Source organism: Mycobacterium sp. NTMscope_MAC_12 (assembly GCF_976985675.1).
In genome coordinates this window covers 4566575-4681917 of record NZ_CDRJYY010000001.1, presented here as the reverse complement: position 1 = coordinate 4681917, position 115343 = coordinate 4566575, and the positions used below count along the sequence as shown (strand labels likewise).

The window sequence follows — 115343 nt, the reverse complement described above, 5'->3', positions numbered from 1 at the left end:
CACCCGGCCGCATCACGTACGTGGGCTCCGGCCCCGGTGATCCCGGACTGTTGACGGCCCGGGCCGCCACGGTGCTGACGAACGCCGCTCTGGTGTTCACCGACCCTGACGTGCCCGAGCCGGTGCTGGCGTTGATCGGTAAAGACCTGCCGCCGGTGTCCGGCCCGGCCCCCGCCGACCCGGCCGCCTCCAACGGCGACGGCGCCGACCAAGGCCAGACGCAGGCGGCGGTGATCTCCGGCGGCCCCGACATCCGCCCGGCGCTGGGTGACCCCGCCGAGGTTGCCAAGACGTTGACCCACGAGGCGCGGACGGGCGTCGACGTGGTGCGGCTGGTGGCCGGTGACCCGCTGACGGTCGACGCCGTCATCACCGAGGTCAACGCGATCGCGCGGAGCCACCTGCACATCGAGATCGTGCCGGGCCTGGCGCCCGCCAACGCCGTCCCGACGTATGCGGGGCTGCCGCTGGGCTCGTCGCACACGGTGGCCGACGTGCGTGACCCGCAGGTGGATTGGGACGCGTTGGCCGCGGCGCCCGGACCGCTGATTCTGCAGGCCACGTCGTCGCATCTGGCCGACGCGGCGCGCACCCTGATCGACCATGAGCTCGCCGAGAACACGCCGTGCGTGGTGACCGCCCAGGGCACCACCTGCCAGCAGCGTTCCATCGAGACGACGCTGCACGGGCTGACCGACTCGGCCGTGCTGGGCGGCACCGACCCGGCGGGTCCGCTGACCGGTCCGCTGGTGGTGACCATCGGCAAGACGGTGTCCAGCCGGGCGAAGCTGAACTGGTGGGAGAGCCGCGCCCTGTACGGCTGGACCGTGTTGGTGCCCCGCACCAAGGACCAGGCCGGCGAGATGAGCGAGCGGCTGACGTCCTATGGGGCGCTGCCGATCGAGGTGCCGACCATCGCCGTCGAGCCGCCACGCAGCCCCGCGCAGATGGAGCGGGCCGTCAAGGGATTGGTCGACGGCCGATTCCAGTGGGTGGTGTTCACCTCCACCAATGCGGTGCGCGCGGTGTGGGAGAAGTTCGGCGAGTTCGGTCTGGACGCACGCGCGTTCTCCGGGGTGAAGATCGCCTGCGTGGGCGAGTCGACCGCCGACCGGGTCCGGGCGTTCGGGATCAGCCCCGAGCTGGTGCCTGCCGGCGAGCAGTCCTCGCTCGGTCTGCTCGACGACTTCCCGCCCTACGACAGCGTTTTCGATCCGGTCAACCGGGTCTTGCTGCCGCGGGCGGACATCGCCACCGAGACGCTGGCCGAGGGACTGCGCGAACGCGGTTGGGAGATCGAGGATGTCACCGCCTACCGGACGGTGCGGGCCGCGCCGCCGCCGGCGGAGACGCGGGAAATGATCAAGACCGGCGGGTTCGACGCGGTGTGCTTCACGTCCAGCTCCACGGTGCGCAACCTGGTCGGTATCGCCGGCAAGCCGCACGCGCGGACGATCATCGCCTGCATCGGTCCCAAGACCGCCGAGACCGCCGCCGAGTTCGGGCTGCGGGTGGACGTCCAGCCCGAGACGGCCGCGGTCGGTCCGCTGGTCGACGCTTTGGCCGAACACGCCGCGCGGTTGCGCGCCGAGGGCGCGCTCCCACCGCCGCGCAAAAAGAGCCGCAGGCGCTAGTGTCCTACCCGCGGCAGCGTCCGCGTCGGCTCCGCTCAACCCCGGCGTTGCGCCGTTTGGTCGCGCAAACGTCCCTGGAGCCAAGGCATTTGGTGCTGCCGATGTTCGTCGCCGACGGCATCGACGAACCCCGGCCGATCGCCTCCATGCCGGGGGTGGTGCAACACACCCGCGACTCGTTGCGCAGCGCGGCCGCCAGTGCCGTCGCCGCCGGGGTGGGCGGGCTGATGCTGTTCGGGGTGCCGGGTGATGAGGACAAGGACTCGGTGGGGTCGGCCGGTACCGACCCCGACGGCGTCCTCAACGTCGCCCTGCGCGACTTGGCCAAGGACCTCGGCGACGCCACCGTGTTGATGGCCGACACCTGCCTGGACGAGTTCACCGACCACGGCCACTGCGGCGTCCTCGACGACCGCGGCCGGGTCGACAACGACGCGACCGTGGCGCGCTACGTGAAACTTGCTGTGGCGCAAGCGGAATCGGGCGCTCATGTGGTGGGTCCGAGCGGGATGATGGATGGTCAGGTCGGCGCGATTCGCGACGGGCTGGATGCCGCCGGCCACACCGACGTGGCGATCCTGGCCTATGCCGCCAAGTTCGCCTCGGCGTTCTACGGCCCGTTCCGCGAGGCGGTCAGTTCCAGCCTGTCCGGAGACCGGCGCACCTATCAGCAGGAGCCTGGCAATTCCCGCGAGGCGCTCCGCGAAATACGGCTCGATCTGGACGAGGGCGCCGACATCGTGATGGTGAAGCCGGCATTGGGTTATCTGGACGTAGTGTCCGCGGCGGCCTCGATTTCGCCGGTGCCGGTGGCCGCCTACCAGGTGTCGGGGGAGTACGCGATGATTTGCGCTGCCGCCGCGAACAATTGGATCGACGAGCGCGCCGCGGCCCTGGAATCATTGACGAGCATCCGCCGCGCCGGAGCCGATATCGTTCTCACCTATTGGGCCGCGGATGCGGCAGGGTGGCTTTCGTGAGACGGGGCTTGCTTTGACATCAGAGACGACCAGAAGCGACACCCAACCGAAGCCGTTGTTCTACGAACCCGGCGCCAGTTGGTGGTGGGTGGCGTCGGGCCCCGCCGCGGCGGGGGCCATGGTCCTGATCGAAATCTGGAGCGGTGCCAAGGTGTCGTTCGTGGTCCCCGTGATCTTCTTGGTCCTGGTGTCGGCCTTCGTGGGGTTGCAGGTGAAGGCGGCACGGATCCACGTCTCGGTCGAGCTGACCGAAGACGCCCTGCGCCAGGGCACCGAGACGATCTTGGTGCGCGAAATCGTCAGGGTCTATCCCGAGCCCGAGAACCACGAAGCCTCCGGCAAGGAGCTGGCGCGATGGCAGTCGGCGCGGGCGCTCGGCGAGCTGGTCGGGGTGCCGCGCGGGCGGATCGGTATCGGCCTCAAGCTCACCAACGGCCGCACCGCCCAGGCGTGGGCGCGTCGTCATCGTCAGCTGCGGGCGGCCCTGACGCCCCTGGTCCAAGAGCGGGTGGAGCCCACCGGGACCGATGTCATCGACGACGAAAGGGACGACCTCCCTGATGACCAGGCCGGGCCCGCGCAATGATCGCCAGCTACCGGGCGGTGGTCGAGCTCGTCGTGGCGGTTGCCGCCCTGGCGGGCTCGGGAATCAGCTGGACGCGCTCGCATCACACCGTGGCCGTCGCGCCCATCGCCGAGGGGCAGCCCTTCACCACGTCGGTGGTTTACGACCCGCAGCTGTTGCTGCTGACGCTGGTGCTGTTGACGTGCGCCGGCGTGCTGGCGGTCGTCGGAGCAGCCAGGCTGCGGCGTTCCCGTTCGGGCGCTACGGCGTCTTCCTGACCAGCGGCAACGCCATCCGGCGGCGGATCCTGATCGCGTCGGCCCGATCGCGCAGCGCCTCCTGAACAGAGCGCATCAGCGGGAAGCTGACGTCGTGACCGGTGTCCTCGAGCACCTCGGTGACCGCCGAGCTGGCCACCAGCGTCCAATCAACGCCGGCGGCGCGACAATCGGCGTCGAACGCGTATAAGAGCGAGATAGCGGCCTCAGCAAACTGGCTGAGATCGGCGACGTCGAGTACCAAAGGGTTTTCCCCGAGCGTGAAACGCCGAATGTGGTGACTGACGCGGTCGACATTCGCGTCATTGATTTCGCCGCGAATATGCACCACGGTCGCCAGGTGCCGATAGTGCGCGCGCACCTGAGCGCCCTCGCACTCAAAGACGCAGTTGTCCTGGTGACTCCCGGTGCCTGCGCTCGTCATGAGGACCCCTCACTCTCCGTGCCGCTCGCGCCGGCCTTGGAGGGCGCCTCCCCGCTCACCAAAGCCGCCTTAAACGCTAGGCCGCAAGCCTAAGGAGACCGGTAGCCACGCCTAACTCTTTGCTAAGAAGCGAATGAGGTTTCCGGGCGGAGCAAACCTCCGAAATTCGCCGTGGGCGCTCCGGGCGGCGCTGAAGGCCGTGTGCCACACCACAACCGTCCACGCATGCCGGCGATTGCGCTGCTAGGCTGCCATGGCTGCCGGTTGCCAGTCGGGGGGCTTGCGAAATGGCGAGATCGCCCGCCTCAGCCGATAGCGGGAGAACGGAACGGCAGGATCCAGACGGGAAGAGCAGCGTGCGGGGCGGAGAGATCCGGGGCGAAATCAAGGCCCTGACGGGACTCCGTATCGTCGCCGCGGTCTGGGTGGTGCTCTTTCACTTCCGGCCGATGCTCGGGGATGCGTCGCCCGACTTCCGCGATGCGCTGGCCCCCGTCCTCAATTGCGGCGCCCAGGGCGTCGACCTCTTCTTCATCCTCAGTGGATTCGTCCTGACGTACAACTATCTCGACCGGATGGGCCGGTCCTGGTCGACCCGCGCCACCCTGCACTTCCTGTGGCTGCGGCTGGCCCGGGTATGGCCGGTGTATCTGGTCACGTTGCACCTGGCCGCCCTGTGGGTGATCTTCACGCTGCATGTCGGTCACGTGCCCTCGCCGGACGCCGCTTCGCTCACCGCGATCAGCTACGTGCGCCAGATCCTGTTGGTGCAGTTGTGGTTTGTGCCGTTCTTCGATGACTCGAGTTGGGACGGGCCGGCCTGGTCGATCAGTGCGGAATGGCTGGCGTACGTCCTCTTCGCCCTGCTGGTGTTGGTGCTGTTGCGGATGAAGCAGGCGACGCGGGCGCGCAGCCTGATGGTGCTGGCGTTCGCGGCGTCGTTGCCCCCGGTGGTGATGCTGCTGGCCAGCGGCCACTTCTACACGCCGTGGAGCTGGCTGCCGCGGATCGTCACGCAGTTCACCGCGGGTGCCCTGGCCTGTGCCGCCGTGCGCAGACTGCGGCTGACCGACCGTGGCCGCCGCGTCGCGGGGTACATCTCCCTGCTTCTGCTGGCCGCCATGGTGGGCGTCCTGTATTGGTTTGGCGCACACCCGATATCCGGAGTGGTGGAAAACGACAGCGGCGGCGTCGTCGACGTGTTGTTCGTTCCGCTGGTGATCTCCCTGGCCGTCGGCCTGGGGAGCCTACCGAGGGTGTTGTCGACGCGGGCGATGGTGTACGGCGGTCAGATCTCGTTCTGCCTGTACATGGTTCACGAATTGGTGCACACGTCCTGGGGTTGGGCCGTGGAACAATTCGAGCTCGCAACGCAGGACAACCCGTGGAAATGGAACGTCATCGGCCTGCTCGCGATTGCCGTGGTCCTGTCGATCGTGTTGTATCACGGCGTCGAAGAGCCCGCCCGCCGTTGGATGCGCAAGATGGTCGATGTCAGGGCCGTGAACGCGAGAAGTGATCCCGGTGAGTCAACGAACGGCAAGCCGCATCCGATCGACCGTCCGCTGGAAGCGATTTCGGTCCGCGCGGTGTGATGGCTGCTTTTGCGCCCGGCCGTGATTCGCGGGCAGTATTCGATGAGTACATGGCGGCACCCGACCATGCCGTTGACAGTGGAGGTAAGAGTGAGTCGTCTGGCCACCTTTCTCATTGGGGTGAGTTTTCTGGGGGGCGTGGGCATCGCATACCCGCCGCAGGTGCGCACTTACGAGACGCTGACGCTGGACTTCCGGCTCAATCACCTGGCAGTCATCGGGGATTCGTACACCACCGGCACCGATGAAGGCGGCCTGGGCGCGCGGTCATGGCCGTCGCGGGCGTGGCAGACGCTCGGCGCGCGGGGTTCGCGGGTTTCGGCCGATGTGGCGGCCGAGGGCCGCGCCGGTTACGCCGCGCCCGGCGACCACGGCAGTACCTTCGAGGACCTGACCGCCAGGGCCGTCCACCCCGATGACGCGCTGGTGGTGTTCTTCGGCTCCCGCAACGACCAGGATATCGATCCTCTGCTGCTGACCGAAAAGACCCACGCCGCTTTGGATCTGGCGCGCCGATTCGCCCCGGCCGCGCGTTTGCTGGTGATCGGGCCGCCGTGGCCGACCGCCGACGTTCCGCCGTCGATGTTCCTGATTCGCGACATCCTCGGCGGTGCGGCAGGGGCCGCCGGGGCGACGTTCATCGACCCGATCGCCGAACACTGGTTCGTCGGCAGGCCCGACCTGATCGGCCCCGACGGCGTGCACCCGAACGACGCGGGGCATCAGTACATGGCGGACAAGATCGCACCGCTCATCCGTACTCAGCTCTCGACGTGACGGGCCGCCTCCCGGGCGAGCTGGACCCGCGATGACACGGCAAGTTTGGCGTAGACGTGCGTCAGGTGGGTCTGCACGGTGCGTGGTGAGACGAACAGCCGCGTCGCAATGTCCTTGTTGGGCAACCCTTCGCTGACGAGCCGGACGACGTCGCGCTCGGTCGGCGTGAGTGACTCCCATCCGCTGGCCGGGCGGCTGCGCGTGCCGCGGCCGCGCTGCGCGTAGGCGATGGCCTCGGAGGTGGACAGGGCGTTGCCCTCGGACCAGGCGGATTCAAACTCCTCCTGCCCCAATGCTTCTCGTATAGCAGCCAGCGAAGCATCGTAATCCGCTTGAAACACTCTGAGCCGTATTTCGCGATGGCGCTGCCGCATGCCCTCGGCGGCGCCGAGGAGCCGCGCGGCATGCTCGGCGTTGGTGTCGGCGGCCAGGGCGGCGAGGCATTCGAGTGCTTCAGGCAGGCGCAGGTGCCCGCCGGTGCGCTCGGCGACCTCGATCGCGTCGTGCAGGTCGCGTTCGGCCCGCTGCGGCTCACCCTGGGCAATGGCGACCCGCCCTCGTGCGAGAAGCGCCCACGCGCGAAAACTCCCGGGAACGACCGCGATGGCATCGTCGGCCCAGCGGCGGGCGCCAACCAGATCGCCGCATCCCATGGCGGCCTCGGCCATCGGCACCGTGCTCCGGGTCAACAGCTCCTTCAGCGGGTACGTGTGCCGCCACGCGGCGTCGCAGGCCTGTTTGGCGGCGGCGGCGTCGCCGGCGGCCAGTGCGGCAATGGCCAGGGAGACGTAGGTCGAGTCCTCATGAAAACCGCCCAGGGTGGCGCCAATCTCCAGGCCGGCTTCGGCCGCCGCGCGCGCCGCGCCAGGATCGGTGTACGCGAGGGCCTGCGCCATCGTGATGAGACCGAAGGTCTCCATTGGGCGGTCCGCCGCGGCGCGCGCCTCTTCGACCAGCGAACGGAATACGAGGAGCGCCTCGGCCAGCTTGCCCTGTACTGCTAGTGCACTCCCTAGGAACGTGCGGCTATACCGCGACATGAAGCTCTCGCCGAGCGCGTCGGCGAGGATACGCCCCTCCTCGCCGGCCGCCTGCCCAGCGATGGGATTTCCGGCGACGCCCTCGGCGAAACTCTGATAGGCGCGCAGGTGGCAAAGCGCCGCAGCATCTTTCGAGGCACGAGCCAGGTGTACGCCCTCGGCGAGATACGGTTCTGCCAGCTCGGTGTTGTTGACCGCCAGCATGCCGCAGGTGATCAGGCAATGTGCGACGAGCGCTTGGTCGCCGAGTGCGCGCGCCGAGGCCAGTGCCTCCTCCGCTCGTTGCAGGCTGAACGGGACGGAGAACCAGACACCCAGTAGTCCGGCGTCGGCGACCGCCCGTATCCAGACCTCGGCGGCGACGTCCGCGTCGCGGTAGCGCTCGTCGTCGAACACGGCGGCGAACCCGGCCACGCCCTCGCGGAACCGTCCGCGCGACACCCATAGCCGCTGCAGCGCCGACACCAACCGCAGCGCCGGCCCGAATTCTCCGGCGTCGCAACTCCACCCGTGCGCCGCCCGCAGGTTATCCATCTCGAGTTCGGCCCAGGGGACCAACGGCGTGCCGTCGCCGCGCGTCTGCGACGCCAGCGCCACGGCGGCCGCGGTGTAGTGGTCGCGGTGCCGGGTCCGCACCGCCTCGGCTTCGCCCGACTCCGCCAGCTTTTCCAAACCGTACTGACGGACGGTCTCCAGCAGGCGGTAGCGCATCATGCCGTCGACTTCCTCGGTGACGATCAGCGATTTGTCGACGAGCAGTCCGAGCTGATCGACGAGCTGAAAGTGCTCGACGTCCGCGTCGGCGCCCACCGCGTGGGCGGCATCGAGATCGAAGCCGCCCATGAACACGGCCAGGCGGCGAAACAGGATGCGCTCGGGCTCGGTGAGCATGGCGTGCGACCAGTCGATGGAGGCGCGCAGCGTCTGTTGACGGCGGACCGCGGTGCGCGCGCCTCCGGCGAGCAGGCGAAAGTTGTGATGCAGCCCGTCGACGATCTGGGACAGCGACAGCGTGCGGATACGCGCCGCGGCGAGCTCGATCGCCAGCGGCATGCCGTCCAGACGCCGGCAGATCTCAACGATCGCGGCCGAATTATCTTCGGTGAGACGGAAATCCGGACGCGTACGTCGGGCCCGGTCGACGAACAGATCGACGGCTTCACCATCCACCGACAGCGACGGCACGCGCCACGTCAGTTCTCCGGCGATGCCGATCGGCTCCCGGCTGGTCGCTAGCACGGTGACATCCGGGCCAGCATCGAGGAGGGCGATGGCCAGGGCCGCGCTGGCATCGAGCAGGTGCTCGCAATTATCGAGGATCAGCAACATCTTTCGGTTGCGGACGAACCTCGACAGCGTCTCCATGGTGGAGCGGCCCGGCTGGTCGGGCAGCCCCAAGGTCCGCGCCACCGTCACGGGTACGACGAGGGGATTGGTCACCGGGGCAAGATCGACAAACCAAGCGCCGCAGTCGAACTCGCCGGCGATCAGGTCGGCGACCTGTACCGCCAGCCGTGTCTTTCCGACACCGCCCGCCCCGGTCAGGGTCACCAGCCTGTTGGCCCGCAAGATCTGCCCGATGTCACTGATCTGGGTGCTGCGGCCGACGAAGGTGGTCAACTGGCTCGGAAGACGGGAACTGGCAACGTCATTCGCCGATCGCAACGGGGGGAAGTCGTTGCGCAGACCGGGATGGTTGAGTTGTACGACCCGTTCTGGCCGCGGCAGATCCCGCAGTGGGTGCTCGCCCAGCTCGGTCAGCCAGGCATCGGGGGGTAGTCGGTCGATCACCAACGGCTCGGTCGCGCCGGACAGCACGGTCTGCCCCCCGTGGGCGAGGTCGCGCAGCCGTGCGGTCCGGTTGATGGTGGGCCCGGCGTAGTTGCCGGCGTCGCGCAGTTGGATCTCCCCGGTGTGCAGGCCGATGCGGATGCGGATCGGCGGCTGCACGGTTAGCTGCAACTCCAGTGCGCACGCGACGGCGTCGCTGGCGCGCGCGAACGCGACCACGAAGCTGTCGCCCTCACCCTGTTCGACGGGCCGCACGCCGCCGTAGCTGGCGACCAGATCGTTCACGGTGTGGTTGAGCTGTTCCAGCGCGGTTGTCATCGTGTCGGACTGGGTTTCCCACAATCGCGTCGAGCCCTCGACGTCGGCGAGCAGCAACGTCACGGTTCCAGTGGGCAGCTCGCTCACGCTCAGCTCGCTCCAGTTCAGCAGCGGCATGTCCGCCGGCGGATCAATGCTGATCATGTTAGCCAGCATGCGGGCGTGAGGGGTGCAAAACATCAGCACAAACGCGTAGAACTCGACCTGATCCATGCCGATTTACCCGCAACGTTACTTTGCTACGGGCGTTCTAGTCTTCCGCGTGGCGCTCGTAGTCCCACCGCTCCAGGCGATCCTGCAGGTGGAGCAGGCCGACTCCGGCGAAGGGCGCAGCGACTGCGATGCAGACCAGCAGCAGTGGAGACATCATCTAAAACCTCCAAGAACCCTTCACTGATCTGACGTTCGTCCGCCGCGAGTAGTTCATTGCCGTTCACCCGTCCGCCACGGCGCGGTCCACCAGCACACCCATCACGGGCGCCAGCAGCCGCGCGTACTCGGTCGTCACGTGGTTGTCATCGCGGAACACCAGGGTGTTGCCGACGATCAGCGGGCAGCGGTCGGGGGCGCAGAACAGGTCGGTCAGGTCGGCGTAGTGCCCGCCGTTGCCGACGGTCGCGTCGCGCTCGGCGGCGATCCCGTCGTCGTTGACGGCCGCGGATCGCGTTGGCGCACAAGCGGTTGCGTCATCGAGGTGCGCGGACAGGCAGGTCGGCCCGGACGAATGCGGATCGGCGGCGGGCCCCAGCACCAGGACGGTGGCGCCGGTGCCGCGCAATTGCGCCACGGTGCGTCCCAGGGTGTCGATCCACGCCGGGTCGTAGGAGGTGAAGCCGAAGTCCCCGCCGTAGCGCCGACTCATGTCCAGCACCACCAGCCGCGGGTGTTCGGCGTTCATCCGGGCCATGATCTGGGCGCGCCACTGTTCGCATTCGGTGTACTCGCGGCCCAGATACGGGCTCATGATGTGCAGGTCCTGCAGCGGGCAGGTCACCTTGGCCAGCGTCTCCAGCCGCCAGTGCCGTTGCTCGGCGAGCTGCTCGAACGCGGGGTTCCACATGGCGGCGTGCGAGTCGCCGATCAGGGCCACGGTCGTCGGCGAGCCGGTGTCACCGGTCGCGCATTCGCTTTGGCCGACGTCACGCCAGGACCGCACACAGCCGTTGACGAACACCGCGGCCTTGTCGGCCGGCGCCTTGTCCAGGGGCGGGTCGAGGTTCGACGGGACGGCGCGCAGGCCGGCGGCCCCCGCGAGGATGACGTGCGCCTGGTCGAAGGCCTGACGGACCGCGGCTTCCTGCGGGCTGACGGCGGGGACGCCGGCCGGGGGCGCCGCGACGATGTTGGCCCGCGGCGCCGCAACCCCATGGCCCACGGGCGCGGGGATCACGTTGAGCAGCAGCATGCATGCGCACGCGGTGGCGGCGCTGGCGCCCCCCGCCACGACCAGGCTGACTTTCGCCGATCGGCGCAGGGCGGCGGCGAAGCGGCCGGGGTTTTCCACCAGATGCAGGGTGATGACGGCCAGTCCGGCGGACACGGCCGTCGCGCTCAGCCGGGCCGGTAGCCCCGCCGGCTCGCCGAGCAGCGCCGGCATCAGCAGCAGCACCGGCCAGTGCCACAGGTACCACGAGTAGGAGATTCGGCCGATGGCGCGCATCGCGGGGCGGCACAGCAGCCGGCCGGGCCCGAGTCCGCCGGTGACGGCGCCGCCGCCGATGATCAGCGCGGTGCCCAGCACGGGCAGCAGCGCCTCGGTTCCGGGGTAGGGGGTGTGGGCGTTGAGTTGGGTGCAGGTCAGCAGGATCAACGCCAAACCGCCCCAGCCGACGATCGACGCGGTCAGCAGCGACAGGCGGCGCCACTGCTCGATCGACAGCGCCACCAGGCCGCCGGCCGACAGTTCCCAGGCCCGGGTCGGCAGCGAGAAGAACGCCCACGACGGCGACGTGTGGGTCCACAGCGCGCCGGCCGTCAGCGACGCGGCGGCCACCACCGCGAGGACCGCCGCGTACGGCGCCGCGCGCTTCGCGGTGCCGCGCAGGAGCGGGACGCGCTGGACCAACCACGCGGTGGCGATGATCAGCACCGGCCACACCAGGTAGAACTGCTCCTCAACGCCCAGCGACCAATAGTGCTGGAACGGCGACGGCGCGTCGGTGGTCAGGTAGTCGGTGCCGTGCAGGGCGAATCGGTAGTTGCCGACGTACAGCGCGCTGGCGATGCCGTCGAGGAACACGCTGCGGGCCTGCAGCGGCGGCAGCACCGCGGCGGCGGCGATCGCGGTGACGGTGCCGACGATGGCCGCGGCCGGCAGCAGCCGTCGGGCGCGCGCACCGTAAAACCGGCCCAGCGCAACGGTATTCGTGGTGGCCGCTTCCCGAAAGAGCAGCCCGGTGATGAGGAAGCCGGAGATGACGAAGAAGACGTCCACCCCGATGTAGCCGCCGCTGACCCCGGGGATGCCGGCGTGGTAGAGCACGACGGCGATCACCGCGACGGCGCGCAGTCCTTCGATGTCGGGCCGGAATCCCCTTCGGGAAGTCCGCCGCCCCACGCGGTGTGGGCTGCCGGCGACTGATTCCTCCCGAAGTGTCATCGTTGGCTCAGGTCGCCATCCAGGCCAGTTCGCCGGGTAGTTGGCTGCGCCAGTAGGCGACGTCGTGGCCGCCGAGCGAGAAGCTGCCCGCCGGTGGCGTCTTCAACTGGTAGACGAATTGCTTTGTGGCGAAATAGAAGCGGTCGAAGTTGCCGCAATCCACGCGCAGCGGAATGGAATTCAGCGCCGGCAAACCCATCACGCTGTTCTGCACGAAGTCCTCGTTGCTGTCGAATGCGCCGGGGGCGCTCGTCGCGTACGACGTGTACAGGGCCGGGCTGATGGCGCAGATTCCGGCGGTCCGGGACGGGCCCAACTTGGCGCCCAGACGAAGCGCCCCGTATCCGCCCATCGACCAGCCCATGAAGCCGACCCGGGACGTGTCGAAACCCATCGTGGACAGCATGGGCAGCAGCTCGTCGAGCACCATCGCGCCCGAGTCCTCGCCGGAAGTCCTTTTGTGCCAGTAGGTGTTGCCGCCGTCGACGCCGACGACCGCGAACGGCGGCTTGCCCTCCTTGGCCAGCCGGGCCAGCCCGTCGGGCACGCCCATGTCGATCATCTGGTTGGCGTCGCCGTCCACACCGTGCAGCGCGATCACCGGACGCAACATCTTGCTCTGGCCGGGCGGCATGGCGATCACGTAGTTGGTCTTGATCCCCCCACGGGCGGCCGACACGAACGACCCGGTGAGTCTGTTCGGCAGGGCGCTGCCCGCCGTCGGCGGCTCGAACGGGGCGGGAGCTTGGGGCAGCGTCGCGGCCTGCGACGTCTCCGCGGCCAGCAGCGAGCTGAACGCGTACACGCCGGCGGCTCCGAGGCTGGCACCGGCGCCCATCCGGAGCACCGCCCGGCGTGTGAGGTCAGGCATGATCGCAATGATGCCGCCCGCAGCGGGGATTACCCGCCGAGCCACGCCGTATTGGAAGCATTGTGTTATCTGGCGTGACCTTTCGGTCACGATGCGGTGATCTTTACGGGCGTCGGGCCTTGATCCGGCGCGGTCACCCTTCGCGCCCGGTTGCGGCGTCGGCTCACATCGTAGCGGTGGCGACGCGGCTTGCCACCACCGGAAACATTGCGATCGTATTGCCTTCTGGCGCAGCGGCAGACCCCCGTGCCGGGAATGCAATCTCGAAGGTTTCAACCCTCGCCCGACGGCCGTGGATTGCGAAGGATGGAGCTTTCTGTGCACAGGGGCGAAAGAGGATTGTGACGTGAGTCTCGCGTTTCATTGGTTTCTGCCGACCTACGGCGATTCGCGGAATCTGGTCGCGGGCGGGCACGGCACGCCGATGTCCGGCGGCCGGCCCGCCACGCTGCGGTATCTGCACCAGATCTGTACGGCCGCCGAAGACAACGGGTTCGAGGCGGTTCTCACCCCCACCGGATTGTGGTGTGAGGACGCGTGGTTGACGACGGCGATGCTGGTCGAATCGACCGAGACCCTGAAGTTTTTGGTCGCGTTTCGGCCCGGGCTGCTCAGTCCCACCCTGGCGGCCCAGATGGCCGGGACCTTCCAGCGACACTCGGACGGACGGCTGCTGCTCAATGTCGTCACCGGTGGTGAACCGCACGAGCAACGGGCCCACGGGGATTTCCTGGACAAAGAGGCGCGCTACGCCCGCACCGCCGAGTTCTTGCATGTGGTGCGGCAACTGTGGACCTCCAACGAGCCGGTCACCTTTTCCGGCGAGCACATCCGGGTCGAAGGCGCGCAACTGAACAACCCGCCCAACCCGATACCGCGGGTGTTCTTCGGCGGGTCGTCGGCGGCCGCGGGGCCGGTCGCGGCCAAGCACTCCGACGTGTATCTCACCTGGGGCGAGCCGCTCCCGGCGGTCGCCGAGAAGCTGGACTGGGTCCGTGGGCTGGCTGTCGACGCCGGCCGAATTCTCCGGTACGGCTTGCGGATTCACGTGATCAGCCGTGATACGGCCGCCGAAGCGTGGGCGGAGGCCGACCGGTTGCTGGCGGCGATCGACCCGGCCGACATCGCACGGGTCCAGGACAGCTTGGCGCGCAGCGAATCCGAGGGCCAGCGCCGCATGCGGGAGCTGCACGGCGGTGACAGCAGCAAGTTGCTGGTCGCGCCGAACCTGTGGGCCGGCGTGGGCCTGGTGCGTGGGGGAGCCGGCACCGCCCTGGTCGGGTCGCACGCCGAGGTCGCCGAGCGGCTGGCCGAATACGCCAAATTGGGTATCACCCACTTCATCCTTTCGGGTTATCCGCATCTGGAAGAGGCCTACTGGTTCGGCGAGGGCGTGTTGCCGATTCTGGAGCGGATGGGATTGTGGCGCCACCCCAACCGCCAGACGCACCCGTCCGGGGCGACACCTTTCGCGGTCGCGTCGGCGCACTGAGGGTCATGGCAGCCACGTTGCCCGCGGCGCCACCCGCCGCCGGATCAGCCGACGCGCATCCAGTCGGTGAAAGCTCCGAGCAGCAGCGCCGGCGGTTGCGCATCGTCGTCGCGGCGAGCCTGTTGGGCACCACGGTCGAGTGGTACGACTTCTTCCTGTACGCGACCGCGGCCGGACTGGTCTTCAACAGGGTGTTCTTTCCGAATGAGAGTTCTTTGGTGGGAACACTATTGGCGTTCGCGACCTTCGCCGTCGGGTTTGTCATGCGGCCCATCGGGGGCGTGGTGTTCGGTCACATCGGTGACCGGATCGGTCGCAAACGCAGCCTGGCCTTGACGATGCTCATCATGGGCGGCGCGACGGCGTTGATCGGGCTGTTGCCGACCGCCGCGCAGATCGGGGCGTGGGCACCGGTGCTGCTGCTGGTGTTGCGCGTCCTGCAGGGTTTCGCGCTCGGCGGCGAGTGGGGCGGCGCGGTGCTGCTGGCCGTCGAGCACAGCCCCGACGACCGGCGCGGCCGCTATGGGGCCATCCCACAGGTTGGGCTGGCGCTCGGACTGGCCATGGGCACCGGCATCTTCGCGTTCTTGCAGATTGTGTTGGGGCCGAGCCGATTCCTCGCGTACGGCTGGCGCATCGGCTTCCTGCTGAGTCTGTTGTTGGTCGTGATCGGCATCGTGGTGCGGTTGCGGGTCGACGAGACTCCGGCATTCCGGGAGCTGCAAGATTTGCAGGCCGCGTCCACCGTGCCGATCCGCGACATCGTTCGCGAGCCCCGCTCGCGGCGCAACACGCTGCTCGGGTTGCTGTCGCGGTGGGCGGAAGGCTCGGCGTTCAACACCTGGGGCGTTTTCGCGATCAGCTACGCGACGGGAGCGCTGGGACTGAATCGGGTCTCGGTCCTGGTCGCCGTGACCATCGCCGCGTTGTTGATGGCTGTGCTGCTGCCGATTTCGGGACGATTGACCGAGCGCTTCGGTGCGCGACGGGTGTACCTGGTCGGCATCGCCTGCTACGGCCTGACGGCCTTTCCCGCCTTCGCCCTGTTCGGCACCAGGAAGCTGCTGTGGTTCGGCCTAGCGATGATCATCGTCTTCGGCGTCGTGCACGCCCTTTTCTACGGGGCGCAGGGCACGCTGTACTCCGCGCTGTACCCCACGAACACCCGCTACACGGGCCTGTCGTTCGTCTACCAGGTCTCGGGAATCTACGCGTCCGGGGTCACCCCGATGATCCTGACGGCGCTGATCGTCGCCCTCGGCGGGGCGCCGTGGCTGGCGTGCGGGTATTTGGTTGCGACAGCGGTCATTAGCGTGATCGCCACCGCGCTGATCCGCGAGCGCGACTTGTATCTTTAACGGACGCTGAAAACGCAGCGGAGTGTTTGGGGTCCGCGGATGGCCGGGTTGTCCCGCCAAATCGGTGCCCCGCACAGCTCCGGCCGGCGCGCCAGGATATGTCGTAACGCGATGACCATTTCAAGTCGGGCAAGTGCTGCACCGACGCAATAGTGCGCGCCGTAGCCGAAGGCGAGTGGCGCCGGCCCTCGCCGGTCGGCCTGGAATTGGTTGGCCTCGTTGTAGACGACCGGGTCTCGATTGGCGGCGGCGAGCACGACGAGCGCCGGTTCGCCCGCGCGAACCGCGATGTTGTCGATGATGTGGTCCTGGGTGGCGGTGCGTGTGACGGCCTGCACGGGACCCTCGAGGCGTAGCAGCTCCGTGACAAGGACGTCGTTGACAGAGTCGATGGTGTCGATCGGTCTAACGCCGTCCGCAGTGGGAGTCAGGAGCCGAACCATGGCCGAGCCCAATAGGTTTGCCGTAGTTTCGTGGCCGGCTATGGCGATCACGATCGCGGTGATGACGACGTCGTCGAGCTCTAGATTGGGGTCTGCGCTGATGAAACTCAACAGGTCGTCGCCGGGATGGCGGCGACGGTCGGCGGCCAGCGGAAGAAATTCGGTCAGCAGGGTCGCGAAGGCGGCGGTTCCCGATTCGATGGCATCGACATCGTTGAAATCACCCAACATTCGGCTGATCGCGGGCGACTCCGCACGTAGGAGTCGCGTTGAGTCAACGTCCAGTCCGAGCCACGCCGCCGCGATCGCGATGGGCAACGGCAACGCGATCCGGGCCATGAAGTCGAAGTCTTCTCTGGCGGGAAGAAGGTCGATCGTCTGGGCGGCGATGGCATCGACACCCTCTTGGAGTCCGGTGATGAATGATCGGGTGAAGACGTCGCGAACTGCGCCGCGTAGCCGGTCATGGCTCGCGCCGTCAGCGAACAACATGTTGCGTCGCAGCATGTCTGGATCGGCGGCCAAGGTGCCGAGCGGGGCGTTCGAGTTCGCCAGCGGGTCGCTGGTCCAGCCTGTTCCGCCGAGGATCTGCCGCGCGGGATGGTAGCCGAGGACAAGCCATGCTGCGGCGGTGTCGTTCCAGATCACATCCCCTTCGCGGCGGCATGCTTCGTAGAACGGGTAAGGGTCGGCGGGAGCCCACGGTAGGCGTGCGGTGGCTTGGGTGTCAGGGGTGGTCATGGTGGTCCAATGCGCCGGGTAGGCCGCGCTCGCGGACCCAGGCGTGGTGCAGCTTGCCCAGTTCGGTGATGGGTTCGGTCACACCGTCCATGTCGTCGAAGATGGCCCGGATGGGCAGAGTCGCTTGCAAGCCCGCGGCGACACTGTTGAAGGCGAGAACGATCCGAGAAGTGAAGACATGTTCTGGCGGCACAGCGATCTTTGCGACCGGGTGATCGCGGTCGCGAACGTCGAAGAACCCGCCGACGACCCGCGCGACGGCATCGGACGTGAACGTAACCGGTTGCGCTTGGGTCATCGGATAGTTCGTGTACGAGATCCATTCCCGCAGTTCGTCGTCGGTCAGACCTGTCTCAGGAGTGATAAAGCGGAGTTTGGTCAGCAATTCGTGGCTGTTCCTCGTGCGCTCCTCGACCGCAGTGCGCAGAAACGAAACCCATAGCCAGCGCTGCGTTTCGGGGAAGATCGATGCGCAACCGTAGTCGAGAAAGCCGACGGTACCGTCGCGGTTGAATCGGTAATTCCCAGGATGCGGATCGGCGTGCACCAAGTTGGCGTGCCGGAAGTTGCCGTTCATAAATCTTGTCATCACCTCGGCCCAGGTGTTTTTGAGGTCTTGGTCGGCCTGTTGCGCTGTCGGGTAGTCCCATCCGTCGAGATAGGTCATGGTCAGCACGCGGTCACCGGATGCTTCGGATACGACGTCGGGGACTCGGATGAACGGATGACCGCGATACAGGTCACTGAAGGCGGTGATCATGTCGGCTTCGTGACGGTAGTCAACCTCTTCGGCAATCCGCGCTGACGCTTCGCGCGCGAGGGCCCGGATGTCGACCTTCATTCCCGACGCCGCAACCACAAACCGCATAAACGTGGCGACAAGCTCAGTATTGGCGAGGTCGTCTCGGATCGCCTGAGCCACACCGGGATATTGAATCTTCACGACGACCTCGCGGCCGTCCCGCAGCACTGCGCGGTGCACCTGACCGACCGAAGCGGCGGCCATCGGCTCCTCGGAGAACTCGGCGAAATGCCGGACAGCAGAACCCAGTTCGTCGTGCAGGACTTTGCGGACCAGCGTGGCATGCATCGGCGGTGCATCGGCTTGCAGCCGGGCCAAGGCCTTTTGATACGGCCAATAGCCTCCGGTGCCCAGCGCCCGTGCGTCGACCATCGACAGAATCTGGCCGGCTTTCATCAGCACGCCCTTGGAGCGGCCCAGCAGTTCGGCATAACGCTCGGCCGTGCGCTCGTGGAATCGTTCGACCGCGCAATCGTCACCGGCCTTTTCCCGTAACCCGGCCACCAGCCGCCCACCGGCCGCACGGGCGGTGAAGCCGGCCAGCGGCATGGTTCGCCTGATGCGGCCGCGTGGCACCGAGCCGTCGTGCTGCGACATCCAGTCCTCCCATGCGGCCTAGGCCCGTAGTAAAGTATGCTCTTGCTAAATGTAAGTGATCACTTTGGAGAGGTCAATGACTACACCGGCGCGTACCCGGGAACGGCTGGTCATCGAAGCGATGCGGCTGTTCGGCGCCAAGGGATTTGAGGCGACCAGCGTGTCGCAGATCGAAGCCGCGGCCGGGCTGGCGCCGGGATCAGGAGCGTTGTACCGCCATTTCAAATCCAAGGACGCACTGCTCGACGCGGGCATCGACCGGCAATTGGACCGTCGCAGCGCAATGCGCGATATCCGCTCGTTGTTCGCCGGGCTGGGTGACCTGCGCGCCGAACTGACCGTATTAGGCCGTTACCTGCTCAGCGTGGTCGACGAAGAGATCCAACTGCTCCAGATCGCGGCCCGCACACCTGCCGGGCAGTCGGCCCGACTCGACACCGCCTATGCCGCGCTCATCGACGGGCTCAATGCGGAACTGGCCGACTGGATCGCCGCCTGGGCGCCGATGCTGACCCAAGAAGACTGCTCAGTGCTGGCCGCGCTCGGCGTCAACGGCATCCTCGGAGCGCGCTTGCCATCCAGACTGTTTCACCAGCCGGAGGGCCGCGTAGCGGACGACCGGTATCTCGCGGAATGGACGGCGCTGCTCGCCGGTCGCATCGAAGCGCTCTGATCGCGCCCCGGCTGGTGTCCCCGCGCCCGATGTGCTGTGGTTGATAACCAACACCGGGATGCGCGCAGGAGGTGGCTCGCCATGGCCAGCACTTCGCAACTGCGCCAAGGGCTGTCGCAGCGGCAACTCAGCATGATCGCCCTCGGCGGCGTGATCGGTGCCGGCTTGTTCGTGGGATCGGGCGTGGTGATCAAAGGCACCGGACCGGCCGCATTCCTCACCTACGCCCTGTGCGGTCTACTCGTCGTCCTGGTCATGCGGATGCTGGGTGAAATGGCGGCCGCGAACCCGTCGACCGGATCGTTCGCCGACTACGCTGCCACCGCCCTGGGCCGCTGGGCGGGGTTTTCGGTCGCCTGGCTGTATTGGTACTTCTGGGTGATCGTGGTGGGCTTCGAGGCGGTCGCCGGCGGAAGGGTCCTCACCTACTGGTTTCACGCGCCCCTGTGGGTGCTGTCGCTGGGCCTGATGGTGTTGATGACCGCGACCAACCTGTTCTCGGTCTCGTCCTTCGGGGAGTTCGAATTCTGGTTCGCCGGAATCAAAGTCGCGGCGATCGCGGTTTTCCTCGCCACCGGGGCGGCGTATGTCCTGGGGTTGATGCCGGGTCATCACGGGGGCCTGGCCAACCTGCATGCACACGGCGGATTCTTTCCGCACGGTGTGGGCGCGGTGTTCGCCGCCATCGTGGTGGTGATCTTCTCCATGGTGGGAGCCGAGATCGTCACCGTCGCCGCGGCGGAAAGCCGCGACCCCGAGCTCGCGGTCCAAAAGGCGACCAGGTCGGTCGTGGCGCGCATCGGCATCTTCTTCGTCGGCTCGGTCTTTCTGCTCGTCGTGATCCTGCCGTGGGACTCCGTACAACGCGGCGCCTCGCCGTACGTGGCCGCGCTCAAGCACATGGGCCTGCCCGGAGCGGATCAGGTGATGAACGCTGTCGTGCTCACCGCGGTGCTGTCCTGCTTGAACTCCGGGCTTTACACGGCGTCGCGCATGCTGTTCGTGCTCGCCGAGCGGGGCGAGGCGCCGATGCGGTTGGTCAAGCTGAGCGGGCGCGGCGTTCCCGATCTCGCGATCCTGTGCTCGTCGGCCGTCGGTTTCGGGTGCGTCCTCATGGCGTGGGTCGCGCCGCACACGGTATTCCTGTTCCTGCTCAACTCATCTGGCGCCGTCATCTTGTTCGTCTACTGGCTGATCGCGCTGTCGCAGATCATCCTGCGCCGCCGCACGCCTGCCGAAAAACTGACGGTGAAGATGTGGTTCTTCCCGGTGCTGTCGATCCTCACCCTGACCGGAATCACCGCGGTGCTGGTGCAGATGGCGTTCGATCGCGCGGCGCGTAGTCAGCTGTGGCTCAGCCTGCTGTCCTGGGCGGTGGTGGTCGCGTTCTACTTCGTCGCCCGGCTGCGCGGCCGCGTCGGTGTCGCTTCCGGCGACTGAGCACACACGGACGGGCGATCCCTCATCCCGCGTGCGCTCCGGCGCGGGTCCGCAGCAGACCCAGGCGCTGCAGATCGGTGACGTATTTGTCGATCAACGCCTCCGTCACGTGCGGAACGTCGCGGGTGGCGCCGATGCCCGCGGATTGCACTGCCGCACGGAACTTTTCGGCGGGCATGCCGGTGCCGTGAGTCGGCTGGCCCGGCTTGGCGTAGGCGTTCATCAGCGGCAGCAGGGAACTCTTCCGTTGGTTGTCCGGAAGCGACTTCATCGCCGCGGTGAATCTGGCCAGCCACTCGTCGTAGTCGTCGACCCGTTCGATCTTGTGCCCGTCGGCGATGAGCCAGTCCACGAAGGTGTCCAACGAGACGCCGTCGTCATGGGTGTTGAGCACGTTGTAGGTGTGGTAGCCCTGGCGGGCGCTCGCGCCCAGCGTGGTGATGGCCTCCGCGGTGAAATCGGCCGGCAGCCCGTCGTAATGGGCGCGCTGCGGGTTGCCGGACGCGTCAAGCTGATAGAAGGAGCGCGGCGCGATCCCGGTGGCCACCAGGCTCAAGAGCAGACGGGTGAACATGTCCGGCACGTTCAGCTGACCGGCGAAGTGGCTGTGCGCCAGGATCATGTCGGAACGGAAGACCGCCACCGGCACCCCGCACAAGTCGTGGGCCTCGCGCAGCAGCACCTCGCCCGCCCACTTGCTGGTCGCGTACCCGCTGGCATACGACTCGTCGAGGGACCGCGACGGGCTGGCCGAACGCACGTCGGCATCCTCGCCGATGAAGCTGCCATCCGGCAGGGTCGTCACCGCGACGGTGGAGATGTAGTTGATCGGCTTGAGCCGCTTGCTGATTGCCAGCTTGACGATCTCGGCGGTGCCCACCACGTTCGGGCCGAACAGCTGGCTGTAGGGCAGCACATGGTTGACCAGGGCGGCCGAATGCACGACGAGGTCCACCGATTGCGCGAGGCGCTCGTAGGTGGGGGTGTCCAGCCCGAGGTTGGCCGCGCCCACGTCACCGACGAGCACCTGCAGATGCTGGTCGGCCAATTGCCGGAAACGCTGCGACAATTCGGCGTCGCCGCTGTCGATCGCCGCCTCGATGCGCTGACGCCCGGCGGTCCGGTCCGCCCCGCGGGCCAGACAGATCACCGTTCCCCCCGTCTGCGCCAGGCGCTCGAGCCAATCCAGGCACAGGAAGCGCCCGAGGTAGCCGTTGGCCCCGGTCAGCAGCACGGTGTTGACGGCGCCGGCCGGCGCCGGAAGGCGTGGTGCGGCGGCCAACGTGTCGTCGTCGATGAACTTGTCCAGCGTCAGGTCCGCGGCGCGGGCCACGGTGGCACCGCGGCCGTGCACCGAGGCGAAGGTCGGCCGTGTCGATTCCGACGTCCGTTCGCCGTCGACGTAGTTCGCGACGGAGGTCAGGGTCGCCGTCGGGCTGACGATGGTCTGCACGGGCACGTCGATGTGGAAGATCTCCGACAGCAGCGTGGCGAAGGAGAACGCGGACAGCGAATCTCCGCCCAGCTCAATGAACTTCGCATCGCCGCGCAGCGCGGCGTCCGCCGGCAGGCCCAGGGTTGCGGCGGCCGCCCGCCGCACCGTGTCGATGGTGGGCAGGTCGCGGCTCGCGGAGCGCAGCTCGTCGAGCTGGTTGCCGTGGCTGGCCTCGATCTCGTCGTACATGGCGTCGAGACGCTCACCGTAACGGGCCTTGAGGGCCGGACGCAGCAGCTTTCCCACCCCGGACAGCAGGCCGTTGTCCCGGGTGAAACGCTCGGACTCCAGCAGGAAGTCGCGCGGAATCTCATACGGGTGCAGGTGGGAGTCGGCGGCGATCTGTTGCAGCGAGTCCGCGATCAGCGCGTGCGCATCCCCGCCGCCGATGGCGTCGGCGTTCGGCACGATCACCGCGAGTAGGAACGGTTGCTCGCTGCTGCCGTACAGGAAAATCTGCCGGATGTAGGGGCTGGTCGAGAAGGTGGCCTCCAACTGGGAGACGGCGACGAACTCGCCCTGCGAGAGTTTGATGACGTTGTTGCTGCGGTCCAGATACATCAGGTGGTCGGGTCCCAGCTCGGCCATGATGTCGCCGGTCTTGTAGAACCCCTCGTCGTCGAAGATCTGCTCCGACAGCTCCGGGTGCTTGAAATACCCGGGAATCACGTTGCTGGCCTTCAGATGTAGCTCGCCGCGCGGGTACGGTTTGTCGGTGGTGAGGTAGCCCAGCTCGGGGACGTCGACGAGTTTGTAGTCCGTCACCGGTGGGCGCCTGATCCTGCCGCTGCGCATGATGCCGCCGCCGGTCTCGGTGGCGCCGTAGCCGTCGGCCACCGTGACGTCGAGCAGCGACTCCATGAAGGCGTGCATCTGCTTGGACAGCGGCGCGCTGCCGCACATCGCCGAAACGACCCGCCCGCCGATGAAGTCTTGCCGCAGTTCGGCTTTCACCTCGTCGTCGCGCTGTTCGGCGGTGAGGTCGTCGCCGGCTCGTTGGTCGAGCTCTTTGCGGTAGCGGCGAAAGAACATGTCGCACACCCGGGGCACGAGGTTCAAGGCGGTGGGCCGCACCAAGCCGATGTCATCGAAAAGGGTGGACATGTCGCTTTTGGCGGCGAAGTAGCCGATGCCGCCGGAGGACAGGGTGGCGATCAGCCACTCCAGCCCGTACACGTGCGACAGCGGCATGTATTGCAGGTGGATGGCCGGTACCACCCGGCCGATGTCCACCGAGGGGCTGTGCGGACGCTGCCAGATCCGGGTCATCATGTCTGCGGTGTACATCGCCCCTTTCGGGGTGCCGGTGCTGCCGGAGGTGTAAATCAGTGTGGCCAGCGGGTTTTCGCCCGCGCTCGGAACGGACGCCTCAGGTGCCGGGAGGCTGCGACCCGACGAGAGCTCGGCGGAAAGCGACACCACCTCGGCGCGGTGCCCGGCCTCGCGCAGGCGCGCGCGGGCGCCGTCGTAGCGGTTCCGCTGGTGGTCGTCGTCGCTGGTGTAATCGAACACCACCAGCCGTTGGATCGACGGTGCCTCGAGGACGACATCGACTGCGGTGCCGAGGGACTCGACGCTGACGGCCAGGGTGCGTGGCGCCGTCTCGGCGACGATCGGGGCGAGCTGGGCCGCCGTCGAACTGGTCTGCAGCGGCACGAACACCGCGCCCAGCCGGATGCACGCCAGGTAGTGCACGACGTAGTCAATGCTGGTGAAGCCCAAGACGCCGACGAAGTCGCCCGGGCGCAAGCCGCCGGGCAGGCTGGTGTGCCACGCGGCTGCCAGCGCCGCGACCCGGTCACCCAGTTCGCGGTAGGTGATGGTCTCGAATCCGGACAGCAGGGTCGTCGCCGCGCGCCCGGTCGCCGGATCGCGCACCACCTCGCAGGCGCGCTGGCCGAGCGCGGGCCGGTCGGCATAGCCGCTCAGGTAGATGTCGACGACCTCGGCCAGCCGCAGTCCCGCGCGGTGCGCGGCTTCGGTCACTTCCGGCGAGGGCGCGGCGGCCCGAAACTGCGGGTCGTTGGCGTACAGCTGTTCGACGCGCTCGGTCAGACGCTGCTCGCGGCCCGAGTCGGTGATGGTGTCGGTCATCGGCGGCTTCCTCTCATCGCGGCGCATGCCGGTGCCGTATACCCGCCCTGGCCCGTTCTAGCGGAGGCCGGTCAGCCCCACCGCCGTTCGATCGACTTGATCAGGGCGGTCAGCGTCGCGTTCACCGGCGCCGACACGCCGACGCGGGCGCCTTGGCGTGGCACCGCGCCGTTGATGACGTCGATCTCGCTGACGCGGCGGGCCTCGTGGTCCAGCAGCGCCGACGGTTTGGCGTCGGGCATCTGCGCGCCGAAGGCGCGAGCGTGGGCGACGGGGTCGGTGACGGCGACCGCGATGCCGGACGCGCGGGCGACGGTCCACGCTTCGGTCGCGGCGGCCTGGCTGACCGGACCCATCTCCGGGTCGTCCATCACCTGGCCGACGGTCATGCCGGTCAGCGCGCACGGCGCGCTGTAGGCGGCGTTGCAGATGAGCTTCTCCCACTGCATGGCGGCGATGTCGGTGACCGCGGCGGCGTCGAATCCGGCGTCGGTCCAGGCCCGCGCGATCGCTTCGACCGTCTCGTGCGGCAGCGACGAGTAGGCGCCGAAGCGCATGGCTTTCATGGCGTTGTGATGCACGTGGCCGGGGGCCACCCGGGACGCCCCGAAGCCGCTGGCGATCCCGACGGCGACCCGCTCGGCGCCGACGATGCCCGCGACCGTCTCCGCCGACCCCAATCCGTTCTGGATGGTCAGCACCGGCGTGGCCGGGCTCAGCATCGGAAGGGCTTGCCGCGCACCGACTGTCACGTCGGCCGCCTTGACCGCCAGCACGACCAGATCCATCGGCTCGTCGGGCGCGGTGGTGCTCGCCCGCAGCGGCACCACCCGGTCGTAGCCCGGGCCGGTGACCTGCAGGCCGTCGCGGCTGATCCGTTCGATGCTGGGCTCGTGGCGGTCGATGGCGAGCACGTCGTTACCCGCGGTCGCCAGCCTGGCGGCGTAAATGGAACCCATTGCCCCGCAACCGATTACCGCGATCTTCATCCGCACCCTCCGGTCAGCTCCGCGATCAGTTCGGCCAGGCCCGCCTTCTCCTCGAGCCCGAACCCGGCCGCGTCCGTTGGCGCGATCCGGCCCCCCGAAACCACGCAGGCCTCCGAATAGCCGCCGAGCGGCGCGAACACTCCCGGGTAAGCCTCACATCCGCCCAGGCCGAGCCCGGCGGCGACGTGCAGGTTGATCAGGTGCCCGCCGTGCGGAAACGCGAAGCGGCGATCGAAACCATGGGCTTCCAGGACGCCGAGCATCCGCAGGTACTCGCCCAGCCCATAGCTCAGGCCCGGATCCATCTGGAAGACATCACGATTCGGCCGCATGCCCCCGTAGCGCACCAGATTTGTCACGTCCGGCACCGAGAACAGGTTTTCGCCGGTGGCCACCGCGCCGTCGTAGCAGTCCGCCACCGCGTGGTGCAGCGCGTAATCCAACGGATCGCCCGGCTCCTCGTACCAGCGCAGGCCGTAGGGGGCCAACGCGGCCGCCCAGCGGGTGGCCCCCTGCCGGTCGAAGCGGCCGTTCGCGTCGACCGCGACCCGTCCGCCGTCGCCGACGATGTCGACGACCGCCTCGATCCGCGCCAGGTCCTCGCCCAGCGGGGCGCCGCCGATCTTCATCTTGACCGCGTCATAGCCGAGGTCGAGGTACCCGTGCATTTCGCGGCGCAGCTGGTTGACGCCGCCCTCGGCGTAGTAGTAGCCGCCGGCGGCATACACCGGCACGTCCGGCGCGGGGTCCCGCCCGGCGTGGCGGGCGACGGTCACGCAGGCGGGCTCGTCGCGCAGTTTGGCGTTGAGGTCCCAGCACGCCAGTTCCAGCGCGCCCGCCGCGGCCGCCCGGTCCCCATGACCGCCGGGTTTCTCGTCGGTCAGCGCGCACGCCACCACCGCGGCCGGGTCGAGGAACCCGGACGCATCCAGCAGCGCGTCGGGGGGCGCGGCGAGCACCCGCGGAATCATCCGGTCGCGCAGGATCCCGCTCTGCGCAAACCGCCCGATCGAGTTGAAAGCCACGCCCGCCACGGGTCGCCCGTGCCGGATCACGTCGGTGATCACCGCGACCAAGGAGACGGTGTGGTGCGAGAAGTTGACCATCGCGTTGGCGGGCCCGCCGCGCCGCCCGCTGTCGAGGCCGACCGCCCGCTCGACGATCGCCGCGATCCGCATCACCCGGCGGTCAGGACGTCCGGGTGAGCAATACCGCCTGCTCGAACGGCAGCCTGGCGAAAACCCGTCGCGCCGCGGGCGTGAGGTGGGCCGCCGCCTCGGCCTTGGAGACGACCCGCGGATCGGCGACGCCGATGGTTTTGCCCCGGCTGCGCAGCCGGCCGCCGCCCGCCGCGGACAGATTCTTCAACCAATCCCGGTCGGGGCCATACGTCAGCAGGATCGCCACCCCGGGTTTGCCGTCGACCTCGGTGCGGAAGACGTTCACGGGTGTGCGGTACGGCTTGCCCGAGCGCCGCCCGACATGCTCGACGATGCCGAAGGACGGGAGCCAACCGGCCCACATCCGCTGAATCGGGTTGGTGACATGACGGTTGAACCGGGCAAGTCCTTGGGGGAGTTGCATCCTCCCATCCAACTCGCACGCCTGAGGCCAGGACAACCCCGAGAGTTCCCGTCCTGCTACACCCTGTAGTTGGACGGCCCGCGAAGGCTGGGACACTGGTCGTCATGGGAAGCAGTGATCGGGCGACCGCGCACGCCACCGGAAGCCCCCGGGCCACGGCGGTGTCGGCGCGGCTGTTCGAGGATGCCTGCGCCGTCATCCCCGGCGGCGTCAACTCTCCCGTGCGAGCGTTCACGGCGGTCGGCGGGACACCGCCGTTCATTACCCAGGCACGCGGGTGCTGGCTGACCGACGCCGACGGCAACCGCTACGTGGACCTGGTCTGCTCGTGGGGCCCGATGATCCTGGGCCACGCCCACCCCGCCGTGGTCGACGCCGTCGCCAAGGCCGCCGCCTCGGGCCTGTCGTTCGGGGCGCCCACCCCGGCCGAGAGCGAACTGGCCGCCGAGATGATCGCGCGGGTGGCCCCGGTCGAGCGGATCCGGCTGGTCAACTCCGGCACCGAGGCCACCATGAGCGCGGTGCGGCTGGCCCGCGGCTTCACCGGCCGGGCCAAGGTCATCAAGTTCTCCGGCTGCTACCACGGCCATGTCGACGCGCTGCTCGCCGACGCCGGCTCCGGGGTGGCCACGCTGGGGCTGCCGTCCTCACCGGGCGTCACCGGGGCGACGGCGGCCGACACCATCGTGTTGCCCTACAACGACATCGACGCCGTACACCAGACCTTCGCCCGGTTCGGCGACCAGATCGCCGCCGTGATCACCGAAGCCAGCCCCGGCAACATGGGGGTGGTGCCCCCCGCGGCCGGCTACAACGCGGCGCTGCGGACGATCACCGCCGAACACGGCGCGCTGCTGATCATCGACGAGGTGATGACGGGCTTCCGGGTCAGCCGAAGTGGTTGGTATGGAATCGATCCCGTCGATGCCGACCTGTTCACCTTCGGCAAGGTGATGAGCGGCGGGTTGCCGGCCGCCGCCTTCGGCGGGCGGGCCGAGGTGATGGAGCGGCTGGCGCCGCTGGGTCCGGTCTATCAGGCCGGCACCCTGTCGGGGAACCCGGTCGCGATGGCCGCCGGGCTGGCGACGCTGCGCAACGCCGACGCCGCCGCCTACGCGACGCTGGACGCCAACGCCGACCGCCTGGCCGGGCTGTTCTCCGAGGCGTTGACGAAGGCCGGTGTGGCGCACCAGATTCCGCGGGCCGGCAACATGCTCAGCGTGTTCTTCTCGGACACGCCGATCACGGACTTCGCGTCCGCGCGGGCCAGCCAGACCTGGCGTTATCCACCGTTCTTTCACGCGCTGCTGGACGCGGGCGTCTACCCGCCGTGCAGCGCCTTCGAGGCGTGGTTCGTCTCGACCGCGCTGGACGACGACGCCTTCGACCGGATCGCCGGGTCCCTGCCGGCCGCGGCGCGGGCCGCCGCCGAAGCCGAGGAGGGGAAATCCTGATGGCCGAGCAAACCCGGGTGCACGTCGTGCGGCACGGCGAGGTGTACAACCCGAGCGGCATCCTCTACGGGCGCCTGCCCGGGTTTCACCTGTCCGACGCGGGCCGGGCGCAGGCCGCCGCGGTGGCCGACGCGCTCGCTCACCGCGACATCGTCGCGGTGATCGCCTCGCCCCTGCAGCGCGCCCAGGAAACGGCCGCGCCCATCGCCGCCGAGCACGGCCTTCCCGTCGACAGCGACCCGGACCTGATCGAGTCCGCCAACTTCTTCCAGGGCCGCCGCGTCAGCCCCGGCGACGGCGCCTGGCGCGACCCGCGGGTGTGGTGGCAGCTGCGCAGCCCGTTCCGGCCGTCCTGGGGCGAGCCCTACACCGAGATCGCGGCCCGGATGGAGACGGCGGTGGACAAGGCCCGCGCCCGCGGCACCGGCCACGAGGTGGTGTGCGTCAGCCACCAGCTGCCGGTGTGGACGCTGCGCCTGCACCTGACCGGTCAGCGGCTGTGGCACGACCCGCGGCGGCGGCAATGCGGCCTCGCGTCGGTGACCACCCTGGTCTACGACGGCGACCGGCTGGCCGGCGTCGAGTACTCCGAGCCGGCGGCCCCTTGAACATACGAGGGCTGGCGATGACCGGGGCCGCGCTGGCGGCCCTGGTTTCCGGCCTGCTCGCCGGCTGTTCCTCCGGCCACGACGCGGTCGCCCAGGGCGGCACCTTCGAATTCGTCTCGCCCGGCGGCAAGACCGACATCTACTACGACCCGCCGTCCAGCCGCGGCCGCCCCGGCCCGCTGTCGGGCCCCGACCTGGCCGACCCCGCGCACACCATGTCGCTGGACGATCCGATCTTCGCCGGCCGGGTCGTGGTCATCAACATCTGGGGGCAGTGGTGCGGACCGTGCCGCGCCGAGGTCACCCAGCTCCAGCAGGTGTATGACGCCACCCGTGGCGCCGGGGTGTCGTTTCTGGGCATCGACGTCCGCGACAACAACCGGCAGGCGGCGCTGGACTTCGTCAACGACCGCCAGGTCACGTTCCCGTCGATCTACGACCCGGCCATGCGCACCCTGATCGCGTTCGGCGGCAGATACCCCACCACCGTGATCCCGTCCACGCTGGTCCTGGACCGCCAGCACCGCGTCGCGGCGGTCTTCTTGCGCGAGATGCTGGCGTCCGACCTACAACCCGTGGTGCAGCGGATGGCCCACGAATGACCGGCTTCACCCAGATCGCCGCCGCCGGACCGCTCCTGGTGGCGCTCGGCGCGTGCCTGCTGGCGGGGCTGGTGTCGTTCGCGTCGCCGTGCGTGGTGCCGCTGGTTCCCGGCTACCTGTCGTATCTGGCCGCGGTCGTCGGCGTGGACGAACAGCCGCCCCCGGGGGCGCTCAAACCCCCGCCGGGGGCGCGGTGGCGGGTCGCCGGGTCGGCGGCGCTGTTCGTCGCCGGGTTCACCACGGTGTTCACCCTCGGCACCGTCGCCGTCCTCGGCATGACGACCACGCTGATCACCAACCAGCTGCTGCTGCAGCGGGCCGGCGGCGTGCTGACCATCGTGATGGGGCTGGTGTTCGTCGGGCTCATCCCGGCCCTGCAACGCCAGGCCCGGTTCAGCCCGCGGCAGCTGACCACGGTCGCCGGGGCCCCGGTGCTGGGCGCGGTCTTTGCGTTGGGCTGGACACCGTGCCTGGGGCCGACGCTGGCCGGCGTGATCACCGTCGCCTCGGCCACCGACGGCGCCAGCGTGGCGCGCGGCATCGTGTTGGTGATCGCGTACTGCCTGGGCCTGGGAATCCCGTTCGTGCTGTTGGCATTCGGCTCGGCCGGCGCGGTGGCGGGCCTGGGCTGGCTGCGCCGCCACACCCGGGCCATCCAGGTGTTCGGTGGCATGCTGCTGATCACGGTCGGCGCCCTGCTGATCACCGGGATGTGGAACGACTTCGTCTCCTGGCTGCGCGACGCGTTCGTGTCCGACGTGAGGCTCCCGATTTGAGCGCGCCCGTAGAGCTGCTCGCGCAGAAAGCGCGCAACACGTGGCGCGCGCTGACCTCGATGGGCACCGCGCTGGTGCTGCTGTTCCTGCTCGCGCTCGGCGCGATCCCCGGCGCGCTGTTGCCGCAGCGCAGCCTCAACGCCGGCAAGGTCGACGGCTACCTGAAGGCGCACCCGGTGATCGGGCCCTGGCTGGACCGGTTGCAGGCCTTCAACGTGTTCTCCAGCTTCTGGTTCACCGCCATTTATGTGCTGCTGTTCGTGTCCCTGGTCGGCTGCCTCACCCCGCGGATGGTCGAGCACGCCCGCAGCCTGCGGTCCACCCCCGTCGCCGCCCCGCGCAACCTGGCCCGGCTGCCCAAGCACGCCAGCCGCCGGATCCAGGCCGGCGCCGAGGAGCTCAATACCCTGGCGAACGCGATCGCCGGACGGCTGCGCGGCTGGCGCACCGCCATCCGCCACGAAGACGGCGCGGCGTCGGACGTCGTGGAGGTGTCGGCGGAAAAGGGCTACCTCCGCGAATTCGGCAACATCGTCTTCCACTTCTCGCTGCTGGGCCTGCTGGTCGCGGTGGCCGTCGGCAAGCTGTTCGGCTACGAGGGCAACGTGATCGTCATCGCCGACGCCGGCCCCGGCTTCTGTTCCGCCTCGCCGGCCGCGTTCGACTCGTTCCGGGCCGGCAACACCGTCGACGGCACCTCGCTGCACCCGCTGTGCATCCGCGTCGACGACTTCGTCGCGCACTACCTGCCGTCGGGGCAGGCCACGTCGTTCGCCGCGAACATCGCCTACCAGTCCGGCACCGACCTGTCCGCCAACAGCTGGCGGCATTACCGGCTGGAGGTCAACCATCCGCTGCGGCTCGGCGGTGACCGCGTGTACCTGCAGGGGCACGGCTACGCGCCCACCTTCAGCGTCACGTTCCCGGACGGTCAGGTCCGCATGTCGACCGTGCAGTGGCGGCCCGACAATCCGCAGACCCTGCTCTCGTCGGGCGTGGCGCGCATCGATCCGCCGGCCGGCACCTACCCCAACGCGACCGAGCGCCGCCAGCACCAGATCGCCATCCAGGGCCTGCTGGCGCCGACCGAGCAGCTGGACGGCACGTTGCTGTCGTCGCGGTTCCCGGCCCTGGACGCGCCCGCGGTGGCCGTCGACATCTACCGCGGCGACACCGGCCTGGACACCGGACGCCCCCAGTCGCTGTTCACCCTGGATCCCCGGCTGATCGAGCAGGGCCGGCTGACCAAGGAGAAGCGGGTCAACCTGCGCGCGGGCCAGGCGGTCCGGATCGACCAGGGGCCGGCGGCGGGCACCGAGATCCGCTTCGTCGGCGCCGTCCCGTTCGTCAACCTCCAGGTTTCCCACGACCCGGGCCAGACCTGGGTGCTCGTCTTCGCGATCACCATGATGGGCGGCCTGCTGGTGTCGCTGCTGGTGCGCCGCCGCCGGGTGTGGGTCCGTCTGACGCCCGACGCCGGCGGGGCACCCGGTACGGTGAACGTCGAGCTGGGCGGGCTGGCGCGCACCGACAACTCCGGGTGGGGCGACGAGTTCGAGCGATTGACCGAGCGGTTGCTGGACGGACTGGAGGCCGGCCGCGCCGAGACGCCCCCCGCGTCCCAAAGGAGTTCTCAGGTGGACGTCACATGAACACGCTGCACGTCAACATCGAGCTGGCGCGCTACTCCGACTGGGCGTTCACGTCGGCCGTCGTCGCGCTCGTCATCGCGCTGCTGCTGCTGGCCTTCGAGCTGGCGTACGCCGGCGGGCGCCGAGCCGACCAGCGCGACCGGGTGCTGGCCGGCGCGGTCAGCGCCGACTCCGCCACCCCCGGCGTGGTCGAACAGACCACCCAGCGCCCGCTCGACGAGCGCGTCGGGCGCGCCGGGTTGTCCGTGGTGTACCTGGGCACCGGCCTGCTGCTGGCCTGCCTGGTGCTGCGCGGCCTGGCCACGGTGCGGGTGCCGTGGGGCAACATGTACGAATTCATCAACCTGACCTGCCTGTGCGGGTTGATCGCCGGGGCGGTCGTGCTACGCCGCCCCCAATACCGCCCGCTGTGGGTCTTTCTGCTGCTGCCGGTGCTGATCCTGCTCACGGTGTCCGGACGCTGGCTCTACACCAACGCCGCGCCGGTGATGCCCGCGCTGCAGTCCTACTGGCTGCCCATCCACGTGTCGGTGGTCAGCCTGGGATCCGGCGTGTTCCTGGTCGCCGGGATCGCCAGCATCCTGTTCCTGCTGCGCACCTCGCGGCTCGGTGATCCCGACACCGACAGCGCTCCGGCCCGGCTGGTGCGGCGCTTCCCGGACGCGGAAACCCTGGACCGCATCGCCTACCGCACCACGATCTTCGCGTTCCCGGTGTTCGGCTTCGGTGTCATCTTCGGGGCCATCTGGGCCGAGGAAGCCTGGGGCAGGTATTGGGGCTGGGACCCCAAAGAGACCGTGTCCTTCGTCGCGTGGGTGATTTACGCCGCCTACCTGCACGCCAGGTCGACCGCCGGGTGGCGGGACCGCAAGGCCGCCTGGATCAACGTCGCGGGGTTCGTGGCGATGGTCTTCAATTTGTTCTTCGTTAATCTGGTGACTGTCGGCCTGCATTCTTATGCGGGCGTGGGGTGAGACCGAACTAGCCGAACAGGCGCCCCGACCAGCGCACACAACGGAATAGCGCACAACCAAGCGCACAACAAGGGGGAATGCAGTGTCCGAGCATCCAACGGCGGGCGTGGGGGCGCCCGACCAACCAACCACGCAAATTCCCCCACAGACGTCACCGGCGGCCGGCCAGCAGGACGCGGCCCAACCGCCGTCGGAGTCGGGCGGCCCGGGTGCCGACGCCCCGACTCGCGCCTTCACCGGATTCCGCACCGAACGCCGCGTCCCCGGCCCCGAGCACCACCAGGAGGCGGCCCCGCCGACGGCGCCCCGGCCCGGCGCCATGCCGCCGTGGGACTCCACCCCGGTCACCGGCATCCCGCGCGTCGACCCGACGGCCTACGGCGCCTATTACGCCGGGCCCGACGCTCCGCCCACCCAGATGCAGGGGGCGCCGCAGCGCCCCGAGCACCTCCCGCACACGCCGTACCCGGAGCTGTCCACCGGCATGCTGCTGCGGCCCGTCCAGCCGCCGCCGTCCGACGGGTGGCGCCTGCTGCTGTACAAGGCCTCCGGCGGGCTGATCAACCTGGGCGAAAGCCCCCGCGCCAGCCGCTACAACAACCTGGTCGCCCAGGTGAACCGGCCGTTGCGGGGCTCGTATCGGGTGGCGTTCCTGTCGCTGAAGGGCGGCGTCGGCAAGACAACGATCGCCGCGACGCTGGGCGCCACCTTCGCCTCCATCCGCGGTGACCGGGTGGTGGCCGTGGACGCCAACCCCGACCGCGGCACGCTGAGCCAGAAGATCCCGCTGGAGACGGCCGCGACCGTGCGTCAGCTGCTGCACGACGCCGGAACCATCGAGCGCTACAGCGACGTGCGCCGCTACACCTCGAAGGGGCCCAGCGGTCTGGAGGTGCTCGCGTCGGAGACGGACCCCGCCATCTCGGAGGCGTTCAGCGCCGAGGACTACGCGCGGATCCTGGACATCCTGGAACGGTTCTACGGCCTGGTGCTCACCGACTGCGGCCCCGGCCTGTTGCACTCGGTGATGAAGTCGGTGCTGGACAAGGCCGACGCCCTGGTCGTGGTCAGCTCGGCCTCCATCGACGGCGCGCGCAGCGCGTCGGCCACGCTGGACTGGCTGGACGCCCACGGCCACGAAGACCTGGTCCGCAATTCGATCGCGGTGATCAACGGGGTGCGCCCGCGCCCCGGCAAGGTCGACATGAACAAGGTGATCGACCACTTCTCCCGGCGCTGCCGCGCGGTCCAGCTGGTGCCGTTCGACCCGCACCTGGAGGAGGGCGCCGAGATCGACCTGGAGCGGTTGCGGCGTCCGACCCGCGAGGCGCTCACCGAGCTGGCCGCGATCGTCGCCGACGGCTTCCCCGGCGACCAGCGCAACCCGGGCGTCCTGGGCTAGCGGGCCGCCGCCATCTGAGCTAGCGCGGGTTGTTGTCGCCGTGGCCCAACCGCCGCAGGAAATCCGGATCGTCGTCGGGCCCGATGACGCGGGTCTTCGGTCGATTGGCCTGGGACCGCGCCGCACGCCATCCGACGTAGATCAGCGTTCCCAAAATCACGACGAGCAGCAGGTAGAGCACACAACACCTCCTTCGGGCGAATATACCCGCGCCGTAGGCTTTGGCTGTGTCACAAGAAGGTAGCGACAACAGCACTGGGGGCCCGGGCAACGACGGCGGCGGCGAGAGCGCCGAGAACCACGTCGTCGTCCCCGTTTTGGCATACATGGCGGCGCGGTTGCTGCTGGCGGTCGTGCTCACCGCCGTGATCTACGGCGTCGCGCGGCTGGCGGGCATCACGCAATTCCCCCTCGTGGTGGCGGCGCTGTTCGCCCTGGTCATCGCGATGCCGTTGGGCATCTGGGTGTTCGGGCCGCTGCGCCGACGCGCCACCGCGGCGCTGGCGGTCGCCGGTGAACGGCGCCGACGGGAGCGCGAGCTGCTGCAGGCCCGGCTGCACGGGGACGCAACGCCCGACGAGCCGCGCGACGACGGGTGACGGGTCAGCCGTTGGGCAGCCGGACGACCTGGGCGGCATAGCTCAGGCCGGCGCCGTAACCGATCAGCAGGGCCAGGTCGCCGGCCTTGGCGGCCCCGGTCGCCAGCACCTCGGCCATGGCCAACGGGATGGACGCCGCCGAGGTGTTGCCGGTGTGCTCGATGTCGTTGGCGATCACCGCGTCCGGCCGCAACTCGAGGCTCTTGGCCAAAATCTCGTTGATTCGGCTGTTGGCCTGGTGCGGCACGAAGACGTCGATCTCGTCGGGCCGGATCCCCGCCGCGTCCATGGCCTGCTGGCCGACCTTGCCCATCTCGAAAGCCGCCCAGCGGAAGACCGCGCTGCCCTCGAGCCGCAGGAAGGGGCGCGGGCCGGTGGGATTCTCCAGGTAGTCGAGCCAGTCGATGTCCTGGCGGATGGCGCTGGCCTGGTTGCCGTCACTACCCCAGACGGTCGGCCCGATGCCCTGCGTGGGCGTCTCGCCCACCACCACGCCGGCCGCGCCGTCGGCGAAGATGAAGCAGTTGCTCCGGTCTTGCATGTCGATCGTGGGGGACAGCTTCTCCGAGCCCAGGACCAGCACCCTGGCGGCGGTCCCACCGCGGATCATGTCGGCCGCGACGCCCAGCGCGTACCCGAACCCGGCGCAGCCCGCCGAGATGTCGAAGGCGGGCACCCCGGTGGCGCCCAACGCCGCCGCGACCGCGGGGGCGCATGCGGGGGTCTGCAGGAGATGGGTGCTGGTGGCCACGATGACGCAGTCGATGTCGGACGCCTCGAGGGACGCCTTGGCGATCGCCTCCCGCCCGGCCTCGGTCGCCATCGAGGCGGCGGATTCGTCGCGCGCGGCGAACCGGCGCGTCTTGATCCCGGTGCGCGAATAGATCCACTCGTCGGAGGAGTCGATGTTTTCGCAGAGCTCGTCGTTTGTCACCACGCGTTCGGGGCGGTATGACCCGACGCTGAGCAAGCCGATGTTGGTGGGCCCGCTGGTCGCGGAAATCTGCTTCATTGCGGTCCTTCGCTATCCCCGGGGCAGACGCAAAAGTACCGCAAAAGCGCGGTTTTCGGGTGCCTTTACGTCTGCTCGCACTCTAGGTACCCATAGCCAGCGCCGCCGCCACCGCGATCGCCCACACCACCATCGCCAGGCCGGTATCGCGCAGCACCGGGATCAGCTCCGGGCCGCCGCGGCCGGATCGCACCGGGGCCATGGCGCGCAGGGCCAGGGGCGTGGCCACCAGCCCCACGGCGCACCACGGCGTGGCCACCACGAGCACCAGGGTCAGCACTGCGGCGGTGCCCAGCAGCGCCTGATACAGGATGCGGGTGCGGGCATCGCCCAACCGCACCGCGAGGGTGACCTTGCCCGACCGCGCGTCGGTGGGGATGTCGCGCAGGTTGTTGGCCACCAGCACCGACGAGGACAGCGCCCCGATCGACACCGCCAGCAGCAGGCCCACCCAGTCCACCCGCAGCGCCTGCGTGTACTGGGTGCCGAGCACGGCGACGAGGCCGAAGAACAGGAACACCGCGACCTCGCCAAAACCGGCGTAGCCGTAGGGTTTCGAGCCGCCGGTGTACAGCCACGCCCCGGCGATGCAGGCGGCGCCGACCGCGATCAGCCACGGCGCGCTGCACAGCGCCAGCGCTAACCCGGCGAGCGCCCCGATCGTCAGGCTCGCGACGGCGGCGCCCAGCACCGCGCGCGGGGCCGCGAGCCGGGAGCCGACCAGGCGCACCGGGCCGGCCCGGTCGTCATCGGTGCCGCGGATGCCGTCGGAGTAGTCGTTGGCGTAGTTGACGCCAACGGTCAGTGCGAGCGCGACGGCCAGCGCCAGCAGCGCCTTCCACCACACCGCGGATCCCAGCCAGGCCGCGGCGCCGGTGCCGGCGACGACCGGCGCCACCGCGTTGGGCAACGTCCGCGGCCGCGCACCGGAAACCCATTGCCCGAGATTGGCCACAACGCCATCCTGCCAGGGTGCGGGCCGCGCGGCCGCGCGCCCCGCACCCGCGGTCACGCCGACGTCATGGCCCACAATGGTCGGATGCTCGGAGTCATCGGCGGCAGCGGCTTTTACACCTTCTTCGGATCCGACGCCGAGGACGTCACGGTCGACACCCCCTACGGAGCGCCCAGCGCCCCGGTCACCGTCGGCGCCGTCGAGGGACACGACGTCGCGTTCCTGCCCCGTCACGGCGCCAAGCACGAATTCTCCGCGCACACCGTGCCGTACCGGGCCAACATGTGGGCCCTGCGCAAACTCGGCGTGCGGCGGGTGCTCGCGCCGTGCGCGGTCGGCAGCCTCAAACCCGAACTCGGCCCGGGCTCCATCGTGGTGCCCGATCAGCTGGTCGATCGCACCCGGGGCCGCGCCGACACCTATTTCGACTCCGGCGGCATCCACGTCGACTTCGCCGATCCGTACTGCCCGACGCTGCGCGGCGCGGTCACCGAGGTCCCCGACGTGGTCGACGGCGGCACCATGGTGGTGATCCAGGGCCCGCGCTTTTCCACCCGCGCCGAAAGCCGGTGGTTCGCCTCGGCCGGGTTCGCGCTGGTGAACATGACCGGATACCCGGAGGCGGTGCTCGCCAGGGAGCTCGAAATCTGTTACGCGGCAATCGCTTTGGTCACAGACCTGGACGCCGGCGTGAGCGCCGGCGAGGGCGTGCGGACCGTCGACGTGTTCGCCGAATTCGAACGCAACATCGGACCCTTCAAGGCGCTGGTGCGCGCGGCCATCGGCCGGGTCGCCGCCGACCGCACCTGCACGCACTGCCTGCCGCACACCGGCGTGACGCTGCCCATCGAGCTGCCGTGAGGGTGCTGTTGACCGGCGCGGCCGGGTTCATCGGCTCGCGGGTGGGCGCCGCGCTGCGCGCCGCCGGCCACGACGTCGTCGCCGTCGATATTCTGCTGCCCGCCGCGCACGGCCCAAATCCGGTGCTGCCGAAGGGATGTCACCGGGTCGACGTGCGCGACGCCGACGCGCTGGCCCCGCTGCTGGACGGCGTGGACGTGGTGTGTCATCAGGCGGCGATGGTGGGCGCGGGGGTGGACGCCGCCGATGCGCCCGCCTACGGCGGCCACAACGATCTGGCCACCACGGTGCTGCTGGCGCAGATGTTCGCCGCCGGGGTGCGGCGCCTGGTGCTGGCGTCGTCGATGGTGGTGTACGGGCAGGGGAGTTATCACTGCCAGCGGCACGGACGCGTGGAGCCGCTGCCGCGGCGGCGCGCGGACCTCGACGCCGGGACCTTCGAGCACCGGTGCCCGGTCGGCGGGGGGGAGCTGGCCTGGCGCCTCGTCGGCGAAGACGCCTGCCTGCGGCCGCGCAGCCTGTACGCGGCCAGCAAGACCGCGCAGGAGCATTACGCGCTGGCCTGGTCGGAGGCCACCGGCGGCTCGGTGGTGGCGCTGCGCTACCACAACGTCTACGGCCCCGGCATGCCCCGCGACACCCCGTATTCGGGGGTGGCGGCGATCTTCCGGTCATCGCTGGAAAAGGGCGATCCGCCAAGGGTTTTCGAGGACGGCGGTCAGATGCGCGACTTCGTGCACGTCGATGACGTGGCCGCCGCCAACGTCGCGGCGCTGCAACATGACGAGGGTTTTCTCGCGGCCAATGTCTGCTCGGGGCAACCCATTTCGATCTTGGAGGTGGCCGCCGCGCTGTGCGAGGCGCGGGGCGGTTCGCTGTCCCCGGTGATCACCGGCCAGTACCGCAGCGGCGACGTGCGCCACATCGTCGCCGACCCGTCCCGGGCCGCCGAGGTGCTGGGGTTTCGCGCGGCCGTCCTACCGCGCGACGGGTTACGCGAATTCGCGTTCGCGCCGCTGCGCTGAACCGCTACGCCTGCGGCGGGCGGTAGATCTGCGGCTTCGGAACCGGTATCTGCCGCGTGCCGGAGTCGTCGCCGCGAAAGATCCTGGGCGAGCCGGCCAGCGGCGGTATCTCCGCGGTGGGCGGGTCGCTCTCGGGGCCCCCGGTGGGGATGCGGGTAGTGGCCGCGGCCGACGGCGCGGCGGCCTGGCCCACCCGCACCCGGGTCGTCGGTGCCGCCGCATTGGCGTCGGCCGCGCGCCTGCGGGCGGCGCGGCGAGCCAGCCGTCGCCCGCGCAGTTGCCCGGCCACGACGGCGGCCGCCAGGATGCCCAGCGCCAGGCCGCACAGCGTCACGTCGAAGGTGCTGGTGATCTGCTGGGCGAGATCGTTGCCGTAGACCGGGTGCCGCGCAGGCGAATTGGGCGATTCCGCGAACCGCGGCGCCAGCGCGACGCCGACGATCACGCGGGCGACGCTGAGGGCGACGACCAGCCCGCACAGCGACGTGACCAGTCGCGCGGAGAGGTTGGCCAGGCTGCGGCGCAGCCAGATCGCCAGGGCCGCGGTCACCAGATCGAAGACGGCCAGCACGACGCTGTCGTACCGGGAGAACGGATAGTTCAGGACGATGCCGACAACGAGGTCGGTGAGCCGCATCGCGATCGACCCCACGGCCCAAACGGCGATGAGCAGCAAGCCGTTTCGGGTCGCCGCGCGCCACGCGGATTCCTCCGTCGGCGACGGGTTTCGCTGACCGAACAGGGCCCGCGGCGCGAAGATGGCCGCGCCGGCGGCCCACGCCAGGTAGCCCTCGAACCCGACGCCGGCGGTCGAGGTGTTCTGCGCGATGCCGTGGAACGCGTCGAGGTCGCGACCGGCGGGCAGGATCCACACCAGAATCCCCGCGATTAACGTCGACGCGCCGAGCGCGACGGTGGTCAGCCGGCTCGCGCGGGTGCGCTGCAGCAGCCACCTCGAGGCGACCAGGACCGCGACCAGCGCCACCACCCCGTACACCACCGCGGTGGCGATCACCGCGACGTTCTGCTTGCCGAATTCGGCCGCGCCGCTGGTGCTTTGCAGCGCGTAGCGCACCCGCCAGTACAGGTTGAAACCGAAGCTGAGCACCGCCGCGAGCATCGACACCGCGCCGATGATCCGGGCGGACCGGTGCCAACCGGTGTACTCGTCACCCGCCGGGACCGCCGGCACCGCTTGGGCACTCAACAACGCGCCGGCGACGCCGACCCACGCCCCCGGCCCCACGCCACCTGGCACGGTGACCGTGCCCCCGAACCGCACGGTCTCGTACGCGTCGAACACGACGAATCCGAGCACCAGCAGCAGATAGGGGACGTTGAGCGCCAGCCGAAGCCGCGCCCCGGGCCGCGCGCCGGACGACCTCCACGACCCGGCCACCGCGAGGGCGGCGACGGCCAGCACCGTGACGGCGAGCAGCAGCGCGAACAGGGCCGGATTGCTGTCGGGAATCCCGACGCCGAAGTACAGATTCCAGGGCAGGAACACGGCGACGACCAGCAGCACCGCCGCGGTCGCGTCGCTGACGATGGCCCGGCGCCGTCCCGTCCCCCCGGCGGCGGGCGCCGTGGCGCCCGTGGCGTGCGGGCGGATGATGCGGGGCGCGGGCGCCTGCTGGGCCCGGGCCCCGATGGGGCCGGTTGGCGTGTCGTCGCTGCTCTGGCTCACCATGCCCCCCGGGATTCAAGGACAACCAATTTCGGCGCAGTTGCCGGTGTCCGGCGGGGGAATACCCTGCCGAGCCGCCTGCACTGCTCGCTTGCGAACATATTCTCCGTTCGGCTGCCGTGGCGGTGGCGGGGACCGGCCGCGGCGCGGAGGCGATTCCGCGGCGACCGTCCTGTCATTCGAAAAGCTGGTTACGCTGCGCTAGTAGGCGAACCTTGTCGCCGAATGACTGACACTGCCGACGGTATCGCAAGTGTAATGATGCCGGGACATTGCTGGCCGCGGGGTGGCCAGGGTGAAGGAGAAGCGGGATGGACGTGGTTTTGGGGGTCGCGGTCACCGGTCCCGTCGCCCGCTTGGCGCTCCTAGGGCCGGGCGCCCAGGGCACCGACGTGATCGACCAATCCGTCATCGATCTCGCGGACAATCCGCTCGACACGCTCACCGAGACCGTGGTCGGCACCAATCGCTTGTTGGCCGACGAGAACCACCGGCTGGTCGGCACCCGGCTGTGCTGGTCCGACGATCCCCGGGCCGACCAGTTGCGGCGGGCGCTGGAGGATTCCGGCGTGCACAACGTCGCGGTGCTCTCCGAGTCGCAGGCGGTGGCCGCCCTGATGCGCGCGGCCGGGCGGCCCGGCGCCGCGCTGGTGATGGACGACGCGACTGCCACCCTGTCGGTGGTCGGCCCGGACACCGGCGATCCCGACGCGCCGCCGACCGTGTTGGCCAGCCAGCCGCTGACCGGCGCCGCGGGCCCAGACGCCACCGCCGCGTTCCAGACGATGATGGCGAACCTCGGCACGCATCCCGATGCGCCGGGCGAGGTGTATCTGATGGGCGCCTCGCCCGACCTCAACCGCGTCGCCGACGAATTGCGCGACGCGTCCACCATGCGGGTGCAGGTCGCCGAGGACCCCACGTTCGCGCTCGCGCGCGGCGCCGCGATCGCCGCGGCGGCGGCGTCCGCGGGGGACGCGACGGCCATGGCGCCGGCGGTCGGCCTGACCGGTGACGCCACCGCGATGGCGCCCGCGGTCGGGGATGCCACCGCGATGGCCCCCGCGGCGGGCCTCACCGGGGATGAGACGACGGTCGTGCCCGCGCCGGACGCCGAGGAGCCGCAGCTTGCGTATTCGATGGCCGACGAGGGCGGGGTCTATCCGGGCGAGATGGACGAGTACGACCCCGAATTCGACGACTACGACTTCGGCGAGGACTTCGGCGAGGACGCCGATGTCGATGAGGCCGCGCCGACCAAGCTGTCGCGGCGATCGCTGGTGATCGGCAACGCCGTGATCGCCTTCGCGGTCATCGGATTGGCGTCGCTGGCCACCGCGATCGCCGTCGCCGTTGAACCGACCGCCAGCCGGCAGCCGGTGGTGGGTGTGCAGAACGGCACTCCGGGCAAGTTCATGCCGATCCTGCCGAGCCAGCAGCAGGCGCCGCTGCCCCCGCCGCCGGCCGAGGCGCCCAACGCCGGGTTCCAGGGCGGCACCGTCCCGGCTCCCGAGCACGTGGCGCCCCCGTCCGGAGGGGGCCCGCAGGTCGCTCCGGTTCCCGAGGCGCCGAGCAACCCCGGTGTCGTGCCCAACCCCGATCCGGGTTGGGCGCCGCGCCCGAATCCCATTGTGCCGGTTCCCATTCCGATTCCCATTCCGATCCCGGGGTGGCAACCGCCCTACAACCCGCCGTATAACCCGACGACGCCCTACACGCCGCCGACCACCACGCCGTCCCAGCCTCCGACGACCACGTATTCGCCTCCGACGACGACGTATTCGCCTCCGACGACGACGTACGAACCGCCCACCACCACCTACTCGCCCCCGACCACCACGTACTCGCCCCCGACGACGACGTATTCGCCCCCGACGACGACGTATTCGCCCCCGACGACGACGTATTCGCCTCCGACGACCACGTACGCGCCGCCGAGCACCAAGGCAACCACCCAACCGCCGGTGCAGACGCACACCCAGCAGACCGCACCGCCGACGCACTCGCAGCAGCCGCTGTTCCCGCAGGAACCCCGCCCCCGCCGCGGGTTCTGACGCGTGCCTGACACCGGCGACCTGGTCACGGTGGTCCTGCCCTGCCTCAACGAGGAGGAGTCGCTGCCGGCCGTGCTGGCCGCCATCCCGGCCGGATACCGGGCGCTGGTGGTCGACAACAACAGCACGGACGACACCGCCGGGGTCGCCGCGCGCCACGGCGCCCGGGTCGTCACCGAACCGCGGGCCGGGTACGGCTCGGCCGTGCACGCGGGCGTCGTGGCCGCGACGACCCCGATCGTGGCGGTCATCGACGCCGACGGCTCGATGGACGGCGGCGACCTGCCACGGCTGGTCGCCGCGCTCGAGCAGGGCGCCGACCTGGTGACCGGCCGGCGCCGGCCGGTGCCCGGGCTGCACTGGCCGTGGGTGGCCCGCGTGGGCACCGTCGTCATGAGCTGGCGGCTGCGCACCCGCCATGGCCTGCCGGTGCACGACGTCGCGCCCATGCGGGTCGCCCGGCGCGAGGCGCTGTTGGGGCTGGGCGTCGCCGACCGCCGATCGGGTTATCCGCTGGAACTCTTGGTGCGCGCCGCGGCCGCCGGCTGGCGCGTCGTCGAACTCGACGTCAGCTACGGCCCGCGCACGGGCGGCAAGTCGAAGGTCAGCGGATCGCTGCGCGGCAGCATCACCGCGATCCTCGACTTCTGGAAGGTGATCTCGTGACCGCCCTGCCGGTGACCCTGCTGGTGGTCGCCAAAGCGCCCGAGCCGGGCCGGGCCAAGACGCGGCTCGCGGCGAGCGTCGGGGACCGGGTGGCCGCCGAGATCGCCGCCGCCGCATTGCTCGACACGCTGGACGCGGTGGCCGCCGCGCCGGTGGCGGCGCGGGTTGTCGCGCTCACCGGCGACCTGGACCGCGCCGCGAGCGCCGCCGACATCCGGCGACGACTGGCGTCCTTCACCGTGATCGCCCAGCGCGGCGACGATTTCGCCGCAAGGCTCGCCAACGCGCACGCCGACGCGTCGTCGGACGGCCTGCCGGTGCTGCAGATCGGGATGGACACTCCCCAGGTCACCGCCGAGTTGTTGACCGGCTGCGCGCGCCGGCTGCTCGAGGTCCCGGCCGTGCTCGGGCCGGCCCGCGACGGCGGTTGGTGGGTGCTGGGCGTGGGCGCCCCGGCGATGGCCCAATGCCTGCGCACCGTTCCGATGTCGACGCCCGACACCGGGGAGCTGACGCTGAAGGCATTGCGCAACAACGGTATTGACGCCGCGACGGTGCAGATGCTGGCGGACGTCGACATCGTCGACGATGTCGCGGCGGTGCGCGAGGCCTGCGGGCCCGACAGCCGCTTCGCGCGGGTCACCCGCGCGGCCGGGCTGTAACCGCCCCTACCAGTTCGTCAAGATGATCGTGTTGAGCGCCACGGCGCCGACGGCGTTGAGCGCCAGCCAGATCCGGTGCGACCGGACCGGCAGCAGCGCGGCGGCCGCGGTGAGCCAGATGGTGAACGGCAGCCAGATGCGTTCCACCTCGGCCTTGCTGAGCATGCTCAGGTCCGCGCACACTATCGCGGCCAGCACGCCCAACAGCACCAGGTGAAACCCGGAGCGGCGACGGATGGCGTCCCCGTCGAACACCCGCCCGAGGCCGGCGACACCGCCCAAGCCGATCGCGCAGACCACGCACGCCAGGTTGGCCCAGCTCCAATACTGAAAAGGCCGGTCCTTGGCGATGCCCTGCCAATAGCGTTGCTGCACAAGGTGATAGCCGTCGAACCAGTAGAACCCCGCGACGGCGAAGGCCACCGCCACCCCGATCGCGGCCAGGGCCGCCGGGCCGAGCGCCCGCAGGATCGCCCTCCAGTCCGCCGCGGAGGCCAACACCGCCGCCGCCGGCAGGCCCATCAGCATCAGGCCGTAGTTGCAGAACACGCCCCAGCCCAGCAGCAGCCCGGCGGCCGCGGCGGTCAGGGCGGGGAACCGGACCGGGCGGTGCACCGCCACGGCCAGGAGCGCGATACCCCACGCGGCCACCCCGGCGAAGTATCCGTCGGCGGAGACGGCCACCCAGATCGCCGTCGGTGCCAGCGCCACGAACGGGGCGGCCCGCCGCGCGGTCGCCTCGTCCGCCAGCGCGCGCACCGCGATCACCACCGCGGCGGCGGCGCTGGAGCCGACCAGCAGGCACAGCAGCCCGGCCCAGGCGCCGCCGTGCAAACCCATGCGGTCCAGCCAGACGAACGTCAGCAACGCGCCGGGCGGATGCCCCGACACGTGGGTGGTCCACGAATGCGGTTGGTAGTCCACGATCCGGCTGGCGAACGTGCGCAGTGTGGCTGGAATGTCGGTGATGCCCGGCACCTGCGACAGGTATTCGTCGCGGGTGGTCAGCCGGCCGGCGAAGCCGCGCTGCCAGCCGTCGATCATCGCCAGCGCGAACGCCCACCCGCCGGCGAGCGCCCAGCTGCCCAGCGTCAACGCGCGCCACGAAAGCCGTTGCGCCAGAATCGGTCCCCACGCGACGGCGGCGACGGCCAGGGCGATGGCCGGGCCGGTTCCCCAGCCGGCGTGGATCAGCCATTCGCCGAAGATCGGCGCGGCGCCGGCGTGGGTGGCGAACTGTTCCCGCCCGACGTCGAGGCGCGGCCGCACCCCCGGGTTCATCCGCGGCAGCAGGAACGCCGCCGCCACCAGCGCCGCCCCGGCCACGGCCGCGACGGCGTCCCGCACTGCCTCCCGTCGAGCGAGCCTCACGGACGCACAGCCTATTGATCGCTCGCGCCGGCGAAGCGGCGCACCAACGCCGCGCGGTCGACCTTGCCGATGCCGCGGCGCGGCAGCGCGTCGACCAAGTGCACCTCGCGCGGCGCGGCGGTGGCGTCCAGGGTGCGTGTCACGTGGGCGCGCAGCGCGTCCAGGGTCGGCGGCACGCAGCCGTCCTTCAGCACGATCGCGGCGACCACCCGTTGCCCCAGGCGTTCGTCGGGCAGCCCGAACACCGCGCACTCGCTCACGGCGGGGTGGCGGCACAGCGCCGCCTCGACGGGTTGCGGCAGCACGGTCAGCCCGCCGGTGCTGATCGCGTCGTCGGCGCGGCCCAGGACGGTCAGCACGCCCGCGCCGTCGAGGGCGCCGAGGTCGCCGGTCGCGAACCAGCCGGGCTCGGCGAACGGGTCCGGGTCGACGGGATTGCGGTAGCCCTTGGCCACCGTCGCGCCGCCGATGACGATGCGCCCGTCGGCCACCTTCAGCCGCACCCCGGCGAGCGGGACGCCGTCGTACACGCACCCGCCGGCGGTCTCGCTCATGCCGTAGGTGCGCACCACGGTGATGCCGGCCGCGGCCGCGGCGTCCAGGACCGGTCGCGGGGCGGGCCCGCCGCCGAGCAGCACGGCGTCCAGTTCGGCGAGGGCCGCCGCGGACGCCGGGTCGGTGAGCGCCTTGGCCAACTGCGCGGCGACCAGCGAGGTGTATCGCCGGCCGGGGCCCAAAGCGCCGATGGCCCTGGGCAATTCGGCGACATCAAATCCTGCGGAGACGTCCACCTCGACCGGCGTCGTTCCGGCGAGCAGGCTGCGGACCAGCACCTGCACCCCGGCGATGTGGTGTGGCGGCAAGGCGAGCAGCCAGCTGCCCGGCCCGCCGAGACGGTCGTGGGTGGCCGCGGCGCTGGCCCGCAGCGCGGCGGCGGTCAGCAGGGCGCCCTTCGGGGTGCCGGTGGTTCCCGACGTGGCCGCCACCAAGGCGACGTCGTCGTCGATCGCCTCCCCGACCCGCAGCCCCGCCCGCAGCGCTTCCGACTCGCGGTCGTCACCGACGGCCACCAGCGCGGGGTCGCGTCCCTCCAGCACGCCTTCCAAGGCGGGTACCAGCGTCCCGACCGCCGAGCCCGGCGGGACGTGCAGCGCGCGCAGTACGGCTATGCGGGGTCCCCGGCCTGGTCGGCGTCGTCGAACGGCCAGCCCTGGGCCGCCAACCGCACCCGCACCCGCTCGACGTCCTCGGGCGAGGGCAGCTCGTCGGTGATCTGGGTGATCAGCACGCCGATGTCGACGTCGTCGAACTCGCCGCGCCGAACCAGCTCGCAAGCCACGGCCTTGGCTTCGCCGTTGGACAACCGGCGGGCCAGCAGCGCGAGCACCGGGAACGTGTCGGTGGGTGGCACGCCGTCGGGGTAACCCGCGCGGAGCCACGAAACGATGGAATTGAGAAATCCATTCACGCGGATACAGCTCTCCCCGGCGTCCGGTTCGCCAACTCGGTGGGCAACTCGGTGGGCATTGAACGATGCTACTTGGGTTTCGCTCCGAGTAGCGGATAGCCAGTGTGATGGGCGATGAAGTCCCGGGCAATGTAGAGCAAGGCCAGCACGATCACCGCGATGACCAGCGCGTAGATGGTCCACGCCAGTGCGGTCAGCATCGGGTTGCGCCTCGGGGCCGAGCCGTTGCTGGCGCCGTCCAGATTGATGTCGCCGGCACCCGCGGACTGCAGCCGGATCCCGAGGGCGAACAACCCCGGCAGGGCGGCGCCGGCCAGCATGGCGAAGAGCAGAATCTTCAGGCTGGCCTGGTAGTTGAACCAGTCGCCGATGTGGCTCATGAGGCGTTCGCTTTCAGCGACGGGTCGTCGGAGTCGTACCGGGTGGACATGTCGCCGAACGGGGGCCCGGTGTGGGTGGGCGGGCGCCGGTCGTCGGCCGTGTCCAGCCCGCTGGTCAGATCGCCCTTCCATTCGGCGTTGACGTTGTGGTGGTCGACCTTGACCTTGCGCGACCGGATGTAGATGGTGGCCGAGACCGCGACCAGCAGCGCGAAACCGACGATCGCGCCGGGGTAGCCGCCGATCAGGTGCACGATCTCGTAGGTGAAGGCGCCGACCAGCCCGGCCAGCGGGAGGGTGACCAGCCAGGCGACCCCCATGCGGCCGGCGACGCCCCAGCGGACCTCGCCGCCGGGCTTGCCCAGCCCGCTGCCCAGCACCGAGCCGGTGCACACCTGAGTGGTCGACAGCGCGTAGCCGAAGTGGGCCGACAGCAGGATCACCGCGGCCGAGGAGGACTCGGCGGCCATGCCCTGCGGCGACTGGATCTCGACCAGGCCCTTGCCCAGGGTGCGGATGATGCGCCACCCGCCGAGGTAGGTGCCGGTCGCCATCGCCAGCGCGCAGCTGACGATGACCCACAGCGGCGGCATGGTGGCGGTCTTGCTGACCGAGCCGTAGGAGATCAGCGCCAGGAAGATGATGCCCATCGTCTTCTGGGCGTCGTTGGTGCCGTGCGCCAGCGAGACGAGCGACGCCGACCCGATCTGGCCGCGCCGGAAGCCCGCTTCGGTGCGCGCCTTCGGGACGCCGCGGGTGATCCGGTAGACCAGCCAGGTGGCGACCGCGCCGATCGCGATCGCCAAAATCGCCGACACGACGGCCGGGATGATGGCCTTGGAGATCACGCCCTTCCAGATCACCCCGTGCGCGCCGACGGCGGCGATCGTGGCGCCGACGATGCCGCCAATCAAGGCGTGCGACGAACTCGAGGGGATACCGAGGAGCCAGGTCAGCAGGTTCCAGACGACGCCGCCGACCAGGCCGGCGAACACGAGTTCCAGCGTCACGATGTTGGCGTCGATGAGGCCCTTGGCGATCGTCGCGGCCACCGCGGTGGACATGAACGCGCCCACCAGATTCAGTACCGCCGAGAGCAGAACCGCCGTTTTGGGCTTGAGCGCTCCACTGGCGATGGAGGTCGCCATCGCGTTGCCCGTGTCGTGGAAGCCGTTGGTGAAATCGAAAGCCAGTGCCGTGATTACGACGATGATCAAGAGGAACAATTGGATGTTCACAGGGCCTGATTCTGGTGGTAGGGGCAATCCATTGTCGAATGCGGCATGACCTGAAACGCGGGTTGACCTTGAGTCGTCGCCAGATGTTACCTCTCAGTTAACCGACGTTTCCCTGCCGTTCACCTCGGGTGTCGCGGCGCAGCGGGTGGTCCGCGGGGATCTGAAGGAAAATGAGCGTGATCCCGTCGGGGTCGAGCACGTGCATCTCGTGCAGGCCCCAGGGTTCCTGGCGTGCCTCGCGGGCGATCGACACGCCGCGACCGCGCAGCTCGGCCTGGGTCGCCTCGAGGTCGCGGACCTGCAGCCACAGCGCGCCGGGGAACGGGCCGCGGGAGTGGTCCGGGGAGCCGTATCCGGCCAGCTCCAGCAGCGACTGCCCCGCGAAAAATACTGTGCCGCCGCCGTATTCACGGGCTATCGCCAGGCCGATCTGGTCGCGGTAGAAGGCCAGCGACTGCTGATAGTCCGCCGGCCGGAGCAGCATCCGGCTGGCCAGGATCTCCATAGCCTCGTGTCTATCACACAGCCTGATCGAGCCCGGTCGGCTCAGCTGTCGCCCGTGCGATTGGGCTGGATTCGCTGGCGTTGCAGCATGGCGTTGACCCAGCGGGGGCCGAAGGTGTCCAGCGCCTTGGCCGCGATCGCCATCCGCGGTGCGATGCGCACCGGCCGGGTGCGGGCGGCGGTGATCATCCACTCGCCGGCCTCCTCCGGCGTCAGCGCCGGCATGCCCTCGTAGGCCTTCGTCGGCGCGATCATCGGGGTGGCCACCAGCGGGTAGTACAGCGTCGTGGAGTGCACACCCCGCTCGCCCCACTCGGTTTCGACGACCCGGCTCACCGTCGACAGCGCCGCCTTCGACGCGTTGTACACCGAGAACAGCGGTGAGGCCTCCGAGAGCACCCCCCACGTCGAGACGTTGATGATGTGGCCGTCGCCGCGCTCGATCATCCCCGGCGCCAGGCCGCGAATCAGCCGCAACGGCGCGTAGTAGTTGAGCACCATGGTGCGTTCGACGTCGTGCCAGCGTTCCAGCGACTCGGCCAGCGGCCGGCGGATGGAGCGGCCGGCGTTGTTGATCAGGATGTCGACGCCGCCGAGCCGCTTCTCGACGTCGGCGACGAGCGCGTCGACGGCGTCCATGTCCGAGACGTCGCACGCGATCGCCGTGGCCTCACCGCCGGCCGCGGTGATCCGCGCGGCCAGCGCGTCCAGCAGCTCCTGGCGCCGGGCGACGACCACCACCGTGGCGCCCTCGCGGGCGAACTGCTCGGCCGCGGCCTCGCCGATCCCCGACGACGCCCCGGTGAGCACGATGCGCTTGCCCGCCAGGTCGATCGGCTTGATCAGCGGCCGGTTGACCAGCACCTGCGGGGCCATGGGCGGTCGCATGGTGGCCAGCACCAGCTGGTCGGCGAACCGGCGTAGCGGACTCTTACTCACGGGACGCGAGTCTAGGCGGGCGGGCGGCCTCAGAAGTACCGGGGAAACCGGCTCCAGTCGGGGTCCCGCTTTTCTAAGAAGGCGTCGCGGCCCTCGACGGCCTCGTCGGTCATGTACGCCAGCCGGGTGGCCTCGCCCGCGAACAGCTGCTGGCCCACCAGGCCGTCGTCGAGCAGGTTGAACGCGAACTTCAGCATGCGTTGCGCCTGAGGGGATTTGGCGTTGATCTCGCGCGCCCACTGGATCGCTTCCGACTCCAGCTCCGCATGGTCGACGACGGCGTTGACCGCGCCCATGTGATGCATCTGCTCGGCGGTGTAGACCCGGCCGAGAAAGAAGACCTCGCGGGCGAACTTCTGGCCCACCTGGCGGGCCAGATACGCGCTGCCGTAGCCGCCGTCGAAGCTGCCCACGTCGGCGTCGGTCTGCTTGAACCGGGCGTGCTCGCGGCTGGCCAGGGTGAGGTCGCAGACCACGTGCAGGCTGTGCCCGCCGCCAGCCGCCCACCCGTTGACCAGGCAGATGACCACCTTGGGCATGAACCGGATCAGCCGCTGCACCTCGAGGATGTGCAGCCGGCCTGCGCGGGCGGGGTCGACGGTGTCGGCGGTCTCGCCGCTGGCGTACTGGTAGCCGCTGCGCCCGCGGATGCGCTGATCCCCGCCGGAGCAGAACGCCCAGCCGCCGTCCTTGGGGGAGGGGCCGTTGCCGGTCAGCAACACCACGCCCACGTCGGGGGACATCCGGGCGTGGTCGAGCACCCGGTAGAGCTCGTCGACGGTGTGCGGCCGGAACGCGTTGCGCACCTCGGGCCGGTTGAACGCCACCCGCACCGTCGCGTCGTCGACGTGCCGGTGGTAGGTGATGTCGGTCAGGTCGTCGAAGCCGTTGACGGGACGCCACGCCTGCGCATCAAAGGGGTTGTCGCTCAAGGGTTTTGAACTCCTATGCCGGGTCCAGGCGGAACGCGGCGCAGCGGCCGGCCAGCGCCTCGAACTCTTCGGGGCGCCCGTCGGTGACCAGGCCGGCCCGCTTCATGAAACCGACGCCGGTGGGCACCTCGGTGGGGAAGGCCCGCAGGATGGGCCGCGCGTCCTCGGGGGACAACTCGGCCATCCGCACCCGCTCGACGTGCCGGCCGCGGGCGATCGTCGCCTCGCCTGCCGCCCGCACGTTGGCCACCCAGTCGGCGCCGGGGAATCCGGCGACGACGTACCGCTCGCCGTCGAGGGTCATCGGGGTCACCGGGGTCGACCGCGCGGCGCCGGAGGTGCGGCCGGGCACGGTCAAGACGACCGGACTCTCACCGCCGAAACGCATTCCCAGCCGAGACATTCCGATGAAGACCTTGTTGGCCGGCTTCAGCCACCACGGCGGCCGGACACGGTTGGCGCTTCCCATAGGCAGCGACGTTACCTCTGGAAGGGCTCGACGCCATGAGGCTGGGGCTCCGTCGCGCCCACGGCGTCGAGCCGTGCCAGCGCGTCGGCGTCCAGGGACACGTCGGCCGCGCCGAGGTTCTCCTCGAGGTGGGTGATCGACCGGGTGCCGGGGATCAGCAACGTGTTCGGCGCGTGCGCCAGGATCCAGGCCAACCCGACCTGGGCGCCGGTGACGCCCAACTCCCCGGCGATGCCGGCCACCACCGGATCGTCGCCGACCTTCGGGAATCCCGGGAAGGCCGAACCGAGCGGGAAGTACGGCACCCACGCGATGCCCTCGGCCTTGCACAGCTCGAGCGTCGCTTCTTGCGAGCGGTCCAGCAGGCTGTAGGCGTTCTGCACGCAGACGATTCCGGCGGGCAGCGCGCGCTGCACCACCTCGAGCGGCACGGCGCTGATCCCGATCCCGCCGATCTTGCCCTCGTCGCGCAGGGCGATCATCTCGGCGAGTTGGTCATCGAGGTCGACGACCTGGTCGCCCTCGGCGGCCAGTCCCGGACCGAGATCGAGCCGGCGCAGGTTGACCACCGGAATCCGGTCCAGACCGAGTTGGCGCAGGTCGTCTTCCACGGCGGCGCGCAGCTCGGCCGGCTTCTGGGCGGCGGCCAGCGGAATGGGTTGGTCGCCGGTATAGCGGGCGCCGACCTTGCTGACGATGACGAGGTCGTCCGGGTAGGGCGCCAGCGCCGCGCGGATCCGGCGGTCCACCTCGCCGGGGCCGTAGAACGACGCGGTGTCGATGTGGTTGACGCCGAGTTCGATCGCGCGCCGCAGCACGGCGGCCGCGTCCTGCGGGGACGCCTCGAACAGTTGCATGGCGCCGTAGCCCATCCGGGCGACGTCCGCCGTGCCGAGAGTGCCGATGCCGCCGGGCCGGGGTTGGTCTGTCATGGTGCTCCCTTGATCGTGAGAGACTGGAGAATGCGGAGGGTCCTCCGCTTTCGTCAGAGTAGCAGAACCGGAGGAGCCTCCGCTTTGGTCGGAAGATCGGATGCGCGCCGCAATCGCGAACGGCTGCTGGAGGCGGCCACCGCGGCATTCACCGAGCACGGCGGCTCGGTGTCGCTCGAGTCCATCGCCCGCGACGCGGGGGTGGGGATCGGCACGCTCTACCGCCATTTCCCGAACCGCGAGGCGCTGGTCGAGGCGATCTACCGCGCCGAGCTCGCCGAGGTGGCCGCGGCCGCCGAGCGGCTGCTCGAGCTGCATCCGCCCAAGACCGCGTTGCGGCGCTGGATGGACCGTTACGCGGGCTTCGTGGCCGCCAAGCGCGGCATGGCCGAGTCCCTGCACGCGATCTTCGACTCCGGCGCCATGGAGCCGAGCCAGACTCGCGACAGCATCGTCGGCGCCGTCGCTTCGCTGTTGCGGGCCGGCGCCAACGACGGCAGCCTGCGCGCCGACGTGCGCGCCGACGATGTGGTGTCCAGCCTCATCGGCATCTTCGTGGCCAGCGGTTCACCGGAGCAGACCGGCCGCATGCTCGACCTGCTGGTGGCCGGGGTGACGGCCTAGCTTGCCGACTGCCCGCCGAGCGTGCGGCCAGCTTCACGTTCGGCCTCGAGTGTGCGGCCGGCCGCACGTTGGGCGAGCCTCTAGCCCACGGAGCGCTCGGCGCCCTCCCAGAACTGCGCGCGGACGGCCTTCTTGTCCGGCTTGCCCAGCCCGGTCAGCGGCAGCGAGTCGGCCAGCACCACGCGCTTAGGCGACTGCACCGAGCCCTTGCGGTCCTTGACCGCGGCCTGGATCTCGGCGGTCATCTTCTCGATCGCCGCGTCGTCGCGGGGCGCGTCGGCGCGCAGCACCACCACCGCGGTGACGGCCTCGCCCCACTTCTCGTCCGGCGCGCCGACCACGCACACCTGGGCGATCGCCGGGTGCTCGGCGACCACGTCCTCGACCTCGCGGGGGAACACGTTGAAGCCACCGGTGACGATCATGTCCTTTACCCGGTCGACGATGAAGTAGAAGCCGTCCTCGTCCTCGCGGGCCATGTCGCCGGTGTGCAACCAGCCGTCCTTGAACGTCTCGGCCGTCGCCTCCGGCAGGTTCCAGTAGCCGCCGGCCAAAAGCGGTCCGCTGACACAGATTTCGCCCGGCTCGCCCTGCGGAACCGGCTTGCCGTCCTCGCCGAGCAGCGCGACCCGCGCGAACAGCGTCGGGCGCCCGCAGGAGGTGAGCCGCTTCTCGTCGTGCTCGTTCTTGGCCAGGTAGGTGATCGCCATCGGCGCCTCGGACTGCCCGTAGTTCTGGGCGAAGATCTTGCCGAACCGCCGGATCGCCTCGGCCAGCCGCACCGGGTTGATCGCCGAGGCCCCGTAATAGACGGTCTGCAGCGACGACAGGTCGCGGGTGTGCGAATCCGGGTGATCCATCAACGCATACAGCATCGACGGCACCAGGAAGGTTGCCGTAATGCGCTTTTCTTCAATGGTTTTCAGCACATCGGCCGGGTCGAATTTGGGCAGCACGTGCATCTCGCCGCCCTTGATCAGGGTGGGCAGGAAATACGCCGCGCCGGCGTGCGACAGCGGCGTGATCATCAAGAACCGCGGCTCCTCCGGCCACTCCCACTCCGAGAGCTGGATCTGGGTCATCGACGAGATCGACTGCGCGGTGCCCATCACGCCCTTGGGCTTGCCGGTGGTGCCGCCGGTGTAGGTCAGGCCGATGACCTGATCCGGCGGCAGGTCCGCGGCTGCCAGCGGCTGCGGGTCGTACTTGGCCGCCTCGGCCGCCAGGTCGACCGCCACCCCGTTCAAAGCCTCGGGCACCGGGCCGATCGTCAGGATCTGCCTGAGCCCCGGCACCTTCTCCAGCAGGGCCAGCGCACGCTCGACGAACATCGGGTTGGGATCGATGATCAGCGAGCTGATGCCGGCATCGTTGAGCACGTACGCGTGGTCGTCCAGCGAGCCCAGCGGGTGCAGGGCGGTGCGCCGGTAGCCGCGGGTCTGGCCGGCGCCGATGATCAGCAGCACCTCGGGACGGTTGAGCGACAGCAGGCCGACCGCGACACCGGTGCCCGCGCCCAGCGCCTCGAACGCCTGGATGTACTGGCTGATCCGCTCGGCCATCTGACCACCGGTCAGCGTGGTGTCGCCGAGGAACAGCACCGGCTTGTTCTTGTGGCGCTTGAGGGCGCCCACGAGCAGGTGGCCGTTATGGGTCGGGTTGCGCAGCAGCTCGTCCGTCATGGCGCCGCTCCTCCTCATCGCTTCGCTCTGCCATCGTCGCGGACGCGACTCAATGAGCAAGACTAGAACGTGTTGCAATTTGGGTCTGCCGCGCCCTCGATCACCCCGCGGATCTAGGCCTGACCCGTGCCGACCCGCTTCGATCGGCTCCGCCGCTCTCGCGATCGCCACTAGGCCTGACCCGCGCCGACCCGCTTCGATCGGCTCCGCCGCTCTCGCGATCGCCACTAGGTCTAACTGTGTGCCGACCCGCTTCGATCGGCTCCGCCGCTCTCGCGATCGCCACTAGGATCGCTCCCCATGGGGCAGGCAGATCTCGTCGTGACCGGAACCATCCTGACCGTCGACGAGGCCCGGCCCACCGCCGAGGCGCTCGCGGTGGCCGACGGCCGGATCGTCGCCGTCGGGACTCGTGCCGAGGTCGCCGACGCCATCGGGCCCGACACCGAGACCGTCGACGTCGGTGACGGCTGCGTCATGCCGGGATTCGTTGAGGCCCACGGCCATCCGCTGATGGAGGCGGTCGCGTTGTCGGACCGTCTGGTCGACATCCGACCGGTCACCATGCGCGGCGCCGACGACGTCGTCGCCGCGGTGCGCTCCGAGGTCGCGCGGCGCGGATCCGACGGCGCCTACCTCAACGGCTGGGATCCGCTGCTGCAGAACGGTCTTCCGGAACCGACGCTGAGCTGGCTCGACGGCATCGCGCCCGACGGCCCGCTGGTGATCATGCACAACTCCGGGCACAAGGCGTATTTCAATTCGACCGCCGCCCAGCTGCACGGACTGAACCGCGACACCCCGGACCCCAAGGGCGCCAAGTATGGCCGCGACGCCAACGGTGAACTCGACGGCACGGCCGAGGAGACCGGCGCGGTGTTCCCGCTGCTGGGCGGGGTCATCGACTTCGCCGACTACCCGCGGATGCTGCTCGCCGAGTGTGCCCGGCTCAACCGCGCCGGGCTGACCACCTGTTCGGAGATGGCGTTCGACCCCGGGTTCCGGCCACTGGTCGAAGAGTTACGCGCGCGGCTGACGGTGCGGCTGCGGACCTACGAGATCTCCAACCCGCAGATGTCCACCGACGCCACCCCAGGGCAGGGCGACGACATGCTCCGCCAGGTCGGCATCAAGATCTGGGTCGACGGCTCGCCCTGGATCGGCAACATCGACCTCTCGTTCCCCTACCTGGACACCGAGGCCACCCGCATCATCGGCGTCGCACCGGGTTCGTGCGGCTGCGCCAACTACACGAAAGAGCAGCTGCACGAGATCGTCGGCGCCTACTTCCCGCTCGGCTGGCCGATGGCCTGCCACGTGCAGGGCGACGCCGGCGTCGACACCATCCTCGACGTCTACGAGGAGGCCCTGCAACGCCATCCGCGCGACGATCACCGGCTGCGGCTCGAGCACGTCGGCGCCATCCGGCCCGAGCAGCTGCGGCGCGCCCACGACCTCGGCGTCACCTGCAGCATCTTCGTCGACCAGATCCACTACTGGGGCGACGTCATCGTCGACGGCCTGTTCGGCGAGGAGCGCGGAACCCGTTGGATGCCAGCGGGATCCGCGGTGGCCACCGGGATGCGGATCTCGCTGCACAACGACCCGCCGGTCACGCCCGAGGAGCCGCTGCGCAACATCAGCGTGGCCGTGACCCGGACGGCGCCCAGCGGCCGGGTGCTCGGGCCCGAGGAGCGGCTGACGGTCGAGCAGGCCATCCGCGCCCAGACCATCGACGCCGCGTGGCAGCTGTTCTCCGACGACGTGATCGGCTCGCTGGAGGTCGGCAAGTACGCCGACCTGGTCGTGCTCTCGGCCGACCCGCGCATGGTGCCGCCCGAGCGCATCGCCGACCTCGACGTGCGGGCGACGTATCTGGCGGGCCGCCAGGTCTACAGCGCGTGAGGCCGCCCCTCGAGGATCTGCTGGACCGCCTGCACGTGGTGGCGCTGCCCATGCGGGTGCGGTTCCGCGGAATCACCACCCGCGAAGTCGCGCTGATCGAGGGCCCGGCCGGTTGGGGGGAGTTCGGGGCTTTCCTCGAATACCAGCCGCCCGAGGCCGCGCACTGGCTGGCCTCCGGCATCGAGGCCGCCTACCGGCAGCCGCCGCCGGTACGACGGGAGCGCATCCCGATCAACGCCACGGTGCCGGCCGTGCCGGCCGCGCAGGTGGGCGAGGTGCTGGCCCGCTTTCCCGGCGCCGGGACGGCCAAGGTGAAGGTCGCCGAGCCCGGCCAGACGCTGGCCGACGACGTCGCCCGGGTCAACGCGGTGCGCGACCTGGTGGCGACCGTGCGGGTGGACGCCAACGGCGGCTGGAGCGTCGAGCAGGCGGCCGAGGCGGCTGGAGCGTTGACCGCCGACGGCCCGCTGGAGTACCTCGAACAGCCCTGCGCGACGGTCGGCGAACTCGCCGAGCTGCGGCGCCGCGTCGACGTGCCGATCGCCGCCGACGAAAGCATCCGCAAGGCCGACGACCCGCTGGCCGTGGTCCGCGCCGGCGCCGCCGACATCGCGGTGCTCAAAGTCGCTCCGCTGGGCGGGATTTCGGCCATGCTCGCCATCGCCGACCAGATCGACATCCCCGTCGTGGTCTCCAGCGCGCTGGACTCCGCGGTCGGGATCGCCGCCGGGCTGACCGCCGCCGCGGCCCTGCCGCGGCTGCGGCACGCCTGCGGGCTGGGCACCGGCGGGCTGTTCGTCGAGGACGTCGCCGAGACCGCCGCACCCGTCGACGGGAACCTGGCCGTCGGCCCGGTGACGCCGGATCCGGCGCGGCTGCGCACGCTGGCGGCACCGCCCGAGCGGCGGCAGTGGTGGATCGACCGGGTCAAGGCGTGCCATCGGCTGCTTGTACCGTCGTCCGGGTGATCAACCTGGCTTACGACGACCGCGGCTCCGGTGAGCCCGTGGTCTTTATCGCCGGCCACGGCGGCGCCGGACGGACCTGGCACCCCTATCAAGTCCCCGCTTTCCTGGCGGCCGGATACCGCGTCATCACCTTCGACAACCGCGGGATCGGCGCCACGGAGAACGCCGAGGGCTTCTCGACGCAAACCATGGTCGCCGACACCGTGGCGCTGATCGAAGGGCTGAACGCGGCCCCCGCCCGCATCGTCGGAATGTCGATGGGCGCCTTCATCACCCAGGAACTCATGCTCACCCGGCCCGATCTGGTGAGCGCGGCGGTCCTGATGGGCACCCGCGGCCGCATGGACCGTGCGCGACAGTTCTTCCGCGACGCCGAGGCCGAGCTGTCCGACGCCGGCGTCGCACTGCCGGCCGCCTACGAGGCGAAAATCCGCCTGCTGGAAAACTTTTCCCGCAAGACGCTCAACGACGACACCGCGGTCGCCGACTGGATCGCCATGTTTTCCACCTGGCCCGTCAAGTCCACCCCGGGCATGCGCGCCCAGCTGGATGTCGCGCCCTACACCAGCCGGTTGTCGGCCTACCGCAGCATCGCGACGCCGGTGCTGGTGATCGGCTTCTCCGACGACGTCCTGACGCCGCCGTATCTGGGCCGGGAGGTCGCCGACGCGCTGCCCAACGGCCGCTACATGCAAATACCCGACACCGGGCACCTCGGGTTCTTCGAACGGCCCGACGCCGTCAACGCCGCCATGCTCAAGTTCTTCGCCGAGCCCCGCTAGCAGCCCAGCGTCGACTTGTTGCGCGAGATCACGGCGATCCGCCGCAACCACTCCACGCTCGGCGTGCGATCGGCGGGCTGTGACACCCTGTAGGAGTGAACCCCTCGACGACTCAGGCTCGCGTCGTCGTTGACGAGCTGATTCGCGGCGGTGTCCGCGACGTGGTGCTGTGCCCGGGTTCGCGCAACGCCCCGCTCGCCTTCGCGCTGCAGGACGCCGACCGGTCCGGCCGGATCCGCCTGCACGTCCGCATCGACGAGCGCACCGCCGGCTACCTGGCCATCGGCCTGGCGATCGCCGCCGGCGCGCCGGTGTGCGTCGCCATGACGTCCGGCACCGCCGTCGCCAACCTGGGCCCGGCCGTGGTGGAGGCCAACTATGCCCGGGTCCCGCTGATCGTGCTGTCGGCCAACCGGCCCTACGAACTGCTGGGCACCGGGGCCAACCAGACCATGGAGCAGCTGGGCTACTTCGGCACCCAGGTCCGCGCCACCATCAGCCTCGGCCTCGCCGAGGACGCCCCCGAACGGCTGGACGCGCACAACGCCACCTGGCGCTCGGCCACCTGCCGGGTCCTGGCGGCCGCCACCGGGTCTCGCACCGCCAACGCCGGCCCCGTCCAGTTCGACATCCCCCTGCGCGAACCCCTGGTGCCGGATCCCGAACCGCGCGGCGCGGTGATGCCGCAGGGCCGCCCGGGCGGGCGGCCGTGGACCTACACCCCGCCGGTCAGCTTCGACCAGCCGCTCGAAATCGACCTCACGCCCGACACGGTCGTCATCGCCGGCCACGGCGCCGGCGCCCACCCCGCCCTCGCCGAGCTGCCCACCGTGGCCGAACCGACCGCTCCGCCGCCGGAGAACCCGCTGCACCCGCTGGCGCTTCCGTTGCTGCGGCCCAAGCAGGTGATCATGCTCGGCCGCCCCACCCTGCACCGCCCGGTGTCGGCGCTACTGGCCGACCCCCTGGTGCCGGTGTACGCGCTGACCACCGGCCCCCGCTGGCCCGACGTCTCGGGAAACTCGCAGGCCACGGGCACGCGGGCGGTCACCACCGGGGCGCCGAACCCGGCGTGGCTGCACCGCTGCGCGGAGACGAACCGGCACGCCAACGACGCGGTGCGCGGCCAGCTCGCGGCGCACCCCCTGACCACCGGCCTGCACGTCGCGGCGGCGGTGGCCGACGCGCTGCGGCCCGGCGACCAGCTGGTGCTCGGGGCGTCCAACCCGGTCCGCGACGCGGCGCTGGTCGGCCTGGACACCCACGGCATCCGGGTGCGCTCCAACCGCGGGGTCGCCGGCATCGACGGCACCGTCTCCACCGCGATCGGGGCGGCGCTCGCCCACGAACGCGAGGGCGACCCGGACAGCCCGGCGCGGACCGTCGCGCTGATCGGCGATCTGACCTTCGTGCACGACAGCTCCGGGCTGCTGATCGGCCCCACCGAACCCACCCCACGCCACCTGACCATCGTGGTCTCCAACGACAACGGCGGCGGCATCTTCGAACTGCTCGAGCAGGGCGACCCGCGGTTCTCCGACGTGTCGTCGCGGGTGTTCGGAACACCGCACGACGTCGACGTGGGGGCGTTGTGCCGCGCGTATCACGTGGAGAGCCGGCAGATCGAGGTCGACGAATTGCACGCCGCGCTCGACGAACCCGGCGCCGGGATGCGGGTGCTGGAAGTCAAGGCGGACCGCTCCTCGCTGCGGCAGCTGCACGCCGCCATCAAGGCGGCGCTGTGAGGCGCGCATAGATGGCGAGATCCCCAAAGGTTCTGCTGCACATACTGATTCACGGACGCAGTGACGAACCTCCGAAAACCCGTGCCAAGGTCGCGTTGCGGTGGGCCCGGATCGCGGTGCTGATCGTCGCCGGCCTGGTCACGCTGCAGTCGGTGCTTCTGGTGGCCGGCGCGTGGCGCAACGACCTGGCGATCAGCCACAACATGGGCGTCGCGCAGGCGGAGGTGCTCAGCGCCGGGCCGCGCCGCTCCACCATCGAATTCGTCACCCCCGAGCGGGTCACCTACCGTCCCGAACTCGGTGTGCTCTACCCGTCCCACCTGGCCACCGGGATGCGGATCTACGTGGAGTACAACAAGAACGACCCCAACCTGGTCCGCGTGCAGCATCGCAACGCCGGCCTGGCGATCATCCCGGCCGGATCGATCGCGGTGGTGGGCTGGCTGGGGGCGGCGGCGCTGCTGGCGCTGCTGGCGCTGCTGGACAAGTGGCTGGATCGCCGCGCCGCAAGCGCCGAACCTGCAAATTTCGCGTGACGGATGCCCGCAGGCAACCTTGTCGACAGGCGGCGCTGACACGGTGGTGAGGTGCGCGTTGCCATCGTCGCGGAATCTTTCCTGCCGGAAGTCAACGGTGTCAGCAACTCGGTGATCCGGGTGCTCGAGCACCTGCGCCGCACGGGCCACGAGGCCCTCGTCATCGCCCCCGACACGCCTCCCGGCGAACCCCGGGCGGAGCGCATCCACGACGGCATCCGCGTCCACCGGGTGCCGTCACGCATGTTCCCGAAGGTGACCACGCTGCCGCTGGGCGTGCCGACACCCCGGCTGGTGAGCGTCCTGCGCGGATTCGACCCGCACGTCGTGCATCTGGCGTCGCCGGCGCTGCTGGGTTATGGCGGGGTGCGCGCGGCGCGGTGGCTGCGGGTGCCGACGGTCGCGGTGTACCAAACCGACGTCCCGGGTTTCGCGGCGAGCTATGGCATCCCGATGACTGCACGGGCCGCGTGGGCGTGGTTCCGGCACCTGCACGGCCTCGCCGACCGCACCCTTGCCCCGTCCAGCGTGACGATGGAAGCGCTTGTCGCCCACCGCTTCCCGCGGGTACACCGGTGGGCGCGCGGCGTCGACGTGCTGCGGTTCGCGCCGTCGGCGCGCGACGAGGCGCTGCGGCGACGGTGGTCGCCGCACGGCAAGCCCGTCGTCGGGTTCGTGGGCCGGCTCGCGCCCGAGAAGCATGTCGAGCGGCTCGCCGGGCTGGCCGCCGGCGGCGCGGTCCAGCTCGTCATCGTGGGCGACGGCGTCGACCGCGCCAAGCTGCAATCGGCAATGCCGACAGCGGTTTTCACGGGTGCGCTCTACGGCGACGAGCTCGCCGCGGCGTACGCCAGCATGGACGTGTTCGTGCATCCCGGTGAGCACGAGACGTTTTGTCAGGTCGTGCAAGAAGCGCTGGCGTCGGGGTTGCCGGTCATCGCCCCCGACGCCGGCGGCCCACGCGACCTCGTTACACCCTGGCGGACGGGTCTGCTGTTGGGGGTCAACGAGTTCGAGGCGCGGCTGCCCGAGGCCGTCGCGCACCTGATCGCCGAACGGGCGCGCTACGCGCCGGCCGCCCGGCGCAGCGTGGTCGGCCGCAGCTGGCCGGTCATCTGCGACGAGCTGCTCGGCCACTACGAGGCCGTGCTCTCGCCGTTCGAGCGGCGCCGGTTGTTCGCGCGGCGGTACGCGCAGGGGGAGTGACCGGCGCGATCAGCCCTGCGCCAGCTCGGCGACCGGCTGCCATTCCTCCCAATTACGAAGCCGGCTCTCGTAGTCGGCCTTGGCCGTCTCCAGGGGGGAGGATCCGAAAAAGACGCGCAGCGGCGGCTTTTCGGCGTCGACCACCTTCAGTAGCGCGGCCGCCGAGGCGGCCGGGTCACCTGGGCTGGCCCACCGCCGGCTGCGTTCGGCATCAACGGCGGCGCGAATGTCGTCATAGGGCGGCAGCGGCTCGGCGTGCCTGGCCGAGGGGCCGGCCCAGTCGGTGTCGAAGCCGCCCGGCTCGATCAGCGTGACGTGCACGCCGAACGGGGCGACCTCCTGGGCCAGCGCCTGTGAAAAGCCTTCCAGCGCCCACTTCGACGCGTGGTAGATGCCGACCAACGGGAACGCGGTGATGCCCCCGATCGAGGACACCTGGATGATGTGGCCGCTGCCCTGCTCGCGCAGGTAGGGCAGCGCGGCCTGGGTGATCCACAGCGCGCCAAAGACATTGGTCTCCAACTGGTCGCGGGCGTCCCGCTCGGAGAGTTCCTCGACGAACCCGAACTGCCCGTAGCCCGCGTTGTTCACCACGATGTCGAGCCGACCGAAGTGGTCGTGCGCCTGCTTGACCGCCGCAAAGTCCGCGTCGCGGTCGGTGACGTCCAGACGAATCGGCAACAGCGCGTCGCCGTACTTGCGCGCCAGGTCGTCCAGCGACGCCGTATCGCGCGCCGTGGCGGCAACCCTGTCGCCCCGCTCCAGCGCCGCGATCGCCCACGCCCGTCCGAAACCGCGCGATGTACCGGTGATAAACCACACTTTGTCAGTCACGCAGAGTTGCAACGCTGCTGTCGCCGCGTAATTCCCAAGGGGTACCGTCCGTGTGGTGAGCCGCGCCGAGTTGGACAAGGACCCCCGCGACGTCGCGTCGATGTTCGACGGCGTCGCCCGGCGCTACGACCTGACCAACACCGTGCTGTCGATGGGCCAGGACCGGTACTGGCGCAAGGCCACCCGGGCGGCGCTGGAGATCGGGCCGGGCCAGCGGGTGCTGGACCTCGCCGCGGGCACCGCGGTATCGACCGTTGAGCTGAAGAAATCCGGGGCATGGTGTGTGGCCGCCGACTTCTCGGTCGGCATGCTGGCCGCGGGGGCGGCCCGCGATGTGCCGAAGGTCGCCGGCGACGCCACCAGGCTGCCGTTCGCCGACGACGTATTCGATGCTGTCACAATCAGTTTCGGGTTGCGCAACGTCGTCGACACCCAGGCCGCGCTGCGCGAGATGGCGCGCGTCACGCGTCCGGGCGGCCGGCTGGTGGTGTGCGAGTTCTCCACGCCCACCAACGGTCCGTTCGCAACCGTCTACAAGGAGTACCTGATGCGGGCGCTGCCGCGGGTGGCGCGGGCGGTGTCGAGCAACCCCGAGGCCTACGTGTACCTGGCGGAGTCGATCAGGGCGTGGCCCGATCAGGAGGGATTGGCGCAGCAGCTGACCCAGGCCGGCTGGGTGGGGGTGCGGTGGCGCAACCTGACGGGCGGCATCGTCGCCCTGCACGCGGGGTACCTGCCCCCGCGCTAGAGGCGGTGCTAGTGATTGCCCGCCGCTTGGACGACGTCGACGTGCTCCGGGCAGTAGTGGTCGACCGCCGCGCCGAGGAACTGCAGCGACTGGCCCTCGGTGGTGCCGCGCGGCAGGTTGCGCTGGATGAACGTCGCGGACTGGTGCGCGTCGTGGTCGACGCCGTGATCAATCCGATCGCAGGTGATCTTGCCCAGCCACGCCAGCTGGTCCTGCGGCTGGTAGATGCCGAAGCCGTTGACGGTGTTCTTGAACGGCGCGTCGTAGTCGCTCGGGGGCGACGGCGTCCGCGGGGTCGGGTACGGCGCCGTCGGCGGCGGATCCGCCTGCGCCGGCGCGGAGAGCTGCGCCGGCGCGCCCAGCGTGAAAGCAGCAACGGCAGCGGCAGCGGCACCGATAGTAGCCAGCATCGTTCCCTTCATTAGCTGGACTATACACGCCCGGTTCCCGGCGCGCCGACAAACGGCGAGCGCCGATCGAGCGCCCCAGCAGCGCCGCCGTGCCCGCCGACCAGCGGCGATGCGGCCGCCGCTCAGCTGAACGGTGTGCGGCGGTCGATCAGCCGCGACAGCCGGCCACCGCCGCGCCAGGCGCGCGCCACCCAGTCCGCGTCCTCGTCGGTGACCAGGTTGGCCATCACCCTCACGGCGATGGTCATCAGCGCCGTCGAGCGCATCGCGAGCGGCCCGGTCGCGGGCAGGAACCGCTGAAAGGTCAGCAGCAGCGCCAGCCGGCGCGCCACCGAGAAGCCACGACCGTAGTGCTGCCGCAGCAGGGACGGCCACACCTGCGACAGGTCGCGGCCATCCAGCAGCGCGAGCATTTCAGAGGCCAGCCGGCCCGTCTCCAGTCCGTAGTCGATGCCTTCGCCGTTGAGCGGGTTCACGCACGCCGCGGCATCGCCGATCAGCATCCAGTTGGCGCCGGCCACCCCGGACACCGCGCCGCCCATCGGCAGCAGCGCCGACGACACCGCCCGGGGCGGGCCGACAAAGCCCCACTCGTCGCGGCGCAGGTCGGTGTAGTAATCGATCAGCGGCCGCAGCGCCAGATCCGCGGGCCGCTTCGACGTCGACAAGGCCCCGACGCCGATGTTCACCTCGCCGTTGCCGAGCGGGAAAATCCAGCCGTAGCCGGGCAGCACTTTGTCCTTGGGGCCGTCGGGTCCGCGCAGTTCCAGATGCGAGGTCAGCCAGGGATCATCGGCGCGCGGCGTGCTCAGATACCCCCGGGCGGCGACGCCGTACACCGTCTCCTGGTGCCACCGTCGGCCCAGCTTGCGCCCCAGCGACGACCGGGCGCCGTCGGCCACGATCAACTGGCGGCACCCGACCTCGGTGCCGTCGGCCAGTGTCACCGAGGTCACCCGGCCGGATGAGTCATGTTGCACGCCAACGGCTTTGGTTCCGAGCAGCATCCGCGCCCCGGAGTCCTCGGCGACTTTGCGGATCCGGTCGTCCAGCTCGACGCGGGCCACCGCGCTGCCGGTCGACGGGAAGGACGGGCCGGGCCAGTCGATTTCCAGCTCGCCGCCGAACCCGCTCATCCGCAGCCCCCGGTGCCGGATGCGGGTGTCCAGCCAGTCCCCGAGCCCCAGGCGCTCCAGCTCGGCGACCGCGCGCGGGGTCAGCCCGTCGCCGCAGGCCTTGTCGCGGGGAAAGCTCGCCGAATCGATGACCAGGACCTCGTTGCCCGCGCGCGCGGCCCACGCCGCCGCCGCCGAACCGGCGGGTCCGGCGCCGACGACCACCACGTGGGCTCGGGTCGCTCCCGTCTTCATGCACACCAGTATGTTTGGTCCCGTGAATACTCCGGCGACGGTGGTGGCGGGCGTTGATCTCGGTGACGCGGCCTTCGCGGCGACGGTGCGCGACGGTGTCGGGCGGATCGAGCAGCTCATGGACACCGAGTTGCGCAGCGCCGACGAGATCATGACCGAGTCGCTGACCCACCTGTTCAAGGCCGGCGGCAAGCGGTTCCGGCCGCTGTTCACCGTGCTGTCGGCACAGCTCGGGCCCCATCCCGACGCCGCGGACGTGACGATCGCCGGCGCTGTGATCGAACTGGTGCACCTGGCCACGCTGTATCACGACGACGTGATGGACGAGGCCGAGGTGCGCCGCGGCACCCCCACCGCGAACGTGCGCTGGGGCAACAACGTCGCGATCCTCGCCGGCGACTATCTGTTCGCCACCGCGTCGCGGCTGGTCTCCCGGCTGGGGCCCGAGGCGGTGCGGCTCATCGCCGAGACGTTCGCCCAGCTGGTCACCGGGCAGATGCGCGAGACCCGCGGCCTGACCGGGGCGGCCGAAGGGGCGGACCCGATCGAGCACTACCTGAAGGTGGTGTACGAGAAGACCGCGTGCCTGATCGCCGCGGCGGGCCGGTTCGGCGCGATGTTCTCGGGCGCCGACGCCGACCAGGTGGAGCGGCTGAGCCGCCTCGGCGGCATCGTGGGCACCGCCTTCCAGATTTCCGACGACATCATCGACATCGACAGCGACTCCCACGAGTCCGGCAAACTGCCCGGCACCGACGTGCGCGAGGGCGTGCACACCCTGCCGATGGTTTACGCGCTGCGCGAACCCGGTCCCGACGCGGCGCGGCTGCGCGAGCTGCTGGTCGGGCCCATCGACGACGACGAGGCGGTGGCCGAGGCGCTGGCGCTGCTGCGGGCGTCGCCGGGCATGGCCAAGGCCAAGCGGTCGCTGCAGGATTACGCGGCGCAGGCACACCAGGAGCTGGCGCTGCTGCCCGACGTGGCCGGCCGGCGCGCGCTGCAGACGCTGGTCGACTACACCATCAGCCGGCACGGCTAGCGCGTCGCGGAACTCCCCGGGCCGTCTCGGGCGTTCAATAGTCGACAATGAACGAGTGCTCCGGAATGTCCTAGGAGGACATCGATGACCTGGCATCCGCATGCCAACAGGTTCAAGACCTTCGCCCTGTTGGTCGGCATGTCCGCGTTGATCGTGTTCGTGGGCTCGCTGTTCGGCAAGACCGCGATGTTCCTCGCGGTGCTGTTCGCCATCGGCATGAACGTCTACACGTACTACAACAGCGACAAACTGGCGCTGCGGGCCATGCATGCGCAGCCGGTCTCCGAGCTGCAGGCGCCGGCGATGTACCGGATCGTCCGCGAGCTGGCCACGGCCGCACACCAGCCGATGCCCCGGCTGTACATCAGCGACACCAACGCGCCCAACGCGTTTGCGACCGGCCGCAACCCGCGCAACGCCGCGGTGTGTTGCACCACCGGCATTTTGGACATCCTCACCGAGCGCGAGCTGCGTGCCGTGCTGGGACACGAACTTTCGCACGTCTACAACCGCGACATCCTGATCTCGTGCGTCGCCGGCGCGATGGCGTCGGTCATCACCGCGCTCGCCAACATGGCGATGTTCGCCGGCATGTTCGGCGGTAACAACCGCGATGGCGAAAATCCCTTTGCGCTGCTGCTGGTTTCGTTGCTGGGCCCGATCGCGGCGACGGTCGTGCGCCTGGCGGTGTCCCGGTCGCGCGAATACCAGGCGGACGAATCGGGCGCGGTGTTGACCGGTGACCCGCTGGCGCTGGCGTCGGCCCTGCGCAAGATCTCCGGCGGGGTCCAGGCGGCCCCGCTGCCGCCCGAGCCCCAGCTTGCCAGTCAGGCACACCTGATGATCGCCAGCCCATTTCGGGCCGGCGAGCGGATCGGGTCGCTGTTTTCGACGCACCCCCCGATCGAGGACCGCATCCGCCGGCTCGAGCAGATGGCCGGGCGGTAGCAAACGGCGGCGCAACGCCGCGTGCACACCGCCCGAACCGCACGTAACATCGGATGTAGCTGTAGTCCTTGGGCTGCCGTTAATGAAAGCGGTGATTGCGATGTCGGACTCTCATTCGATCGATATTCACGAAGCCGGGCTGGCGCTGAACCTGCCCGACCTGATTTTCGAAACACGTGCCGGTGCCGATATGAACCAGGACCAACTGGCGCAGGCACTCGGCACCACCCGGGCGGAGGTCGCCGCGTGGGAGAGCGGGGACGAGGTCCCGCGCGTGGACGTGCTGCAGCGCCTGGCGGAGGTGTGCGGCAAGCGGCTGCACATCAGGATCGACGTCGACTGACCGACCCTGCGCGGACGGCGCCCGGCGCAATTACGCGGCGGCCCCGGGGCTTTGGGCCTCGACCATCGGTGGCGGCGTGTCGCGCCGACCCGTCTCGACCCCACCCCGGATGTGAACCGTCCCGCCCGTCGCCTCGTGCTGGCGCTGCCAATCGGTAATCGCTTGGTGCGCAGCGTGATCGAGGTAGTGCACCGAGATGACCACCGTCGCCGTCGCGCCCTGCGGAACCGACGTCAGCATCCGCGTCAGTCGCGGGAGCGCCAGGAAGGTGCAGGCCGCACCCTCGATGACCACCCGCCATTCGTCGTCGACCGCCTCGGCCTCGATCTTGGCCCGGATCACCCGCCATCCGGTCAGCGCGATGGCCAGTGCCAGCCCGATGAGCACGCCGTGCAGCAGGTTGAGAAAGATGACGCTCACGGCCGTCACCACGTACACCGCGAGATCGCCGTGCTTCGTTGCGGTTTCGATGTGGGCCGGCTTCAGCAGCTGCATGCCGATGACGATGAGCAGGCCGGCGAGCGCGGCGGTGGGGATCTCTTCGACCAGGCCGGCGAACGGGATGGTGAACAGCAGGATCCAGACACCGTGCATGATCGAGGACGCCCGGGATTTGGCGCCCGCGTTGACATTTGTGGAGCTGCGGACGATGACCCCGGTGATCGGCAGCCCGCCGACCGTCCCCGAGATGATGTTGGCGGCGCCCTGCCCCACCAGCTCGCGGTTGAAGTCGGTGCGTGGCCCGTTGTGCATCCGGTCGACCGACACCGCTGACAGCAGGCTCTCGACGCTGGCGATGAGCGCGACGGTGATCACCCCGACGGCGAACGCGCCCCAGTTGCCGTGGGGAAGGTCGGGCAGCCGCAGCGCGTCCAGCGGTGACCCCTCGAGGTCGATCCGGCGCACGTGAAACGGGAAGATCACCGAGATCACCGTGACCGCCACGATGGCGACCAGGGGACCCGGAACGCGGCGCGCCGTGGCGGGCACCCACCGCCAGGCGACCAGGATGACGATGACCAGTACGCCCAGGATCACGCCGGGCCGGTGCGCACCGACGATCTGCCCCGGCAGGCCGATCAGGTTGTGCCAGGCCGTGCTCTTGGACTTTCCGCCCAGCAACACGTGCGCCTGCTGCAGGGCGATCGTGATGCCGATGCCGGCCAGCATGGCGTGCACGACGACCGGCGAAATCGCCAGCGCGGCGCGCGCCACGCGGCTGAGCCCCAGCAGGACCTGCAGGGTTCCGGCGGCGACGGTGATCAAACACGTGATGCCCCAACCGAACTCGGAAACGAGGCCGGCGACGATGACGGTCAGCCCGGCCGCGGGGCCGCTGACTTGCAGCGGTGACCCACCCAGGCTGCCGACGACGATGCCCCCGACGATCGCGGCGATCAGCCCGGCGAGCACCGGGGCGCCCGAAGCGATCGCGATCCCCAGCGACAGCGGGAGCGCGACCAGGAAGACCACCAGCGAGGAGGGCAGGTCATGCCGGATGATGCCGCGCAACCGGTCGGCGCGGGACGCGGTGGGGGCCCGATCGACCGCCCGTTCAATGTCTTGCATCGGTCCCGTCCCTCGTCGGAAGTTTGCGGGGGATGTTCCGATATCGGCCCCATCCTGCGGTCGGTTATGTCTTCGTAACCTGTTGGCGTGCAGCAGATTACAACCGGATGACCCGCAGGATCGCACCCGGAAAACCACTGACTACCTGGTCTGACGGTATTTTGCTGGCAAACAGGGGTCAAGCCGACGTGACCGGCCCATAGAGAACGCAAAGATTTGAATTTGGCCAGCCGGGCGCGCCCAGCTCAGAAGCCCGCGCCGTGCACCTCGTGGCCGGGCACCTCGGCGATCAGGCCGCGGTAGGCCTCCTCGACCGACGAGCCGTGGTTGATCACGGCGTCGACTTCGCGGGCGATCGGCATGGTGAGGCCGAACTCGTTGGCAAACTCCATGATCACGCTGGCGGCCTTGACCCCCTCGGCGACCTGGTTCATCGAGGCGATGATCTCGTCGATCGGCTTGCCCGCCCCCAGCTGTTCACCGACGTGACGGTTGCGGCTGCGCTGGCTGGTACAGGTGACGATCAGGTCGCCCAGCCCAGCCAGCCCCGGGAAGGTGTCGGGCTGCCCGCCCACCGCGACGCCGAGTTTGGTCATTTCCCGCAACGCGCGGGCGATCACCAGCGCGCGCGTGTTTTCGCCGATGCCCAGCGAATACCCCATGCCGACGGCGATGGCGAACACGTTCTTCAGGGCCCCCGCCATCTCCGCGCCGATGACGTCGTCGGTCGTGTACACGCGGAAGCGCCGGGTGCGGAACAGTCCGGACAGCCGCGTCGCCAGATGCTGGTCGGGCATGGCCAGCACCGCGGCGGCGGCGTAACCCTCGGCCACCTCGCGCGCGATGTTCGGCCCGGCCAGGATGCCCGCGGGGTGTCCCGGCAGCACCTCCTCGACGATCTGGGACATCCGCATGTTGGTGCCCTGCTCGAGCCCTTTGACCAGCGACACCACCGGCACCCACGGCCGCAGCTCCCTGGCCAGCTCGGTGAGCACCCCGCGGAAGCCGTGCGAGGGCACGCCCATGACGACGACGTCGGCCGAGTTCGCCGCCTCGGCGAAGTCGGTGGTGGCGCGCAGGGTGTCGCTGAGCATGACGTCGTTGCCGAGGTAGCGGCTGTTGCGGTGGTTCTCGTTGATGTCGGCGGCGGTCTCCTCGGAGCGCACCCACTGCAGCGTCGGCCCGCGGCGCGCGCAGATTGAGGCCACGGTGGTGCCCCAGGAACCGCCACCGAGGACAACGACTCTGGGTTCGCGCTTCTCAGATGCCATGGCGATCAGCGTATTGCGGACATCTGCGATTGAGAAGCAGTTCACGAACTCCGGTGCGGCTAGCCGGCCAGCGCGGTGCGGTCGGCGACGCGGCCGAACACCATGGCCTCTTCGATGCGGTCGAAGCGGTAGTCGATGGCGTCGGCGAGATAGTTCTGCCGCACGTTCCACGGCCGCTTGGTGCCCGACTTGGGCAGCGCGTGCACCGAGCGCAGCACGTAGCCGGCGTTGATGTCCCACGACGGCTTCTCGGTCATCGGCTCGTTGCCGCGGTGCGGGGCGGCGCGCGTGTAGCCGTGAGAGGCCATGTGCTCCATGAGTTTTGCCGTCGCCCGGGCGGTGATGTCGGCCCGCAGCGTCCACGACGCGTTGGTGTAGCCCACACACCAGAACAGGTTGGGCACGTCCTCGAGCATGTGCGCTTTGTAGACGAAGCGGTCGCTGGTCTTGATCTCGTTGCCGTCCAGGCTGATCGTCGCCCCGCCGAGCGCCTGCAGCTGCAGGCCGGTGGCGGTGACGATGACGTCGGCGTCGAGGTGCCCGCCGGATTTGAGCGCGATGCCGGTCGCGTCGAAATGGTCGATGTGGTCGGTGACCACGTCGGCGCGTCCGGCGCTGATGGCCTCGTAGAGGTCGGCGTCGGGGATCAGGCACATCCGCTGGTCCCACGGGTTGTATCGCGGCTTGAAGTGGACGTCGACGTCGTAGCCTGCCGGCAGGCTGTTGATCGCCTTGCGCCGCAGCAGCCACCGCACGAACCCCGGCGCCTTGCGGGACAACGCGAAGAACACCGCCTCGGTGAGTGCGCTGTACATGCGGACGACGAGATGAGCGGGCCTGCGCGGCAGCACTTTTCGAGCGACGGCGGCCACCGTGCCGTACTTGGACGCCGAGATGAGATAGGTGGGCGAGCGCTGCAACATGGTCACCCGGGCGGCGCGGTCCGACAGCGACGGCAGCAGCGTCACCGCGGTCGCGCCGCTGCCGATCACCACCACCTTCTTCCCGGTGTAATCCAGGTCCTCGGGCCAGTGCTGGGGGTGCACCACCGTGCCCTTGAACTCCTCGATGCCCGGGAACTCGGGGGTGTAGCCCTCGTCGTAGTTGTAGTAGCCGCTGCCGAAGAACAGGAAGCGACCGCGGTAGAGCCTGCGCTCCCCGTCCTGCTCGACGGTGACCGTCCACGTGTCGGTCGCCGAGTCCCAGTCCGCCGAGCGCACGTGGGTGTTGAACCGGATGTGGCGGTCGATGCCGTACTTGCGCGCGGTGGCGGCCAGGTACTCGCGGATGTGCACGCCGTCAGCCACGCCCTCTTCGCGGGTCCACGGCTCGAACGGGAAGGACAGCGTGAAGATGCTGCTGTCCGAGCGCACCCCGGGGTAGCGGAACAGGTCCCACGTCCCGCCGATCTGCGCGCGCCGCTCCAGCACGGTGTACGTCAGCTGGGGATTGCGTTCGCTGATCCGGTAGGCCGCGTCGATGCCGGAGATGCCGGCGCCGACGATGATGACGTCGGAGTAGTCGGCCTCGGTCGCGCCGTGGCCGGCGGCCTCCTGGGGAGTCACGGTCATCGTGAACCTCGCTCAAATTGTGGGACTCGTCACTAGCGTAGAGACCCACCGGTTGGTCGGGCTAGTAACGACCGCGAGCGTAACGTCACCGCGAAAAAACGCGTGGGAAATCGCCGTGCCGTTACGGTCGCGCCCCGGGGGTTACCGGTAGTTGACGAACTGCAGCGCCACGTCCAGGTCGGCCTGCTTGAGCAGCGCTTGAACGGCCTGCAGATCGTCACGCTTTTTGCTGCTGACGCGGATCTCGTCGCCCTGGATCTGGGTCTTGACGGACTTGGGGCCGTCGTCGCGGATCAGCTTGGTGATCTTCTTGGCGTTCTCGCTGCTGATGCCCTGCTTGAGGGTCCCGCCGACCTTGTAGGTCTTGCCCGAGGCCTGCGGCTCGCCGGCGTCGAAGGCCTTCATGGAGATGTCGCGGCGGATCAGCTTCTCCTTGAAGACGTCGACGGCCGCCTTGACGCGTTCCTCGGTGGACGACGTCAGCTCGATAGCCTCGTCGCCCTTCCAGGCGATCGTCGTGTCGGTGCCGCGGAAGTCGAACCGGGTGGCCAGCTCCTTGGCGGCCTGGTTGAGCGCGTTGTCGACCTCCTGGCGATCCACTTTGCTGACGATGTCGAACGATGAGTCCGCCATGCATTCCGTCCCTTCATCCGGTGATAGGCGTTTGTGCTTTGTCTACTCGCTCGTTGTAACCTGTCTGGCGGCAGGTTGCCCGAGCGGCCAATGGGAGCGGACTGTAAATCCGTCGCGAAAGCTTCACAGGTTCGAATCCTGTACCTGCCACCAAGGCTTTTCCTGGTCGAGGCGCGTTGCTTCGGTCCGGTCCGGGATGCCCGCCTCCTCACTCCGCCGGTTGCTGGGTCGGATCGTTGCCCGTTGTGCGACACGTGCGCAATTTCTACGAGAACTGTTGTAACAATTCGGTGAAGCCCGGTTCGCGGGCATTTCCGGGGGGAACTCCTCCAGCACAGCGTCACCAGGGGGGCGAGCATGACCATTTCTCCCGATACCCTCGCCGCGCTCCGCGACTGTCGCACCGCGCTCGCCGCCGCCCGCCAATCGATCCTGTCGGCCGCGACCGGGCTGTCCGGTGTCCGCCAGGCTCGCGCGACCCAGCTGGCCGAGCGGCTGGCCGATGACATCAGTTTCGCTGACCGCCTCTGGTTCGTCGTGCAGGGCGACGCGGGCGCCACGTAGCTGGCGCCCGAAAAAGCAGGCACCCTCTCGGTTCGACTCCTCCAACCCATCGACCGGGAGGGTGTCCTTTGCCCTACGGGGAGTGCGCGTTTCAGGCCGGATGCAAGCTGACGGGTATCCCCGAGTAGCGCACCATGCCGGTCACCACGTCGATGTCGTCCTTGCTGGTCAGGTGGTTGACGTTGGCGACGTGGTGGCCGTGCGGGATCGACACCGCCCCACGGCGAATGGAGTCGTCGACTTTCGCGATGCCGGTCAGTTCGCCGTTCGCGCTGCGGACCGTCACCTTCTGCCCGTTGGCGACTCCCGCATCGGCGCCGTCCTGGGGATGGATGAGGATCTCGGGGGCCTCGCCGAGAAAATCGAGCTGCCCGTTGAGCTTTCGGCGCTGCCGGCGCGGCACCATCACCAGCGGCGCGGGCGGTTCCAGGGCCGCGAGCTGGTCCACCAGCAGCGGTGGCGCCAGCCGCCAGCCGCCCATCCGCGCGACGTGCTCGTCGACCCACGGCGCCGGCAGCTCGCGCGGGGCCTCGGCCCACCCCACGGCCGCCACCTCGTCGAATCCCGTTCGGGCGCCGGCCAATAGGACGGCGAGCACGTCGTCGTCGGTGCTGGTCTCGGGGTCCCCGAGGTTGCCGAGCTCGTAGCCGAGCCGGCGGCCGAGTTCGGCGAACACCCACCACATCGAGCGCCGTTCGCCGACCGGCTCGACGACGGCCGGGCTGTATTGCACGGACACATGCGAACTCAGGATGTCGTGGATGGTGATGTCGGGGCGTTCCAACGGATCTTTGGTGGGCAGGACGTGGGTGGCCAGCTCGGTGGTCTCGTTGTTGATGATCTCGGTGGTGGCGAACAGCTCGAGTTGCTGCAGGGCGGGCACGAGCTTGCCGGTTTCGGGAAAGCTGGTGACCAGGCTGCCGCCGACGTTGATCAGGGCGCGGATGTTGCCGGCGGCGATCTCGTCGGGCAGCGCCGCGCAGGGCCACTCGTTGATGAACGCCCGCGCCTCGGGGCGGCTGCGCGGTCCCGGGCCGAAGGATCCCTCGATCGGTGTGACGGGCAGAAACTCGCCGAAAGTCTCGAGCTGGTAGGCGAATCCGGGATGAAACCACGTCCCGCCGGGCCGGTTCATCGCGCCGGTGAGGATCATCAGCACCCACGCGAGCCACTGCGTGACGTTGGCGCGCTCGGCGGTCATCGTGACACCGGTGCCCGTTTCGACCGCGACGCACTTGGCGGCGCGCACCCCGGCGCACAACCGGGACAGATCGGCTTCGGCGACATCGGCGAGCTTCGCGGTGTGTTCGAGCGTGAACGGCTCGACCGCGAGCGCCAGCTCGTCGATGCCCTGCACGGGGACGTCGGATTTCATTCCGTCGCGCAGGATCTCGCGCACCAGATAGGCGAGCACCGCGTGGTCGGTGCTGGGGCGCGGTGCCAGATGGCCGGTCGCCAGCCGGGCGGTCTCGGTGCGGCGCGGATCGATCACCCACACCTGCCCGCGCCGCGCGATCTCGCGCACCGTGCCGGTGGGATTGGGCATCGAGATCGCATGCCCGTGCGACACAACGGGATTGACGCCGACGAGCATCAGGAAGTCGGCGTTGTCCAGGTCGGTCCGGCCGGAGAGCCCCATGAATCCGCCGACCAGATCCGAGACCAGGGGTTTGGCGGTGCCGTCGATGGTCAGCGGGCTGAACTTGGCCGGGGTGCCGATCGCGGCGTGCAGGGCCTCGGCCATGCGGAAGCCGGCGCTTTCCATGGTGGAGAAGTAGAACGCGACCGACTCGGGCCCATGCCGGTCGATGATGTCCTTCAGCCGCGTGCCCAGGTCGTCCAGGCAGGCGTCCCAGGTGGTGTCGCACAGCCGGCCGTCCACCCGCATCCTGGGGCGCTCGAGCCGGTCGGGGTGGTGGTGCAGCAGCGTCAGGGCCCGGCCCTTGGGGCAGGTGTAGCCGCGCGAGAAGGGATGGTCCTGATCGCCGCGCACGCGGATCACCTCGTCGCCGTCGACGTCGACGAGGATGCCGCAGACGGAGGTGCAGACGCGGCAGAAGCTACGCACCGTTTGCATACCTCGGAAACGTACTCTCGCAATTCGAGAAGGCCTATCGCATTTTCGAGAATGGCACCGCATTTTTGGCCAATGGCGCTCTCCGGCCAAACGCCCCTGGTAAGGCGACCCTTAGCTAGGATCCACGGGTGGCCGATACGACCACGCACCCGGTGGCGGACGAATTCGAGGATCGGCCGTCGGTACCGCTGCGTACGCGCGGCCGCTGGCTGCGGTGGGTCGCAATCCGGCGCGGCTACCGGATGGTGCTGCCGCAGCTGATCCTGATGCCCGTGCTCTACGTCGTGCAGGAAATGACCGTGCGACTGGGCATCGTCACCGGGCGCGGCCACGGCTCGCTAATCCGGGAGCGGTTCGGTCGCGGCTGGGCGTGGCTGTCGGCGTTCACGTTGTTCGCCTCGGCGATCGGGGCGCTGCTGACGGAGTTCGCCGGGGTGGCCGGGGTGGGTGAACTCTTCGGCGTCTCGCGGTGGGTGAGCATTCCGGTCGCGACCGTCGCGCTGCTGGCGCTGGCCCTGACCGGCAGCTACCGGCGCGTCGAGCGCATCGGCCTGGTCGTCGGCGCGGCCGAACTGGCGTTCCTGGTGGCGATGGTCATGGCCCGGCCCGACCCGAAAGCACTCGTGGACGGGCTGTCATCGATGCCGCTGGGCAACTCGTCATACCTGCTTCTGGTCGCGGCCAACGTCGGCGCGGTCATCATGCCGTGGATGATCTTCTACCAGCAGGGCGCGGTGGTCGATAAGCGCTTGTCGGAGAACACGATTCGGCAGGCCCGTTACGACACCGCCTTCGGAGCGGTGCTGACGCAGGTGATCATGATCGCGGTGGTGGTCACCATGGCCTCCACGATTGGAAAACACGGCGGCGGCGCGGAACTGGAGACCGTCGGCCAGATCGCCCAGTCGCTCACCCCCTACCTCGGCCGTGTGGGCGGCACGGTGCTGTTCGGCCTGGGCATGCTCGGCGCGGCGCTGGTGGCCGCGATCGTCGCCTCGCTCGCGGGCGCGTGGGGACTCTCGGAGGTGTTCGGCTGGAAGCACACGCTCAACGAGCGGCCCAACCGCGCCACCGCCAAGTTCTACATCACGTACTCGCTGGCCCACATCGTGGGCGCGGTGCTGGTGCTGGCCAGCGTCGATTTGGTCAATCTGGCCGTGGACGTCGAGGTCATGAACGCGTTGCTGCTGCCGATCGTGCTGGGCCTGTTGCTGGCGCTGGAAGCCCGGGCGCTGCCCGAGCGGTGGCGCATGCGCGGGCTGCACAAATACGTCACCCGCGCGCTGTGCTTCGTGACCATCGGCTTCGGCCTGTACATGGTTCCGCAGGCGCTCGGCTGGTTCTGAGCGCGGCCGAACTCAGAACCAGGGCCCGGGGTAGTGGCCGTCCTGGTCTTGCACCATGACGATCTCCTTGCACTCGCCGTTGGACGACGGCGCGGTCTCGCCGCGGCACACCAGCGTCCACCCGGATAACCGCTCGAACGGACGCGTCGACCAGCCGGACGCGACGGGATCCGTTGCGGGCAGGGCGATTACCGAGAACGTCCCGCCGGTGCCGGTGAGGTACAGGTGGTCTTCGAAGAACGCCAGCCTCGAAATCGACAGCTTCTTGGCGTCGTCCCGGCTCTTGAGGAAGTCCCACTGTTGGCTGCGCAGGTTCCATACTCCGAAGCCGAACGAGGAGTCGTCCGAATTGTGCCCGTCGACAAACAGTTTCCCGTCGGACAAGACCGCGCTCAGCCCCCCGCCGGAAATCCGATCCGAATCGCCGATCCTGATCAGGGATTTGGCGTTGAGGTCGTAGAACATCGTCGACATCGCCCGGGGGTTGTGCGCATCCCGGCTGGTGAGCTTCACCAGTGTGTCGGGGCCGTCGCGCAATTCGGCGTCCACGGATTGCACGTCGTTGTCCTGATAGATCGCCTCCCCGTTGGGGCGGCGCAGCTCGGCTCCCGACGTCTTGGCGGGCTCGGTGTTGCGTTGAAACGCAAGGACGTCCTGCCATGCCCGGGCGGGCTGGGGGTCGTCCCACATGATCGACAGGTCGGCGCCGGACAGGACCACGGTCCGGGGCGGCGACGCGGCGGCGTGCCCGTCGGTGAAGGCGTTCACCCACGCCACGCCCGAGGCGGTCGGGGCTAGTCCCCATTCCTTCGGCGCGGTCAACGTCAGGCCGGGACTAGGCGGCTGGAGTTCTTTGGTGGCGACCTGCCGGCCCGACGACCGGTCGTAGGAATACGCGGTGGTCCTTGAGGTTTCGGGTGCCGGGGCCCGGGCCGGCTTGGCGGTCGTGACGACGTAGACGACCTTCAAGTCGGCGTCGGCGCCGGTCAGCGCGCACATGGCGCCGGTGAGGTTCTCCCCGGCGGGGATCGTGGGGATGGCCGGCGCGACGTACTGCCCCGTCTTCGGGTCGAAGATCTTCGGCCGGATGTCGTCGAGTGCGGATTTGCCGGCCGAAAAAGTCTGCGGGCAACCGAAATACGCCGTGCCGCCGTAGCTTTTCCAGTCCTTTTCCAGCGGGCCCGTGATCGGGGCGGGTCCCGCACGCGTGCTGGTCTTCGACGCCGCCGTCGGCGAGGTGGGGGTCAGCGGGGGCGCCGACACGGTTTCCGAACAGGACGACAGGGCCAGGCAGGCGACCGCCGCGACCGCCGGGCCCCAGGTTGCACGCATCGAAAACCCCCGTGAAGTTCGTGTAACCCCAGGAGCGTAAAGCCGGCCCGACGCCACCGCGACTTGGCGGCGGTGTGAAGCCGTGGCGGCGGTGTGAAGCCGTGGCGTCCGGTGTGAAGCTACGGCTTCCGCTGTGAAGCCACGGTGGCCGCGCTCGGCGTGTCGTCGCCCTGGGCGCCCACTCCACGCCGTGGATTCACACGCGAATCCCTGAGCGCACACTCGACGCCCGGAGCGTCTGAGCATCGGCTGCCGCGACGCGGGGCCGCGCCCCTCAGTCCTGCGCGCGCAGCCGCACCATCCGGGTCGTCGACGTCTCGTCCAGCTCGACCACGTCGGAGCGCGAACGCAGGAAATCGCTGAATGACCGGAAACCCAAAGACTTTTCGCTGAACGACGGATCCATGCGCCGCATCTGGGCCTTCACCGCGGAGTTGTGCAGCCAGTCGACGTCGTCTTTTTCCAGGCCGATCTGCAGCGCGCGCGTCAGCAGCGCGGTGGCGGCGGCTTGCGCGTCGGGCGGCTCCGGCTCCTCGGCCTGCGCCGCCTTGGTGCGCCCGCCGCGCCGCTTCGGCGGGTCGGCGTCGGCCAGCGCCGGCTCGCGGTCGAGGGCGGGGACCCCCGGTAACGCGTCGTACACCACGAACTCCTCGCACGCGGCCGCCAGCGCCCGGCTCGACGCGCCGGCCACCCCGATGCCCACCACGTACCGGCCCAGCCTCTTGCAGCGCTGGGCCAGCGGGATGTAGTCGGAGTCGCCGGCCACGATCACCACGTGGGTCAGGTCGGGCAGCCGGAACATGTCCTCGACGGCGTCGACGGCCAGCCGGATGTCGGCGCCGTTTTTGCCGTAGGCCGCCGCGGGAAACAGCTGCACCAGGTCGACCGCGCGGGCCACCAGCTGGCCGCGGTACCCGGCGTTGATGTCCGCCGACCAGTCCGCGTAGGCGCGGGTGAGGACCAGGGTGCCGAACGACGACGCGAAGTCGAGGATGGCTCCGACGTCGACCGTCGCCCGGCCCAACCGATCGGAATGCTGCTCGAGCCCCTTGGCCTTGTCCTTCTGGAACGAATTCCGCCCGTGAATCTGGTCGTACCGCGAGATCACGATGTTGTCGAAGTCGAGGTAGACGGCCACGCGGGCTGCAACCGGTTCGGTCATGCACTAGATCATTGCCGAGTCGGCCAGCACAGGCCGCGTCGCACGCGTTTTTCGTCACGATTTGGCGCGACTCTGCGGTGAACGCGGCCGGAGCGGGTAGACCTGTGCGATGAAGTTCCTGGACCTGCACGGTGATCGCGTCGCCTATCGGGACGAGGGTGACGGCGAAGTGTTGCTGCTGATCCACGGCATGGCGGGGAGTTCGGAGACCTGGCGATCCGTGATACCGCGGCTGTCGAAGAAGTTCCGGATCGTCGCGCCCGACCTGCTGGGCCACGGCCAATCCGCGAAGCCCCGCACCGACTACTCGCTGGGCGCGTTTGCGGTCTGGCTTCGTGATTTCCTCGACGAACTCGGTGTCAGCCAGGCCACCGTGGTCGGTCATTCGCTCGGCGGCGGTGTCGCCATGCAGTTCGTCTATCAGCATCCCGACTACGCCGAGCGGTTGATCCTGATCAGCAGCGGCGGCCTCGGTCCCGACGTGGGATGGGTGCTGCGGCTGCTCTCGGCGCCCGGGGCGGAGCTGGTGTTGCCGATCATCGCGCCCACGCCCGTCCTGTCCGTCGGCAACAAGCTCAGGTCCTTGCTGAGAAGCGCCGGCATCCAGTCGCCGCGCGGGGCCGAGATGTGGAGCGCCTACTCGTCGTTGTCGGATGGCCAGACGCGGCAGTCGTTCCTGCGAACGCTGAGGTCGGTGGTCGACTACCGGGGCCAGGCGGTCAGCGCGCTCAACAGACTCTCGCTGCGTGAGGATCTGCCGGTCATGGCGATCTGGGGGGAGCGCGACGGCATCATTCCCGTCGATCATGCGTACGCCGCGCACGAGGCTCGTACCGACGCCAGGCTCGAAATCCTGCCCGACGTCGGTCATTTCGCGCAGGTGGAGGCGCCGGATCAGGTGGTGGAGCTGATCGAGGACTTCATCGCCACGGGCGAGCGCCGCGACACCGAAAGTCGGCAGCCGAGCGTGTGATCGGTCGCTAGATGCCGTAGTCGGGCAGCGCGAAGTCGTCGCGCACGTCGGCCGCGAGAAGCCTTGTCATCGGGGAGAAATTCATGGTGCGCAGCGCGAGGTTGCGGAACCACAGCCCGAATCGGGTCCGGGTGGCGAAGAACCCGATGAACCGCGCCGCGCCGGCCTGCTTGCTCTCGATGAACGGACGCAGCCGCGCCTCGTAGGCGTCGAACGCGCGGCGATGGTCACCCCCGGCGCGCGCGAGTTCGCCGGCCAGCACGTAGGCCTCGGTGATCGCCAGGCCGGTGCCCTCACCGCCGAGCGGCGAAATGCATCCGGCCGCATCCCCGATGAGCAGCACCCGCCCCCGCGACCAGCGGTTCATGTGGATCTGGCTGACGACGTCGAAGTAGAGCTCATCAACGTCGTCGAGCGCGGCCAGCATGTCGTCGGCTTCCCAGCCGCAGCCGTCAAAGATGTTGCGCAGCTGCTCTTTTGGCGCAAGATCGGCGTCGCCGTGGTCGGCGCGGAAGATGAACAAGAACGTGGTGCGATCGCCGCGCAGCGCGAAACGCGCCAGCTGCCGCCCGGGTGTGGCGTAGGTGACGTAGGCCAGCTCGTCGCGCGGCCGGTAGCCGTCGACCAAGCAGGCCGCGACCTTGCAGCCCAGGTAGCGCTCGAATTCCCGCTCGGGCCCGAAGACCAGGCGCCGCACGTTGGAGTGCAGCCCGTCGGCGCCGATCAGCAGGTCGAATTCGCGCGCGCCGCCGCCCTCGAGGGTGATGCTGCGGACACCGTCACCGTGCTCGTCGACGGTGGCGATGCTGTCGCCGAAGATGGTCTCGACCTTGTCCTCGATGGTGGCGTAGATCGCGGCGGCCAGATCGCCCCGCGGCAGGCTGGTGAAGTCGGCGCCCAGGAGCCGGCGAAAGACGTCGACGTCCACGTCGGCCTTGATCTCGCCGCGCGGGCCGACCGAACGCAGCCGTTCCATCTCGTACCCGGCGGCGCGGAGCTGCCCTTCGATGCCCATCCGCTGGGCCACCTGGTAGCCGACGCCCCAGAAATCGATCATGTAGCCGGCCGGTGCGAAACCGTGGGGCCTGCTCGATCAGCGTCGGCGTGTGGCCGGTGCGGTGCAGCCAGTGGGCGAGCGCCGCCCCGGCCACGCCGGCACCGCTGATGGCGACTCTCATGACGCGACGGGGCGGCTGCCTTGGTAGTCGACGTGCCAGTGCTTGATGCCGTTGATGAACGACGACCGCAGGCGCTCCGGGTTTTCCAGCGGGGCCAGGTCGGGCAGCCGATCGGCGAGCGCGTTGAACATCAGGTCGATCGTCATGCGGGCCAGATTGGCGCCGATGCAGTAGTGCGCCCCGGTGCCGCCGAAACCGAGGTGCGGGTTGGGGCTGCGCAGGACATCGAAGGTGAACGGGTCGTCGAAGACCTCTTCGTCGAAGTTGGCCGAGCGGTAGAACAGCACCACCCGCTGGCCCTTTGTGATGGCCACGCCACCGAGCTCGGTGTCCTCGCGCGCGGTGCGCTGAAACGCGGTAATCGGTGTGGCCCAACGGATTATCTCGTCGGCCGCGGTCTTGGGCCGCTGCGCCTTGAACACCTCCCACTGGTCCGGATAGTCGGTGAAGGCCATCATTCCCTGCGTGATCGAGTTGCGGGTCGTCTCGTTTCCGGCGACGGCCAGCGTCACCACGAACATGCCGAACTCGGCCTCCGACAGGCGCTGGCCCTCGGCATCGGCGCGGATCAGCGTGGTGACGATGTCCTCGGAGGGCTCCTCGGCCTTGTGGGCCGCCAATTGCATGGCGTACCACATCAATTCGCCCGCCGAGGTCAGCGCGTCGTTGCCGGCGAACTCCGGGTCGTCGCTGCCGATCATGTTGTTGGTCCAGTCGAACAGCTTGTCGTAGTCCTCATGCGGAACCCCGAGCAGGGCCGAGATCGCCTGCAGCGGCAACTCGCAGGCCACCTGGCGGACGAAGTCGCCCGACCCCGCCGCGGCGGCCTCGGCGACGATGCGCCGGGCCCGCTCGGACAGTTCGGCGCGCAGCCGCTCGACCGCGCGCGGCGTGAACGCCCGCGACACGATCTTGCGCAACCGGCTGTGCTCGGGGTCGTCCATCATGATCATCGACGCCCGGCCCGCCTCAATCTGCCCGGCCGCCAAGTCTTCCCGGTAACGCGGCACGATCGACTTGGCGGCCGACGAGAACACGTCGCTGCGCAGCGAGACGTCGCGAATGTCGCGGTGCTTGGTCACCACCCAGTAGCCGCCGTCACCGAACCCGCCCTGATCCGGCGCCTGCTCGTTCCACCAGACCGGTTCGGTGGCGCGCAGTTCGGCGAACTCCTGCACCGGCAACCGCTGGGCGTAGATGTCGGGATCGGTGAAATCAAAGCCCGGCGGAAGGTTCGGTGTGGCCATGGGATTTCTCCTCGGCTGTGGCTACGGACCGCGGCGGTTAGCAAGATGGTAGCCGCGTGCGCGCGCGATCGGTAGCAAAGGCGTCAGCGCGACGCGAGGCTGGCCGCCTGGACACGTTCGCGGCCACCGAGATTGGTGGCCGCGGTGATGACGGCCCGCTCGATCTGGCGGAGCGCGTGCACCGCGGTGAGGAATCGCCGGGTGTCGGGCCCGGATTCGCCGCCGTGACCGTCGCCGTCCTCGTGCCGGGCTAGGGTCTCCGCGGCGTCGAGATCGTCGGCCGCCGAGACCAGGGTCGGGGCGTGACCACCCTCGATGGCCTCCTGCAACGCCTCGATGTTGCGCCGCGTCTGGGCGGCGGCCGCCGAAAACGCCTCGGCCCGCTTCGACGCGAGCGGCGACCCGACCGGGGCCCGATACTGCTCGCTGCTGCGTGCCAGGCTGCGGCCGTATTGGTCGCACGCGGTGAAGATGCCCAGGGCGCGGCGGATGCTGCGCCGGCCCGCGAGTCCGGCGACCCCCGCCAACAGCGGCTTGGCGGTGACCCGGAACTGCTGCAGTTCCCGATCGACCTGACGCGCCCGCTCGGACGGGCTGGCGCCGGCGTCCTCCCCGCACATGGTGGCGGTGCAGACCTCGATCAGCGCCGCCAGGCTCGTCAGGAAGGCGCGGGTGTCGGCGCGGATCGCGGTTCGGGTGTTCGTCGGCAACACGACGACGGCCACCGTCGCCCCGATGACGGCGCCGATCGCGGTCTCTTCGATCCGCAGCATCAGCATGCCGAAGGAGAACTGGCCGAGCAACCCGTACAGCAGCGCCAGCATCGTGGTGATCCAGAAGGTCATCAGGCTGTAGGTGACCGTCATGAAATAGAAGGCGCAGAACAGGCACACGAAAATGCCGCCGAGAGCGACGATTTCGTGTCCGGTCAGCAGCGTGGCCACCAGCACGCCGGCGGGCACGCCGAGCAGGGTGCCGAGTAGGCGCTGCCAGCCCTTGGTCAGGGTCTCGCCCCACGAGTTGGTGCCGGCGAAGATCACGAACGCCGCGATCACCGCCCAATACCACCGCGCCGGCGAGACCAGCTCGCCGGTGACGATGGCCAGCGAGGCGGCAACGGAGACCTGGATGGCCTGCCGGGTGGTCGGCAGCAGCCCGGCGGGACGGACTTCGTCGGCGGCCTCCTCCGGCACGGTGCGCTCGGCCGCCGCCGGGCGCTCGCCGCCGGCGTCGTCGAGGGGGGCGCCGGCGGCCATCCGGTCGACGATCGCCCGCACGTCGGACGTCGCCCCCGCGGCGTTGATGATCGCCAGGGCGAGGCGGCGGACGGCGGTGGCGCCCGGGTCGTCGTCGGCCGCGGCTTCAGCGGCGCCGGGCCGCTCGTCCAGCAGCCGTTGCGCGCGGCCGGCGGCCCGCCGCAGCCCCTCGGGTTCGGGCAGGCGGATCGCCCGCGCCAGCTGGGAGAGCGCGTCGACGAGCGCGACCCGGGTGGGCAGCGGGATGGATTCCGGGGCCTCGCCCGCCACGGCGGCCGCCCGCCGACCGGCGGTGGCGACCCATTCGATGGCCAGCTCGGCGTCCAGCAGCCACGGGGCCAGCTGTTCGACGGTGACGCCGGGCCACAGCGCGCCGGGATCGGCTTTGTCCTCGACCTGGGTTTGCACCAGCAGGGCGGTCTCGTTGAGCCGGATGGTGCGCGCCCGCATGCGGCGCCGCCGCCGTTCGTCGAGGCGGCCCGTGCGCACCGCCTCGGCGGTGGTGTCGATGACGATCGCCATCCGCGCCCGCAGCGCCCGGATGGTCGCGCGCAGCACCCGCTCGGGCCGGTCGGGCAGCACGTAGGCGGTCATCACGTAGGTGCACACCGTTCCCACCGCGACCGCGCCGATCATCCAGGGCAGCTCCGAGACGCGGGCCCGCAGATACAGCGTGAAGAAGTACGACATGAACGCGACCATCCCCAGGGCCCTGCCACGCGCCCCGAAGCGGCGGATGTAGGCCGCGGTGAACACGATCGCCACGAAGACGGCGTCGCTGGCCACCACGTGCGGGGCCAGCAGCGCGGCGGCGGTGATGGCCACCGCGGCGGGGACGGGCAACAGCGCCATGGTGATTCGTTGCTGGCGGGGGTCGGGCTCGTTGACGGATCGCGACGCGACCATCGTGATGACGACGCCCAGCAGCGCGACGGTCAGGGGTTGTCCCGTCGCCCTGGTGAGGACGAAAAGGACCAGCAGTGAAAGGCCCAGCGCGGCCGTTGTCCGAGTCGCCATCCGCAGCCGAAGCAAGCCAGGATCGGAGCCGATCACCCAGTTGCGGGCGCGTTCGTACAGGACAGTTATCGGGGACCCCCTCATATCCGCGAGCAGACGCAGAATCGCACTCTCATGCCATCTTGCATGCGATTCTGTGTCTGCTCGCCGGGATACATACCTGACCACGCTAGTCTTCGACATCGTGACGGGGCCGACGCGAGCGAAGCTGGCTGACGGCCGTGACCTGCTGTTCTTCTCGTTGCCCGGGCATCGTCCGGCGCCGGTCGAGGACCGCCGGCCCCTGCCGCCGCGCACAGCCGAACAGTCGCAATTGCGGTTCGACCGGACCACCGGCCAATGGGTGATCATCGCGGCCCTGCGCCAGGACCGCACCTACAAACCGCCGCCGGAGGCGTGCCCCCTGTGCCCGGGCCCGACCGGGCTGACCAGCGAGGTGCCCGCCCCCGACTACGACGTCGTCGTGTTCGAGAACCGCTTTCCCAGCCTGTCCGGCGCCGCGACGCCGCTTCCCGACCCCGGCGACGCCGACGGCTTCGTGTCGGCCCCGGCGCCTGGCCGCTGCGAGGTGATCTGCTTTTCCGCCGACCACACCGGCTCGTTCGTCGCGTTGACGCCGGCGCACGCGCGGCTGGTGGTCGACGCGTGGCGCCACCGCACGGCCGACCTCATGGCCGCACCGGGCATCGAGCAGGTGTTCTGCTTCGAGAACCGCGGCGAGGAGATCGGCGTCACGCTGACCCATCCGCACGGCCAGATCTACGGCTATCCCTATCTGACACCGCGGACGGCCGCCATGCTGGAGCAGGCGCGCGCACACCGAAAACGGCACGGCAGCAACCTGTTCGGCGACCTGTTGGCCCGTGAGGTCGCCGACGGTGGCCGCATCGTCGCGCGCAATGACGTGTTCACCGCGTTCGTGCCGTTCGCGGCGCGCTGGCCGGTCGAGGTGCACATCTACCCGAACCGGTTCGTGCCCAACGTGTTAGGCCTCGACGAGGACGAGGTGGACGGGTTCGTGGCCGTCTATCTCGACGTACTGCGGCGCTTCGACCGGATGTATTCCACCCCGCTGCCCTACATTTCGGCGCTGCACCAGTATTCCGGTGCCGGGGACCAGACTGACGGATACTTCCACGTCGAACTGATGTCCATCCGGCGCAGCGCCACCAAGCTCAAATACCTGGCGGCCTCGGAATCGGCGATGGACGCCTTCATCGGCGACGTCACCCCCGAAAGCGTGGCCCGGCGGTTACGGGAATTGCAGTGACGGTGCGGTACGGCGCGCCGGGACGGATCAACCTGATCGGCGAGCACACCGACTACAACCTGGGTTTCTCGCTGCCGATCGCCCTGCCGCAGCGCACGGTGGCGACCTTCACGCCCGGCCCCGGCGACGCGATCACCGTGACCAGTGACCGCGCGGACGCCCCGGTGCGCATCGCGATCGGCACCGCCCCCGGGGAGGTGACCGGCTGGGCGGCGTATGTGGCCGGGGTGATGTGGGCACTGCGCCAGGCGAATCACCCGGTGCCCGGCGGCACGATGTCGATCACCAGCGACGTGGAAATGGGCTCGGGCCTGTCCTCCTCGGCGGCGCTGGAATGCGCGGCGCTGGGGGCGATCGCCTCGGCCGCGGGGGTGCGCATCGACCGCAAGGAACAGGCCCGGCTCGCCCAGCGGGCCGAGAACGAGTATGTCGGCGCCCCAACGGGTTTGCTCGACCAGCTGGCGTCGCTGTTCGGCCGGCCGGCGACGGCGGTGCTGATCGACTTCGCCGCCCTCGAAGTCACGCCGGTGGCTTTCGACCCCGACGCCGCCGGCGTGGCGCTGCTGCTCATCGACTCCCGCGAGCGTCACAGCCATGCCGGCGGCGACTACGCGGCGCGCCGGCAGTCGTGCGAGCGCGCGGCCGCCGATCTGGGGGCCTCGTCGCTGCGCGAGGTGGGCGATCGCGCGTCAGCCGACCTGGCCGCCGTGCGTGACCCGGTCGACGCCCGTCGCGCCCGTCACGTGCTCACCGAAAACCGGCGGGTCATCGATTGCGTTGCCGCGCTGAATGATTCGAACTATCCCGAAGCGGGGCGGATCTTCACCGCCTCACACGCCTCCATGCGCGAGGACTTCGACATCACCACCGAACGCATCGACCTGATCGCGGATGCCGCGGTGCGCGCGGGTGCGCTGGGGGCGCGGATGACCGGCGGCGGATTCGGAGGCTGTGTGATCGCGCTGGTGCCGATCGAGCACGCCGAATCGGTCGGCGAGTCGGTGCGGCGCGCCGTGGTCGACGCCGGCTTCGAACCACCCATCGTCACCCGGACCCGGGCGGCCGCCGGCGCGGGTTTGGCCGAGTGAGCGAGCCAAAACTTACTCGCCCGGCAATTTTTCGATTCCGCGGTGACCACCGGTCAGAAACTGTAACCTCTCGGCCATGGGGGTAGCCCACTCCTGCGCGTGCAGTGCCGACTTTCCCGTCCGGGCGTCAGCGACCCATCCGGGATCGCCGACGGCCGCTGCCGCCCGCCCACTTGCCGTCGACGCGAAACGACCACCGTGGCTTGGGAATTAGACAGCCAGGCGGCAGCGATCGAGCGCGCTTTGGCCGGCGCCACCCCGCAGCGCGTGGGCTGGTTCCGCTTCTATTTCGAGGGTCACCGCTGGGTATGGTCCGACCAGGTCCAGCGCATGCACGGGTACGAACCGGGCACCGTGACACCGACCACCGAGCTGGTGCTGTCGCACAAACATCCGGCCGACCGCCCCCAGGTGGTCGACGGCATCAACGACATGATCAGGCGTCGTCAGGCGTTCAGCGTGCGGCATCGCATCGTGGACACCCGCGGCCTCATCCACCACGTCATCGTGGTGGGGGACCGATTCTGCGACGACAACGACGAGGTCGTCGGGACACACGGCTTCTACCTCGAAGTCACGCCGCCGCCCACCCGCACCCGCGAGGAATCCATCAGCGCCAAGGTCGCCGAGATCACCGGGCGCCGCGGCGTCATCGACCGCACCAAAGGGATGCTGATGCTGGTCTACGGCATCGACGAGGACGCCGCCTTCACCATGCTCAAAACGCTGTCCCAATCGAAAAACACGAAGCTCGGGCTGCTCGCCCAACGCATCGCCGACGACTTCACGGCGCTGGGCAAGGAAGTCATCACCGCGCGTTCGCGCTTCGACCGGTGTCTGCGCGCCGCGCACCTGCGGGCGCCCGGCGGCGATCGTCATCCCGGTGACGCCACCGGCTGAGCGGCTAGCCGGCCGCGCTCAGCCGGACCGCCCCCAGGTGGAGCCGGTCGACCGCCTCGGCGAACTCGTCGCGGGTCGGCATGCGGTGATCGCGGAACTTCAATCCGATCACGCGCTGCGCGCGCGCCACGCCATACGACTCGGCGGCGCGCACCAAGAGATCGGAAACGACGGCCCGGTCGCGGATGAGCTCGCCGCGCATCGCGGTCGTCTCACCGTCGTACACCACGTGGGCGGGGCCGCCGTCGCGGAAGTTCTGCTTCCACGGCGCGCTGGTCAGCGCGTAAAGCTGGCCGTCAATCAGGTGCGCGCTCAACGGAATTGAATACGGACGTCCCGTCTTGCGCCCGGTGAAACTCAGCACCATGAATTGCTTGCGCGCCGCGCCGGCGAAGGGGCTGCGCAGCAAAAACCCCATCACCGGGTTAATCAGACGCAATAGCGCCGACGGTGGATGCCCGGCATCGACCGCATATGACTGCTCTGCCATGCGTTTACCGTAGAGCCCCGCGGGGCCGCCGCCTACTTCTCAGCCGGTGATGGTGGTCTTTTCGTCGATGACCATGGCGGCGTCGATCAACGAGGCTTGATCGCTCTGAAGGCCATCGGCTTTGAGCAGGAGCACATAGACCGCCCCCTGGGCGGGGATCACCACCGTTTTCTGCGCCCTGACGCGGGTGTTGGCGTCCTCTTGGTAGGTACCGCCGAGCTGCCAGGCCTGGAAACCGCCGAGCGTGGACGCGGAACCAGCACCACCCTGGCCTTGGTATCCGGGCAGATTCTGCACCTCGCCCGGGGCGTATTGGAGGACCTTCGCCGGGTCGACGTTGCCGGTGAGCTTGGAGAACAGTGTCGCGATGGTGGGCGGATCGGAGGGATTGGCGGGCTGGCTTTGCACGATGCCGCCATACGAGGTGCCGGAGTCTTGGGTGAGTTGCCAGCCCGGGGGCACCGGCAGGTCGACGTTCGGACCGGGATCGCCGTGGTGGACGGGCGTCTGCGAGATGTTGTTGTCCTTGACGTAGTCGGCGATCGTGTAGTTGGCTTTCGCCGCCGGTGCCGCGCTGGTCTGCGACGAGGTCCCCGAGGAAGTGGATGTCGACGCAGTCGTTTTGTCAGCAGATTTGTGGTCGTGGCCGCAACCGACAAGCGCAAAACTCAGCGCCAAGGAGATGGTTGCTAGGGGCAAGCGTTTCATTTATCCAAGCTTTCCCGAGAATTGGGCCGATACCATCGCCAGCCACGCTGGATGACAGTAGCCGAAATGTGCCGCAAGTTTGCCGGTATCTTTTAGACATTTTGCTGCCCGTGCCGCGCCGGCCGCTCGTCAGTCAATTCATGGCGGAAACGCCCCCGCAATGCACCGCTGAACGGTCGTCATCGGAGTAAGAGACTTCTATGCGGTCACGAAGGGCGCTGATTGCGGTCATCGCGGCGTCGGCCGTCTTCATGACCTTCATCGCGGCGGCCCCGCCGAAGGGGTATGACGGCCCGCCCGTCTTCGTGGCGAATCCGGTCGATCACGTCGCGACGCTCATCGGCACCGGCACGGGCGGCGAGACGGTCGGCGAGATCAACAACTTCCCCGGCGCCACCGTGCCGTTCGGGATGGTGCAGTACTCGCCGGACACCGTCGGCAACTACGCCGGCTACAACTACGACAACCCGCGCTCGACCGGGTTCAGCATGACCCACGCGTCGGTGGGATGCGCTGCGTTCGGGGATATCTCGATGCTTCCGGTCACCGGTGGCGTCGGCCCGCAGCCCTGGAACGCCTGGGAGACGATCGCCCACGACGACACCGAGCAGGGTGTGCCCGGCTACTACACGGTGCGGTTCCCCGAGAGCGGGGTGAAAGCCGAGCTGACCGCCACCGCGCACACGGGCGTCGGGCGATTCAGCTACCCGCGCAACGGCCGCCCCGCCCTGCTGCAGGTGCGCTCGGGCTCGTCGCTGGCGGGCAACTCCCGCGCGACCATCCAGATCGGCGAGGACAACACCACCATCACCGGGTGGGCCACCAGCGGTGGGTTCTGCGACAAGCCGAACGCCTACACGGTGTATTTCGCCATGAAGTTCAGCCGGCCGTTCACCGCGTACGGGTCCTGGGACGGCGCCACGGTCTATGCCGGGTCCCGCAGCGCGAACGCGCCCTACAGCGGCGGCTACGTGGAGTTCCCGGCCGGCTCGGTGCTCGAGGTGCGGACCGCGATCTCCTATGTCGGCATCGAGGGGGCGCGGGCGAACCTGGCGGCCGAGGACGCGGCCGGCTTCGACGAGGTGCGCGCCGCGGCCTCGCGGGAATGGAACGCCGCCCTGTCCCGCATCACGGTGGCCGGCCGCAACGGCGACGATCTGACGACCTTCTACACCGCCCTGTACCGATCCCTGTTGCACCCCAACACCTTCAACGACGCCGACGGGCGCTACGTCGGGTTCGACGGCGCCATCCGCACCGTGGCCGCGGGCCACACGCAGTACGCCAACTTCTCCGACTGGGACACCTACCGGTGCCTGGCGGCGTTGCAGGCGTTGCTGTTTCCGGGCCGGGCCAGCGACATGGCGCAATCGCTGGTGAACGACGCACAGCAGAGCGGCTCGCTGCCGCGCTGGGCGTTCGCCAATGCCGCGACCGGCGAGATGACCGGGGACAGCGTGGTGCCGTTCATCGTCAACCTGAACACGTTCGGGGCCAAGGACTTCGACGTGCGCGCGGCGTTGCGCTACATGGTGGACGGGGCGACCAAGGGCGGGGTGGGGCTGGCCGGTTACGTGGAGCGGCCGGGCATCGACACGTACCTGCGGTTCGGTTACGCGCCGTTCACCCTGGAATTCGGCCGCAACGGCTGGATCGCCGACGCCTCGATCACGCTGGAGTGGTCGATCGACGACTTCACCATCTCCCGATTCGCCGACTCACTCGGGGACGCCGCGACCGCCGCGGATTTCCGGAATCGCTCGCAGTATTGGCAGAACCTGTTCAATCCCACCACCCGGTCGGTGGTGCCCCGCAGCTGGAGCGGGTTCTTCCGCCCCGGCCCCGCGGTCGTGGTGTCCCCGGACAACTTCGGTCAGGTCGGGTACGACGAGGGCAACGCCGAGCAGTACGTCTGGTCGGTGCCGCAAAACGTCGCGGGCCTGGTGGCCGCGCTGGGCGGCCGCGCGGCCGTGGCGGACCGGCTCGATCGCTTCACCGAGAAGCTCAACGTCGGCCCCAACCAGCCCTACCTGTGGGCGGGCAACGAGCCGAGTTTCGGTGTGCCATGGCTGTACAACTACATCGGTCAACCGTGGAAGACCCAGCGCACGGTCGATCGGGTGCGTGGGCTCTTCGCGCCGACCGCCGACGGGGAACCCGGCAACGACGACCTGGGCGCGCTGGCCGCCTGGTACGTGTGGGCGGCGCTGGGCCTGTACCCGGCCAGCCCGGGCACGCCGATCCTCACCGTGGCCGCACCGCTGTTCGATCGAATCGACATCGCGCTGCCGGCAAACAAATTCCTCCGGATCTCCGCCCCCGGTGCGTCGGGGCCGCACCACCTCACCTACATCAGCGGCCTGAAGATCGACGGACAGCCCACCGAGCACACGTCACTGCCGGAGTCGGCCATCACGACCGGCGCCTCGCTGGCGTTCTCACTCGCCGCCTACCCCGACAAGCGTTGGGGCACAGGCGAAGCGGACGCGCCACCGTCGTTCGGGGCGGGCAGTTCGGCGTTGACCGTCAACGTCGCCCAACCCGTCGTGACGATCGCGCCCGGGCACACCGGCACGGTCACCCTCGACGCGCAACGGATGATCGACGGCCCCGACGTCCCTGACGGCTACACGGTCTCCGGCACGTCGTCCGATGCCGGGATCACCGTGGCGCCCACGCCCGGCCGATTCGGCGACGGGGGATCGGCCGCGGTGTCCGTCCCGATCACGGTGGCGCAGTCGGTGCCCGAGGACTACCACCTGGTGTATCTGACCACCACAGTGGGCCAAAACGCGCGCAGATCAACGGTTTTCGTGGTCACGCAGGCCGGATCCGGCAACTCCTGAAGCGGGATCTCTCAGATCATCTCGTTATTGGTCAACCATCGCATCACCGGCCACCCGACGAATACCGGTAGCCAACAGGTCAGCACCCGATACAGCAGCACCGACGGCACACCGATGGCCGCGGGCACGCCGAAGGCGGCCAGGCCACCGATCAGCGCCGCCTCGACGGCGCCGACGCCGCCGGGGGTCGGGGCGGCCGAGGCCAGCGTCCCACCGACCATGGTGACCACGGTGACGGCCACGAATGTCGTGCCCCCGCCGAAAGCTTCGATGCTGGCCCACAGCGCGAGCGCCGCGCCGAGGGTGGTGCCGGCGCACCCCAGCAGGATCAGGGCCAGCCGCCGCGGCTCGCGGGCGAGCTTCACCAGGTCGCCGACCACCTCGTTCAGCTTCGGGCGCACCTCGGTGGACAGCCATTTGCGCAGCGTGGGCACGAACAAGAAGGTGCCGATGATGCCCAGCGCCACACCCGCGATCAGATACAGCAGGGTCGCGCTCGGCACGAAATGCCGCAGATTCATCGAGGCGCCCGCGGCGGCGCTGAACACGACCAGCAGCGCGAGATGCGCGATCACCTGCACCGACTGCTGTAGCGCCACCGCCGCGGTCGCCCGCATCGCCGACAGGCCGCTCTTCTGCAGGAACCGCGTCGACAGCGCCAGGCCGCCGACCCCGGCGGGCGTGGTGGTCGCGGCAAAAGTGTTGGCCACCTGCGCGATTGACAGTGTCCAGAAGTTCACCATGCCGTCCGCGCAGGCCCACAGCGCGGCGGCCGCGCCGACGTAGGTGAGCGCCGACACCAGCAAACCCAGCAGCGCCCACGACCAGTTCGCCGTCTTCAGCTCGGAGAAGAACGTCGGTGCCGTGCTGATGAAGGGATACGCGACATAGACCAGCGCACCGAAGAGCACCAGCTGGATCATCTGGCTGCGGGTGAACCGCGTGATGGTTTGCGGCTTGATCTGATCGGCGCCGGTTTGGCGCTTCACCTCCGCGCGCGCCTCCGAGATGAGGGTGCCGGCGTCCGGCACCGAGCGCCGAATGAACCTCGGCACAGCGACTTTGGTGAGCCGGCGGGACGCCGACAAAATGGTGTCCGCGCCGAACACGTCGATCGCGGCGCGCACCGCGGACTTCGGGTCATACAGCGCCGACGTGGTCACCAGCAGCTGCGCGATATCCGACTGAAGCTGGGCATCGGTCGCGCCGTACTCGGCGCTGCCGAAGCTGCCGAACAACACCGCGCCGTCGTCGACCGTGATGTGCTGGCTGCGCAGGTCGCCGTGGGCGATCTGACGGTCGTTGAGGATCCGCAGTGATTCCCACAGCCGGCGAACGGGCGTCGCCGTCGCGCAGCGGTCGATCGGCGTGCCGCGAGCAGGCTTGTGCGAGTGCAGCATCCATCCCCGGTCCAGCGGGGCGAGGGCGACCGTCGCGGTGTTGGCCACGCCGGCGTCACCGACGGCGATCGCCATCAACGCGCGATGCTCCACCGCGCGGCGCATGGACGTCACCAGCGGGGCGGTCTCGGTGTCGCGCAGCTTCAGCTTTCCCCACAGCTGGCGCAGCGCGCCGCCGCTGCGTTGGTGCGGGCCGTACAACTCGATCAGCGCCGTGCGGCCGGAATCGTCGCCGTCGGCCGAAAGGATGAGCGGGCCGCGCCCGGCCGGCCGCACCACGGTGAGCCGCGAGACGACGAAGCCGGCTTTGGCCATCGCGCGCACCGCGGTGTCGAGCGGCACCTCGAGCGCGGGGGTGCCCACGACCAGCACCACCAGCGCGCCGACCACCCACCCGACCGCCAGGCCGACCAGCGACCGCGCCGGAACGACCGCGCTGATCACGAGGTGGATGGGCACGAAGGCCAGCAGCAGGGCCCACCACCAGTGCCGCCAGCGCGCCGGCAGCCAGGGGCCCGACACCGTCAGCACCGCCGCCAGCATCCCGATCCAGCGGGGGTCGTCGAGCAACTGCGCCGGCAGCGTGGTCAGCCGGTCGTGGACGTCGAAGTGCCATCGGGGCGCCGCCAGGCCGGTGCCGCTGATCGACAACAGCACGATCGCGCTCAGCCCCGCGGTCGCGTAGGCACCCAGCAGTTTCCACTGCCCGGCGACGATCAGGCCGATGAGGATCATGAACGGCAGCGCCACGATCGCCAGCCCGTACACCAGGTACACCACATCGGATTGGGTGGGCGACAAGACACCGACGATCTGCGAGATGGATTTCTCCAGCGCGATCCACTGCGGGCGGGTGATCACCGAACCCGTGATCACCAGCGCCAGAAAGAGCGCGGCCAGGGCCAGCCGCAGGATGTCGTTGGTCCGCCGGGTCAGTGGCTGCAGCAGGCTGCCGGAAACGGGGATGTCGCGCCCGTCAACTCGCATGTATCAACGATCCTTCGGATTCGCCCTGCCGATGGGCTCGCCGACAAGGTAACCGAATACCGGACTCGGGGACAGCTCCCACTCATCCGCCGCGCGTAGGGTCGGGTAGGTAGCCGTGCTAGCGAAGTGGGAAGGACGTGCGCGTGGCCAGGACCGACAACGACAGCTGGGAGATCACCGAGAGCGTGGGGGCGACCGCGCTCGGTGTGGCCGCGGCCCGCGCCGCCGAGACCCGCGGAGAGAACCCGTTGATCAGCGATCCGTTCGCCCAGGTTTTCCTCGATGCCGCCGGCGACGGCGTGTGGAACTGGCATTCGGCGGGGCAACTACCTGACGCGGTCGTCGAAGCCGAACCGAGTCTGCCGCTGCAGATGCAGTCGATGGTCGGCTACATGGCCTCGCGCACGGCGTTTTTCGACAACTTCTTCCTCGATGCGACTCAAGCGACCGGCGCCGGCATCCGGCAGGCGGTGATCCTGGCCGCCGGCCTGGACGCGCGGTCGTGGCGGTTGCCCTGGCCGGCGGGGACGACGGTCTACGAGCTCGACCAGCCCCGGGTGCTGGACTTCAAGGCGTCGACGCTCGCCGAGCACGGCGCGCAGCCCACCTGTCGCCGCGTCCCTGTTGCGGTGGACCTGCGCCAGGATTGGCCGGAGGCGTTGCGGCAGGCGGGTTTTGACGCCAGCGCGCCCAGCGTGTGGTCGGCCGAGGGGCTGATGCCTTATCTGCCGGCGGCCGCGCAGGAGCTGCTGTTCGACCGCGTTCAGGGACTCACCGCCCCCGGCAGCCGGGTCGCCGTGGAGGTGCTCGGTCCCAAGTTCCTCGACCCGCAGCTTCGCGCGCGGCGCCGGGAGCGGATGGACCGGATCCAAGCGCTGATGGCCGAGGTCGATCCCGACCGGCAGGTGCCGAGGACCGACGAGCTGTGGTACTTCGAGGAGCGCGAGGACGTCGGCGAGTGGTTCGGCCGTCATGGCTGGGACGTGACGGTGACACCGTCCGACGAGTTGATGGCCGGCTACGGCCGAGCGGCGGCCAAGGAGGTGCGGGACTACGTGCCGGGCAATCTGTTTGTGGCCGCGCAGCGGACCACGCGTTAGCCGCCCCGGAAAGATCTGCAAGATTCGCGACACGCCGGTGGTCTGACCACCTGACTGGCTTTCGGCCCGCCACACTGGCCGCATGGCGCTGCAGCCGGTAATTCGCAGATCGGTGCCTGAAGCGGTTTTCGACCAGATCGCAACCGATGTGCTGAGCGGCGAGATGCGGCCGGGCGCTGCGTTGCCCAGCGAGCGCCGGCTGGCGGAGGTTTTCGGCGTGTCCCGGCCCGCCGTCCGCGAGGCGCTCAAGCGGCTCTCGGCGGCCAGCCTGGTCGAGGTGCGCCAGGGCGGCGTCACCACCGTGCGCGATTTCCGGCGGCACGCCGGCCTTGATCTGCTGCCCCAGTTGCTGTTTCGCAACGGCGAACTCGACCCGGTCGTCTTCCGCAGCATTCTCGAGGCCCGGCTGCGTATCGGACCGAAGGTCGCCGAGCTGGCAGCCGAACAACACGGGCCCGAACTGGTCGCGCTGCTCGAGGATTCGCTGGCGGGCCTCGAGGTCCGCGCGGACCCGGTCGAGTGGCAACTCGACACGCTCGCGTTCTGGGATCATCTGGTCGACAGCTCCGGTTCGATCGTATTCCGGTTGATGTACAACGCCTTTCGTGCCGCCTATGAGCGCGCGCTGGCCGCCCTGGCGACCGCGATGACCCCCGAGGTCAACCGTGCGGACGCGTACCGGAAACTGGCCGGCGCCATCTGCGGCGGCGATGCCGCCGCGGCGCGGAAGGCCGCCCACGACGTCCTCGAGCTCGCCAATGCCACGATGACGGCCGCGCTCGACCGCCGGGGGGAGCCGCGGTGAGCAGCCACACCGTGATCACCACCTATCTGCGCGGTCAGATTCAGCCCGGCGTCGACGCGGTCGGCGGCTTCTTCCGGACCTGCGTGCTGGCCGGCAAGGCGCTGTTTCGTCGGCCCTTCCAGTGGCGGGAGACGATCGAGCAGGGCTGGTTCATCACCAGCGTCTCGTTGTTGCCGACCCTGGCGGTCGCGATCCCGCTGACCGTGTTGATCATCTTCACGCTCAACATCTTGCTGGCGGAGTTCGGTGCCGCCGACATCTCGGGCGCCGGCGCGGCACTGGGCGCGGTCACGCAGCTGGGGCCGCTGACCACCGTGCTCGTGATCGCGGGCGCGGGATCCACCGCGATCTGTGCGGACCTGGGCGCGCGCACCATCCGCGAGGAGATCGACGCGATGGAAGTGCTCGGCATCGACCCGATTCACCGGCTGGTGGTGCCCCGCGTGGTCGCCGCGACCATCGTGGCGACGCTGCTCAACGGCGCGGTGATCACCATCGGCCTGGTCGGCGGATTCGTGTTCGGCGTTTTCATCCAACACATCTCGGCCGGGGCCTACGTCGGCACCCTCACCTTGGTCACCGGCTTGCCCGAGGTGATCATTTCGGTGGTCAAGTCGGCCACGTTCGGAACGATCGCCGGCCTGGTCGGCTGTTACCGCGGCCTGACCACGAAGGGCGGCCCCAAAGGTGTCGGCACCGCCGTCAACGAGACGCTGGTGTTGTGCGTGATCGCGTTGTTCGCGGTCAACGTGGTGCTGACCACGATCGGCGTGCGGTTCGGGACCGGGCGCTGATGGCCGCGACGGTCGTGCTGCGCGCCCGCTACCCGCGGACGGCCGCCGGCCTCGACCGCTTTGGCGGCGGCGCGGCCCGAAGGCTTTGGCGGATCGGGGTTTTCGCCAGGTTCGCCCGGATCAGCGTCGGGCAGATCGGCTGGGCGTTGCGCCGGTACCGGCGCGAGACGCTGCGGCTCATCGCCGAGATCGGCATGGGCACCGGTGCGATGGCCGTCGTCGGCGGCACGGTCGCGATCATCGGGTTCGTGACCCTGTCCGGTGGCTCGCTGATCGCCATCCAGGGCTTCGCGTCGCTGGGCAACATCGGGGTCGAGGCGTTCACCGGGTTCTTTGCCGCACTGGCCAATACGCGCGTCGCCGCGCCGATCGTCGCCGGTGTCACGCTGGCCGCGACGGTCGGCGCCGGCGCCACCGCGCAGCTGGGCGCCATGCGGATCAGCGAGGAGATCGACGCGCTGGAAGTCATGGGCATCAAATCGATTTCGTTTCTGGTCTCCACCCGGATCCTGGGTGGGCTGGCGGTCATCACGCCGCTGTACGCCCTTGCCCTCGACATGGCGTTCACCTCGGGCCAGATCGTCACGACGGTGTTCTACGGCCAGTCGAACGGTACCTACGAGCATTACTTCCGCACGTTCCTGCGACCCGAAGACGTGGGCTGGTCGGTTGTCGAGGTCGTCATCATCGCGGTGGTCGTGATGATCACCCACTGCTACTACGGCTATACCGCCAGCGGCGGCCCGGTGGGCGTCGGCCAGGCCGTTGGCCGTTCGATGCGGTTCTCACTGGTCTCGGTGGTGGTCGTGGTCCTGCTCGCGCAGTTGGCGCTCTACGGCGTCGACCCGAACTTCAATCTCACGGTGTAGCCGCCATGACGACGCCGATGCCGCGGAATCGCCGACGCGCGTGGGTGTACGTCGAGGGCGTGATCCTGCTCGTGGTCTGCGGGCTGGTCTTGCTACTGGTATATCTGCAGTTTCGGGGGGAGTTCACACCCAAGACCGAGCTCACGATGGTCGCCACGCGGGCGGGCCTGGTGATGGAGCCGGGTTCCAAAGTCACCTACAACGGCGTCGAGATCGGCCGGGTGGCCGCCATCTCCGAGATCGAGCGCGACGACGCGCCGGCGGCCAAGCTGACATTGGACGTGGATCCACGCTCCATCGACCTGATTCCGGCGAACGTGGTGGCCACCATCGAGGCGGCCACCCTGTTCGGCAACAAGTACGTGTCACTGACATCGCCGATCGCACCGGAAAAGGCCGCCGGGCGACGCATCTCACCGCATGACGTGATCGACGCGCGGTCGGTGACCACCGAATTCAACACGTTGTTCGAGACGGTCACCTCGATAGCCGAGAAAGTGAATCCGATCGAGCTGAACGCGACGCTGTCCGCGCTGGCGCAGGCGCTGGACGGGCTGGGAGGCAGGTTCGGTGAATCCATCGTCAACGGGAATGCCATTCTGGCGCAGTTGAATCCACGGATGCCCCAGATCCGCCATGACGTGCGGCGGTTGGCGGACCTGGCCGACGCATACACCAGGGCCTCACCCGACCTGTTCGACTTTCTGCGCAACGCGGTGACCACCGCGCGCACCCTGACCCGACAACAGGGGGACCTGGACGCCGCGCTGTTGGCGGCGGTGGGCGTCGGGCACAACGGCGAAGACATCTTCGCCAGGGGCGGGCCGTATCTCGCGCGCGGCGCCGCCGATCTGGTGCCCACCGCCGACCTCCTCGACACCTACAGCCCCGAACTGTTCTGCATGGTCCGCAACTTCCACGACGCCGCCCCGGAAGTCGCGAAAGCGGCCGGCGGCAACGGCTATTCGTTGGCGGCCGCCGGGTCCATCATCGGTGCGCCCAATCCCTACGTGTATCCCGACAACCTGCCGCGGGTGAACGCCCGCGGGGGCCCGGGCGGGCGGCCCGGCTGCTGGCAGAAGATCACCCGAGAACTCTGGCCCGCCCCGTACCTGGTCATGGACACCGGCGCCAGCGTCGCGCCCTACAACCACTTCGAGATCGGTCAGCCGCTGGCCACCGAATACGTCTGGGGACGCCAATACGGGGAGAACACGATCAACCCATGAAGACCACTCATACGGCAGTCAAACTCGGCATCTTCTGGTTGGTGCTGGCGATGTTCACCGTGATGATCATCATCGTGTTCGGCCAGGTGCGATTCGATCGCACCACCGGATACGTCGCGGCCTTCACCGACGCGAGCGGATTGCGGGCGGGGCAATTCGTGCGCGCGTCGGGGGTCGAGGTCGGCAAGGTCTCCAAGGTGACGCTGACCGACCGGGACACGCGGGTGTTGGTGGAGTTCAACGTGGATCGCACGCTGCCACTGGACCGGGCGACGACCGCGTCGATCCGCTACCTCAACCTGATCGGCGACCGCTACCTGGAGCTCAAACACGGCAACAGCGGCCAACGGCTGCCCCCGGGTGGCCTGATCCCGCTCGAGCGCACCCAGCCGGCACTGGATCTCGATGCGCTGATCGGAGGATTCCGCCCGCTTTTCAAGGCTTTGGATCCGAACAAGGTCAACAGCATCGCCCAGTCGATCATCACCGTGTTCGGTGGGCAGGGCGCGACCATCAACGACATCCTCGACCAGACCGCCGCACTGACGGGGGCGCTGGCCGACCGCGACAAGGCGATCGGTGAGGTCATCAACAACCTGAATACCGTGCTGGCCACCACCGTCAAGCACGAGAAGGAATTCGACCGAACGGTCGACAAGTTGGAACTGCTCATCACCGGATTGAAGAACAGGGCCGATCCGCTGGCCGCGGCGGCGGCACACATCAGCGACGCGGCGGGAACCGTGGCCGATCTGCTCCGCGACGAACGGCCGGTGCTGCACGACACGCTCGGACACCTCGAGGGCATCGAGCAATCGCTCATCAACGACCTGCCGACGGTCGACGACGTGCTGGCCAAGCTGCCGAACGCGTTCCGCGTGATCGGCCGCGCCGGCGGCATTTACGGCGACTTCTACAACTTCTACCTGTGTGACATTTCGGTCAAGGTCAACGGGTTACAGCCCGGCGGTCCGGTACGCACGGTCAAACTCTTCGGGCAGCCGACCGGGAGGTGCACGCCGCAATGAGGACGCTGACGGAGTTCAACCGCACCCGCGTCGGTCTGATGGGCACGCTGGTGACGCTGCTCGTCGTCGGTGTGGGACAGAGTTTCACCAGCGTGCCGATGCTGTTCGCCACGCCGACCTACTACGCCCAATTCGTAGACACCGGTGGCATCAGCCCCGGCGACAAGGTGGAAATCGCCGGGGTGAACGTCGGATTGGTGCGCTCGCTGGAGATCCGCGGCGACCGTGTCCTGGTTGGCTTTTCGATGCCCGGCAAGACGATCGGGGCGCAAAGCCGCGCCGCGATCCGCACCGACACCTTCCTCGGGCGCAAAAACATGGCGATACAGCCCCGCGGCTCGGATCCGCTCCGGCCCAACGGGATCATCCCCTCGGCCCAGACCACGACGCCGTATCAGATCTACGACGCGTTCGTCGATGTCACGAAGGCGGCGACGGACTGGAACATCGACGTCGTCAAGCGGTCGCTGAACGTGTTGTCGGAGACGTTCGATCAGACCGCGCCGCACCTGAAGGCCGCCCTCGACGGCGTGGCCAAATTCTCGGGCACCATCGGGAATCGGGACGACCAGATCAAGCAGTTACTGGCGAACGCCGACAAGATCACTCGCGTCATCGGCGACCGCCGCCAACAGGTCGACGGGCTGCTGGTCAACGCCAACACGCTGCTTTCCGCGTTCCGCGAGCGCAGCCAGGCGCTGAGCGTTCTGCTGAGCAACGTGTCGGCGGTGTCCACCCAGGTGTCCGGATTCATCAAGGAAAACCCCAACGCGCACCACGTGTTACAGCAGTTGGGCACGGTCAGCGACGAGTTGGTCAAACGCAAAAAGGAGCTGTCCGACGTGCTCGTGCTGGTCAGCCGATACACCGCCTCCCTGACCGAGGCGGTCGCGTCCGGGCCGTTCTTCAAGGCGATCGTGGCGAATCTGCTGCCCTACCAAGTCCTTCAGCCGTGGGTCGACGCGGCGTTCAAGAAGCGGGGCATCGACCCGGAGAACTTCTGGCGCAGCGCCGGGTTGCCGGAGTTCCGCTGGCCCGACCCCAACGGAACCCGATTTCCCAACGGCGCACCGCCGCCGGCGCCGCCGGTGCTGGAGGGCACCCCGGAGCATCCGGGGCCGGCCGTGCCGCCGGGATCGCCGTGTTCGTACACCCCCGCGGCCGATAACCCGCCCCGGCCCGGAAATCCGTTGCCCTGCGCGGCTTCCGAGCACGGCCCGTTCGGCCCGGCCCCCGGCGGCTTTCCGGCGCCACTGGACGTCGGGCCATCGCAGCCAAACCCTTACGGCCCCCCGCCGGGCCCCGGCATCCCCTCCGCGGGCCGCCCGGGTGAGGCGCCGCCGGACGTTCCCGGCACCCCGGTGCCGCTTCCCGCGCACGCCCCGCCGGGATCGCGCACCGAGAATCTGAACCCGGCGCCGTCCGTCGCGCCCGGCGGGACGGGAGGTAGCGACCGGTGAGCACCATCTTCGACATCCGCAGCCTGCGATTGCCCCGACTGTCTGCCCGGGTCGTGATCAGCGCGGCGTTGGCGGCGATCTTCGTCCTCGTCGCCGCCGCCGCCGGGGTGCAGCTCTACCGGAAGCTGACCACCACCACTGTCGTCGCGTACTTTTCCGAGACCCTGGCGCTGTACCCGGGCGACAGGGTTCAGATCATGGGCGTGCGGGTCGGTTCGATCGACAAGATCGAGCCGGCCGGCGACAAGATGCGAATCACGTTGCACTACAACAACAAATACAAGGTGCCCGCCAAGGCCACCGCCGTGATCCTCAACCCCAGCCTGGTGGCCTCGCGCACCATCCAGTTGTCACCGCCCTACACCGGCGGCCCGGTGCTGACCGACGGCGAGGTCATCCCGCTAGAGCGCACCCAGGTGCCCGTCGAGTGGGATCAGCTGCGGGACTCCATCAACGGCATCCTGCGGCAGCTCGGGCCCACACCCCAGCAGCCGGCGGGGCCGTTCGGCGATGTCATCGAATCGGCCGCGGACAACCTGGCCGGCAGGGGCAGGCAGGTCAACGAAACCCTGAACAGCCTGTCGCAGGCGCTGACCGCCCTCAACGAGGGCCGGGGCGACTTCGTCGCGATCACCAAAAGCCTGGCCCAGTTCGTCACCGCGCTCTACCAGCACAAGCAACAGTTCGTCGCGCTCAACGACAACCTGGCCCAGTTCACCGACTGGTTCACCAAATCCGACCACGACGTCGGCGACACCATCACCCATCTCGACGACGTGCTCGACGCCGCGCGAAAGTTCCTGAGCGACAACGGGGCAACGCTGTCCCATGATGTCGACAACCTCGCCGACGTGACCACCACGATCCTGCAACCCGAGCCGCGGGATGGCCTGGAAATCGCCTTGCACGTGCTGCCCACCTTTGCGGGCAACTTCAACAACCTCTACGAACCCGCACACAGCTCGCTGGTGGGCCTGTTCGTGTTCCCCAACTTCGCCAACCCCGTTCATTTCATCTGCAGCGCCATTCAGGCCGGCAGCCGGCTGGGTTATCAGGACTCGGCCGAGCTGTGCGCGCAGTATCTGGCGCCGGTGCTCGACGCCATCAAATTCAACTACCCGCCGGCCAGCTTGAACTTGTTCAACTCGGCGGCCACCCTGCCCAAGGAGGTGGCGTATTCCGAAGAGCGACTGCGCCCCCCGCCCGGATACAAGGACACCACCGTCCCGGGGATCTTCTCGCGCGACACACCCTTTTCGCACGGCAACCACGAGCCGGGCTGGGTGGTCGCACCCGGGATGCAGGGCACGCAAGTCCAGCCGGCCACCGCCGGCATGCTCACCCCCGAATCGCTGACCGAGCTCATGGGCGGTCAGGACATCGCCCCGCCCCCGCCGGCGGGGGCCACCGCGCCGGGACCACCGAACGCCTACGACGAGTCGAATCCCGCACCCCCGCCGTGGTTTCCGCGGCCGGCACAGCCGGGGCCCGGCCAGTGAACGCGAACGACAAGCCGATGAGAACACCACTGCGGCGAGCCATGGTCGGAGCCGGCCGCCGCGGCCTCGTCTGCCTGCTGGCGGCGATGTTGACGTCCTGCAATTGGCGGGGCATCGCCGACGTGCCGCTACCGATCGGCCGCGGCACCGGCGGCGACCATGTGACGATTTACGTACAGATGCCGGACACGCTGGCGCTGAACACCAATAGCCGGGTGCGGGTCGCCGACGTCTGGGTCGGCACGGTGCGTGCGATCACCCTGAAGAACTGGATCGCCACCCTGCGGCTGGACCTCGATCCCGGCGTGAAGCTGCCCGCGAATGCGACCGCCAGGATCGGCCAGACCAGTCTGCTGGGCACCCAGCACGTCGAGCTGGCCGCGCCGAAAAACCCGTCCGCGCAGCAATTGAAGAGCGGCGACACCATTCCCCTGAAGAATTCCTCGGCCTACCCGACCGTCGAACGAACGCTGGCGAGCGTCGCGGTGATCCTCAATGGCGGCGGCATCGCGAACCTCGACGCGATCCAAACCGAGATCGTCAAGGTCCTCGATGGGCACGCCGATCAGATTCGCGAATTCCTCGGTCGCTTGGACACTTTCATCACCGAATTGAACCGCCAGCGCGACGACCTCACCCGCGCGATCGATTCGACCAACCAACTCCTGACCATCTTCGCGAACCGGAAGGACACGCTGGACCGGGTCCTGACCGACATCCCGCCGCTGATCCAGCACTTCGCCGACACCCGCGAACTGTTCGCCGACGCCACCGAATCCCTGGGGCGGTTCAGCAGCGCCGCCGACCGCGCCTTGACCGACGCCAGGCCCAACCTGCACCGCAGCCTACGGTCGCTGCAGCGGCCGCTCGGCCAACTCGTCCTGGCCTCCCCGTTCCTGGCCGGCGCGCTGAAATTGGGCCTCACCGCGCCGTTCAACATCGACGACGTCGCTCAGGTGATCCGCGGCGACTACGTCAACGTCTCCGCCGCGCTCGACCTGACGCTTTCCACCATCGACAACACGATGCTGACCGGCACCGGACTGTCCGGGGCGCTGCGGGCGCTCGAGCAGTCGTGGGGACGGGACCCGGACACCATGATCCCGGACGTCCGCTATACGCCGAACCCCAACGACGCCCCGGGTGGGCCGCTGGTCGAAAGGGGCGAATGAAAGATGTTGCCCCGCTTGATCAAAACCCAGCTGGCGCTCCTGACGGCGGTGGCGGTGGCCGCGGTGGTAATTCTCGGCTGGTACTACCTGCGGATACCGAGCCTGGCCGGTGTCGGCCGGTACACCCTGTATGCCGAATTGCCGCAGTCGGGGGGCCTGTATCGAACGGCCAACGTCACCTACCGGGGGATCACCATCGGCAAGGTCACCGGCGTCGCACCGACCGAGCGCGGCGCGCGCGCCACGATGAGCATCGAGAACGGCTACCAGATACCGGCCGACGCTTCGGCCAATGTGCATTCGGTCTCGGCGGTGGGGGAGCAATACATCGACCTGGTATCGAGCGCCAACCGGGGCCCGTACCTGGCCGATGGTCAGACGATCAGCAAGAGCACGGTTCCCAGCCAGATCGGTCCCGCGCTCGATGCCGCCAACCGTGGGCTGGCGGTGCTGCCGAAGGACAAGATCGCCTCACTGCTCTACGAGACGTCGCAGGCCCTCGGGGGGCTGGGGCCGTCGCTGCGACGGCTGGTGGACGCCACCCAGGCGATCGCCCACGACTTCCGCGGCAGCGTCGACGATGTCGACGACATCATCGAACGCTCGGCGCCCATCATCGACAGCCAGGCCGATTCGGCTGACACGATCGGCCGTTGGGCTGCCAATCTGAACACGCTGGCCGCGCAGACCGCGCAGCACGATCAGGCGGTGCGAAGCATTCTGGCCAACGCGGCGCCGACGGCCGCGCAGGTGAACACCACCTTCGGTGACGTGCGGGAGTCGTTGCCGCAGACGCTGGCCAATCTCGAGGTCGTGATCGACATGCTCAAGCGCTACCACAACGGTGTTGAGCAGGCGCTGGTGTTCTTGCCGCAGTCGGGCGCGATCGCCCAGTCGGTGACTGCGCAGTCTCCCGGCCAGGCCGCCCTCGGCGTCGGCGCCATCTCACTCAACCAGCCGCCGCCGTGCCTCACCGGCTTCCTGTCGGCATCGGAGTGGCGGTCGCCGGCGGATACCGGCACCGCGCCGCTGCCGGCGGGCACCTACTGCAAGATTCCGATGGACGCGACGAATGTGGTTCGCGGAGCGCGCAATTACCCCTGCGTGGACCGGCCCGGTAAACGGGCGGCGACCCCGCGCGAGTGCCGCAGCCCCGAACCCTATGCGCCGCTCGGCACCAACCCCTGGTACGGCGACCCCGATCAGATCCTCACCTGCCCCGCGCCCAGCGCGCGTTGTGACCAACCGGTGAAACCGGGTCAGGTGATTCCGGCGCCGTCGGTCAACAACGGCCTCAACCCCTTGCCAGCGGATCGGCTGCCGGGCACGCCGCCGCCGATCAGCGATCCGCTGCAGCGGCCGGGATCGGGCACCGTCTGGTGCAACGGGCAGCAGCCGAACCCGTGCACCTACACGCCGAGCGCGCTGCCCACGGCGCTTTACGACGTGCGCAGCGGCAAAGTCGTGGGTCCCGACGGCGTGGTCTATTCCGTTGCGAATTCGGCCAATGTCGGCGACGAGGGGTGGAAGACGATGCTGGGCCCGGCTCGCTGAAAACCGGCGAGCGCGTTCCGGTGTTACGAATCCGGGCGCGAGGCGTGGTCGCGCTCGCGGCCGTGCCCACGCCATTTCCGGTACCCGCGATGCGCGGCGAACGCGCCGACGATGGCGCTCACGCACCACACCGCGATCGCCGCGTACGCCAGCGGCGACGACCGGTTGCCGATCGAGGCGCCCAGCGCGGTATAGACGAATGCCCGCGGAACCGAACCGATGAACGCGCCAACGGCCATCTGCCACAACGGGACTCCGAACGCCCCGAACGCGTACGAGGCCAGCGCATCCGAGATCCCGGGGACGAACCGCTGCCCGACGACCGCCCACAGTCCGCGGCGCCCGATCAGGGCGTCGACGCGGTCGGCCCGCCGCGCGCCCAGCAGCGCGCGGGCGCTGTCGCGGCCCGCCCGGCGGCCGGCGAAACTCGCCACGATCGCCGTGCCCACCGTCGCGCCCAGCGTCACGAACACGCCCAGTAGCGGACCGAACAACAACCCGCTGCCCGCGGCGAGGATCGAGCCCGGCACGAACAGCGCGCCGGCCACGGCCGAGACCACGACGTAGGTCAGCGGGGCGGCCGGCCCGGTGGCCGACACCACCCGCCGGATCTCCTCGATGTCGATGACGTGCGCGACGGCCACCAGATAGAACACCACGGCCAGAAAGGCCGCGAACACGGCGAGCCGCACGAGGGGGCCGCGCCGCGACACGGGTTGCGTTGTGGGGGCGGGACCGTCGCCGTCGTCCCCGCCGGCGGTCACGTCGCGGCGGCGTCGGCCCGCAGCCGCTGCCGCAATCCGGTGGCCCGCATCGCCCGGCGCTCGATCGCCGCGCGCACCGAGGCCTCGGGCCCCACCACCCGCACCCTGGTCTGTGCCCGGGTCACGGCCGTGTAGAACAGTTCCCGCGTCAGCAGCCGCGAATCCTCCGGCGGTATCAACACGGTCACCTCATCGGCCTGGCTGCCCTGACTCTTGTGGATGGTCATGGCGTGCATCGTCTCCACCTCGCCGAGGCGGCTGGTCGCGAAGTCTAGCGGCCCGGCCGCGCCGGCGATGACTGCCCGCAGGCCCTCCGCGCCGGCGACCGCCACCCCGGTGTCGCCGTTGTAGAGCCGCAGCCCGTAGTCGTTCGCCGTCACCAGCAGCGGGCGCCCGGCGTACCACTGCGACCACGCCGGCTGTCCGGTCGCCTCGGCAATCCACTTCTGCACCAGCGTGTTCCAGTGCGCCGCCCCGTACGGCCCCTCCCGGTGGGCGCACAGCAGCCGGTGTTCGTCGAGCGTGGCCAACGCCTCGTGGGTCGCGCCCAGCAGCGCGGCCGACCGTAGCCGCAGCGCGTGCGCGACCAGCACCTCGCGCAGCCGGTCGGCCGGGCGCGGTGAATCCACCCACTCGACATGCTCACCGCCGGCCGCGAGCAGCTCCACCACCCGGTCCGCGTCGCCGACCCGGATCGCTTCGGCCAGCGCGCCGATCGACGTGCCGAATCGGTGCGGCGTGCGCAGCGCGGCGACCCGCACGTCGTCGCGGGCGGCCAGCCCGTCCACCAGGTCGGCCAGCACGGCGCCCGCCTCCACCGACGCCAACTGGTCCGGGTCGCCGACCAGAATCAGCCGGGAATCCGGCCGCACCGCCTCGACCAGCCGGGCCATCATCGTCAACGAGACCATCGACGTCTCGTCGACCACGATGACGTCGTGCGGCAGCCGATTGGCGCGATTGTGCCTGAACCGCACCGACGTATCGGGCCGGGGACCCAGCAGCCGGTGCAGCGTGGTCCCCGGCAGGTCGGCCAGGCGCGCCCGGTCCACCGCGCCTAGCCCTTCGGCTCCCGCGGCCACCGCCTCGGCCAGCCGGGCGGCGGCCTTGCCGGTCGGCGCCGCCAGCGCGATCCGGGGTCGCGGCAGGCCGGCCCGCTCGGCGTGCTCGACCAGCAGCGCGAGCAGCCGGGCGATCGTGGTGGTCTTCCCGGTGCCGGGGCCGCCGGTCAGCACGGTCACCGCCTGCGACACCGCGATTTCGGCGGCCGCCCGCTGCTCTTCGAACCCGGGGCCGAAAAGCCGGTCATAGCTTGATGATTCGACGATCACGGGGGCGGCCGAAAGGGCCAGCAGGTCGGTGCACACCTGCTCCTCCTCGAGCCAATACCGGTCGAAGTACAGCAGATCGCCGAAGAACCGCAGCACCGGCGGCGGCCCCAGCAACGCGCTGGCCCGCACCGCCGCCAGCCAGTCGTCGGCGCCGGGCCACGGCAGGTCGGCCTCGCCGACCTGTGCGGGCGCCGCGCGCAGATCCACGCACACCGAACCGCCCCGCAGCGCGCGCACCACCAGCGCGACCGCCAGCGCCACCCGCTCGTCGGATTCACCGGTCAGCGCGGTGAGCCGTTGCGCCACATGGACATCCGTGGCCTCGAACACACCGGCATCGCTGAACGTGCGCAGCAACCCGGTCGCGTACATCACCTCCACCGTCACGCGGGCACCACCCGGGCGTCGAGCAGGTCCGACAGGGCCGTGATCAACGACGGCGGCGGGCGCCAACTGAAGACGCCGGCCGGGTGCCCGTCGAGCACCGGGGTGTCCGCGCCGCACATGCCGCGCACGAACAGGTACAGGACACCACCGAGGTGCCGGCCCGGGTCGTAATCGCCTACCCGCCAACGCAAGAACCGGTGCAGCACCGCGCAGTACAGCAGCGCCTGCAGCGGATAGTCCGAATGCAGCATCGCCTCCGCCATCCGTGGCCGGTCATAATCGGCGGCCGTCAGCGGCCGCTCCGGATCCCCGAGCCGGTTGGTCTTGTAGTCCACCACCACGAAGCGGTGCCCCGCGCCGTCGGGAACGCGGAGCACCGCGTCGATCGAGCCGGTGAGGTACCCGCGCAACGCTTGGTCACCGAGCGCGGGGTCCGTCAGCCGATCGGCATAGGAGGCCAGCGGATCGTCGGCCGGCAGGTGCTCGCGCAACAGCGGCGCGAGATCCGCCAGCCGGGCCTGCGGCCCCGCCGAGGGCCGGTCGCCGCCGGCCAGGGGCAGCTCGAAGTCCAGTTCCCGCAACCGATCCGACAGCCCGATGTGGCGCAGCGTCAGCCCACCCGCCAGGGGCCCCAGCGGTGTGTCGTGCATCGGCACCATCGCGGACGCCAGCTCCTCGGGGGCCGCGGCGACCGGCCACCACGCCGAATGCTCCCGGATGTGCGCCTCCAGCTCGGCGGCCAGGTCCGCGGCGGACGGGTCGGCCGTCTCCAGCACGGCGTGCACCAGGGAGCCGAACGTCGCGCCCGCCGGAAGGTTTGCCATCGGCGAGGGCACGTCCGGCCCGGCGACCGGGGAGGTCAACGGGATGTCGCCGACCTCGTCGTCGAGTCCGGCGGCGTCGGGTTCGCTGCTGACGCCGCTGGCCTGGGCCAGCCGGATCAGGCCGGAATAGGAGGTGCGCCGCCAGGTGGTGTCGATGGCACGATGGAAGTGGCGGCTGTCCAGGTGCCGGGGCACCGGCGCCGGCGGCAGCGACGGGGCGGGCGCCACCACCGAGTCCTCGATGACCGGCCCGCCGGCGGCCTCCCACTCGCGCAACCGGGCCAGGGCGTCGTCGTCGGAGACCTTCGCGGGTTCACATCGGTCCGGAACGACCGGATCGCCGGGCCGTCGGCCGCGCAGCAGCCGCGACAGGCCGCCGTTGGGTTCGTTGTACGCCGGTGACCACCACGCCACCACCTGGGTCTGCGCCCGGGTCAACGCGACGTAGGTCAGCCTGCTGTCATCGCTGGCGTCCTCTTTACGGCCCAGCCGCTCAACGGTTTTGAAGTCGGGGCTGTCCTTGCCGCCGACGTGCAGGCAACGCGTGCCGTCCTCGTCGTGGAACAGCACCACATCGCTGTCCTGGGTGTTGCGGTTGAACGCGAACGGCAGGTACACGATCGGGTATTGCAGGCCCTTGCTGACGAAGACGGTCATGATCTGGACGGCGGCGGCGTCGCTGTCGAGCCGGCGGTTGCGTTCGGGGGCGCCGCCGCGCTCGTCGCGTTGCCGGCGCAGCCAGTCGCGCAGCGCCGGCAGGCTGTAATGCTCGCGGTGCGCGACGTCCTGCAGCAGCTGGGTGACGTGCGCCAGGTCGGTCATGTGCCGCTCGCCGCCGCGCCAGCCGAGCACGCGGTCCCGCATCCCGAGCAGCTGGGCGGCTTCGAAGATGGCGGCGACGCCGCGTTCGCGCGCGTGACCGGCCCACTCCCGCAGCGTTTTTGCGATCCGGTCCGTGAGGGCGTCCCCGCCGGCCGCCAGCGTCTGGGCCGTCTCGCCGAAGAACATCGTCGCCGCCGCGGCGCGCACCATGCCGGGCCGGTGCGGTTGGTCGAAGGCCTCCAGCAGGCACAACCAGTCCTCGGCGGCCTCGGAGGTGAACACGTCGGTGTTGCCGGTGTAGACCGCGGGAACGCCCGCGGCGCACAGGGCCTCGAAGCAGGCGTGCGCGTCCCGGTGCCGTTCCACGATGACGGCGATGTCGCGGGCCTGCAGCGGTTTACCGTCGAACGTGGCGCCGGCGGCGAGCAGGGCGCGGATGTCGGCGGCGAGATCGGCGCCGATGTGTTCCCGCAACTCGTCGATGGGCAGGTTCTGAATGCCGCGGCGGCCCAGGGTCTTTCGCGACACGACCCGCAGCCGAAACGGATCGTTGCGCGGCGCGCCGGCGAGCCGATGGCCCCGGTGCCGCGCGCCGACGTCGTGCACCACGATCGCGGAATCACCGAGCTGGGCGCCGCGTAGCACCACCTGCAGCCGCGCCACCAGCGCGGAATCGCTGCGCCAGTTGGTGTCCAGCGTCATGCGCCGGCCCGCCGTCGCCGCCGCCCGCAGGTAGGTCACGATGTCGCCCCCGCGGAACGCATAGATCGCCTGTTTGGGGTCGCCGATCAGGATCACGGTCGAGCGCCCGGTGAACGCGCGGTCGATCACCTGCCATTGCACCGGGTCGGTGTCCTGGAACTCGTCGACCATGACGATCGGCCAACGCTGATGCATGCGCAGCCGGGCGGGGGAGCGGTCGGCGGCCAGCGCCTCGGCCAGCCGGGTCAGCAGGTCGTCGTAGCCGAGGACGCCGAGGCGGCGCTTGCGCGTATCGAGCTCGGCCAGAACGTCATTGGCGAAGCGGAGGCTGACGGCGGCCCGCGAATCGGGGTCCGGGTCGCGCGGACGCAGCTGGGTCGACGGGTTGTTGACCGCCTCGCGGGCCAGCCGCAGCGCCTCGGAGTAATGCAGCGCCGGGTCGTCGCGTTCCTGCCCGAAGTGCGCGAGGTACAAGTCGTCGACGATCTCGGTCACCAGATCGTCGAGGTTGTCGAGCAGGGTCACGCTCGCGGCGGTGTCGCCGGCCACCCCGAGCGAGCGCAGCACCAGCTGGCAAAACTGGTGGGTGGTGGCGATGGTCGCCGCGTCGAAGCCGGCCAGCGCGTCGCGGAGGCGCTGCCGGCGCGCCTCGACCTGATCGGCGGTGCCGTCCAGCAGGTACGCCACCAGCTGGTTGTCGCCGACCGTCGACGGGTCGGCGAAAGCCCTTACCGCATCGACGATTTGGCAGCGGACACGTTCCCTCAGCTCCTGGCTGGCGGCGCGGCCGAACGTGATGAGCAGCATCTGATCCAGGCTGGCCGCGCCGTCGGCGAGGTACCGCGTCACCAGGCCGGCCAACGCGAACGTCTTGCCGGTGCCCGCGCTGGCCTCCAGCACGGTGGTGGAGCGCTCGGCCGGCAGCGGGCCCAACAGGTCGAAGCGTTCCATCAGATGAGCTTCCGTTCCGCGCGCAGCATCGGCAGCCACAGCCGGGCCGCGTAGGCGCCGAGCCGGTTGTCCTCGCCGTCGCACTCCTCGCCCGGCCGCACCGGCTGCATCAGGTCTTCCAGTTGAGCGCCGCGTCCCCACGCCCGTACGTGCGCCGGCGCCTGGTCCTCGCCGGGGAAGCGGTCGCCGGACTTCCACCGGCGCCGCGCCTCGGCCGCCGGGTCGTCGCCGCCGTGCCGGGCGGCCGCCCACGCATAGGATGTCTTGATGGGCAACGGAATCGGTTCTCGTCGTCCCGCGTCGTAGATCGTCACCAACTCGCGCAGCACCTCGACGGGATCGGCGCCCGGCGGCCCCAGCCCCTCGACCCGGATGCTGGTGCCGCGGCGCATGCGGCCGATGCACACCGCCGACCAGTCGCGGCCGGGGTCGTGAGCGGTCAACGCCAGCAACGGAATCCACGACTCGAGCAGGTGTTTGCCGTCCAGCCTTGAATAGGTCACCGAGACCAACGCATCGTCATAGACCGGCGACACCGTGCCGGTGAGTCGCCGCCCGGCGCCCAGGTCGATGTCGACGTCGTAGGCGGTGGCCCCGGCCTGGCGGCGGCCTTGCCGATGCCGGATCGCCTCGATCGCCAGCGTCGCGGCCTGGTCGCGGATCTCGGTGACCTTGCGCCATCCCAGCTGGCCCGGCGGCAGTGTGCCGCGGCGCCACTCGGCTTGCCGCGCGTCGTCGGGGCTCATCCCGCGCAGGATGTCGCCCAGCATCCGGTCGCCGACGGTCCATTCTTCGAGGCCGTTGATGTCGACCGGCATGGCGTCCTGGACACCGTCGACGTCGTAGGGCAGCGTGAATTCCAGGGCGCGGAAGAAGCCCTTCACCGGGTCTTTGAAGAAGCCGACGAGGTCGGCGAGGTTGACGTCGTCCGCCGGCGGGGGCGGCAGCGGCGCCGCGATGAACCTGGGTTGCTCGGTGTGTTCGCCGGCGGCCGCCCGCGCCGCCCGCAGCACCGTGGGGTCGAAACTGAACGGCACCCCCGGCACCAGTTCGCCGGGGATGACGTTGCGAATGTCGAACGGCTGCAAGGGATGCTCGACGGCGACGCGGTGGCGCACCGTCTCCGGCGTGGTGGTGTCGAGGGTATCCAGCAATTCGGCCAGCGGCACGGCGGGCGGGCGCGGCTGCCCCGAATATTCGTTGGCGCCGGTGTAGGTGATCACCAGTTTCTCGGTGGCGGCGCCGATCGCGTCGAGCAGCAATTGCCGGTCCTCCGAACGGATGTCGCGCTCTCCGGTCATCGGGCACCGGGCCAGCGCGTCGTCCCCGTCGGCGACGCCGAGACGCGGGAACAGCCCGTCGTCCAGGCCGACCAGGCACACCACCCGGTGGGGGACCGAGCGCATCGGCACCATGGTGCACACCGTGAGGGTGCCGGTGCGGAAGTTGGCCCGCGTCGGGCGCCCGGCCAGGTGCCGGGTCAGCAGCGCGCGAATGTCGGGCAGCCGCAGCACCGTGTCGCCTCGTGGCCCGGCCTGTCCCAGGACGGCGGCGAACTCCCGCCGCACCTGACCGGCCTGCCATTCCTCGGACTCGTGCACCCGCGTCAACAGCGTGGTGGCCTCGGCGAGGGTGGCCAGCCACTCGGTCAATGTCCGTGTGCCGGTGAGGGAGTCGACCACGTGCCGAAGCCGGGCGACGAATTCGGCGAACTGGCCGGCCAAGGGCACGCGATTGCTGCTCACGTCGTCGAGCGGCAGGGTGGAGTCGATCCAGGCGTTCGAGTCGTCGGACATCGCGACGCCGGCCAATATCCGGTCGATGCCGAAACGCCATGTGTTGTGCACGAAGTCGACGTGGTAGGGCCGCCGATGCTCCTGGTCGAGTCCCCACCGGATGTTGGCCTGCCGCACCCAGCGGGTGATGGCCTCCAGATCGTCGTCGGTGAAGCCGAACCGGGCGCGCACCGGCGCGGCCTGCGCCAGGTTGAGCACCTCGCTGGCGGTCACCCTGCCACCGGCGAGCCCCAGCAGTTGGGCGGCCACAGCCAGCAGCGGATTGGTCTGGATCAGTGAGCGATCCGCCAGCCGCACCCGGAGCTGGTGGGCGGGGTGCGCGCCGTGCACCACGTCGCCGAGGCCGAAGTCGGCCACGATCAGCGGCGCGTAGGTTTCGATGTCCGGGCACATCACCAGGATGTCGCGCGGTTCGAGCGTCGGGTCGTCGGCCAACAGGCCGAGCAGCACCTCGCGCAGCACATCGACCTGGCGGGCCGGGCCGTGGCAGTTGTGGATCTGCACCGATCGGTCGTCGACGGCCAGCGAGCGGCCTTGCGGTCGGACGGCGTTGGCGGCGATGTCGGACTGGACCCAGCCGAGCAGCGTGTCCGGGCGCGCTTCCCCGGCCAGGTACTCGTCGGTCTGCGGGTCCGCCGGCAGGCCGCGCTGCAGCTCGCGCAGGTCCCGCCCCAGGGTGGCGAGCAGCGGATGGTTCACGGCGCGGTGGCTGGTGTCCTCGCGGCGGGGGATCGGCCCGCGCGTGCCGGCCAGCGCGCGCCAGAGCCGGTCGCTGGGGTGCGGCAGCCACAGGTGCAGCTCGTGGTGGATGGCCAGGGCGGCCAGCAGCTCGGAGTCGGTGCGGGACAGCCGGGTGTGCCCGAACAGCGACAGCCGCGCGGGCAGGTCGCTGGGCGCCGCGGACAGCCGCGCGAGGGTCTTGGCGTGGCGAATGTGCGGTGGATCGGCCGCGACGCGCGACACCAGCGCCCGCCACAGCTCCGGCTGCCAGCGCAGGTCCTCGTCGAGGTCGCCGGAGCCGCCGTCGGACCAGTCGATCAGCAGTTGCGGGCGCTGCCGCGCGTAGGAGGCGAACAGCCCGGCCAACCGGCGCGCCACCTCGTAGCGCCGGCCCCGGCGCAGCTCGGCCTCCGCGCCGGTGTGGAAGTGACCGAGATGGGTTGCCAGCGTGCGGCACCACGGTTCGTCCAGCGAGTGATCGATCGCCTCCAGCAGGGGCCACACCATGGCCTCCGGCGACCACGGATCGTCGTCGGCGGTGCCGGCGATTTCGGCGATCAGCGAGCCAGGACTGCGGAAGGAAACCCCGGCGCACACCCCGCCGGAAACCCCGCCGCCGCGCGCGCCACCGAGCACATGCGACAGCCGCTGGCTGAGCCAGCGCTCCACCCCGCGCGCCGGGACCACGACGAGCTCGGCGGCGAACGGGTCGGCCGGGGGATCGGCCAGCAGAGCGCCGAGGCCGTCGGCCAACAGATCGGTGCGCTCGGCGCGGTGCAGATGAAGCGGCATTGCGCTGTCACGATAAACCCCGGCGCTCGGGGCCGGGCGCCTACTTCGCCAGCGTGAACTGGTTGACGTCGATGTAGCCCGTGCGGAACGCGTCGGCGCACCCGGTCAGGTAGCGCATGTAGCGCTGGTAGACCTCTTCGGACTGGATCGCGACGGCCTCGCTGTGGTGGGCCTGCAGCGCCTCGGCCCAGTGGTCGAGGGTCCGGGCGTAATGCAGCTGCAGCGACTGCCGGCGTTTCAGGTTGAAACCCATCTTCGACGCGTGGAACTCGACGATCTCGATCGCCGGCAACTGGCCGCCGGGGAAGATCTCGGTGGCGATGAACTGGTTGAAGCTGGTCTGCTCCTCGGTCATCGGCAGGCCGCGCTCGACGATCTGCTGCGGGGTCAGCATGGTGATGGTGTGCAGCAGCATCACCCCGTCGTCGGGCAGGACGCGGTGCGCCATCGCGAAGAAGTCGTCATAGCGGTCGTACCCGAAGTGCTCGAAGGCGCCGATGGAGACGATCCGGTCCACCGGCTCGTCGAACTCCTCCCAGCCGTGCAGCAGTACCCGCCTGCTGCGTTCGGTGTCCATCGCGTCGAAAAGCTTCTGCACGTGGGCGGCCTGGTGGGCCGACAGCGTCAACCCGATGACGTCGACGTCGTACTTCTCGATCGCGCGGCGCATGGTGCCGCCCCAGCCGCAGCCCACGTCCAGCAGCGTCATCCCCGGCCGCAGTCCCAGCTTGCCCAGCGAGAGGTCCATCTTGCGCAGCTGCGCCTCTTCCAGCGTGATATCTCGGCCGCGGTCCCAATATGCGCAGCTGTAGGTCATGGTCGGGTCGAGGAACAACCGGAAGAAGTCGTCCGACAGGTCGTAGTGGGCTTGGACCTCTTCGAAGTGCGGCGTCAGGTTGTCTGCCACGGCGGCTACC

95 protein-coding genes, 1 tRNA gene and 2 pseudogenes (1 of these 98 cut by a window edge) are annotated in these 115343 nt (G+C 69.6%); 52 read left to right on the top strand and 46 right to left on the bottom strand.

Annotation, left to right across the window (positions count from 1 at the left end):
- The 4 genes in view from AC0KS4_RS21640 to AC0KS4_RS21625 are tightly spaced (at most 55 nt apart) and all read left to right on the top strand, a layout consistent with a single transcriptional unit that may run on beyond the window.
- Positions 1-1634, top strand: partial view of a bifunctional uroporphyrinogen-III C-methyltransferase/uroporphyrinogen-III synthase gene (locus AC0KS4_RS21640; RefSeq protein WP_225328797.1) — the 3' portion only. 25 nt of this gene lie to the left of the window's left edge; 1634 of the gene's 1659 nt are visible here — the last part of the coding sequence; its start codon lies off the left edge, out of view; its stop codon occupies positions 1632-1634.
- Positions 1634-2614, top strand: coding sequence for a porphobilinogen synthase (gene hemB / locus AC0KS4_RS21635; protein ID WP_238956918.1), 981 nt, complete (start codon positions 1634-1636; stop codon positions 2612-2614). The genes AC0KS4_RS21640 and hemB overlap by 1 nt, the downstream gene beginning before the upstream one ends.
- 55 nt (positions 2615-2669) lie before the next feature.
- Positions 2670-3200 carry a DUF3093 family protein gene (locus tag AC0KS4_RS21630; RefSeq protein ID WP_225328822.1) on the top strand — a complete coding sequence of 177 codons (531 nt, stop codon included), beginning with the start codon at positions 2670-2672 and terminating at the stop codon, positions 3198-3200.
- Positions 3197-3457: a hypothetical protein gene (locus tag AC0KS4_RS21625; protein WP_225328799.1), complete on the top strand. Its 261-nt coding sequence runs from the start codon at positions 3197-3199 to the stop codon at positions 3455-3457. Before AC0KS4_RS21630 ends, AC0KS4_RS21625 begins: the two co-directional genes overlap by 4 nt.
- Here the strand turns inward: AC0KS4_RS21625 and AC0KS4_RS21620 are convergent.
- Entirely contained in the window at positions 3441-3881 is a 441-nt protein-coding gene (locus AC0KS4_RS21620) for an STAS domain-containing protein (protein ID WP_238956917.1), read from the bottom strand. The two genes, AC0KS4_RS21625 and AC0KS4_RS21620, sit on opposite strands and share 17 nt — an antisense overlap.
- A 356-nt stretch (positions 3882-4237) precedes the next feature.
- On the opposite strand from AC0KS4_RS21620, the gene AC0KS4_RS21615 reads away from it, so the two are divergent.
- Both AC0KS4_RS21615 and AC0KS4_RS21610 read left to right on the top strand, forming a co-directional pair.
- Positions 4238-5476, top strand: a complete 1239-nt coding sequence (locus tag AC0KS4_RS21615; RefSeq protein WP_225328801.1) for an acyltransferase family protein — start codon at positions 4238-4240, stop codon at positions 5474-5476.
- Between the two features lie 90 nt (positions 5477-5566).
- The gene (locus tag AC0KS4_RS21610) at positions 5567-6253 is read left to right on the top strand and encodes an Rv0518 family GDSL lipase (RefSeq protein WP_238956916.1); all 687 of its coding nucleotides are present in this window, start codon (positions 5567-5569) and stop codon (positions 6251-6253) included.
- Here the strand turns inward: AC0KS4_RS21610 and AC0KS4_RS21605 are convergent.
- The 3 genes from AC0KS4_RS21605 to AC0KS4_RS21595 form a co-directional block, all read right to left on the bottom strand.
- Positions 6238-9558 carry a helix-turn-helix transcriptional regulator gene (locus AC0KS4_RS21605; protein WP_238957397.1) on the bottom strand — a complete coding sequence of 1107 codons (3321 nt, stop codon included), beginning with the start codon at positions 9556-9558 and terminating at the stop codon, positions 6238-6240. The two genes, AC0KS4_RS21610 and AC0KS4_RS21605, sit on opposite strands and share 16 nt — an antisense overlap.
- Before the next feature lie 277 nt (positions 9559-9835).
- Complete coding sequence (locus tag AC0KS4_RS21600) at positions 9836-11959, bottom strand: acyltransferase family protein (protein WP_238957396.1); 2124 nt, start codon at positions 11957-11959, stop codon at positions 9836-9838.
- Positions 11960-12008: 49 nt separating this feature from the next.
- On the bottom strand, positions 12009-12872 hold the full coding sequence (locus tag AC0KS4_RS21595; protein ID WP_255641572.1) for an alpha/beta hydrolase: 864 nt from the start codon (positions 12870-12872) through the stop codon (positions 12009-12011).
- A gap of 346 nt (positions 12873-13218) precedes the next feature.
- Here AC0KS4_RS21595 and AC0KS4_RS21590 point away from each other — a divergent pair, with 346 nt between their 5' ends.
- Both AC0KS4_RS21590 and AC0KS4_RS21585 read left to right on the top strand, forming a co-directional pair.
- Positions 13219-14364, top strand: a complete 1146-nt coding sequence (locus AC0KS4_RS21590; protein ID WP_238956915.1) for an LLM class flavin-dependent oxidoreductase — start codon at positions 13219-13221, stop codon at positions 14362-14364.
- 5 nt (positions 14365-14369) lie between these two features.
- Positions 14370-15722: an MFS transporter gene (locus AC0KS4_RS21585; protein WP_238956914.1), complete on the top strand. Its 1353-nt coding sequence runs from the start codon at positions 14370-14372 to the stop codon at positions 15720-15722.
- Here the strand turns inward: AC0KS4_RS21585 and AC0KS4_RS21580 are convergent.
- Both AC0KS4_RS21580 and AC0KS4_RS21575 read right to left on the bottom strand, forming a co-directional pair.
- Positions 15719-16672 (bottom strand): cytochrome P450, encoded by a 954-nt coding sequence (locus AC0KS4_RS21580; RefSeq protein ID WP_425326360.1) that lies wholly within the window; start codon positions 16670-16672, stop codon positions 15719-15721. The genes AC0KS4_RS21585 and AC0KS4_RS21580 overlap by 4 nt on opposite strands.
- 220 nt (positions 16673-16892) lie before the next feature.
- The gene (locus tag AC0KS4_RS21575) at positions 16893-18305 is read right to left on the bottom strand and encodes an ABC1 kinase family protein (RefSeq protein ID WP_238956912.1); all 1413 of its coding nucleotides are present in this window, start codon (positions 18303-18305) and stop codon (positions 16893-16895) included.
- Between the two features lie 76 nt (positions 18306-18381).
- Here AC0KS4_RS21575 and AC0KS4_RS21570 point away from each other — a divergent pair, with 76 nt between their 5' ends.
- The gene (locus AC0KS4_RS21570; protein WP_238956911.1) at positions 18382-18978 is read left to right on the top strand and encodes a TetR/AcrR family transcriptional regulator; all 597 of its coding nucleotides are present in this window, start codon (positions 18382-18384) and stop codon (positions 18976-18978) included.
- An 81-nt stretch (positions 18979-19059) separates the two neighbouring features.
- Positions 19060-20418 carry an amino acid permease gene (locus AC0KS4_RS21565; protein ID WP_238956910.1) on the top strand — a complete coding sequence of 453 codons (1359 nt, stop codon included), beginning with the start codon at positions 19060-19062 and terminating at the stop codon, positions 20416-20418.
- Between the two features lie 22 nt (positions 20419-20440).
- Here the strand turns inward: AC0KS4_RS21565 and car are convergent, their stop codons facing one another.
- The 4 genes from car to AC0KS4_RS21545 form a co-directional block, all read right to left on the bottom strand.
- The gene (gene car, locus AC0KS4_RS21560; RefSeq protein WP_238956909.1) at positions 20441-24007 is read right to left on the bottom strand and encodes a carboxylic acid reductase; all 3567 of its coding nucleotides are present in this window, start codon (positions 24005-24007) and stop codon (positions 20441-20443) included.
- Between the two features lie 71 nt (positions 24008-24078).
- Complete coding sequence (locus AC0KS4_RS21555; protein ID WP_238956908.1) at positions 24079-24996, bottom strand: ketopantoate reductase family protein; 918 nt, start codon at positions 24994-24996, stop codon at positions 24079-24081.
- Positions 24993-26174: an enolase C-terminal domain-like protein gene (locus AC0KS4_RS21550; protein ID WP_238956907.1), complete on the bottom strand. Its 1182-nt coding sequence runs from the start codon at positions 26172-26174 to the stop codon at positions 24993-24995. The genes AC0KS4_RS21555 and AC0KS4_RS21550 overlap by 4 nt, the downstream gene beginning before the upstream one ends.
- Positions 26175-26184: 10 nt before the next feature.
- A complete protein-coding gene (locus AC0KS4_RS21545) occupies positions 26185-26580 on the bottom strand; it encodes a nitroreductase family deazaflavin-dependent oxidoreductase (RefSeq protein ID WP_238956906.1) in 396 nt (131 codons plus the stop codon).
- A gap of 104 nt (positions 26581-26684) precedes the next feature.
- On the opposite strand from AC0KS4_RS21545, the gene hemL reads away from it, so the two are divergent.
- From hemL to AC0KS4_RS21510, 7 genes are all read left to right on the top strand, one after another.
- Positions 26685-28034, top strand: coding sequence for a glutamate-1-semialdehyde 2,1-aminomutase (hemL, locus tag AC0KS4_RS21540; RefSeq protein ID WP_238956905.1), 1350 nt, complete (start codon positions 26685-26687; stop codon positions 28032-28034).
- Positions 28034-28642 carry a histidine phosphatase family protein gene (locus AC0KS4_RS21535; RefSeq protein WP_238956904.1) on the top strand — a complete coding sequence of 203 codons (609 nt, stop codon included), beginning with the start codon at positions 28034-28036 and terminating at the stop codon, positions 28640-28642. Before hemL ends, AC0KS4_RS21535 begins: the two co-directional genes overlap by 1 nt.
- A gap of 17 nt (positions 28643-28659) precedes the next feature.
- Positions 28660-29244, top strand: coding sequence for a TlpA disulfide reductase family protein (locus AC0KS4_RS21530; protein ID WP_238956903.1), 585 nt, complete (start codon positions 28660-28662; stop codon positions 29242-29244).
- Positions 29241-30020: a cytochrome c biogenesis CcdA family protein gene (locus AC0KS4_RS21525; RefSeq protein ID WP_238956902.1), complete on the top strand. Its 780-nt coding sequence runs from the start codon at positions 29241-29243 to the stop codon at positions 30018-30020. The genes AC0KS4_RS21530 and AC0KS4_RS21525 overlap by 4 nt, the downstream gene beginning before the upstream one ends.
- Before the next feature lie 59 nt (positions 30021-30079).
- Positions 30080-31672: a cytochrome c biogenesis protein ResB gene (locus AC0KS4_RS21520; protein WP_238957395.1), complete on the top strand. Its 1593-nt coding sequence runs from the start codon at positions 30080-30082 to the stop codon at positions 31670-31672.
- A complete protein-coding gene (gene ccsB / locus AC0KS4_RS21515; RefSeq protein ID WP_225328815.1) occupies positions 31669-32646 on the top strand; it encodes a c-type cytochrome biogenesis protein CcsB in 978 nt (325 codons plus the stop codon). Before AC0KS4_RS21520 ends, ccsB begins: the two co-directional genes overlap by 4 nt.
- An 82-nt stretch (positions 32647-32728) precedes the next feature.
- The gene (locus AC0KS4_RS21510) at positions 32729-34048 is read left to right on the top strand and encodes a MinD/ParA family ATP-binding protein (protein WP_238956901.1); all 1320 of its coding nucleotides are present in this window, start codon (positions 32729-32731) and stop codon (positions 34046-34048) included.
- Positions 34049-34067: 19 nt separating this feature from the next.
- Here the strand turns inward: AC0KS4_RS21510 and AC0KS4_RS21505 are convergent, their stop codons facing one another.
- Entirely contained in the window at positions 34068-34229 is a 162-nt protein-coding gene (locus AC0KS4_RS21505; RefSeq protein WP_225328817.1) for a hypothetical protein, read from the bottom strand.
- Between the two features lie 46 nt (positions 34230-34275).
- On the opposite strand from AC0KS4_RS21505, the gene AC0KS4_RS21500 reads away from it, so the two are divergent.
- Positions 34276-34647, top strand: coding sequence for a DUF4229 domain-containing protein (locus AC0KS4_RS21500; protein ID WP_225328818.1), 372 nt, complete (start codon positions 34276-34278; stop codon positions 34645-34647).
- A gap of 4 nt (positions 34648-34651) precedes the next feature.
- On the opposite strand, the gene AC0KS4_RS21495 is transcribed toward AC0KS4_RS21500, so the two are convergent.
- Positions 34652-35659, bottom strand: a complete 1008-nt coding sequence (locus AC0KS4_RS21495) for a beta-ketoacyl-ACP synthase III (RefSeq protein WP_008261082.1) — start codon at positions 35657-35659, stop codon at positions 34652-34654.
- An 82-nt stretch (positions 35660-35741) separates the two neighbouring features.
- Positions 35742-36614: a 1,4-dihydroxy-2-naphthoate polyprenyltransferase gene (locus tag AC0KS4_RS21490; RefSeq protein WP_238957394.1), complete on the bottom strand. Its 873-nt coding sequence runs from the start codon at positions 36612-36614 to the stop codon at positions 35742-35744.
- Between the two features lie 84 nt (positions 36615-36698).
- Here AC0KS4_RS21490 and AC0KS4_RS21485 point away from each other — a divergent pair, with 84 nt between their 5' ends.
- Both AC0KS4_RS21485 and AC0KS4_RS21480 read left to right on the top strand, forming a co-directional pair.
- Complete coding sequence (locus AC0KS4_RS21485; protein ID WP_238956900.1) at positions 36699-37475, top strand: S-methyl-5'-thioadenosine phosphorylase; 777 nt, start codon at positions 36699-36701, stop codon at positions 37473-37475.
- Positions 37472-38500: an NAD-dependent epimerase/dehydratase family protein gene (locus tag AC0KS4_RS21480; protein ID WP_238956899.1), complete on the top strand. Its 1029-nt coding sequence runs from the start codon at positions 37472-37474 to the stop codon at positions 38498-38500. The genes AC0KS4_RS21485 and AC0KS4_RS21480 overlap by 4 nt, the downstream gene beginning before the upstream one ends.
- Before the next feature lie 4 nt (positions 38501-38504).
- Here the strand turns inward: AC0KS4_RS21480 and AC0KS4_RS21475 are convergent, their stop codons facing one another.
- Positions 38505-40190, bottom strand: a complete 1686-nt coding sequence (locus tag AC0KS4_RS21475) for a DUF7937 domain-containing protein (protein WP_238956898.1) — start codon at positions 40188-40190, stop codon at positions 38505-38507.
- Between the two features lie 308 nt (positions 40191-40498).
- On the opposite strand from AC0KS4_RS21475, the gene AC0KS4_RS21470 reads away from it, so the two are divergent.
- Genes AC0KS4_RS21470 through AC0KS4_RS21460 form a run of 3 tightly spaced genes read left to right on the top strand, consistent with a single transcriptional unit; the run spans position 40499 to position 43569 of the window.
- Positions 40499-42241: a DUF7159 family protein gene (locus AC0KS4_RS21470; protein ID WP_238956897.1), complete on the top strand. Its 1743-nt coding sequence runs from the start codon at positions 40499-40501 to the stop codon at positions 42239-42241.
- 3 nt (positions 42242-42244) lie between these two features.
- Positions 42245-42907: a glycosyltransferase family 2 protein gene (locus tag AC0KS4_RS21465; RefSeq protein WP_225329444.1), complete on the top strand. Its 663-nt coding sequence runs from the start codon at positions 42245-42247 to the stop codon at positions 42905-42907.
- Positions 42904-43569 carry a TIGR04282 family arsenosugar biosynthesis glycosyltransferase gene (locus AC0KS4_RS21460; RefSeq protein ID WP_238956896.1) on the top strand — a complete coding sequence of 222 codons (666 nt, stop codon included), beginning with the start codon at positions 42904-42906 and terminating at the stop codon, positions 43567-43569. Before AC0KS4_RS21465 ends, AC0KS4_RS21460 begins: the two co-directional genes overlap by 4 nt.
- Positions 43570-43575: 6 nt before the next feature.
- Here AC0KS4_RS21460 and AC0KS4_RS21455 read toward each other — a convergent pair whose 3' ends face one another.
- The 10 genes and pseudogenes from AC0KS4_RS21455 to AC0KS4_RS21410 all read right to left on the bottom strand — a co-directional run bounded on the left by AC0KS4_RS21455 (position 43576) and on the right by AC0KS4_RS21410 (position 51802).
- Positions 43576-44940 carry a hypothetical protein gene (locus tag AC0KS4_RS21455; RefSeq protein WP_425326336.1) on the bottom strand — a complete coding sequence of 455 codons (1365 nt, stop codon included), beginning with the start codon at positions 44938-44940 and terminating at the stop codon, positions 43576-43578.
- An 11-nt stretch (positions 44941-44951) separates the two neighbouring features.
- Positions 44952-46037: an o-succinylbenzoate--CoA ligase gene (gene menE, locus AC0KS4_RS21450; RefSeq protein WP_238956895.1), complete on the bottom strand. Its 1086-nt coding sequence runs from the start codon at positions 46035-46037 to the stop codon at positions 44952-44954.
- 68 nt (positions 46038-46105) lie between these two features.
- Positions 46106-46408, bottom strand: coding sequence for a DUF3349 domain-containing protein (locus tag AC0KS4_RS21445; RefSeq protein WP_225329441.1), 303 nt, complete (start codon positions 46406-46408; stop codon positions 46106-46108).
- Positions 46409-46476: 68 nt separating this feature from the next.
- The gene (locus tag AC0KS4_RS21440; RefSeq protein ID WP_225329440.1) at positions 46477-46788 is read right to left on the bottom strand and encodes a hypothetical protein; all 312 of its coding nucleotides are present in this window, start codon (positions 46786-46788) and stop codon (positions 46477-46479) included.
- 13 nt (positions 46789-46801) lie between these two features.
- A pseudogene (locus tag AC0KS4_RS21435) lies at positions 46802-48026 on the bottom strand (inorganic phosphate transporter).
- A gap of 97 nt (positions 48027-48123) precedes the next feature.
- Positions 48124-48531 (bottom strand): VOC family protein, encoded by a 408-nt coding sequence (locus AC0KS4_RS21430; protein ID WP_238956894.1) that lies wholly within the window; start codon positions 48529-48531, stop codon positions 48124-48126.
- 41 nt (positions 48532-48572) lie between these two features.
- Entirely contained in the window at positions 48573-49469 is an 897-nt protein-coding gene (locus AC0KS4_RS21425) for an SDR family oxidoreductase (RefSeq protein WP_225329437.1), read from the bottom strand.
- A gap of 29 nt (positions 49470-49498) precedes the next feature.
- Positions 49499-50401: a 1,4-dihydroxy-2-naphthoyl-CoA synthase gene (locus AC0KS4_RS21420; protein ID WP_225329436.1), complete on the bottom strand. Its 903-nt coding sequence runs from the start codon at positions 50399-50401 to the stop codon at positions 49499-49501.
- A 13-nt stretch (positions 50402-50414) separates the two neighbouring features.
- Positions 50415-50870 carry a nitroreductase family deazaflavin-dependent oxidoreductase gene (locus AC0KS4_RS21415; protein WP_238956893.1) on the bottom strand — a complete coding sequence of 152 codons (456 nt, stop codon included), beginning with the start codon at positions 50868-50870 and terminating at the stop codon, positions 50415-50417.
- Positions 50871-50881: 11 nt separating this feature from the next.
- Positions 50882-51802, bottom strand: coding sequence for an aldo/keto reductase (locus AC0KS4_RS21410; RefSeq protein ID WP_238956892.1), 921 nt, complete (start codon positions 51800-51802; stop codon positions 50882-50884).
- A gap of 84 nt (positions 51803-51886) precedes the next feature.
- Between AC0KS4_RS21410 and AC0KS4_RS21405 the strand changes: the two genes are divergently transcribed.
- A complete protein-coding gene (locus AC0KS4_RS21405; protein WP_238956891.1) occupies positions 51887-52426 on the top strand; it encodes a TetR/AcrR family transcriptional regulator in 540 nt (179 codons plus the stop codon).
- 80 nt (positions 52427-52506) lie between these two features.
- Here AC0KS4_RS21405 and fadD8 read toward each other — a convergent pair whose 3' ends face one another.
- On the bottom strand, positions 52507-54126 hold the full coding sequence (fadD8, locus tag AC0KS4_RS21400; protein ID WP_374109685.1) for a fatty-acid--CoA ligase FadD8: 1620 nt from the start codon (positions 54124-54126) through the stop codon (positions 52507-52509).
- Positions 54127-54408: 282 nt separating this feature from the next.
- Here fadD8 and AC0KS4_RS21395 point away from each other — a divergent pair, with 282 nt between their 5' ends.
- The 6 genes from AC0KS4_RS21395 to AC0KS4_RS21370 all read left to right on the top strand — a co-directional run bounded on the left by AC0KS4_RS21395 (position 54409) and on the right by AC0KS4_RS21370 (position 61250).
- On the top strand, positions 54409-56013 hold the full coding sequence (locus AC0KS4_RS21395) for an amidohydrolase (RefSeq protein ID WP_238956890.1): 1605 nt from the start codon (positions 54409-54411) through the stop codon (positions 56011-56013).
- Between the two features lie 50 nt (positions 56014-56063).
- A complete protein-coding gene (locus AC0KS4_RS21390) occupies positions 56064-56981 on the top strand; it encodes an o-succinylbenzoate synthase (RefSeq protein ID WP_425326359.1) in 918 nt (305 codons plus the stop codon).
- The gene (locus AC0KS4_RS21385) at positions 56978-57763 is read left to right on the top strand and encodes an alpha/beta fold hydrolase (RefSeq protein ID WP_225329429.1); all 786 of its coding nucleotides are present in this window, start codon (positions 56978-56980) and stop codon (positions 57761-57763) included. The genes AC0KS4_RS21390 and AC0KS4_RS21385 overlap by 4 nt, the downstream gene beginning before the upstream one ends.
- A 95-nt stretch (positions 57764-57858) precedes the next feature.
- On the top strand, positions 57859-59508 hold the full coding sequence (menD, locus tag AC0KS4_RS21380; protein ID WP_238956888.1) for a 2-succinyl-5-enolpyruvyl-6-hydroxy-3-cyclohexene-1-carboxylic-acid synthase: 1650 nt from the start codon (positions 57859-57861) through the stop codon (positions 59506-59508).
- 11 nt (positions 59509-59519) lie between these two features.
- Complete coding sequence (locus tag AC0KS4_RS21375) at positions 59520-60044, top strand: DUF3592 domain-containing protein (protein WP_225329427.1); 525 nt, start codon at positions 59520-59522, stop codon at positions 60042-60044.
- A 51-nt stretch (positions 60045-60095) separates the two neighbouring features.
- Entirely contained in the window at positions 60096-61250 is a 1155-nt protein-coding gene (locus AC0KS4_RS21370) for a glycosyltransferase family 4 protein (RefSeq protein WP_225329426.1), read from the top strand.
- 9 nt (positions 61251-61259) lie between these two features.
- Here the strand turns inward: AC0KS4_RS21370 and AC0KS4_RS21365 are convergent, their stop codons facing one another.
- Positions 61260-62084 (bottom strand): SDR family oxidoreductase, encoded by an 825-nt coding sequence (locus AC0KS4_RS21365; RefSeq protein ID WP_238956887.1) that lies wholly within the window; start codon positions 62082-62084, stop codon positions 61260-61262.
- 55 nt (positions 62085-62139) lie between these two features.
- On the opposite strand from AC0KS4_RS21365, the gene AC0KS4_RS21360 reads away from it, so the two are divergent.
- A complete protein-coding gene (locus tag AC0KS4_RS21360; RefSeq protein ID WP_225329424.1) occupies positions 62140-62832 on the top strand; it encodes a demethylmenaquinone methyltransferase in 693 nt (230 codons plus the stop codon).
- 8 nt (positions 62833-62840) lie between these two features.
- Here the strand turns inward: AC0KS4_RS21360 and AC0KS4_RS21355 are convergent, their stop codons facing one another.
- Positions 62841-63254: a DUF732 domain-containing protein gene (locus AC0KS4_RS21355; RefSeq protein ID WP_225329423.1), complete on the bottom strand. Its 414-nt coding sequence runs from the start codon at positions 63252-63254 to the stop codon at positions 62841-62843.
- Positions 63255-63364: 110 nt separating this feature from the next.
- Positions 63365-64612 (bottom strand): menaquinone reductase, encoded by a 1248-nt coding sequence (menJ, locus tag AC0KS4_RS21350; RefSeq protein ID WP_238956886.1) that lies wholly within the window; start codon positions 64610-64612, stop codon positions 63365-63367.
- A gap of 22 nt (positions 64613-64634) precedes the next feature.
- On the opposite strand from menJ, the gene grcC1 reads away from it, so the two are divergent.
- From grcC1 to AC0KS4_RS21335, 3 genes are all read left to right on the top strand, one after another.
- The gene (gene grcC1, locus AC0KS4_RS21345) at positions 64635-65651 is read left to right on the top strand and encodes a nonaprenyl/(2E,6E)-farnesyl/geranylgeranyl diphosphat synthase (RefSeq protein ID WP_225329422.1); all 1017 of its coding nucleotides are present in this window, start codon (positions 64635-64637) and stop codon (positions 65649-65651) included.
- Between the two features lie 84 nt (positions 65652-65735).
- On the top strand, positions 65736-66599 hold the full coding sequence (htpX, locus tag AC0KS4_RS21340; protein WP_225329421.1) for a zinc metalloprotease HtpX: 864 nt from the start codon (positions 65736-65738) through the stop codon (positions 66597-66599).
- Positions 66600-66681: 82 nt separating this feature from the next.
- Positions 66682-66942: a helix-turn-helix transcriptional regulator gene (locus AC0KS4_RS21335; protein ID WP_225329420.1), complete on the top strand. Its 261-nt coding sequence runs from the start codon at positions 66682-66684 to the stop codon at positions 66940-66942.
- Positions 66943-66972: 30 nt separating this feature from the next.
- Here AC0KS4_RS21335 and AC0KS4_RS21330 read toward each other — a convergent pair whose 3' ends face one another.
- The 4 genes from AC0KS4_RS21330 to AC0KS4_RS21315 form a co-directional block, all read right to left on the bottom strand.
- A complete protein-coding gene (locus AC0KS4_RS21330) occupies positions 66973-68511 on the bottom strand; it encodes a SulP family inorganic anion transporter (RefSeq protein WP_225329419.1) in 1539 nt (512 codons plus the stop codon).
- 245 nt (positions 68512-68756) lie between these two features.
- The gene (locus AC0KS4_RS21325) at positions 68757-69782 is read right to left on the bottom strand and encodes an NAD(P)H-dependent glycerol-3-phosphate dehydrogenase (RefSeq protein WP_225329418.1); all 1026 of its coding nucleotides are present in this window, start codon (positions 69780-69782) and stop codon (positions 68757-68759) included.
- Between the two features lie 59 nt (positions 69783-69841).
- Complete coding sequence (locus tag AC0KS4_RS21320; protein WP_238956885.1) at positions 69842-71353, bottom strand: flavin-containing monooxygenase; 1512 nt, start codon at positions 71351-71353, stop codon at positions 69842-69844.
- Positions 71354-71494: 141 nt separating this feature from the next.
- Positions 71495-71986, bottom strand: a complete 492-nt coding sequence (locus tag AC0KS4_RS21315; RefSeq protein ID WP_225329416.1) for a YajQ family cyclic di-GMP-binding protein — start codon at positions 71984-71986, stop codon at positions 71495-71497.
- Between the two features lie 69 nt (positions 71987-72055).
- Here AC0KS4_RS21315 and AC0KS4_RS21310 point away from each other — a divergent pair.
- Together AC0KS4_RS21310 and AC0KS4_RS21305 are read left to right on the top strand one after the other, a co-directional pair.
- Positions 72056-72139, top strand: a tRNA-Tyr gene (locus tag AC0KS4_RS21310).
- A 204-nt stretch (positions 72140-72343) separates the two neighbouring features.
- Complete coding sequence (locus AC0KS4_RS21305; protein ID WP_225329415.1) at positions 72344-72550, top strand: hypothetical protein; 207 nt, start codon at positions 72344-72346, stop codon at positions 72548-72550.
- A gap of 91 nt (positions 72551-72641) precedes the next feature.
- Here AC0KS4_RS21305 and AC0KS4_RS21300 read toward each other — a convergent pair whose 3' ends face one another.
- Entirely contained in the window at positions 72642-74627 is a 1986-nt protein-coding gene (locus tag AC0KS4_RS21300) for a molybdopterin-containing oxidoreductase family protein (RefSeq protein ID WP_238956884.1), read from the bottom strand.
- A 128-nt stretch (positions 74628-74755) separates the two neighbouring features.
- Between AC0KS4_RS21300 and AC0KS4_RS21295 the strand changes: the two genes are divergently transcribed.
- A complete protein-coding gene (locus AC0KS4_RS21295) occupies positions 74756-75973 on the top strand; it encodes an NRAMP family divalent metal transporter (RefSeq protein WP_238956883.1) in 1218 nt (405 codons plus the stop codon).
- 12 nt (positions 75974-75985) lie between these two features.
- Here the strand turns inward: AC0KS4_RS21295 and AC0KS4_RS21290 are convergent, their stop codons facing one another.
- Together AC0KS4_RS21290 and AC0KS4_RS21285 are read right to left on the bottom strand one after the other, a co-directional pair.
- A complete protein-coding gene (locus tag AC0KS4_RS21290) occupies positions 75986-77305 on the bottom strand; it encodes a hypothetical protein (protein WP_238956882.1) in 1320 nt (439 codons plus the stop codon).
- Positions 77306-77579: 274 nt separating this feature from the next.
- Positions 77580-78467, bottom strand: a complete 888-nt coding sequence (locus AC0KS4_RS21285; RefSeq protein WP_238956881.1) for an NYN domain-containing protein — start codon at positions 78465-78467, stop codon at positions 77580-77582.
- Between the two features lie 109 nt (positions 78468-78576).
- Between AC0KS4_RS21285 and AC0KS4_RS21280 the strand changes: the two genes are divergently transcribed.
- A complete protein-coding gene (locus tag AC0KS4_RS21280) occupies positions 78577-79440 on the top strand; it encodes an alpha/beta fold hydrolase (protein WP_225329410.1) in 864 nt (287 codons plus the stop codon).
- A 7-nt stretch (positions 79441-79447) separates the two neighbouring features.
- On the opposite strand, the pseudogene AC0KS4_RS21275 reads toward AC0KS4_RS21280, so the two are convergent.
- From AC0KS4_RS21275 to AC0KS4_RS21265, 3 genes and pseudogenes are all read right to left on the bottom strand, one after another.
- Positions 79448-80618: pseudogene (locus tag AC0KS4_RS21275) on the bottom strand (FAD-binding domain).
- On the bottom strand, positions 80615-81865 hold the full coding sequence (locus AC0KS4_RS21270; protein WP_238956880.1) for a cytochrome P450: 1251 nt from the start codon (positions 81863-81865) through the stop codon (positions 80615-80617). The pseudogene AC0KS4_RS21275 and the gene AC0KS4_RS21270 overlap by 4 nt, the downstream one beginning before the upstream one ends.
- 83 nt (positions 81866-81948) lie before the next feature.
- Positions 81949-84174: an FUSC family protein gene (locus AC0KS4_RS21265; protein WP_238957392.1), complete on the bottom strand. Its 2226-nt coding sequence runs from the start codon at positions 84172-84174 to the stop codon at positions 81949-81951.
- Between the two features lie 148 nt (positions 84175-84322).
- Here AC0KS4_RS21265 and galT point away from each other — a divergent pair, with 148 nt between their 5' ends.
- The 3 genes from galT to AC0KS4_RS21250 all read left to right on the top strand — a co-directional run bounded on the left by galT (position 84323) and on the right by AC0KS4_RS21250 (position 87396).
- Entirely contained in the window at positions 84323-85408 is a 1086-nt protein-coding gene (gene galT / locus AC0KS4_RS21260; protein WP_238956879.1) for a galactose-1-phosphate uridylyltransferase, read from the top strand.
- Positions 85405-86496 carry a galactokinase gene (locus tag AC0KS4_RS21255; protein ID WP_225329407.1) on the top strand — a complete coding sequence of 364 codons (1092 nt, stop codon included), beginning with the start codon at positions 85405-85407 and terminating at the stop codon, positions 86494-86496. Before galT ends, AC0KS4_RS21255 begins: the two co-directional genes overlap by 4 nt.
- 198 nt (positions 86497-86694) lie before the next feature.
- Positions 86695-87396: a PAS and ANTAR domain-containing protein gene (locus AC0KS4_RS21250; protein ID WP_225329406.1), complete on the top strand. Its 702-nt coding sequence runs from the start codon at positions 86695-86697 to the stop codon at positions 87394-87396.
- Positions 87397-87400: 4 nt separating this feature from the next.
- On the opposite strand, the gene AC0KS4_RS21245 is transcribed toward AC0KS4_RS21250, so the two are convergent.
- Together AC0KS4_RS21245 and lpqN are read right to left on the bottom strand one after the other, a co-directional pair.
- Positions 87401-87886: a hypothetical protein gene (locus AC0KS4_RS21245; RefSeq protein ID WP_238956878.1), complete on the bottom strand. Its 486-nt coding sequence runs from the start codon at positions 87884-87886 to the stop codon at positions 87401-87403.
- A gap of 39 nt (positions 87887-87925) precedes the next feature.
- Positions 87926-88594: an envelope biogenesis lipoprotein LpqN gene (lpqN, locus tag AC0KS4_RS21240; RefSeq protein WP_238956877.1), complete on the bottom strand. Its 669-nt coding sequence runs from the start codon at positions 88592-88594 to the stop codon at positions 87926-87928.
- Positions 88595-88794: 200 nt separating this feature from the next.
- Between lpqN and AC0KS4_RS21235 the strand changes: the two genes are divergently transcribed.
- Positions 88795-91440, top strand: coding sequence for a GH92 family glycosyl hydrolase (locus AC0KS4_RS21235; RefSeq protein ID WP_238956876.1), 2646 nt, complete (start codon positions 88795-88797; stop codon positions 91438-91440).
- An 11-nt stretch (positions 91441-91451) separates the two neighbouring features.
- On the opposite strand, the gene AC0KS4_RS21230 is transcribed toward AC0KS4_RS21235, so the two are convergent.
- Positions 91452-93827, bottom strand: a complete 2376-nt coding sequence (locus AC0KS4_RS21230; RefSeq protein WP_238956875.1) for a lysylphosphatidylglycerol synthase transmembrane domain-containing protein — start codon at positions 93825-93827, stop codon at positions 91452-91454.
- Between the two features lie 143 nt (positions 93828-93970).
- On the opposite strand from AC0KS4_RS21230, the gene AC0KS4_RS21225 reads away from it, so the two are divergent.
- The 10 genes from AC0KS4_RS21225 (at position 93971) to AC0KS4_RS21180 (ending at position 105337) form a co-directional block, all read left to right on the top strand.
- On the top strand, positions 93971-94927 hold the full coding sequence (locus AC0KS4_RS21225; protein ID WP_238956874.1) for a class I SAM-dependent methyltransferase: 957 nt from the start codon (positions 93971-93973) through the stop codon (positions 94925-94927).
- An 82-nt stretch (positions 94928-95009) separates the two neighbouring features.
- The gene (locus tag AC0KS4_RS21220; RefSeq protein WP_238956873.1) at positions 95010-95732 is read left to right on the top strand and encodes a FadR/GntR family transcriptional regulator; all 723 of its coding nucleotides are present in this window, start codon (positions 95010-95012) and stop codon (positions 95730-95732) included.
- Positions 95729-96526, top strand: a complete 798-nt coding sequence (locus AC0KS4_RS21215) for an MlaE family ABC transporter permease (protein ID WP_238956872.1) — start codon at positions 95729-95731, stop codon at positions 96524-96526. Before AC0KS4_RS21220 ends, AC0KS4_RS21215 begins: the two co-directional genes overlap by 4 nt.
- On the top strand, positions 96526-97395 hold the full coding sequence (locus AC0KS4_RS21210) for an ABC transporter permease (RefSeq protein ID WP_225328351.1): 870 nt from the start codon (positions 96526-96528) through the stop codon (positions 97393-97395). The genes AC0KS4_RS21215 and AC0KS4_RS21210 overlap by 1 nt, the downstream gene beginning before the upstream one ends.
- Before the next feature lie 5 nt (positions 97396-97400).
- Positions 97401-98624, top strand: a complete 1224-nt coding sequence (locus AC0KS4_RS21205) for an MCE family protein (protein WP_238956871.1) — start codon at positions 97401-97403, stop codon at positions 98622-98624.
- Positions 98621-99652 (top strand): MCE family protein, encoded by a 1032-nt coding sequence (locus AC0KS4_RS21200; protein ID WP_238956870.1) that lies wholly within the window; start codon positions 98621-98623, stop codon positions 99650-99652. Before AC0KS4_RS21205 ends, AC0KS4_RS21200 begins: the two co-directional genes overlap by 4 nt.
- Positions 99649-101112, top strand: a complete 1464-nt coding sequence (locus AC0KS4_RS21195; protein ID WP_238956869.1) for a virulence factor Mce family protein — start codon at positions 99649-99651, stop codon at positions 101110-101112. Before AC0KS4_RS21200 ends, AC0KS4_RS21195 begins: the two co-directional genes overlap by 4 nt.
- Complete coding sequence (locus tag AC0KS4_RS21190; RefSeq protein WP_238956868.1) at positions 101109-102611, top strand: virulence factor Mce family protein; 1503 nt, start codon at positions 101109-101111, stop codon at positions 102609-102611. The genes AC0KS4_RS21195 and AC0KS4_RS21190 overlap by 4 nt, the downstream gene beginning before the upstream one ends.
- A gap of 17 nt (positions 102612-102628) precedes the next feature.
- Positions 102629-103783: a virulence factor Mce family protein gene (locus AC0KS4_RS21185; protein WP_238956867.1), complete on the top strand. Its 1155-nt coding sequence runs from the start codon at positions 102629-102631 to the stop codon at positions 103781-103783.
- 3 nt (positions 103784-103786) lie between these two features.
- Positions 103787-105337 (top strand): MCE family protein, encoded by a 1551-nt coding sequence (locus AC0KS4_RS21180; RefSeq protein ID WP_238956866.1) that lies wholly within the window; start codon positions 103787-103789, stop codon positions 105335-105337.
- Positions 105338-105360: 23 nt separating this feature from the next.
- On the opposite strand, the gene AC0KS4_RS21175 is transcribed toward AC0KS4_RS21180, so the two are convergent.
- The 5 genes from AC0KS4_RS21175 to AC0KS4_RS21155 are packed head-to-tail and all read right to left on the bottom strand — an operon-like array spanning position 105361 to position 115333.
- Positions 105361-106101, bottom strand: coding sequence for a TVP38/TMEM64 family protein (locus AC0KS4_RS21175; protein ID WP_225328344.1), 741 nt, complete (start codon positions 106099-106101; stop codon positions 105361-105363).
- The gene (gene recD, locus AC0KS4_RS21170; protein ID WP_425326335.1) at positions 106098-107819 is read right to left on the bottom strand and encodes an exodeoxyribonuclease V subunit alpha; all 1722 of its coding nucleotides are present in this window, start codon (positions 107817-107819) and stop codon (positions 106098-106100) included. The genes AC0KS4_RS21175 and recD overlap by 4 nt, the downstream gene beginning before the upstream one ends.
- Positions 107816-111118: an exodeoxyribonuclease V subunit beta gene (gene recB, locus AC0KS4_RS21165; protein ID WP_238956865.1), complete on the bottom strand. Its 3303-nt coding sequence runs from the start codon at positions 111116-111118 to the stop codon at positions 107816-107818. Before recB ends, recD begins: the two co-directional genes overlap by 4 nt.
- The gene (gene recC, locus AC0KS4_RS21160; protein WP_238956864.1) at positions 111118-114426 is read right to left on the bottom strand and encodes an exodeoxyribonuclease V subunit gamma; all 3309 of its coding nucleotides are present in this window, start codon (positions 114424-114426) and stop codon (positions 111118-111120) included. The genes recB and recC overlap by 1 nt, the downstream gene beginning before the upstream one ends.
- 40 nt (positions 114427-114466) lie before the next feature.
- Positions 114467-115333, bottom strand: a complete 867-nt coding sequence (locus tag AC0KS4_RS21155; protein ID WP_225328341.1) for a cyclopropane mycolic acid synthase family methyltransferase — start codon at positions 115331-115333, stop codon at positions 114467-114469.
- Between the last annotated feature and the right edge of the window lie 10 nt (positions 115334-115343).

What these genes read in the sequence shown, in the direction of transcription:
- AC0KS4_RS21580 (WP_425326360.1), bottom strand. Translation starts at nt 16,672, where the DNA reads ATGCTGCGACGCAACATGTTGTTCGCTGACGGCGCGAGCCATGACCGG.
- AC0KS4_RS21475 (WP_238956898.1), bottom strand. Translation starts at nt 40,190, where the DNA reads ATGGTGAGCCAGAGCAGCGACGACACGCCAACCGGCCCCATCGGGGCC.
- AC0KS4_RS21415 (WP_238956893.1), bottom strand. Translation starts at nt 50,870, where the DNA reads ATGGGAAGCGCCAACCGTGTCCGGCCGCCGTGGTGGCTGAAGCCGGCC.
- AC0KS4_RS21335 (WP_225329420.1), top strand. Translation starts at nt 66,682, where the DNA reads ATGAAAGCGGTGATTGCGATGTCGGACTCTCATTCGATCGATATTCAC.
- car (WP_238956909.1), bottom strand. Translation starts at nt 24,007, where the DNA reads ATGACCGACACCATCACCGACTCGGGCCGCGAGCAGCGTCTGACCGAG.
- AC0KS4_RS21245 (WP_238956878.1), bottom strand. Translation starts at nt 87,886, where the DNA reads ATGGCAGAGCAGTCATATGCGGTCGATGCCGGGCATCCACCGTCGGCG.
- AC0KS4_RS21195 (WP_238956869.1), top strand. Translation starts at nt 99,649, where the DNA reads ATGAGGACGCTGACGGAGTTCAACCGCACCCGCGTCGGTCTGATGGGC.
- AC0KS4_RS21305 (WP_225329415.1), top strand. Translation starts at nt 72,344, where the DNA reads ATGACCATTTCTCCCGATACCCTCGCCGCGCTCCGCGACTGTCGCACC.
- AC0KS4_RS21550 (WP_238956907.1), bottom strand. Translation starts at nt 26,174, where the DNA reads ATGCGGATCGCGGCGATCGTCGAGCGGGCGGTCGGCCTCGACAGCGGG.
- AC0KS4_RS21535 (WP_238956904.1), top strand. Translation starts at nt 28,034, where the DNA reads ATGGCCGAGCAAACCCGGGTGCACGTCGTGCGGCACGGCGAGGTGTAC.
- AC0KS4_RS21575 (WP_238956912.1), bottom strand. Translation starts at nt 18,305, where the DNA reads ATGTCGCAGCACGACGGCTCGGTGCCACGCGGCCGCATCAGGCGAACC.
- AC0KS4_RS21485 (WP_238956900.1), top strand. Translation starts at nt 36,699, where the DNA reads ATGCTCGGAGTCATCGGCGGCAGCGGCTTTTACACCTTCTTCGGATCC.
- AC0KS4_RS21235 (WP_238956876.1), top strand. Translation starts at nt 88,795, where the DNA reads ATGCGGTCACGAAGGGCGCTGATTGCGGTCATCGCGGCGTCGGCCGTC.
- AC0KS4_RS21495 (WP_008261082.1), bottom strand. Translation starts at nt 35,659, where the DNA reads ATGAAGCAGATTTCCGCGACCAGCGGGCCCACCAACATCGGCTTGCTC.
- ccsB (WP_225328815.1), top strand. Translation starts at nt 31,669, where the DNA reads ATGAACACGCTGCACGTCAACATCGAGCTGGCGCGCTACTCCGACTGG.
- fadD8 (WP_374109685.1), bottom strand. Translation starts at nt 54,126, where the DNA reads ATGAGGAGGAGCGGCGCCATGACGGACGAGCTGCTGCGCAACCCGACC.
- AC0KS4_RS21625 (WP_225328799.1), top strand. Translation starts at nt 3,197, where the DNA reads ATGATCGCCAGCTACCGGGCGGTGGTCGAGCTCGTCGTGGCGGTTGCC.
- AC0KS4_RS21410 (WP_238956892.1), bottom strand. Translation starts at nt 51,802, where the DNA reads ATGACAGACCAACCCCGGCCCGGCGGCATCGGCACTCTCGGCACGGCG.
- menJ (WP_238956886.1), bottom strand. Translation starts at nt 64,612, where the DNA reads ATGAAGACGGGAGCGACCCGAGCCCACGTGGTGGTCGTCGGCGCCGGA.
- AC0KS4_RS21200 (WP_238956870.1), top strand. Translation starts at nt 98,621, where the DNA reads ATGAAGACCACTCATACGGCAGTCAAACTCGGCATCTTCTGGTTGGTG.
- AC0KS4_RS21285 (WP_238956881.1), bottom strand. Translation starts at nt 78,467, where the DNA reads ATGACCGAACCGGTTGCAGCCCGCGTGGCCGTCTACCTCGACTTCGAC.
- recC (WP_238956864.1), bottom strand. Translation starts at nt 114,426, where the DNA reads ATGCCGCTTCATCTGCACCGCGCCGAGCGCACCGATCTGTTGGCCGAC.
- AC0KS4_RS21375 (WP_225329427.1), top strand. Translation starts at nt 59,520, where the DNA reads ATGGCGAGATCCCCAAAGGTTCTGCTGCACATACTGATTCACGGACGC.
- AC0KS4_RS21210 (WP_225328351.1), top strand. Translation starts at nt 96,526, where the DNA reads ATGGCCGCGACGGTCGTGCTGCGCGCCCGCTACCCGCGGACGGCCGCC.
- AC0KS4_RS21330 (WP_225329419.1), bottom strand. Translation starts at nt 68,511, where the DNA reads ATGCAAGACATTGAACGGGCGGTCGATCGGGCCCCCACCGCGTCCCGC.
- AC0KS4_RS21470 (WP_238956897.1), top strand. Translation starts at nt 40,499, where the DNA reads ATGGACGTGGTTTTGGGGGTCGCGGTCACCGGTCCCGTCGCCCGCTTG.
- AC0KS4_RS21440 (WP_225329440.1), bottom strand. Translation starts at nt 46,788, where the DNA reads ATGAGCCACATCGGCGACTGGTTCAACTACCAGGCCAGCCTGAAGATT.
- AC0KS4_RS21555 (WP_238956908.1), bottom strand. Translation starts at nt 24,996, where the DNA reads ATGAAGATCGCGGTAATCGGTTGCGGGGCAATGGGTTCCATTTACGCC.
- AC0KS4_RS21570 (WP_238956911.1), top strand. Translation starts at nt 18,382, where the DNA reads ATGACTACACCGGCGCGTACCCGGGAACGGCTGGTCATCGAAGCGATG.
- AC0KS4_RS21220 (WP_238956873.1), top strand. Translation starts at nt 95,010, where the DNA reads ATGGCGCTGCAGCCGGTAATTCGCAGATCGGTGCCTGAAGCGGTTTTC.
- AC0KS4_RS21185 (WP_238956867.1), top strand. Translation starts at nt 102,629, where the DNA reads ATGAGAACACCACTGCGGCGAGCCATGGTCGGAGCCGGCCGCCGCGGC.
- AC0KS4_RS21520 (WP_238957395.1), top strand. Translation starts at nt 30,080, where the DNA reads ATGGGCACCGCGCTGGTGCTGCTGTTCCTGCTCGCGCTCGGCGCGATC.
- AC0KS4_RS21430 (WP_238956894.1), bottom strand. Translation starts at nt 48,531, where the DNA reads ATGGAGATCCTGGCCAGCCGGATGCTGCTCCGGCCGGCGGACTATCAG.
- AC0KS4_RS21205 (WP_238956871.1), top strand. Translation starts at nt 97,401, where the DNA reads ATGACGACGCCGATGCCGCGGAATCGCCGACGCGCGTGGGTGTACGTC.
- AC0KS4_RS21525 (WP_238956902.1), top strand. Translation starts at nt 29,241, where the DNA reads ATGACCGGCTTCACCCAGATCGCCGCCGCCGGACCGCTCCTGGTGGCG.
- AC0KS4_RS21605 (WP_238957397.1), bottom strand. Translation starts at nt 9,558, where the DNA reads ATGCTGGCTAACATGATCAGCATTGATCCGCCGGCGGACATGCCGCTG.
- AC0KS4_RS21595 (WP_255641572.1), bottom strand. Translation starts at nt 12,872, where the DNA reads ATGCCTGACCTCACACGCCGGGCGGTGCTCCGGATGGGCGCCGGTGCC.
- hemL (WP_238956905.1), top strand. Translation starts at nt 26,685, where the DNA reads ATGGGAAGCAGTGATCGGGCGACCGCGCACGCCACCGGAAGCCCCCGG.
- AC0KS4_RS21530 (WP_238956903.1), top strand. Translation starts at nt 28,660, where the DNA reads ATGACCGGGGCCGCGCTGGCGGCCCTGGTTTCCGGCCTGCTCGCCGGC.
- recB (WP_238956865.1), bottom strand. Translation starts at nt 111,118, where the DNA reads ATGGAACGCTTCGACCTGTTGGGCCCGCTGCCGGCCGAGCGCTCCACC.
- AC0KS4_RS21280 (WP_225329410.1), top strand. Translation starts at nt 78,577, where the DNA reads ATGAAGTTCCTGGACCTGCACGGTGATCGCGTCGCCTATCGGGACGAG.
- AC0KS4_RS21585 (WP_238956914.1), top strand. Translation starts at nt 14,370, where the DNA reads ATGGCAGCCACGTTGCCCGCGGCGCCACCCGCCGCCGGATCAGCCGAC.
- htpX (WP_225329421.1), top strand. Translation starts at nt 65,736, where the DNA reads ATGACCTGGCATCCGCATGCCAACAGGTTCAAGACCTTCGCCCTGTTG.
- AC0KS4_RS21270 (WP_238956880.1), bottom strand. Translation starts at nt 81,865, where the DNA reads ATGGCCACACCGAACCTTCCGCCGGGCTTTGATTTCACCGATCCCGAC.
- lpqN (WP_238956877.1), bottom strand. Translation starts at nt 88,594, where the DNA reads ATGAAACGCTTGCCCCTAGCAACCATCTCCTTGGCGCTGAGTTTTGCG.
- AC0KS4_RS21230 (WP_238956875.1), bottom strand. Translation starts at nt 93,827, where the DNA reads ATGCGAGTTGACGGGCGCGACATCCCCGTTTCCGGCAGCCTGCTGCAG.
- AC0KS4_RS21290 (WP_238956882.1), bottom strand. Translation starts at nt 77,305, where the DNA reads ATGCGTGCAACCTGGGGCCCGGCGGTCGCGGCGGTCGCCTGCCTGGCC.
- AC0KS4_RS21395 (WP_238956890.1), top strand. Translation starts at nt 54,409, where the DNA reads ATGGGGCAGGCAGATCTCGTCGTGACCGGAACCATCCTGACCGTCGAC.
- AC0KS4_RS21320 (WP_238956885.1), bottom strand. Translation starts at nt 71,353, where the DNA reads ATGACCGTGACTCCCCAGGAGGCCGCCGGCCACGGCGCGACCGAGGCC.
- AC0KS4_RS21545 (WP_238956906.1), bottom strand. Translation starts at nt 26,580, where the DNA reads ATGCAACTCCCCCAAGGACTTGCCCGGTTCAACCGTCATGTCACCAAC.
- AC0KS4_RS21565 (WP_238956910.1), top strand. Translation starts at nt 19,060, where the DNA reads ATGGCCAGCACTTCGCAACTGCGCCAAGGGCTGTCGCAGCGGCAACTC.
- AC0KS4_RS21180 (WP_238956866.1), top strand. Translation starts at nt 103,787, where the DNA reads ATGTTGCCCCGCTTGATCAAAACCCAGCTGGCGCTCCTGACGGCGGTG.
- AC0KS4_RS21300 (WP_238956884.1), bottom strand. Translation starts at nt 74,627, where the DNA reads ATGCAAACGGTGCGTAGCTTCTGCCGCGTCTGCACCTCCGTCTGCGGC.
- AC0KS4_RS21315 (WP_225329416.1), bottom strand. Translation starts at nt 71,986, where the DNA reads ATGGCGGACTCATCGTTCGACATCGTCAGCAAAGTGGATCGCCAGGAG.
- AC0KS4_RS21390 (WP_425326359.1), top strand. Translation starts at nt 56,064, where the DNA reads ATGCGGGTGCGGTTCCGCGGAATCACCACCCGCGAAGTCGCGCTGATC.
- AC0KS4_RS21355 (WP_225329423.1), bottom strand. Translation starts at nt 63,254, where the DNA reads ATGAAGGGAACGATGCTGGCTACTATCGGTGCCGCTGCCGCTGCCGTT.
- AC0KS4_RS21620 (WP_238956917.1), bottom strand. Translation starts at nt 3,881, where the DNA reads ATGACGAGCGCAGGCACCGGGAGTCACCAGGACAACTGCGTCTTTGAG.
- AC0KS4_RS21325 (WP_225329418.1), bottom strand. Translation starts at nt 69,782, where the DNA reads ATGGCATCTGAGAAGCGCGAACCCAGAGTCGTTGTCCTCGGTGGCGGT.